This is a genomic window from Paraburkholderia sp. SIMBA_030, from assembly GCF_046535245.1.
Taxonomy (GTDB): domain Bacteria; phylum Pseudomonadota; class Gammaproteobacteria; order Burkholderiales; family Burkholderiaceae; genus Paraburkholderia.
In genome coordinates this window covers 115,343-206,380 of the sequence record NZ_JAWRXB010000017.1, presented here as the reverse complement: position 1 = coordinate 206,380, position 91,038 = coordinate 115,343, and the positions used below count along the sequence as shown (strand labels likewise).

The 91,038-nt window shown below is 61.4% G+C and carries 79 protein-coding genes, 1 tRNA gene and 3 pseudogenes (1 of these 83 running past the window's edge); 54 read left to right on the top strand and 29 right to left on the bottom strand.

What is annotated here, in order from left to right:
* Nucleotides 1–253: hypothetical protein (locus tag SB772_RS27535; RefSeq protein WP_410836327.1), on the bottom strand; the 253-nt coding region annotated here is incomplete at its 3' end.
* A gap of 156 nt (nucleotides 254–409) precedes the next feature.
* Between SB772_RS27535 and imuA the strand changes: the two genes are divergently transcribed.
* The 3 genes from imuA to SB772_RS27520 are packed head-to-tail and all read left to right on the top strand — an operon-like array spanning nucleotide 410 to nucleotide 6,481.
* Nucleotides 410–1,249: a translesion DNA synthesis-associated protein ImuA gene (gene imuA, locus SB772_RS27530; RefSeq protein WP_410836326.1), complete on the top strand. Its 840-nt coding sequence runs from the start codon at nucleotides 410–412 to the stop codon at nucleotides 1,247–1,249.
* The gene (locus SB772_RS27525; protein WP_410836325.1) at nucleotides 1,149–2,918 is read left to right on the top strand and encodes a DNA polymerase Y family protein; all 1,770 of its coding nucleotides are present in this window, start codon (nucleotides 1,149–1,151) and stop codon (nucleotides 2,916–2,918) included. Before imuA ends, SB772_RS27525 begins: the two co-directional genes overlap by 101 nt.
* An 8-nt stretch (nucleotides 2,919–2,926) precedes the next feature.
* A complete protein-coding gene (locus SB772_RS27520; protein WP_410836324.1) occupies nucleotides 2,927–6,481 on the top strand; it encodes an error-prone DNA polymerase in 3,555 nt (1,184 codons plus the stop codon).
* A gap of 35 nt (nucleotides 6,482–6,516) precedes the next feature.
* On the opposite strand, the gene SB772_RS27515 is transcribed toward SB772_RS27520, so the two are convergent.
* Both SB772_RS27515 and SB772_RS27510 read right to left on the bottom strand, forming a co-directional pair.
* Complete coding sequence (locus tag SB772_RS27515; protein WP_410836323.1) at nucleotides 6,517–7,446, bottom strand: dTDP-4-dehydrorhamnose reductase family protein; 930 nt, start codon at nucleotides 7,444–7,446, stop codon at nucleotides 6,517–6,519.
* Nucleotides 7,447–7,460: 14 nt separating this feature from the next.
* Nucleotides 7,461–7,679 carry a heavy-metal-associated domain-containing protein gene (locus SB772_RS27510; RefSeq protein WP_410836322.1) on the bottom strand — a complete coding sequence of 73 codons (219 nt, stop codon included), beginning with the start codon at nucleotides 7,677–7,679 and terminating at the stop codon, nucleotides 7,461–7,463.
* Nucleotides 7,680–7,802: 123 nt separating this feature from the next.
* Between SB772_RS27510 and cueR the strand changes: the two genes are divergently transcribed.
* The 4 genes from cueR (at nucleotide 7,803) to SB772_RS27490 (ending at nucleotide 10,547) form a co-directional block, all read left to right on the top strand.
* Entirely contained in the window at nucleotides 7,803–8,249 is a 447-nt protein-coding gene (gene cueR / locus SB772_RS27505; RefSeq protein ID WP_410836321.1) for a Cu(I)-responsive transcriptional regulator, read from the top strand.
* 270 nt (nucleotides 8,250–8,519) lie between these two features.
* Entirely contained in the window at nucleotides 8,520–8,666 is a 147-nt protein-coding gene (locus SB772_RS27500; RefSeq protein ID WP_074265275.1) for a DUF3563 family protein, read from the top strand.
* Nucleotides 8,667–8,897: 231 nt separating this feature from the next.
* Complete coding sequence (locus SB772_RS27495) at nucleotides 8,898–9,248, top strand: hypothetical protein (RefSeq protein ID WP_410836320.1); 351 nt, start codon at nucleotides 8,898–8,900, stop codon at nucleotides 9,246–9,248.
* 258 nt (nucleotides 9,249–9,506) lie between these two features.
* Nucleotides 9,507–10,547, top strand: a complete 1,041-nt coding sequence (locus SB772_RS27490; RefSeq protein WP_410836319.1) for an ABC transporter substrate-binding protein — start codon at nucleotides 9,507–9,509, stop codon at nucleotides 10,545–10,547.
* A 75-nt stretch (nucleotides 10,548–10,622) separates the two neighbouring features.
* Here the strand turns inward: SB772_RS27490 and SB772_RS27485 are convergent, their stop codons facing one another.
* The gene (locus SB772_RS27485; protein ID WP_410836335.1) at nucleotides 10,623–11,468 is read right to left on the bottom strand and encodes a 23S rRNA (adenine(2030)-N(6))-methyltransferase RlmJ; all 846 of its coding nucleotides are present in this window, start codon (nucleotides 11,466–11,468) and stop codon (nucleotides 10,623–10,625) included.
* Nucleotides 11,469–11,664: 196 nt separating this feature from the next.
* Nucleotides 11,665–12,636 (bottom strand): potassium channel beta subunit family protein, encoded by a 972-nt coding sequence (locus SB772_RS27480; protein WP_410836318.1) that lies wholly within the window; start codon nucleotides 12,634–12,636, stop codon nucleotides 11,665–11,667.
* A 222-nt stretch (nucleotides 12,637–12,858) separates the two neighbouring features.
* On the opposite strand from SB772_RS27480, the gene SB772_RS27475 reads away from it, so the two are divergent.
* Both SB772_RS27475 and SB772_RS27470 read left to right on the top strand, forming a co-directional pair.
* Entirely contained in the window at nucleotides 12,859–13,656 is a 798-nt protein-coding gene (locus tag SB772_RS27475; protein WP_410836317.1) for a 3-hydroxybutyrate dehydrogenase, read from the top strand.
* A gap of 10 nt (nucleotides 13,657–13,666) precedes the next feature.
* Nucleotides 13,667–14,905: a DUF3734 domain-containing protein gene (locus SB772_RS27470; RefSeq protein ID WP_410836316.1), complete on the top strand. Its 1,239-nt coding sequence runs from the start codon at nucleotides 13,667–13,669 to the stop codon at nucleotides 14,903–14,905.
* A gap of 115 nt (nucleotides 14,906–15,020) precedes the next feature.
* Here SB772_RS27470 and SB772_RS27465 read toward each other — a convergent pair whose 3' ends face one another.
* Nucleotides 15,021–16,220 (bottom strand): amino acid aminotransferase, encoded by a 1,200-nt coding sequence (locus tag SB772_RS27465; RefSeq protein ID WP_410836315.1) that lies wholly within the window; start codon nucleotides 16,218–16,220, stop codon nucleotides 15,021–15,023.
* Nucleotides 16,221–16,615: 395 nt separating this feature from the next.
* Here SB772_RS27465 and uvrB point away from each other — a divergent pair, with 395 nt between their 5' ends.
* The 5 genes from uvrB to SB772_RS27440 all read left to right on the top strand — a co-directional run bounded on the left by uvrB (nucleotide 16,616) and on the right by SB772_RS27440 (nucleotide 22,365).
* Nucleotides 16,616–18,709 carry an excinuclease ABC subunit UvrB gene (gene uvrB, locus SB772_RS27460; protein WP_410836314.1) on the top strand — a complete coding sequence of 698 codons (2,094 nt, stop codon included), beginning with the start codon at nucleotides 16,616–16,618 and terminating at the stop codon, nucleotides 18,707–18,709.
* Nucleotides 18,710–19,050: 341 nt separating this feature from the next.
* Nucleotides 19,051–19,599, top strand: a complete 549-nt coding sequence (locus SB772_RS27455; protein ID WP_410836313.1) for an iron transporter — start codon at nucleotides 19,051–19,053, stop codon at nucleotides 19,597–19,599.
* Between the two features lie 123 nt (nucleotides 19,600–19,722).
* Complete coding sequence (locus SB772_RS27450) at nucleotides 19,723–20,055, top strand: cupredoxin domain-containing protein (protein WP_410836312.1); 333 nt, start codon at nucleotides 19,723–19,725, stop codon at nucleotides 20,053–20,055.
* Nucleotides 20,056–20,116: 61 nt separating this feature from the next.
* Complete coding sequence (locus SB772_RS27445; protein ID WP_410836311.1) at nucleotides 20,117–20,962, top strand: FTR1 family protein; 846 nt, start codon at nucleotides 20,117–20,119, stop codon at nucleotides 20,960–20,962.
* Nucleotides 20,959–22,365 carry a 4Fe-4S binding protein gene (locus SB772_RS27440; RefSeq protein WP_410836310.1) on the top strand — a complete coding sequence of 469 codons (1,407 nt, stop codon included), beginning with the start codon at nucleotides 20,959–20,961 and terminating at the stop codon, nucleotides 22,363–22,365. Before SB772_RS27445 ends, SB772_RS27440 begins: the two co-directional genes overlap by 4 nt.
* Before the next feature lie 290 nt (nucleotides 22,366–22,655).
* Here the strand turns inward: SB772_RS27440 and hemP are convergent, their stop codons facing one another.
* From hemP to SB772_RS27420, 4 genes are all read right to left on the bottom strand, one after another.
* Entirely contained in the window at nucleotides 22,656–22,916 is a 261-nt protein-coding gene (hemP, locus tag SB772_RS27435; RefSeq protein ID WP_410836309.1) for a hemin uptake protein HemP, read from the bottom strand.
* A 202-nt stretch (nucleotides 22,917–23,118) separates the two neighbouring features.
* On the bottom strand, nucleotides 23,119–23,601 hold the full coding sequence (locus tag SB772_RS27430) for an SRPBCC family protein (protein ID WP_410836308.1): 483 nt from the start codon (nucleotides 23,599–23,601) through the stop codon (nucleotides 23,119–23,121).
* 87 nt (nucleotides 23,602–23,688) lie between these two features.
* Complete coding sequence (locus SB772_RS27425; protein WP_410836307.1) at nucleotides 23,689–24,087, bottom strand: OsmC family protein; 399 nt, start codon at nucleotides 24,085–24,087, stop codon at nucleotides 23,689–23,691.
* A 194-nt stretch (nucleotides 24,088–24,281) separates the two neighbouring features.
* Nucleotides 24,282–25,160: a pirin family protein gene (locus tag SB772_RS27420; RefSeq protein WP_410836306.1), complete on the bottom strand. Its 879-nt coding sequence runs from the start codon at nucleotides 25,158–25,160 to the stop codon at nucleotides 24,282–24,284.
* 122 nt (nucleotides 25,161–25,282) lie between these two features.
* On the opposite strand from SB772_RS27420, the gene SB772_RS27415 reads away from it, so the two are divergent.
* A complete protein-coding gene (locus tag SB772_RS27415) occupies nucleotides 25,283–26,272 on the top strand; it encodes a LysR family transcriptional regulator (RefSeq protein WP_410836305.1) in 990 nt (329 codons plus the stop codon).
* Between the two features lie 380 nt (nucleotides 26,273–26,652).
* On the opposite strand, the gene SB772_RS27410 is transcribed toward SB772_RS27415, so the two are convergent.
* The 9 genes and pseudogenes from SB772_RS27410 to SB772_RS27370 all read right to left on the bottom strand — a co-directional run.
* Nucleotides 26,653–27,072 (bottom strand): ExbD/TolR family protein, encoded by a 420-nt coding sequence (locus SB772_RS27410; RefSeq protein ID WP_410836304.1) that lies wholly within the window; start codon nucleotides 27,070–27,072, stop codon nucleotides 26,653–26,655.
* 16 nt (nucleotides 27,073–27,088) lie between these two features.
* Complete coding sequence (locus SB772_RS27405; RefSeq protein WP_410836303.1) at nucleotides 27,089–27,820, bottom strand: MotA/TolQ/ExbB proton channel family protein; 732 nt, start codon at nucleotides 27,818–27,820, stop codon at nucleotides 27,089–27,091.
* 26 nt (nucleotides 27,821–27,846) lie between these two features.
* A complete protein-coding gene (locus SB772_RS27400; RefSeq protein WP_410836302.1) occupies nucleotides 27,847–28,584 on the bottom strand; it encodes an energy transducer TonB in 738 nt (245 codons plus the stop codon).
* Nucleotides 28,585–28,891: 307 nt separating this feature from the next.
* Nucleotides 28,892–29,110 (bottom strand): bacterioferritin-associated ferredoxin, encoded by a 219-nt coding sequence (locus SB772_RS27395; RefSeq protein ID WP_410836301.1) that lies wholly within the window; start codon nucleotides 29,108–29,110, stop codon nucleotides 28,892–28,894.
* A 223-nt stretch (nucleotides 29,111–29,333) separates the two neighbouring features.
* Nucleotides 29,334–30,218 carry a glutamate racemase gene (gene murI, locus SB772_RS27390; RefSeq protein ID WP_410836300.1) on the bottom strand — a complete coding sequence of 295 codons (885 nt, stop codon included), beginning with the start codon at nucleotides 30,216–30,218 and terminating at the stop codon, nucleotides 29,334–29,336.
* A gap of 119 nt (nucleotides 30,219–30,337) precedes the next feature.
* Nucleotides 30,338–30,817 (bottom strand): bacterioferritin, encoded by a 480-nt coding sequence (gene bfr / locus SB772_RS27385; protein ID WP_410836299.1) that lies wholly within the window; start codon nucleotides 30,815–30,817, stop codon nucleotides 30,338–30,340.
* A 183-nt stretch (nucleotides 30,818–31,000) separates the two neighbouring features.
* Nucleotides 31,001–32,524: a fumarate hydratase gene (locus tag SB772_RS27380; RefSeq protein WP_410836298.1), complete on the bottom strand. Its 1,524-nt coding sequence runs from the start codon at nucleotides 32,522–32,524 to the stop codon at nucleotides 31,001–31,003.
* Between the two features lie 52 nt (nucleotides 32,525–32,576).
* The gene (locus SB772_RS27375) at nucleotides 32,577–33,152 is read right to left on the bottom strand and encodes a TIGR00645 family protein (protein WP_410836334.1); all 576 of its coding nucleotides are present in this window, start codon (nucleotides 33,150–33,152) and stop codon (nucleotides 32,577–32,579) included.
* Nucleotides 33,153–33,404: 252 nt separating this feature from the next.
* A pseudogene (locus tag SB772_RS27370) lies at nucleotides 33,405–33,615 on the bottom strand (EamA/RhaT family transporter); the annotation flags it as partial.
* A 448-nt stretch (nucleotides 33,616–34,063) separates the two neighbouring features.
* On the opposite strand from SB772_RS27370, the gene acs reads away from it, so the two are divergent.
* The 4 genes from acs to SB772_RS27350 all read left to right on the top strand — a co-directional run bounded on the left by acs (nucleotide 34,064) and on the right by SB772_RS27350 (nucleotide 38,644).
* Nucleotides 34,064–36,046: an acetate--CoA ligase gene (gene acs, locus SB772_RS27365; protein ID WP_410836297.1), complete on the top strand. Its 1,983-nt coding sequence runs from the start codon at nucleotides 34,064–34,066 to the stop codon at nucleotides 36,044–36,046.
* Between the two features lie 64 nt (nucleotides 36,047–36,110).
* Nucleotides 36,111–36,470 carry a DUF4212 domain-containing protein gene (locus tag SB772_RS27360; protein ID WP_410836296.1) on the top strand — a complete coding sequence of 120 codons (360 nt, stop codon included), beginning with the start codon at nucleotides 36,111–36,113 and terminating at the stop codon, nucleotides 36,468–36,470.
* A gap of 4 nt (nucleotides 36,471–36,474) precedes the next feature.
* Entirely contained in the window at nucleotides 36,475–38,493 is a 2,019-nt protein-coding gene (locus tag SB772_RS27355) for a sodium:solute symporter family protein (RefSeq protein ID WP_410836295.1), read from the top strand.
* 60 nt (nucleotides 38,494–38,553) lie between these two features.
* Nucleotides 38,554–38,644: transfer RNA gene (locus SB772_RS27350), tRNA-Ser, on the top strand.
* Nucleotides 38,645–39,031: 387 nt separating this feature from the next.
* Here the strand turns inward: SB772_RS27350 and SB772_RS27345 are convergent.
* From SB772_RS27345 to SB772_RS27330, 4 genes are all read right to left on the bottom strand, one after another.
* Nucleotides 39,032–39,694 carry a hypothetical protein gene (locus SB772_RS27345; protein ID WP_410836294.1) on the bottom strand — a complete coding sequence of 221 codons (663 nt, stop codon included), beginning with the start codon at nucleotides 39,692–39,694 and terminating at the stop codon, nucleotides 39,032–39,034.
* 424 nt (nucleotides 39,695–40,118) lie between these two features.
* The gene (locus tag SB772_RS27340; protein WP_410836293.1) at nucleotides 40,119–40,508 is read right to left on the bottom strand and encodes a hypothetical protein; all 390 of its coding nucleotides are present in this window, start codon (nucleotides 40,506–40,508) and stop codon (nucleotides 40,119–40,121) included.
* 28 nt (nucleotides 40,509–40,536) lie between these two features.
* Nucleotides 40,537–41,868 carry an RDD family protein gene (locus SB772_RS27335; RefSeq protein WP_410836292.1) on the bottom strand — a complete coding sequence of 444 codons (1,332 nt, stop codon included), beginning with the start codon at nucleotides 41,866–41,868 and terminating at the stop codon, nucleotides 40,537–40,539.
* A gap of 236 nt (nucleotides 41,869–42,104) precedes the next feature.
* Nucleotides 42,105–42,638, bottom strand: a complete 534-nt coding sequence (locus SB772_RS27330; RefSeq protein WP_410836291.1) for a hypothetical protein — start codon at nucleotides 42,636–42,638, stop codon at nucleotides 42,105–42,107.
* A gap of 312 nt (nucleotides 42,639–42,950) precedes the next feature.
* Here SB772_RS27330 and SB772_RS27325 point away from each other — a divergent pair, with 312 nt between their 5' ends.
* The 8 genes and pseudogenes from SB772_RS27325 to SB772_RS27290 all read left to right on the top strand — a co-directional run bounded on the left by SB772_RS27325 (nucleotide 42,951) and on the right by SB772_RS27290 (nucleotide 49,516).
* Entirely contained in the window at nucleotides 42,951–43,823 is an 873-nt protein-coding gene (locus SB772_RS27325; RefSeq protein WP_410836290.1) for a S49 family peptidase, read from the top strand.
* A 233-nt stretch (nucleotides 43,824–44,056) separates the two neighbouring features.
* Nucleotides 44,057–45,880 carry a DUF4209 domain-containing protein gene (locus SB772_RS27320; RefSeq protein WP_410836289.1) on the top strand — a complete coding sequence of 608 codons (1,824 nt, stop codon included), beginning with the start codon at nucleotides 44,057–44,059 and terminating at the stop codon, nucleotides 45,878–45,880.
* A gap of 1,027 nt (nucleotides 45,881–46,907) precedes the next feature.
* Nucleotides 46,908–47,099: pseudogene (locus tag SB772_RS27315) on the top strand (glycosyltransferase 87 family protein); the annotation flags it as partial.
* A 40-nt stretch (nucleotides 47,100–47,139) separates the two neighbouring features.
* Entirely contained in the window at nucleotides 47,140–47,553 is a 414-nt protein-coding gene (locus SB772_RS27310) for a hypothetical protein (protein ID WP_410836336.1), read from the top strand.
* 238 nt (nucleotides 47,554–47,791) lie between these two features.
* Nucleotides 47,792–48,175, top strand: a complete 384-nt coding sequence (locus SB772_RS27305) for a PAAR domain-containing protein (RefSeq protein ID WP_410836288.1) — start codon at nucleotides 47,792–47,794, stop codon at nucleotides 48,173–48,175.
* The gene (locus SB772_RS27300; protein WP_410836287.1) at nucleotides 48,168–48,716 is read left to right on the top strand and encodes a PAAR domain-containing protein; all 549 of its coding nucleotides are present in this window, start codon (nucleotides 48,168–48,170) and stop codon (nucleotides 48,714–48,716) included. Before SB772_RS27305 ends, SB772_RS27300 begins: the two co-directional genes overlap by 8 nt.
* 3 nt (nucleotides 48,717–48,719) lie before the next feature.
* Nucleotides 48,720–49,307, top strand: a complete 588-nt coding sequence (locus tag SB772_RS27295; RefSeq protein WP_410836286.1) for a type VI secretion system amidase effector protein Tae4 — start codon at nucleotides 48,720–48,722, stop codon at nucleotides 49,305–49,307.
* Nucleotides 49,304–49,516: a hypothetical protein gene (locus tag SB772_RS27290; protein WP_410836285.1), complete on the top strand. Its 213-nt coding sequence runs from the start codon at nucleotides 49,304–49,306 to the stop codon at nucleotides 49,514–49,516. Before SB772_RS27295 ends, SB772_RS27290 begins: the two co-directional genes overlap by 4 nt.
* A gap of 797 nt (nucleotides 49,517–50,313) precedes the next feature.
* Here SB772_RS27290 and SB772_RS27285 read toward each other — a convergent pair.
* Nucleotides 50,314–50,700 carry a DUF488 domain-containing protein gene (locus SB772_RS27285; RefSeq protein ID WP_410836284.1) on the bottom strand — a complete coding sequence of 129 codons (387 nt, stop codon included), beginning with the start codon at nucleotides 50,698–50,700 and terminating at the stop codon, nucleotides 50,314–50,316.
* A 275-nt stretch (nucleotides 50,701–50,975) separates the two neighbouring features.
* Between SB772_RS27285 and SB772_RS27280 the strand changes: the two genes are divergently transcribed.
* Both SB772_RS27280 and SB772_RS27275 read left to right on the top strand, forming a co-directional pair.
* Nucleotides 50,976–51,599 (top strand): pyridoxamine 5'-phosphate oxidase family protein, encoded by a 624-nt coding sequence (locus SB772_RS27280; RefSeq protein WP_410836283.1) that lies wholly within the window; start codon nucleotides 50,976–50,978, stop codon nucleotides 51,597–51,599.
* 276 nt (nucleotides 51,600–51,875) lie between these two features.
* On the top strand, nucleotides 51,876–52,952 hold the full coding sequence (locus tag SB772_RS27275; protein ID WP_410836282.1) for an asparaginase: 1,077 nt from the start codon (nucleotides 51,876–51,878) through the stop codon (nucleotides 52,950–52,952).
* A 44-nt stretch (nucleotides 52,953–52,996) separates the two neighbouring features.
* Here SB772_RS27275 and SB772_RS27270 read toward each other — a convergent pair whose 3' ends face one another.
* A complete protein-coding gene (locus SB772_RS27270; RefSeq protein WP_410836281.1) occupies nucleotides 52,997–53,794 on the bottom strand; it encodes a hypothetical protein in 798 nt (265 codons plus the stop codon).
* Nucleotides 53,795–53,920: 126 nt separating this feature from the next.
* A pseudogene (locus SB772_RS27265) lies at nucleotides 53,921–54,292 on the bottom strand (glutathione S-transferase); the annotation flags it as partial.
* Nucleotides 54,293–54,549: 257 nt separating this feature from the next.
* On the opposite strand from SB772_RS27265, the gene SB772_RS27260 reads away from it, so the two are divergent.
* The 3 genes from SB772_RS27260 to SB772_RS27250 all read left to right on the top strand — a co-directional run bounded on the left by SB772_RS27260 (nucleotide 54,550) and on the right by SB772_RS27250 (nucleotide 58,185).
* Nucleotides 54,550–55,104, top strand: coding sequence for a DUF4142 domain-containing protein (locus SB772_RS27260; RefSeq protein ID WP_410836280.1), 555 nt, complete (start codon nucleotides 54,550–54,552; stop codon nucleotides 55,102–55,104).
* Between the two features lie 232 nt (nucleotides 55,105–55,336).
* Nucleotides 55,337–57,055, top strand: a complete 1,719-nt coding sequence (locus SB772_RS27255) for a tetratricopeptide repeat protein (protein ID WP_410836279.1) — start codon at nucleotides 55,337–55,339, stop codon at nucleotides 57,053–57,055.
* A 101-nt stretch (nucleotides 57,056–57,156) separates the two neighbouring features.
* On the top strand, nucleotides 57,157–58,185 hold the full coding sequence (locus SB772_RS27250) for an aldo/keto reductase (RefSeq protein ID WP_410836278.1): 1,029 nt from the start codon (nucleotides 57,157–57,159) through the stop codon (nucleotides 58,183–58,185).
* An 80-nt stretch (nucleotides 58,186–58,265) separates the two neighbouring features.
* On the opposite strand, the gene SB772_RS27245 is transcribed toward SB772_RS27250, so the two are convergent.
* Both SB772_RS27245 and SB772_RS27240 read right to left on the bottom strand, forming a co-directional pair.
* A complete protein-coding gene (locus tag SB772_RS27245) occupies nucleotides 58,266–58,490 on the bottom strand; it encodes a VOC family protein (RefSeq protein WP_410836277.1) in 225 nt (74 codons plus the stop codon).
* A gap of 45 nt (nucleotides 58,491–58,535) precedes the next feature.
* Nucleotides 58,536–59,504 (bottom strand): glutathione S-transferase family protein, encoded by a 969-nt coding sequence (locus SB772_RS27240; RefSeq protein WP_410836276.1) that lies wholly within the window; start codon nucleotides 59,502–59,504, stop codon nucleotides 58,536–58,538.
* Between the two features lie 226 nt (nucleotides 59,505–59,730).
* Between SB772_RS27240 and SB772_RS27235 the strand changes: the two genes are divergently transcribed.
* Nucleotides 59,731–60,654 carry a LysR family transcriptional regulator gene (locus tag SB772_RS27235; protein ID WP_410836275.1) on the top strand — a complete coding sequence of 308 codons (924 nt, stop codon included), beginning with the start codon at nucleotides 59,731–59,733 and terminating at the stop codon, nucleotides 60,652–60,654.
* A gap of 111 nt (nucleotides 60,655–60,765) precedes the next feature.
* Nucleotides 60,766–61,074, top strand: coding sequence for a single-stranded DNA-binding protein (locus SB772_RS27230; protein ID WP_410836274.1), 309 nt, complete (start codon nucleotides 60,766–60,768; stop codon nucleotides 61,072–61,074).
* Between the two features lie 26 nt (nucleotides 61,075–61,100).
* Here SB772_RS27230 and SB772_RS27225 read toward each other — a convergent pair whose 3' ends face one another.
* Nucleotides 61,101–61,979 (bottom strand): LysR family transcriptional regulator, encoded by an 879-nt coding sequence (locus SB772_RS27225; protein WP_410836273.1) that lies wholly within the window; start codon nucleotides 61,977–61,979, stop codon nucleotides 61,101–61,103.
* A 109-nt stretch (nucleotides 61,980–62,088) separates the two neighbouring features.
* On the opposite strand from SB772_RS27225, the gene SB772_RS27220 reads away from it, so the two are divergent.
* The 20 genes from SB772_RS27220 to SB772_RS27125 all read left to right on the top strand — a co-directional run.
* Entirely contained in the window at nucleotides 62,089–63,855 is a 1,767-nt protein-coding gene (locus SB772_RS27220; protein WP_410836272.1) for an acyl-CoA dehydrogenase family protein, read from the top strand.
* Nucleotides 63,852–65,063 (top strand): CaiB/BaiF CoA transferase family protein, encoded by a 1,212-nt coding sequence (locus SB772_RS27215; RefSeq protein WP_410836271.1) that lies wholly within the window; start codon nucleotides 63,852–63,854, stop codon nucleotides 65,061–65,063. Before SB772_RS27220 ends, SB772_RS27215 begins: the two co-directional genes overlap by 4 nt.
* Before the next feature lie 72 nt (nucleotides 65,064–65,135).
* The gene (locus tag SB772_RS27210; protein WP_410836270.1) at nucleotides 65,136–66,449 is read left to right on the top strand and encodes an MFS transporter; all 1,314 of its coding nucleotides are present in this window, start codon (nucleotides 65,136–65,138) and stop codon (nucleotides 66,447–66,449) included.
* A gap of 273 nt (nucleotides 66,450–66,722) precedes the next feature.
* Nucleotides 66,723–67,205, top strand: a complete 483-nt coding sequence (gene tssD, locus SB772_RS27205; protein ID WP_410836269.1) for a type VI secretion system tube protein TssD — start codon at nucleotides 66,723–66,725, stop codon at nucleotides 67,203–67,205.
* A gap of 13 nt (nucleotides 67,206–67,218) precedes the next feature.
* Complete coding sequence (locus SB772_RS27200; RefSeq protein ID WP_410836268.1) at nucleotides 67,219–67,539, top strand: tlde1 domain-containing protein; 321 nt, start codon at nucleotides 67,219–67,221, stop codon at nucleotides 67,537–67,539.
* Nucleotides 67,536–67,838: a hypothetical protein gene (locus tag SB772_RS27195; RefSeq protein ID WP_410836267.1), complete on the top strand. Its 303-nt coding sequence runs from the start codon at nucleotides 67,536–67,538 to the stop codon at nucleotides 67,836–67,838. Before SB772_RS27200 ends, SB772_RS27195 begins: the two co-directional genes overlap by 4 nt.
* Nucleotides 67,839–68,113: 275 nt before the next feature.
* A complete protein-coding gene (locus SB772_RS27190; RefSeq protein WP_410836266.1) occupies nucleotides 68,114–69,646 on the top strand; it encodes an amino acid racemase in 1,533 nt (510 codons plus the stop codon).
* 174 nt (nucleotides 69,647–69,820) lie between these two features.
* Nucleotides 69,821–75,721, top strand: a complete 5,901-nt coding sequence (gene uvrA, locus SB772_RS27185) for an excinuclease ABC subunit UvrA (protein WP_410836265.1) — start codon at nucleotides 69,821–69,823, stop codon at nucleotides 75,719–75,721.
* 950 nt (nucleotides 75,722–76,671) lie between these two features.
* On the top strand, nucleotides 76,672–77,382 hold the full coding sequence (locus SB772_RS27180; protein ID WP_410836264.1) for an energy transducer TonB: 711 nt from the start codon (nucleotides 76,672–76,674) through the stop codon (nucleotides 77,380–77,382).
* Nucleotides 77,383–77,458: 76 nt separating this feature from the next.
* Nucleotides 77,459–78,364, top strand: coding sequence for a MotA/TolQ/ExbB proton channel family protein (locus SB772_RS27175; protein WP_410836263.1), 906 nt, complete (start codon nucleotides 77,459–77,461; stop codon nucleotides 78,362–78,364).
* Between the two features lie 12 nt (nucleotides 78,365–78,376).
* Nucleotides 78,377–78,799, top strand: a complete 423-nt coding sequence (locus tag SB772_RS27170; protein ID WP_410836262.1) for an ExbD/TolR family protein — start codon at nucleotides 78,377–78,379, stop codon at nucleotides 78,797–78,799.
* Between the two features lie 50 nt (nucleotides 78,800–78,849).
* Nucleotides 78,850–79,281: an ExbD/TolR family protein gene (locus SB772_RS27165; RefSeq protein ID WP_410836261.1), complete on the top strand. Its 432-nt coding sequence runs from the start codon at nucleotides 78,850–78,852 to the stop codon at nucleotides 79,279–79,281.
* 9 nt (nucleotides 79,282–79,290) lie between these two features.
* A complete protein-coding gene (locus SB772_RS27160; protein WP_410836260.1) occupies nucleotides 79,291–80,496 on the top strand; it encodes a tetratricopeptide repeat protein in 1,206 nt (401 codons plus the stop codon).
* 306 nt (nucleotides 80,497–80,802) lie between these two features.
* Nucleotides 80,803–81,378, top strand: coding sequence for a helix-turn-helix domain-containing protein (locus SB772_RS27155; protein WP_410836333.1), 576 nt, complete (start codon nucleotides 80,803–80,805; stop codon nucleotides 81,376–81,378).
* A gap of 370 nt (nucleotides 81,379–81,748) precedes the next feature.
* Nucleotides 81,749–84,490 (top strand): TonB-dependent receptor plug domain-containing protein, encoded by a 2,742-nt coding sequence (locus SB772_RS27150; RefSeq protein WP_410836259.1) that lies wholly within the window; start codon nucleotides 81,749–81,751, stop codon nucleotides 84,488–84,490.
* A gap of 354 nt (nucleotides 84,491–84,844) precedes the next feature.
* Nucleotides 84,845–86,788: an extracellular solute-binding protein gene (locus SB772_RS27145; protein ID WP_410836258.1), complete on the top strand. Its 1,944-nt coding sequence runs from the start codon at nucleotides 84,845–84,847 to the stop codon at nucleotides 86,786–86,788.
* A gap of 8 nt (nucleotides 86,789–86,796) precedes the next feature.
* Nucleotides 86,797–87,849 carry a microcin C ABC transporter permease YejB gene (locus SB772_RS27140; protein WP_410836257.1) on the top strand — a complete coding sequence of 351 codons (1,053 nt, stop codon included), beginning with the start codon at nucleotides 86,797–86,799 and terminating at the stop codon, nucleotides 87,847–87,849.
* Complete coding sequence (locus tag SB772_RS27135) at nucleotides 87,803–88,918, top strand: ABC transporter permease (protein ID WP_410836256.1); 1,116 nt, start codon at nucleotides 87,803–87,805, stop codon at nucleotides 88,916–88,918. Before SB772_RS27140 ends, SB772_RS27135 begins: the two co-directional genes overlap by 47 nt.
* Complete coding sequence (locus SB772_RS27130) at nucleotides 88,915–90,543, top strand: ABC transporter ATP-binding protein (protein WP_410836255.1); 1,629 nt, start codon at nucleotides 88,915–88,917, stop codon at nucleotides 90,541–90,543. The genes SB772_RS27135 and SB772_RS27130 overlap by 4 nt, the downstream gene beginning before the upstream one ends.
* Before the next feature lie 25 nt (nucleotides 90,544–90,568).
* Nucleotides 90,569–91,038, top strand: partial view of a TldD/PmbA family protein gene (locus SB772_RS27125; RefSeq protein ID WP_410836254.1) — the 5' portion only. It continues 967 nt past the right edge of the window; only the first 470 of its 1,437 coding nucleotides appear in the window; the start codon lies at nucleotides 90,569–90,571; its stop codon lies off the right edge, out of view.

Below are 91,038 nucleotides of genomic sequence, written 5' to 3'. Positions count from 1 at the left end.
AAAGTAGGTAATCGTCAGGCTCCCCAGCAGCACCAGAAACCCCACCCCACAAAGGTGGGGTTTCTGCGTTTACGGCGATAAAACCGCAGTGCAAAAAAAGCCGCCCATCACCGTGTGCATGCACCGTGGTATAGCATCCCCGAGCCCCTCCGCAGCAGCCAAATCTGGCTTTCCCCATGCGTAGCCGCGGCTCCAAAAACAGCAATCGCTGCGCCGCATAAAGCTCGCAAACGACAAGCAGCGTGAGCTTCATCGCCCACCCTAAATCTCCCTCTGCACACACCGCAGAGCGTCGTTCTGTCTTAACATCCTTCTCAAAATACTGTATAAATGTACAGTGAAAACTTGCCGCCTGATGCTTGCCCGATGTCGGGTGGGGCGGAGCATTACCCATTGAAAGAGCGTGTCTATGGCAGCCGCAATTCAGCTTGCGACGACCGCGCTGACGCCGCAATTGCGGCGTCAGGTGTGGCAGGGCAATGAGCTTGCCGGGGCGGACTCGCGAGTAATTTCCAGCGGCTACGCCGCGCTGGATCAACTGCTGCCGGGACAAGGCTGGTCGGCCGGCGGCCTGACGGAGCTACTGATCGAACATGGCGGAGTGGGCGAGGTGCGCCTGCTCGCTCATACGCTTCGGCATCTTACGACGCAAGCCGATCGGCACGTCATGCTCGTAGCGCCGCCTTATCAGCCATGTGCCGCAGCACTGAAGGCTTGGGGTGTCGACGTCGGGCGAGTCTTATGGGTGCGCTCGGGTGAGGACCAGTCTCTATGGGCCGCCGCTCAAGCATTGAAACAGGATGGCATCGGCGCGGTACTGGTGTGGCTACCGAATGCGCGCGCCGATAAGGTTCGGCGTCTGCAAGTGGCAGCTCAGGAGTCGGCATCGCTGGCATTTTTGATCCGCCCCGTTGAAGCCGCTACGCAATCTTCACCGGCGCCATTGCGGATGATCTGCGAGCCACTCTTGCCGGCCAATGCTCAGACGATCAACCGTCGTCAATGGTTGCAGGAGATCGGCATCTCGATCGATATCTTCAAGCGTCGCGGCCCGCCGCTAGTAGAGCCTCTGCGTCTCATTTTGCCGTTACAAGGCGTCGTATTGCCGGAGAACCGGGGCAGTAGCAATCAAGGACGAGAGATCAATCATGTTATGGATCGCAGTCACATTGCCACTCTTGTCGCTGGAAGCAGTGAAGCCTCTCATGCCGCTTCCGGATGGTTTGCCCGCCAGGTCGAATCGGCCTGAGCCGGGCGACGACGCAAGCCAACTTCCCGCCGGCGAAGATGTCGGCGGTGGGCATTGCTATGCGCTGGCCGATCACGCACACATTCTGTTGCCCGATTTCGACGCATTGCGTGCCGGTGTGCATGCCGGTCATTCGCGCTCGTACGCATTGGCGTTGGCACCAGATCTCAAAATGCTTGCCTCAGATACCACCCGTGAAACTCAGGCATTCGAAGCGATGGCGCTTGCATTGCTGATGTACACACCGAAAGTGTCGCTCGCCCACGCACACACGTTGCTGCTGGAAGTGGGCTCTGGTTTGAGATTATTCGGCGGCTTGCGAGTGTTGTTGTCGAGAGTATCCGCCACGGCGGCTGAATTCGGCTATACGACGCGCATCGCTTGTGCGCCGACCGCGTGGGGCGCATGGCTGTTGGCGCAAGCGCGCGCCAATCGGCAGGGACATCGTTGGCATATCGTGAAGGAGACTTCGCTTGCGCGTGTCCTCGACCGTTTATCCGTGTCGTTGCTGCCGGTCGCACAGGCGCATCGCGATGCGTTCTCGCAGATCGGCTGCGCTACGTTGGCCGATTTGCGTCAGTTGCCACGGGCGGGCGTCGTGCGGCGTTTCGGCAGCGGCATTCTGGATCTGCTGGCGCAAGCGTATGGCACGCGCCCGGATCCACGCGAATCGTTTCGTGCGCCGGCGTCGTTTCATGCGCAACTGGAGTTGCCGTCGCGGGTCGATAACGCCGACGCACTGTTGTTTGCCGCGCGTCGGCTGATCGTGCAACTGGCCGGATGGCTGAGCGCGCATCATGCGGCGCTCAGTGGCTACACGCTATTGCTCGAGCATGAACTGGCGTCTCGTCATGCGCCGAAGACGTCGAGTCTGAAGGTCGCGTGGGCCGTACCGTCGCGCGATGCCGAGCATCTGATCTGGCTGTTGCGCGAAAAATTGAATCAGACTGTACTGGTGGCGCCGGTGATCGAGTTGAAGCTGATCGCCGATCAGATTGGCGAGTATGCTGGGCAATCGGACACCTTGTTTCCGATGCCTGAAACAGACGGCGATTCGATCGCGCGTCTGCTCGAACGCTTGAGCGCACGATTGGGGCCGGAGAACGTGCTGCAGATGTCGGTGCAGGATGATCATCGGCCCGAGCAGGCAACGCGTGTCGAGCCGTACCAGGCACAGGCGTTTTCACGCAAGAAGCGTTCGCCCGCCAAAGCCAGGGTGAAGATCAAAGCGGATAAAACCTGGCTGACGGATGAGTTGCAACATGCGGCATCTGAAGAAGTTCACGCAGATGGCGATGCGGCAACACGATCGCCGCACATCGCGCGATGGCCAGATGAAATGACGGGCGATAAAAGCAGCCGCACGTTCGCGACGCAACCGGGCGATGCACAGGCCTCGCTCGATCTGCCCGACAGCGCGTTGCCGTCACAACCTCGCCCTGTCTGGATGCTCGACAAACCACTGCGGTTGATGATGCGCGAGCAGCGGCCGATTTATCGTCGGCCGCTGAAAATGCTCACGCGTACCGAGCGGATTGAAGCAGGGTGGTGGGACGGCAACCGTGTCGAGCGGGATTATTACGTCGCGGCCGACGATCGCGGCCATATGTTCTGGGTGTACCGCGAACGTATTAGCGGCGAGTGGTATTTGCAGGGTTTGTTCGGCTGAGCATCATCATGGCAATGTCCCGGTTTCCATCCTCATCGGAGCAGGCGCTTGCGGCCCACTTGCCCGCTTATGCGGAATTGCATTGCCTGACCAATTTCTCCTTTCTGCGTGGCGCTTCGCACCCGCACGAACTGGTCGAACAGGCGATGTCGTGCGGCTACCGCGCGCTCGCGATCACCGACGAATGCTCGCTGGCGGGCGTCGTACGCGCGCACACGGCGGTGAGAGAAATCAAACAGGAGCGGGATCGTCAGCAAAAAGAGCGCGAAGACAAAGCAAAAGCCGCACAAGCAGGAACGTCTTCAGATGAAGCCGAAGAACCAGTAGAAGCCGAAGAAGACACACCCAATCCGATTCCTCACCTGATCATCGGCAGCGAGCTCAACCTGACCGATGCTCAAGGCGAACCGTTCTGCACACTAGTTGCGCTAGCAACCAACCGCAACGGCTACGGCAACCTTTCCGAACTGATCACGCTAGCCCGCTCGCGTGCGGACAAAGGCAGCTATCGCCTCGGCCCGTCCGACTTCACCGATTCGCTACCGCATCTCGAACATCTCAAGGCGTTACCCGATTGCGTTCTGATCCTCGTGCCGCAGCGCACGGCGACGCTTGCGCACACACTGCGCTGCGCACATTGGCTTGCCTCATTCGCATCGCAACGTTCATGGATCGCGCTCGAACTCTGGCAAACCGGCAGCGACGATCTTCAGATCGACGCATTGCGGATGATTTCAAAGGCCAGCGGCTTGCCTCTGGTTGCTGCAGGCGGCGTCCTGATGCATGTGCGTTCGCGCAAACCGCTGCAGGACACCATGACCGCGATCGGTCTGGTCACGCCACTATCGACCTGCGGCCACGCGCTCGAGGCGAATGCCGAGCGGCATATACGCACGCGAGTGCGGCTCGGCAAACTGTATCCGCGCGATACACTCGAAGAAACACTGCGTATCGCAGTCCTATGCCGCTTCTCGCTCGATGAACTCAAGTACGAGTATCCGGAGGAACTGGTTCCCGCTGGTGAGTCGCCATCGAGCTATCTGCGCAAGCTGGTGATGGCCGGCGCGATGGAGCGCTGGCCAGACGGCATGGATCTCAAACGAATCGATCAGATCGAGAAAGAACTGAGGCTGATCGCCGAGTTGAAATACGAAAAATATTTCCTGACGGTGCACGATATCGTGAGCTTCGCGCGCTCCAGAAGCATACTGTGTCAGGGGCGAGGTTCGGCGGCGAATTCGATCATATGTTATTGCCTGCATGTCACGGAAATCGATCCGGCGCGCATGAACATGCTGATCGAACGGTTCATCTCGCGCGCGCGCAACGAACCGCCCGATATCGACGTCGATTTCGAGCATCAGCGCCGGGAAGAGGTGATTCAGTATATCTACGGGAAGTACGGCCGCCATCGCGCGGCGCTGACTGCATCGCTGATCACATATCACACGCGCAGCGCGCTGAAAGACGTCGGCAAGGCGTTGGGGCTCGAAGCGTCGTTGATCGAGCGGATCAGTAAATCGCAGCAATGGTGGGACGGCACGGATGCGGTCGCCAAATATCTGGCGGAAGCGGGCTTCGATGCCAACTCGCATATCACGCAGAATCTGATTCGCCTGACTAAAGAGTTGCGCAATTTTCCGCGTCATCTGTCGCAACACGTCGGCGGCTTTGTGATCGCGAAAGACAAGCTGTCGCGGCTCGTGCCGATCGAGAACGCGACGATGAAAGACCGCAGCGTAATCGAGTGGGACAAGGACGATATCGATGCGCTCAAGCTGCTGAAAGTCGACGTGCTGGCGCTAGGCATGTTGTCGGCAATCCGGCGCGCGCTGGAGTTCGTCGCTTTGCGGCGCGGCTTTCCGAAATTCAGAGTGCAGGATATTCCGCGCGAGGACCGGGCCGTCTATGAGATGTGCGGCCATGCCGATACGATCGGCGTTTTTCAGATCGAATCGCGTGCGCAGCAAAGCATGTTGCCGCGGCTGAAACCGGCCGAATACTACGATCTCGTGATCGAAGTCGCGATCGTGCGGCCCGGGCCGATTCAGGGCGGCATGGTGCATCCGTATCTGCGTCGCAAGCAAGGTCTCGAGGCGGAGGACTATGCAAAGGATGAATTGCGGCCGGTGCTCCAGCGCACGCTCGGCGTACCGATTTTCCAGGAGCAGGTGATGCACCTCGCGATGGTTGCGGCGGAATACACCGGTGAGCAAGCCGACCAGTTACGGCGCGCGATGGCCGCGTGGCGGCGCACCGGCAACCTGGCGAAGTACCAGCAGGATCTGACCGCGCGCATGCTCAAGCGGGGTTATGAACTCGAGTTCATCACCCGCATCTGCAAACAGATCGAAGGCTTCGGCGAATATGGTTTTCCTGAGAGCCATGCGGCGAGCTTCGCATTGCTCGTCTATCTCAGCGCGTGGCTGAAGCGTTATGAGCCGGCCGCTTTTCTGGCGGGCCTGCTGAACAGTCAGCCGCTGGGTTTTTATTCGCCGTCGCAACTCGTGCAGGATGCGAAGCGTCACGGCGTCAAAGTATTGCCGCCCGACGTGACGTTGAGCGACTGGGAATCGACCTTCGAAAGAAACGGTTATGAAGGGCAGCGGATTTCATCGAACGAAACCTGTTTGCATCGTCAGCAGGCCGTACTATCGGCGCAGCAATTGCGCGATCTGGCGCTGCGGCGCTTCGCGGTGAGCCAGACCGTCCAGCGCGCGGCGAAACGTCTGACCGCACGTGTATTTCAGCCGTCGGGCACGTACGGCAGGGGCGGCCCGGCGGTGCGCATCGGCATGCATCTGATCAAAGGCCTTTCGCAGGTGGCCGCGGAACGCATCACGGCGGCTCGCAGCGAGGCGCAGTTTGCCGACGTCGACGATCTGGCACGCCGCGCGGCATTGACGCGGCGCGATCTCGAAGCGCTCGCCGCGGCGAACGCACTGGTCGGCATTGCGGGCCATCGACGCGAAGCGTGGTGGGCGGTGACCGCGCAGCACGCGGTGCCCAGGCTGCTGCGCGATGCGCCGATCGCCGAAGCGCCGCTGGCGTTGCCGCAGGCAGCCGAAAGCCGCGAGATTGTCGACGACTACGCGAGCCTTGGCCTTACGCTCAATCGCCATCCGGTCGCGCTATTGCGTGCGCATCTTGCCAAACAGCGTTTTCGCACGGCGGCGGAACTCGTTGCGTGTCAGCACGGCACGCTGGCGCGCGCATGCGGCATCGTCACCGTACGGCAGCGGCCGGGCACAGCAAACGGCACCGTGTTCGTTTCCCTCGAAGACGAGACCGGCTCGATCAATGTGATCGTCTGGCCGTCGCTGGTGGAAAAGCAGCGCAAAGTGTTGCTGGGTTCATCGTTGCTGGCGGTGTATGGCGTCTTGCAGCGTGACGACGGCGTCGCTACCGGCGGCGACGGCGCCGGCAACGTGGTGACCGTCAATAAAGCAGGCAAGGCGAAACAGAAACACCAAGGCGAGGTGATTCATCTCGTTGCGCATCGTCTCGAAGATCACAGCGAATTGCTCGGCGAACTGGCCACGGCAAGCCGTGATTTTCATTGATGCCAGCTCGCCGCGGCTGCCATCGCTGCCAGATGTCAGCCCGGCTTATTACCTGCATCGCCTCGCCATGGGAACCGGGTCAGCACTTGCCGGATCGCGGTGTCGAACGGTGTGCGGCGGCCAATGCCAAGCGCCTCGAGCCGGCTCGAGGCGAGGTGGCAGTTATGCGGACGCGGGGTCGCGTCGGTTGGCGTGTGCTGCGGCGTCAGTTGCGCGTCGAGTTGCAGCGCTTCGGCTAGACGCAAGGCGATCTCGTACTTGGTCATTGGCTCGTCGCCCGACCATTGCACGATGCCGCGAAGCGCTTCGCCGCGCTCATGCCGTTCGAGCATTTGCCGGATCACGAACGCGACGTCCGGCGTGAAGGTCGGATAACGAATCGCCCAGGCATCCATGACGGCAACCTTGCCGTTGAGCGAAGCCGACGCGGCAATCGCCGGCACGAGACTCGTTACCGCCGATTCCGCCCAATTGACTATCGGCCCGTACAGCAGCGGCAAACGCAGTACGCAGCCGAGATCGGTCGTCTCCGTCAGCGCGCGCTCGCCGTCGAGCTTGCTGTGCCCATAGGCATTGAGGGGGGCCGGCTCGGCATCATGTCGATAGGGCGGCCGAGTGCCGTCGAACACATAATCGGTGGAGATCGACAGCGTCCATGCGCCGCGCCGTTTTGCCGCCGCTGCCAAGATGCGCACGGCATCGACGTTGAGCGCACGGGCGAGCACCGGATCGTGCTCGCACACATCCGGGCGACGCTCCGCCGCGGCAATCACGAGCGCATCCGGCGCTTCTTGCTCGACAAACTGCTCGACCGCCTGCGCGTCGCGAATATCGAGCGCGACCGTGTTGGACCCAGGCCGGCTGAACGCCGTTGCGATCACTTGCAAGCCAGTTTGTTGCGTCAATTCATCGACGAGCGCGCGGCCAAGCAAGCCGGAAGCACCAATGACTGCAACTTTGAACATAACAGGAACCCGCCTTATCGGGCCGCGCCGCTGATCACGTCCGTGACCGTATAACCGGCCTCGTCGATGGCGGCCTTCAGCGTTTCGGCCGGCTGTGCCGATTCGACCACCACGCGGCCGGATGCCAGGTCGACCTGCACCTGCGCGGCGCCGTCGTGTTCACGGATCGCCTGGGTGACTGCTGCCACACAATGCTGACAGCTCATGCCTTCTACCTGGAATTCGATCGTCATCTGGATTGCCTCGAAAAAATGAATGTTGCAATGGTTGAATTATGCCCGCCGATACGCACTTGAGTGACTGACCTTCCCATCATGGGAAGGTGTACGATCGACGCACATACTGGGGAAACAGTCATGAACATCGGTGAAGCGGCCCGCGCGTCGGGCGTCACGGCGAAAATGATTCGCTACTACGAGAGTGTCGGCTTGCTGGCAGCCAAAGCGCGTACGAGCGCGGGCTATCGCGTCTACGGACCGCAGGAGGTTCACTCGCTGCGCTTCATCCGGCAGGCGCGCCGGCTCGGTTTTCTGGTCGAAGACATTCGCCGGCTGCTGGCGCTGTGGCACGATCGGTCGCGCGCCAGTGCCGAAGTCAAGGCGATTGCACTTGAACACGTTGCGGATCTGGATCGCCGCATCGCCGAACTCACGGACATGCGCGACACGTTGGCGCATCTGGCCGATCATTGCCACGGTGACGAGCGTCCGGACTGCCCGATTATCGAGCGGCTGGCGGATACGGATCTGGAGTCGGAAAGGGTTGTCATCCGATTTGATGGCGGTGGTGCAACCCGAACGTGACATTTGTTGCAACCTGTCACGCACATGCACCAATAATGTGCTATTTTGGTGCGAGAAAAACTCGCCTGTCACGAAAAACTCGCCAGACATCTCATGAAATCAAAAACTTAGATGCCCCAATCGCGTGCACCATTCCAAAACGGAATGCACGTCATGCGGGCATTTCACTAGCTAGGTTGCACCATAGGACTATAATCAGGGTTAACCCTTTTGCGGGAAATCCCTGATGCACAACTCACCGGGGATTCAATCTGATCCTTGGAGAACATCATGTTTGCATACCTTCTTGAAAAGCTGAGCACCTGGTTTGAAACCGCAGAACGTAGCCGTCGTGAAGCCTACCTGGCGTCGTCGTCGGATATCGTTCAGCTTGAGCAGCGCATCCGCTCGCTCGAAACCAACGGCTACTCGCTGTAATCAGCACGAGCATCAAGTGTGATCCGGCAGCGCGCGTCGCGCGGCCATGGCAGTACAGTGTTGAGCCCCGTATAGACGGGGCTTTGTCACATCTGGACTCCTCGAACTGCAGGCAATCTATGCTCGAAAACCGCCTACGGGCCAATATCGACTAGCCTGAAGGTTGCCACCGCGGTAACGTAAAGTGTTTTTTGCGCAATCCGGCATTCCCAAAACCTATCCGGTCCGCCCATGCTTCCTGTCCGCTCGCTCCAATCGATACTGGCGGCCACCGTCGCCGCATCGCTGACAACGGTTTTCGCGGTACCGGCGAGCGTCGCCGCGTCGAGCAATACCGGCAAGCCGTTGATCCTCGACACGCAGAGCGGCATTAGCGATGGCCAGAGCGGCACCGTGCTGCAAACCGCACCGCTCTCGCGGGCGCGGATCGTCGAGGCTCAGCCAATGGCGGCGCCCACCGAACTGGCGCCGAATTCGTCGAACCCGATCATTGTCGCGCCTTACATCCAGTTGCCCGGCAGCGGTGGCCTCCCGCAGCCACAGCCACAACTGCAGCCTCGTCCGGTGCTACGTCCGCAATAGGCGTCTTCCGCGCGATAGTCCTCAGCAGTTCCTCTGCGATTCGTTGACGTTTCGAACGGCGGCCCCTGCGTGGCGCCGCCGTGTGTTGACGCGCGTCTTCGGGCCACGCGCACGGCATTGGGCCATTCGGGTTTCGGCGCATGGCGTGAGTGAAACCCTCCGACGACAATCGTTGCACGGCCTTACGCCAACGATATGGGGCATGCGCATTGCGCTGCGCCACCGCATCGAACGAAAACAGAACAAGGAGACATCGAAATGCCTATTCACTGGATGCGGCGTGCCGCCGGCAGCTGCGCCACGCTGGTTGCGCTGGTTGCGCTACCCGCCGTTGCGCTCGCCAAAGACACACCGGAAAAGCCCACCCTGACAATGGCCGTCGGTGGTTTACCGGGTCTTTACTATTTGCCGGTGCTCGCGGCGCAGCAGTTGGGATACTTCAAGGACGAAGGGCTCGACGTCACGCTCGAAGATTTCGCGGGCGGATCAAAGGCCCTGGAAGCGGTTGTGGGCGGCAGCGCCGACGTGGGCGCCGGCGCATTCGAGCACACGCTGTTCATGCAGGCGAAGGGGCAGCACTATCGAGCATTCGCGCTGATGGGGCGCGCGCCGCAGATCGTCGTTGCGGTGGTCAAGTCGAAGGCCGATCAGATCAAAACACTGGCGGACTTCAAGGGCGCAAAAGTCGGCGTAAGCGCGCCGGGTTCGTCGACCGATCTGGTGCTGACCGTGGCCTTGCGCAAAGCCGGCGTACAGCGCAACGAGATTTCGGCGATCGGTGTGGGCAGTGGCGCAACGGTACTGGCCGCGGTAAGCGGCGGTCAGATCGACGCGCTGTCCAACGTCGATCCGATGATGACCAAGTTGCAGCACAGCGGCGCGATCAAGGTGCTGGTCGACACGCGCACGGTGAAGGGCACGCAAGAGATATTCGGCGGAACGATGCCGGCGGCGACGCTCTATGCATCGGAGAGCTTCATCCAGAAGTATCCGAAGACGACGCAGGCGCTCGCCAACGCGATCGTGCGCGCTGACCATTGGCTGCAGACCGCAAGCGACGCCGACCTGCTGAAGATGGTGCCCCCGGCCTATCTGCTCAACGATTCGGCGCTCTATGTGGAAGCTTTTCACAACGTGCGCGACGCGTATTCCCCGGATGGCCTGATGCCCGCGGACGGCCCGGCCACCTCATTGCGCGCGCTGTCGTCGTTCGACAATCGGCTCGACCCGAATAAGATCGACCTGAACGCAACCTTTACCAACGACTTCGCTCGCAAGGCCGCGGTGCAACTCAAGTAAGCGGCTTAAGCCGCTCACCGCCAGGCTGCGCGCCGTACCGCTTCGACGGTGTATGCGCGCAGCCGGCAAGAAAGATCAATCGCCGCGGTATTCGACCTTGAACTGCGCCGCCTTGTCCTGACCGAGTGCTTCGACCAACCAGGGCAGTTGCTCTTTCAGCGTTTTTGCCAGCGTGTACGGCGGATTCAGGATGAACATGCCGCTGCCGAACAGGCCGAAACCGTCGGTCGGCGGATTGCTGACGGTCAGGCTCACATGCAGCCAGTTGCGCTCCTGCAGCTTCTTCAATTGATCGGGAAAGCGCTGCGATTCGAGGCGCTTCACCTGCGGATACCAGACTGCATATGTGCCGGTCGGAAAGCGCTTCAGACTCTCTTCGACGCAGCGCAATGTGCGCGAGTAGTCGCGCTTGTCCTCGTACGATGGATCGAGCAGCACCAGCGCGCGGCGCGGCGCCGGCGGCAGCAAGGCCAGAATGCCGTCAAAGCCGTCGCCCGCGTAGAGCATGGCTCGCCGGCCTGCGTCGCGAAAGTTGTGACGCAGCACGTCGATCTCGGTGGTGTGCAGTTCGAACAGACGCATGCGGTCCTGCTCGCGCATCTGCCGCCACGCGACATACGGCGAGCCCGGATAGAAGCGCAACTGGCCGTCCGGATTCAACGCGCTCACTTCGTCGACGTAATCGGCGAAGAGCGGCGGCAGATCGTTACGGCCCCATAGTTTGGCGATACCGGTCTGGAACTCGCCGGTTTTGGTCGCGTAGCCTTCCTTCAGCGAATAGACGCCGGCGCCCGCGTGCGTGTCGATATACCAATAGGCTTTGTCCTTCTGGCCGAGGTAGCGCAGTAGCTGCAACACGACGGCGTGTTTCAGAACGTCGGCGTGGTTGCCTGCATGAAAGGCGTGGCGGTAGCTGAGCATGATGAGGAGACGCTGAAAGAGGGCGTGCCGGTCCAGGGCGGATTCGGCGATGCGGATGCAATGCGGTGGCACAACCGGTGTGCGGCGCGGTCGCGTATTGTACGCGACGCCGCGTTGCAGGCTGCAGTGCGTTCCGCGCGACACGGCCCGGATGCTGCACCGGCCGTGTTCACAGCTTGGCGCACGCGCGGCCGCCTTAGTTGTAGGCGTCGCCGATAATCTCCTCGATCTGTTGCTTGATCTCCGGGGTGATGCGCTCCACGACCTCTGCCGAGGCCATGTTCTCAGCGATCTGTTCGACCCGCGACGCCCCAGTGATGACCGTGCTCACATTCGGATTCTTCAGGATCCACGCAATCGCCAGTTGGCCGACCGTGCAGCCCAGCTCGTCGGCCACTTCGCCGAGCTTGCCGACTACGTTGTTCTTGCCGGCATCGGTCACCTGCTTGCGCAGCCATTCGTAGCCTTGTAACTGAGCACGGCTATCGGCGGGCACGCCGTCGCGGTACTTGCCGGTCAGCAGGCCGGAGGCGAGCGGGCTCCACGTCGTCAGCCCAAGGCCGATGTCTTCGTAAAGCCGCTTGTATTCCTGCTCGACGCGCTTGCGGTGGAACAGGTTGTACTGCGGCTGTTCCATGACAGGTTTGTGCAGATGATGCCGCTCGGCAATGTCGTAGGCGGCGCGGATTTCATCGGCGCTCCATTCGGACGTGCCCCAGTACAACGCCTTGCCGCGCGTGATCATGTCGCTCATCGCCCAGACGGTTTCCTCGACCGGCGTGTTCGGATCAGGGCGATGACAGAACACCAGATCGACGTAATCGAGTTGAAGGCGTTGTAACGACGCGTCGATCGCGTTCAGCAGATATTTGCGGTTCAGCGTGTGGTACTGGTTCGGCACCTCTTCCAGACCCCAGAAGAATTTCGTCGACACCACATAACTCACGCGTGGCCACGCCAGTTCCTTGAGCGCCTGACCCATGATTTCCTCGGACTGGCCGCCGGCATACACCTCGGCGTTGTCAAAGAAATTGACGCCCGCATCGCGCGCGGCGGCGAGCGATTCGCGCGCCGCATGATGGTCGACCTGATTGCCGTAGGTAACCCATGAGCCGATGGACAGCTCGCTGACTTGCAGGCCGGAACGGCCCAGACGTCGATAATTCATGCATTCCTCCTTCGTAGTGATGCCGCCGGAATCCCGCTGAAACGTCCAGTTTAAAGAGATATGGCCCGATGTGCGTTTTCCAGATGTGGTTCACGCGGTTCATGCACAATAGCAGCGTTGGCCGCGGTGCAACATCCGGCCGGACGGCCTATGCCGTTTGGCTGACTTCACGCCGCCTGCGGCTCGTGGTGTCATTGCTCATCAACTGCATGGAGGTTCTGAATGTCGTCACTGAATACGAATCTGAATGGCAAGGTCGCGGTCGTTACTGGCGCCGCGAGCGGCATCGGCAAGCAGATTGCACTGACGCTCTCCGCGGCAGGCGCTGCGGTCGCGATTGCCGACCTGAATCAGGACGGCGCGAACGCCGTCGCTGAAGAAATCAAAGCGGGCGGCGGCAAGGCAATCGGCGTCGCGATGGACGTGACGAACGAAGACGCCGTCAATCAGGGGATCGACAAGGTCGCTGCCGAGTTCGGCTCGGTCGATATTCTGATTTCCAACGCCGGCATTCAGATCGTCAATCCGATCGAAAACTACTCGTTTTCCGACTGGAAGAAGATGCAGGCGATCCATGTGGACGGCGCGTTCCTCACCACCAAGGCGGCGCTCAAACACATGTACAAGGACGATCGCGGCGGTATCGTGGTCTACATGGGTTCGGTCCATTCACACGAAGCGTCGCCGCTGAAGTCCGCCTACGTGACGGCCAAGCATGCGTTGCTGGGTCTGTCACGCGTATTGGCGAAGGAAGGCGCGAAGCACAACGTGCGTTCGCATGTAGTGTGTCCGGGGTTCGTGCGCACGCCGCTGGTCGACAAACAGATTCCCGAGCAGGCCAAGGAACTCGGCATCAGCGAAGAAGACGTGGTCAAGCGGGTGATGCTGGGCGGCACGGTCGACGGCATCTTTACCACGGTGGAAGACGTGGCGCAGACCGTGCTGTTCCTGTCCACGTTCCCGACTGCGGCGCTGACCGGCCAGTCCTTTATTGTGAGCCACGGCTGGTACATGCAATAAGGAGGCGCCCATGGCGCAACGCAATCTCAAGCGGGCGCGCGTCGGCGCGCCGGGCGATGGGCATGGCGAGGGCGCCGGCCCGGCGTCCTCCGTCCGTCCCGACCGGTTGCTCCGTGTACCCGACTATGAAACCGTCGCGCTGATGCTGCAAGGCGGCGGCGCGCTGGGCGCCTATCAGGCAGGCGTTTTTCAGGGGCTTTACGAAGCCGGCATCGAGCCGAACTGGCTCGCCGGCATTTCGATCGGTGCGTTGAACACCGCCATCATTGCCGGCAATCCGCCGGAGAAGCGCGTCGAACGGCTGCTGCAATTCTGGGAGACGATCTGCCAACCGGCTTTCGGGCTGCCGCTGCCGGCCTTCATTGAGCATGCACTCTTCAATTCCAGCGACGCTGTGCGCAAAGCCTTCACCGCGACGCAGGCAATGGGCGCAATCATGGAAGGGCAGAAGGGCTTTTTCGTGCCGCGCTTTCCGCCGCCGTTGCCCACCGTGTCGGGGCCGCCACAAACGGCCAGCTACTACGACACCGCGCCGCTGAAAGCGACACTCGAAGCGTTGTGCGATTTCGACCGGATCAATTCCGGCGAAATGCGCGTGTCGGTGGGCGCGGTAAATTGCGGCACCGGTAATTTTGCGTATTTCGATAACACGCACACGAAGCTGAGGCCGGAGCACTTCATGGCGTCGGGCGCGTTGCCGCCGGGCTTTGCGGCGGTTGAAATCGACGGCCAGTATTACTGGGACGGCGGCTTGATGTCGAACACGCCGCTCTACGAAGTGATTCAGACCACGCCGCGCAGCGACACACTTGCCTTCCAGGTCGATCTCTGGAGCGCGATCGGGCCGGTGCCGGACAACATCACCGACGTCCAGGGGCGCGTGAAGGACATTCAGTATTCGAGCCGCACACGTCTCGTGACCGACATGCTGCAGCGATCGCAGCGTTTCCGGCATGTGTTGCGCGAGGTGCTCGATCGCGTGCCGGCCGATCAGCGCGACGATCCGTGGTGCAAGCTGGCCGACGAGCTATCGTGTTCGAAGCGCTACAACGTGATCCACCTCATCTACCGGCAGAAGGAATACGAAGGGCACTTCAAGGATTTTCAGTTCGGCCTGTCGATGATGCGTGAACACTGGGAAAGCGGCTTGCAGGATATCCGCCAATCGCTTGCGCAGCCCGATTGGCTCGACATGCCCGAGAACGACGCGGGCTTTGTCACGCACGATATTCACCGGGATTTCCGCTGAAGCGGTAGTTGGCGGTAGTTAGCGGCAAACGAAAACGGCGCCCGAAAGGGCGCCGTTTCTACAACCAGTTTCAGCAAAGCGCGCGCAAAAAGAAACGCACGCGCTTTGGAAAGCTTTACTTCAGCACGTGAGCGATCGCGCTTGCCACCACGTCGAGGTTGCGCGTGTTCAGCGCAGCCACGCAGATGCGGCCCGTGCCGACAGCATAGATGCCGAATTCTTCACGCAGGCGGTCCACTTGCGGCGCCGTCAGGCCCGAGTACGAGAACATGCCGCGTTGCGCGTTGACGAAGCCGAAATCGCGATCCACGCCGTTTGCCTTCAGGCGCTCGACCAGACCGTTGCGCATTGCGCGGATACGGTCGCGCATTTCGGCCAGTTCCGTTTCCCAGGTGGCGCGCAGTTCGGCTGAGCCGAGCACGGCTGCGACGACCGAGCCGCCGTGCGTCGGCGGGTTCGAGTAGTTCGTGCGGATCACGCGCTTCAGTTGCGACAGCACGCGAGCAGATTCTTCCTTGCTGCCCGTGATGATCGACAGCGCGCCGACGCGCTCGCCGTACAGCGAGAACGACTTCGAGAACGACGACGACACGAACACGTTCAGTTCCGATGCGGCGAACAGGCGCACTGCTGCAGCGTCCGATTCGATGTCGTCGCCGAAACCCTGATAGGCGATGTCGAGGAACGGCACCAGATCGCGTGTCTTGACGACTTCGACCACCTGCTTCCATTGCTCGACGCTCAGATCGACGCCGGTCGGGTTGTGGCAGCACGCGTGCAGCACGACAACCGTGCCCGCAGCGTAGCTGTTCAGCGCGCTCAGCATACCTTCGAAGTTCACACCGTGGGTGTGCGCGTCGTAGTACGGGTACGAGACGACTTCGAAGCCGGCGCCTTCGAACAGCGCACGGTGGTTTTCCCAGCTCGGATCGCTGATCGCGACCTTGGCATTCGGGTTCAGGCGCTTCAGGAAGTCCGCGCCGATTTTCAGCGCGCCCGTGCCACCCAATGCCTGTGCCGTCACCACGCGGCCAGCGGCGATCAACGGCGAGTCGTTGCCGAGCAGCAGCTTCTGCACAGCGGCGTCGTAGGCGGCGATGCCTTCGATCGGCAGATAGCCGCGCGGCAGCGCGGCTTCGACACGAGCCTTTTCCGCGTCGCGCACGGCGCGCAGGAGCGGAATCTTGCCTTCTTCGTTGAAGTACACGCCAACGCCAAGGTTGACCTTGGTGGCACGCGCATCGGCGTTGAAGGCTTCGTTCAGGCCCAGAATCGGGTCGCGGGGAGCAAGTTCGACGGCGGAGAACAGAGACATGATGGGTGGGCAGCAGTTGTAAAAAGAGGGGCGGCTTCGAGCGCGGGCGGCCTGGCCGAGGTATCCGACAAAAGGTGCAGACCGGGACCGGCGGCGGACCGCGGCGAACGAGCGCGACTTGGCATTGTAGCGAATCCGCGGGCATTTTCGGGCTGAGAAGGCCGCCAGAGCGAATTATTTGCTTGAAAAACAGGCACTCCGGCGCGATCCGGTCGCGGCGGATCCGCCAGGGACCAGCCCGAGCCAAGCCGCCCGGCGCTTCCAAAGCGCTGCCCCAGCACGCTCGCACAAAGGGCCCCAAGCAAGCCCCCAGGAAACCCCACGCAGACCCGCTGAGCCCGCGTTTCCCGCAAACCGCTAGAATAGTTGTTTGCCCAAGGCCCGCTGCCGCCCACATGTCCGAACACCATCTGACTGAAGTCGACGACACGCTCGATGAATCCAAATTCGTCACGTTCGAAGGCTCGCCGTTTCAGCTCTACCAGCCGTATCCACCGGCCGGCGATCAGCCGACGGCGATCGACACGCTTGTCGAGGGTGTCGAGGACGGCCTGTCGTTCCAGACGCTGCTCGGCGTGACTGGCTCCGGCAAAACCTTCACGATGGCCAACACGATCGCGCGGCTCGGCCGCCCGGCGATCGTATTCGCGCCGAACAAGACGCTTGCCGCCCAGCTTTATTCGGAGTTTCGCGAGTTCTTCCCGCGCAACGCGGTCGAGTATTTCGTCTCGTACTACGACTACTACCAGCCGGAAGCGTACGTGCCGCAGCGCGACCTGTTCATCGAGAAAGATTCGTCGATCAACGAGCACATCGAGCAGATGCGGCTGTCCGCCACCAAGAGCCTGATGGAGCGGCGCGACGTGGTGATCGTGGGCACGGTGTCGGCGATCTACGGTATCGGCAACCCGTCCGAATATCACAAGATGATTCTGACGCTGCGCACTGGCGACAAGCTCGGCCAGCGCGACATCATCGCGCGGCTGATCGCGATGCAGTACAACCGCAACGAAGCCGATTTCCAGCGTGGTTCGTTTCGCGTGCGCGGCGACACGATCGACATTTTCCCGGCCGAGCACGCGGAAATGGCGGTGCGCCTCGAACTGTTCGACGACGAAGTCGAGACGCTGCAGCTGTTCGACCCGCTTACGGGCCGCGTGCGCCAGAAGATTCCGCGTTTCACCGTGTACCCGTCGTCGCACTACGTGACGCCGCGCGACACCGTGGTGCGCGCGGTCGAAACCATCAAGGACGAACTGCGCGAGCGGCTCGAGTTCTTCTATAGCGAAGGCAAGCTGGTCGAAGCGCAGCGGCTCGAGCAGCGCACCCGCTTCGACCTGGAAATGCTGCAGGAACTGGGTTTCTGCAAGGGTATCGAGAACTACTCGCGGCACTTCTCGGGCGCCGCGCCCGGCGAGCCGCCGCCGACGCTGGTCGACTACCTGCCGTCGGATGCGCTGATGCTGCTCGACGAATCGCACGTGCTGATCGGCCAGCTGAACGGCATGTACAACGGCGACCGCGCGCGCAAAGAGAATCTGGTGGACTACGGTTTTCGCTTGCCGTCGGCACTCGATAACCGGCCGCTCAAGTTCAACGAGTTCGAGCGCAAGATGCGCCAGGTGGTGTTCGTATCGGCCACGCCGGCCGATTACGAAAAGAAGACGGCAGGGCAGGTGGCCGAGCAGCTCGTGCGTCCGACCGGGCTGGTCGATCCGGAAATCGAAGTGCGTCCGGCACGTACGCAGGTCGACGATGTACTCGCCGAGATCAACGAGCGCGTCAAGGTGGGCGACCGCGTGCTGGTTACGGTGCTGACCAAGCGGATGGCGGAACAGCTCACCGAGTTTCTGGCCGATCACGGCGTGAAGGTGCGCTATCTGCACAGCGACATCGACACGGTCGAGCGGGTCGAAATCATCCGCGATCTGCGTCTGGGCACCTTCGACGTGCTGGTCGGGATCAACTTGTTGCGCGAGGGGCTCGATATTCCCGAGGTGTCGCTGGTCGCGATTCTCGACGCGGACAAGGAAGGCTTCCTGCGCGCCGAGCGTTCGCTGATTCAGACCATCGGCCGGGCCGCGCGTAACGTGAACGGCAAGGCGATTCTCTACGCCGACAAAGTCACCGATTCGATGCGCCGCGCAATCGACGAAACCGAGCGGCGGCGCGCCAAGCAGATCGCCTTCAATCTCGAGAACGGCATTACGCCGCGCGGTGTGGTCAAACGTATTCGGGACATCATCGACGGCGTGTATAACGTCGACGATGCGCGCGCCGAACTGAAGGAGCAGCAAACCCGCGCGAAATTCGAGGACATGTCCGAGAAGCAGCTCGCCAAGGAGCTCAAGCGTCTCGAAAAGCAGATGATGGAGCACGCCAGGAACCTCGAATTCGAAAAGGCCGCGCAGGTCCGCGACCAGCTGGCGCTGCTGCGTCAGCGCGTATTCGGCGCCAACGTCGGCGATCATGTGTCCGGCATCGACTAAGTTCGACCTGCCTCGAGTCAATCGTCCCGCACCCGGGCGCGGCAATGTGCCGCGTCCCGTCTCCACAGGCCGTTCACCCGCCAATCACTCCACGCGCCCCTCCTTAAGCCTGCCTTAAGACCCCACAGCCGTAAGGCTTTGCGTGCTGTCGCATTTGTTCTCCCTGTCGAACGATGATAAACTCAACCAATATTGAGAATGGTTCGCATTAACGTTCGTATGTGCGATTTGCTTATGAGCCGTCGCCTCTGCCAGCGGATTGGTGGAGCGCTGCATCAAGGCACACGCAACGTACTGTTCCAATCGGTTCGGTTCCAGTCAGATAAAAATAAGGAGTTTCAATGCGGATTTCTTCATTGGTGCGCGGTGGCGCCGCAGCGGTAGCCGCAGTGGCGGCGCTTTCGGCAACAGCAGCGGAATACCCGATCGGCAAGCATCAGATTCAGGGCGGCATGGAAATCGGCGCGGTATATCTGCAGCCGATCACGATGGAGCCCGAAGGCATGATGCGCAAAGCGTCGGATTCGGACATCCACCTCGAGGCCGACATCCACGCGGTCAAGAACAACCCGACCGGTTTCGCCGAAGGCGACTGGATGCCGTACCTGCAAGTGCGCTACGAATTGACGAAGGCAGGTTCGAATCAGACCCAGAAGGGCGACATGATGGCGATGGTCGCCAACGACGGTCCGCACTACGGCGACAACGTCAAGCTGCAAGGTCCAGGCAAGTATCACCTGAAGATGGTCGTCGAAGCACCGATGCAAACCGGCCACATGGCTTTCGGCCGTCACGTCGACAAGGAAACCGGCGTGGGCCCGTGGTTCAAGCCGATCACGCTCGAATACGACTTCACGTTCGCGGGTATCGGCAAGAAGGGCGGTTACTGATCGCCCAGGATCGTCACGGCTTGCCACGCGTTCCCGCGTGGCCACTGCCTGACTGAGTGAATGAATGCAGCAGGCGGCGCCCGGGCGATGCAACCCGTTGCGCCGCGTTCTCCGGAAGGGCTAATGAGAATCAACCGAAAGATCGCGATCCTCGCCACGCTGGCGTCGCTGGCCGGCGCCGCGCACGCGGCCGATTTGCCGACCTTCAAGCTGGAAATGAACGACGGCAAGCTGAATCCGGCACGTATCGAGGTGCCTGTCGGGCAGCGCATCAAGATCGAAATACGCAACACCGGCAAGGGTGCGGCCGAGTTCGAAAGCGTTCAGTTGCGCAAGGAAAAAGTGTTGGCGCCGGGGGCGGAATCGTTCGTCGTGATCGCGCCGCTGGATCCGGGCGAGTACAAGTTTTTTGACGATTTTCACCAGCAGGCGCAGGGCGTGATCGTCGCGAAATAAGGGCTTGGGCCGCGAGCGCAAGTTGATCGGGCGTTCGACACTGTAGTAGACGGAGGGCTAGATGGGTCAGGTGTTGTTCATCGTATGGCGGGAAAGTGTCGAGGCGTTGCTGGTCGTCGGCATCCTGTACGCGTGGTTGAAGAATGGCGACGAAGACGCGCGCCGTGGTTTGCCGTATTTGTGGGGCGGCGTCGCGGCTGGCGTGATCGCGGCGGTCGCGCTCGGCGTGGCGTTGGTCGGCTTCACCGAGGTGCTTTCCGGTGACGCGCAGGATTATTTCCAGACCGCCATGGTGCTGGTCGCCTGCGTGCTGATCGTGCAGATGGTGCTGTGGATGAAGCAGCACGGCCGCTCGCTCAAGCGCGACATGGAACAGTCGCTGCAAAAGAGCACGCGCGATTCGAACTGGTGGGGCGTCGCATTGCTGGTCGCGCTGGCGATTGCGCGTGAGGGCAGCGAAACGGTCATCTTCCTGTACGGCCTCGGCTTCGGTCAGTCGGGTCACGTGGACGGCAGCCAGATGCTTGCAGTGTTCATCGGCCTCGGTCTCGCGCTTCTGACTTTCTACGCATTGCAACTGGGCGGCAAGTTCTTCTCGTGGCGGCTTTTTTTTCGCGTCACCGAGATCATGCTGCTGTTTCTCGGTGCGGGCCTGTTCCAGACCGGCGTCGACAAACTGATCGACAAGGAAATCCTGCCGACGCTGGTCGGCCAGATGTGGAATTCGTCGGCCATCCTCGACGATTCGAGTACGCTCGGTTCGCTGATCGCCACGCTCACCGGTTATCGCGCGCATCCGGCGCTGATGAATCTGATTGCCTACGCCGTGTACTGGACGGTGGTCTATCTGCTGGTGCGTCGCGCGAACCGTAAGCCGGTGCAGCAGGCTGCTGGGCGCGCAGCATGAGTACAGTCATGACGCGCCCAGGCCGCCTCGCGGCGGCCGGTCAGTGGATGCAGCGTCACGGCGGGCTGATTCGCGGCATTCAGTGGGTGGTCGTGGCGGTGTACGCGTTTCTGATTCTGGTGCCGGCGGCGACGCCGCTGCCGGACGACACCGCGCATCTGTGGAACAACCTGACGCTTGCAGCGCAGTTCGTGTTCTGGGGCATCTGGTGGCCGTTCGTGCTGCTGTCGATGGTGATGCTCGGCCGCGTATGGTGCGGCGTGCTGTGCCCGGAAGGTGCGCTCGCGGAGTTCGCCAGCAAATATGGCCGCGGCTGGGCGATTCCGCGCTGGATGCGCTGGGGCGGCTGGCCGTTCGTCGCGTTCGGCCTCACCACCATCTACGGCCAGATGGTGAGCGTCTACCAGTATCCGAAGGCGGTGCTGCTGGTGCTCGGCGGCTCGACCTTCGCGGCGATGATCATCGGTTTGCTGTACGGGCGCGAGAAGCGCGTCTGGTGCAAATATCTGTGCCCCGTCAACGGGGTTTTTTCGCTGCTGGCGCGCCTCGCGCCGTTTCACTACAAAGTCGACGAAGACGCGTGGCGCCGTTCATACAAGAACGGTGAGCACGGGCACCGGGTGATTCCGATCAATTGCGCGCCGCTGGTGCCGCTGCGCAATATGAAGGGGGCGTCGGACTGCCATATGTGCGGCCGTTGCAGCGGGCATCGCGACGCGATTGCCTTGACGTGGCGCGCGTCTTCATCGGAAGTGGTCGAGCTCGGCGACAAGCAGGCGAGCGCATGGGACACCGCGTTGATCCTCTACGGCCTGCTCGGCATCGCGATCGGCGCATTTCACTGGACCGCTTCGCGCTGGTTCGTCGACCTGAAGATGTTCTTCGCGACGTGGCTGGTCGATCACGACATCACGTGGCCGCTCGACACCAACGCGCCGTGGTTCCTGTTCACGCATTACCCCGAGCAGAACGACGTGTTCTCGTGGCTCGACGGCACGATGGTGATCGGCTATATCCTCGCCACGGCGCTGGTGTACGGCACGGCGCTGCTGGTGCTGCTGACGGGCGCCACGCGCATGCTGGGGCGCTTCAACTTCGTGCGTCTGCATCATCTGACGCAAGGGTTGATTCCGATTGCCGGCGCGGGAGTATTCCTCGGCCTGTCGGCCACTACGCTGTCGCTGCTGCGCGCGGAACATGTGGCGTTGTGGTGGGCATCGGATCTGCGCATCGGCATTCTGGCGATTGCCAACCTGTGGAGCGCGTGGCTGGCCTGGCTCGTCACACGCCGCTATAGCGAGCGCTTCGTTCAGCGTGGCCTCGCGATGCTGTGGTTCGTCGCGGCGCTGGCCGTGGTCGATAGCGCGTGGTGGCTGATGTTCTGGGGCTGGGCGTCGAAGTAAGCGCGCTGTCGCAGTGCTTGTCGTGTTTGGGCCGTGAAAAAGCCGTGGAGATGAAAACATCCCACGGCTTTTTTACATCTATCGCCAGCGACACACGTCGTTTCGTGCATCCGCATTGGCTGAGAACCCAAATGAGAACCAAAAAAGCGGCCTGGCTGGCTGCGACGGCTGGCTTGGTGTCTGCACGAAGGGGTCTAGTTCTCACGTGCAAGCCGTCGTGGCTGGCTAATGCCCAACACCTCTCGAGGAGGTGGTCCCCACAATACCCGGTACGTCCTTCTGTTCGTTCCTTATTTCGTCAGGATCAGCTTGCCCAGGCGCGTTGCGCGCAACTGGTAGGTTTCACCGTTATGGATGATGCTGACGTGGCTTTGTCCTTGCAGTAGTGCGTCGCTGCGCACGACCCGATTCGACGACTCTCCCGAACTGTCGACGCGATCCACGACGGGCTTCGTGGCGGTTGCCGTGGTCGTCGATGGTTTCGGACGGCTGGTCAGCGTGGCCGCCGGGCGGCGCAGGCTGAGTGTGGAAGAGCGCGTGAGATCGGTCATTCGTTTTAGCTGTGAGTCGATTCGATGGATTAATTCTAAATGATAACCATTCCTATTTACAAGAAAGGGAAATTGATCGGATTCTGCGTTCGATAGCCAGATGCGCGGGAGAGCAATACGATCAAAGGCATGGAGGCAAGGCCGCCGTCAAACTGGCGGCCTGGAATGCTCGTGCGCAAGCAGGGGCGCCTGCGCGTAAATTTCAATGCAACGAACCGGGTTCCTGCTTCGTCTGCACGTACTGACGAATCAGCCGCACCGTGTCGATATCCGACTCGCGATACGCCGACTTGACGATCTCGGTCGTCTGCACCGCATCCTGGTCGTCGGAGACGGGCAGGGTAGTCGTGTACTCGAAGCGCAGAAACAGCTGCAACTCGTCGGGCTGCTCGATGGTCATGGTCAGCGAGCCGCCGACATGCGATTCGGTCGGCAGAATGTCGTAGCGTACGCTCTGGCTCTCCAGCAGCGTGACACGGTCGCGCACGGTGGCCTGGCCGTAGTGCAGCTCACGTTCCAGTATGTTCCCGGTGCGCGACAGGATGGTGCAACTGTCGAGACCGAGCACAAACAGCTGCGGCTGCTCGGCGCGCAGCACGAGACCCTCCCACAACTGCTCGCGGGTCATCGAGTCGACAAGCGGATTCAACGGATCGTTGATCTGGATAAGGTGTTCGAAATTCAAGACGACAGCTTCCTATGAAAGCGCTGCAATACGTTCTGCCCTGTTCATCCGGGTCCTGCGGGTTTTGCCGCGCTCTCTCGCGCGACGTTACGCGGCTGCGAGTCCCGAACGAATCGTGATTGAATGCGTCAGGATCTTGTGAACCGGACACGCATTGGCAATCTGCAAAAGCCGTTCCCGCTGCTCGTCGGACAGATCGCCTTCCAGCACGATCCGGCGGTCGATGGTCGAGCCGGCGTCGCCGGTTTCCATCGACAGCGCCACGCGCACACCGGTGAGCGGCCAGCCCTTGCGCTGCGCGTACATCTTCAGCGTGATCGACGTACACGCGCCGAGACTCGACAGCAATAGCGCGATGGGCGCCGGCCCACGATCACCACCACCCAGCGACTCGGGTTCGTCGGCGAGCCACGTGTGCTTGCCGTCGTCGAATATGACCTGAAAATTCGTCGAACCGATGTGGGCGGTGACGGTGGACTCTGCCATGCGGGCTCCTGAACAGGGACGGAAACCGCCGCGCGCCGACGACCGTTATGGCTAAACGGCGCGGCGTGCGGCATGAATCGCTATTGTGAACGAATTTACCGGCGTCCGCGCCACATGGCGCGGCGCGGCGGCGCGATGCCAACCGCGCCGCGATGCTTCCTGGCGGCCAGGCGTACCCGGTGCCCAATGCCCGCTCAGTGTGTGATCGCGCCCATGCGCCCGGCCTGGTAGTCGGTGACGGCCTGACGGATCTCATCTTCGGTGTTCATCACGAACGGGCCGTAGCGCACCACCGGCTCTTTCAGCGGTACGCCGCCGAGCAGCAGCACTTCGAGCGGCTCGGCGCCGGCCGTGAGCGTGACGCTATCGCCGTCGTTCTGAAATACGACCATCGTCTGCGCGTCGATTTCCTGACGCGCCTCGCCTGCGCCGTAAAAGCCCTTGCCCGACAGGCTGTAGGCGAACACACGATAGTCCGCCGGCACCGGTTGCTGAATCGTCGCGCCCGGTTGCAGCGAGAAATGCTGATACAGGATCGGTGTACGTGTTTCGATTGCCGCCTTGACGCCGAGCGCCTCGCCGGCGATGACCTTGACGCGCACCTTGCCGTCCGCGGACGTCGCGACCGGAATGCCCGACGACGGAATCTCCTGGTAGCGCGGCTCGATCATCTTGTCGCGGCGCGGCAGATTCACCCACAGCTGCAATCCATGCACGCGGCCGCCGGTGCGGACAAATTCCGGATCCGGCATTTCGCTGTGTACGACGCCGGCGCCCGCGGTCATCCATTGCACGTCGCCGGCATGCAACGTGCCCGAATGGCCCGCTGAATCCTTATGGCCGAACTGGCCCTCGAGCGCATAGGTGACCGTCTCGAAGCCGCGATGAGGATGGTCCGGCGCGCCGATGGCCTCGCCGGGCGCGTAGTCGACCGGCCCCATTTCGTCGAGCAGCAGGAACGGGTCGAAATCCATCAGCATGCGGGTCGGGAACGGCCGGTGGACGATAAAGCCGCCACCCTCGGTCGTGCGAACGGCGGGATACGTGCGTTCGATCGTGCGTGTCGTGCTCATCAAAGTCACCTTAAAAAATGGGGAATAGCGTTATTTTTGAAACATGGAGCTATTATAGGGACCGTTTTTCGAGGTGCCAGCCGCTGTCACGCAATGGATTGTTCTATTACTGGAACGATGAGATGAAGATCGATTCACACAATCTGAATGACCTGATGTACTTCTCGCAGGTCGTCGAACATGGCGGGTTTTCCGCCGCCGAGCGCGTGCTGGGCATCTCGAAGTCGCGGCTCTCGCGCCGGCTGACCGAGCTGGAAGCATCGCTGGGCGTGCGTTTGCTGCAGCGCTCCACCCGCAAGCTGGCGCTGACCGAAGCCGGGCAACTGTTCTACCAGCACTGCCAGGCGATGCTCAGCGAGGCGCAGGCGGCCGTCAACGTCGTGCAGCAGTTGCGCTCGTCGCCGCGCGGAACCGTGCGCGTGAGCGTGCCGGTGACCATCTCGCAGACCATCCTGTCGCAAATCCTGCCGGAATTCATGCATCGCTACCCGGAAGTGCGCGTCGTGATGCGCGTGACGAACCGCGTGGTCGATCTGTTCGAGGATTCGATCGACGTCGCGTTGCGTGTGCGCTCCGATCCGCCGGAAAACGCCAACATCGTCGTGCGGCCGTTGTGGCGCACGCAGCAGATGCTGGTTGGCGCGCCGAGCCTGTTGCAGCAGAACGCACCGCCGCTGTTGCCCACCGATCTGAACCGCTTCGAAACGCTCGATGTCCCGACCAGCGACGGCCGCCACGTATTTAACCTGATCGCGCCCGACGGCACGCGCCACGTGCATGAACACGAGCCGCGTCTGGTGAGCGCAGATCTCATGACGATTCGCGAAGCGGTACTGGCCGGCGTCGGCATCGCTGCGTTGCCGGAAATGATGTACGGCGCCGCGTTACGCGCGGGGCAGTTGTCGCCGGTGATGCCGGGTTGGACCTTTCCGACGCCGCAGTTATACGCCGTATTCGTCTCGCGGCAGGGGATGGTGCCGGCGGTGCGTGCATTCGTCGATTATCTGGTCGAGATGCTCGACCCGGACAACGGTAAACACATCGCGGGCGAATGTCCGGCGCTGGAAGAAAAGAAGCCAGCCACGCAGCAGGTATTCGCCGTCGCGTCATAGCGCTTCTGACGCGAAACGGCATCGCTTTTAGCATTTAAGCGCCGCTTGTCATGAGTACTTTCAATGGCCCTTTGCTTGAATGCGCGCGCTCGCAGGCCTATATTGAAATCCCTTCGCTAAGGAGTCTCTTATGCGGAAACTCATGGCCGCTATCATAGCCGGCCTGATAGGGCTGACCGCGCTGTCCGTGTCGACCACGGCTGTCGCATGCGATGGCACTAGCTATCATTCCGATGGCAAGTGATCTCGCCGCCCGAAGGCGCCGAGTGCGCAAAAAAAGAGGCCTTCATCCGACGATGAGGGCCTTTTACTTTTATCCCTTGTTTCAAGGGCTTTTCCGTATTTCAGCAGACGCTGCTTAAGAGTGCGGTACCTCGTACTTATCTGGCCTTCGGCTGTGTAACGAAGCCGATCCTGGTCAGGCCGCCGGCCTGTGCCGCCGACATCACCTCAGCGACTTTCTCATATGCGACCTTGCGGTCCGCATCCAGATGCAACTCTGGTTGCGGGTTCGCTTGCGCGGCCTGCGCGATCTTCGCGCGCAGCGTCGCGTCGTCGACCTTGTGCTCGTCCCACAACACGTTGCCGTCCGCATCGATCGAGACCGAGACCTGCGCGGGCTTCGTGTCTTCCTTCTGACTGCTTGCATGCGGCAGATCGATCTTGACCGCGTGACGAATCACCGGAATCGTCACCATGAAGACGATCAGGAGAACCAACATGACGTCGACAAGCGGCGTCATGTTGATTTCGTTCATCAGGCCGTCGTCATCGTCGCCGGCGAAGGGGCTCATTGCCATCGGAGTGCCTCGCTGATCAGTTGGCGCGCGTGGCGAGTCGCAGACCGTCGCCGCGCCTCGTCGACGACAGGCGGGCGCCCGTCACGAAGAACGCGTGCAGGCCATGCGCGAAGCGGCTTAGCCTGGCGACGATCGCCTTGTTGGCGCGTGTCAATGCGTTGTAACCGAGCACCGCCGGAATCGCGACGAACAGGCCGAACGCGGTCATGATCAGTGCTTCGCCGACCGGGCCGGCCACCTGATCGATCGACGACTGGCCGCTTGCGCCGATCGCCAGCAGCGCGTGATAGATGCCCCATACCGTGCCGAACAGGCCGACGAACGGCGCCGTGCTGCCGACCGACGCGAGAATCGCGAGACCGCTCTGCATGCGTGCGACACTTTCGTCCATCGTGTCTTTCAGGCAGCGCGTGACCCAGTCCGACACGTCCATGCGGTCGTGCAGATGCGGCTGCGTCTGATGATGGTGATCGGCGGCTTCCTGGCCCGAGAGCGCCAGCGCGAGGAACGGGTTGTCCTGCGGCGTCGACGATTCGGCGCCGAGCTTCTTCACGCCGTCGGCGAGATCGTCCGAATGCCAGAACGCCTGCTCGGCGTTCTTCGTGAGCCGCTTCAGCCGCATCACATTCCAGCCTTTGATGACGATCACGCTCCACGACATCACTGACATGAGCAACAGCGCGAGCGCGATACCGCGCGTCACGAAATCCCCTTGCGCCCACACGTGCGCCAATCCGTAGTTTTGCATTGCAATTCCTTTTTTTGAAATTTGCCTCAATCGTTCAGATTGAAGTCGTAAGGCTGGGTGTACGCCGCACGAATCGGCTGGCCGTTCTCGAGATACGGTTTGCAGGCGCTTGCATGCACGGCGGCGAGCGCGGCGTCGTCGAGGCGGCTAAAGCCGCTGCTCTTCTTCAGTTCGATGTTCTCGAGCTTGCCGGTCAGGCCCACCACGAACTTCACATACGCGGTGCCGGTTTCGCCACGCCGCCTGGATAACGACGGGTAGTCGGGTTTGGCGATGTTGCAGTCGAGGTGCGAGACGTTCTTCGGCGCGGCGATTTCCATTGTCTGACGACCGATCGCGGGTGCGGCCTGAGCGGCGGGCGCTGCCGGTGCAGCAGGTGCGGGCGGAGTCGGATCAGGCGCTGCGACCGGCGTTGGCGACGGCGCCGCGGCCTGCGGCAATGGAGTAGGTGTCGGTTCGGGCGTGGGTGCCGGCTTCAGCTGGACCTTCGGCTTGGTGTGAACCGGCGGCGCCGGCTCGGGCGGTGGCGGTGCGATCGATTGCAGTGCGGCGGGCGCCGCGACCGGCGCGGGGCTCAGCAACTCTGCGGTCATGGTGCGTGACTCGATCGGCCGTACGACGGGTTCGCTACGCAGCGTGAGCACAACGGCCAGTAGCGCGACGTGAAGCGCGGCCACCGCGGCAGTCACGGTGAAGGCACGGGAATTCATTCGGACGGAAGTGGCCGGCGCGGCGCCGGCTGAAACGGTATGCGAAGCCGACATGTTAGCGTGGCGGCGCGCCGTCGATATAGCACGTCAGACAAGACAGCATCAGGTTCGGAAGATCAGCAGCGAAATGCACAAAGTAGTCACGAAACCGATCAGCAATTCCATCTCAAGCTCCTTTTAACAGGGGAGGCGGGTAGCTGGCTGGTACGGATACTGGCTTGCTGACGGCAGTGGGGGAAACGCTAGAAGCAGCGCTAGAAGCAACGCGTGAAGCAGAGTGAGGCGGTGAGCCGGAGCGATAAACACTTTCTGGCGCGGCGTGGGCCGCGCCGTGAACCTGACTTCAGGCCGCCTTGCGTTCCTAAAACGTCAGCGGCATCGCTTGCTGGTGATGCTCGAAGCCGCAGCGGCTCGCACAAACGCCGCTTTGCAGCATGACGTCGCGCACGGAGTCCGCGCACTTGCCACAACAGGAGGCGACGCCCAGTTCGAACTGGAGTTCGTCGAACGAATCGATGCCTTCCGCGATCGAGGCACGGATCTTTCGGTCAGAGACAGACTTGCAGACACAGACAATCATGGTAGGGCGTCATAGCGAACGTTAATGCGAATTATTATCATTATGTTTGACGCGTTTGGCAAGCGTCCTGAATGAATTTTTGTAACAAAACCAGACTGTTAGAGGGTTTCGTCTGCGGACCGGGTTCGGCGAGAGTGGCCGGAAGGGCGCAGAAACGCCAAAAAAGTGCCTAAAAAGCGCACAAGAAGGCCCCTCGGTGGCATCAAAGCCGTGTTCCGAGGGTTTATGCGGCTTGGGAATCCGGCGCTGCGGTGCGGCGCGAGGGGATCAATACGCGTTCGACCGCCGCGTCGATATGTAGCAGGGTGGCAGCGAGCTGTTGCTGATGGGCACCGTCGCCGGTCGAAAAAAAACGGGGCAGTGCACTGCCGCTTTCCGGGGCAGCGCGCAGGCCGTGCTGGTCGAGCACCCGTTCCAGTTGGCGTGCAATCGCGACGCTGGTATCGATCAGCGTCAGCCGGTCGCCGACGATGTCGCGGATCGCCGCATCGAGAAAAGGATAGTGAGTGCAGCCGAGCACCAGCGTATCGGCGCCGGCATCGAGCATCGGCTCCAGATAACCGCGCAGTAGCGCGCGCAGTTCGGCCGAACTGACGTCGCACCGTTCCACCGCCTGCACGAGCCCGTGGCCCGGCTGGCACAGAAAGCGGCAATCCGCGGCGTAGCGTTCGAGCAGCGCCTGAAAGCGGGCGCTGCGCAAGGTGACTTGCGTGGCGAGCACGCCGGCGACGCGCGTTTTCGATTGCAGCGCGGCCGGTTTGACGCCGGGCTCTACGCCCACCAACTGAATCGGCAGCTTTTCGCGGACCAGCGCGATCGACTGCGCCGTCGCCGTATTGCATGCGACCACCAGCGCTTTCGCGCCTTGCTTGACCAGCCATTCACCGATCGCGAGGGTGCGGTCGGCGATGAAGTCGTCGTCGCGTTCGCCATAGGGCGCATACAGCGAGTCGGCGACATACAGAATCGCTTCGTCCGGCAGTTGCGCCCGGACCGCGCGCAGCACCGACAAGCCACCCAGGCCCGAATCGAAAATGCCGACCGGCGCGCGCGCATTGGCACCTGCGGTCGCAAGCGGGGCACTTGGAGACGGCGATTCTGCGGGCATAGGCGAAGAGGGCGCGAGCGGCACAGCGGTCAAGGGGACGTCACGAAAACAGAGAGGTGCGCAAGTATATCGCCCGCGCGCGCATGAGCCGGCGCGTGGGCTTTGCCAGCCTGGTTCGATCAGGACTCGACCGAACCCATCGCCGTTTGCTGGTAGTTCTGAATGCCGACCTTGTCGATCAGATCCAGTTGCGTTTCGAGCCAGTCGATGTGTTCTTCGGTGTCGTCGAGAATCTTGACGAAGATTTCACGCGAGATGAAATCGCGAACCGATTCGCAATACACAATCGCTTCTTTACAGGTGTTTTGCGAGATCTGTTCGAGCTTCAGATCGCATTCGAGGATTTCCTTGGTTTCCTCGCCGATCAGCAGCTTGTGCAGGTCTTGCAGATTCGGCAGGCCGTCGAGCATGAAAATGCGTTCGATCAGCCAGTCGGCGTGCTTCATTTCGCCGATCGATTCGTCGTATTCATGCTTGCCGAGTTTTTCGAGGCCCCAGTGCTTGTACATCCGTGCGTGCAGGAAGTACTGATTGATGGCGGTGAGCTCATTCTTCAGTTGAGCGTTCAGATACTCGATAACTTTTTTATCGCCTTGCATGGTGATTCCTTATGAGGGCTTTGAATTTTCAACAACAATAAACGCCAGGCCTGAAAAAGCCAAGGAGACGGGCGCATCTTTTGACATTGTTGTTGGGCTCACGCGCCGCGCTTGCCGCGGCCATGAAAAAGCCGGGACCGCAGCCCCGGCTTCCTGACACACATGACAGGCGTTAGCAGCGAATCAAACCGTCGCGACCGGAATCTTGCCGATCCTGGCTTGCCATTCCTTCGGGCCGGTCTGATGCACGGACGTGCCGTTCGAATCGACCGCCACCGTTACCGGCATGTCCTGCACGTCGAACTCGTAGATCGCTTCCATGCCCAGGTCTTCGAACGCGAGAACCTTCGCGCTGCGAATCGCTTTCGACACGAGGTACGCGGCGCCGCCCACGGCCATCAGATACGCGGCCTTGTGCTTCTTGATCGCCTCGATTGCGACCGGGCCGCGTTCGGCTTTGCCGATCATCGAAATGAGGCCGGTTTGCGACAGCATCGTTTCGGTGAATTTGTCCATCCGCGTGGCGGTGGTGGGGCCGGCCGGGCCGACGGCTTCGTCGCGCACCGGATCGACCGGGCCGACGTAGTAAATCACGCGGTTGGTGAAGTCGACCGGCAGCTTTTCGCCCTTCGCGAGCATATCGGCGATGCGCTTGTGCGCGGCGTCGCGGCCCGTCAACATCTTGCCCGACAGCAGGAGTGTCTGGCCCGGCTTCCAGCCGGCGACTTCTTCCGGCGTCAGCGTGTTCAGATCGACGCGCTTGCTGGTTTCCGTATTCGGTTCCCACTGCACCTTCGGCCATGCGTCGAGCGACGGCGCTTCGAGCTTCGCGACGCCCGAGCCGTCCAGCGTGAAGTGCGCGTGACGCGTGGCGGCGCAGTTCGGGATGATCGCGATCGGCTTGCTCGCGGCGTGCGTCGGCGCGGCCATGATCTTCACGTCGAGCACCGTTGCCAGACCGCCGAGGCCTTGCGCGCCGATGCCCAGCGCGTTGACCTTCTCGTGCAGTTCGATACGCAGTTCTTCGATCCAGTCTTTCGGGCCGCGGGCGATCACGTCCTGGATGTCGATCGGATCCATCAGCGATTCCTTGGCCATCACCATCGCTTTCTCGGCGGTGCCGCCGATGCCGATGCCGAGCATGCCCGGCGGACACCAGCCTGCGCCCATGGTCGGCACGGTCTTCAGAATCCAGTCGACGATCGAGTCCGACGGGTTCAGCATCGCGAACTTCGACTTGTTTTCCGAGCCGCCGCCCTTGGCCGCGACCTGCACGTCGACCTTGTCGCCCGGCACGATCTCGTAGTGGATCACGGCCGGCGTGTTGTCTTTAGTATTCTTGCGCGCGCCTTCCGGCGGGCTCACGATCGACGCGCGCAGCACGTTGTCCGGGTTCAGATAACCGCGGCGCACGCCTTCGTTGATCATGTCGGTGACGCTCATCGTCGCACCGTCCCAACGCACGTCCATGCCGACCTTCACGAACACCGTGACGATGCCGGTGTCCTGGCAGATCGGCCGCTTGCCTTCGGCGCACATGCGGCTGTTGGTCAGGATCTGCGCAATCGCATCCTTCGCGGCCGGGCTCTCTTCGAGTTCGTACGCGCGGCCCAAGGCCTGGATGTAATCGAGCGGGTGGTAGTAGCTGATGTACTGAAGCGAATCAGCAATGCTCTGAATCAGATCTTCCTGTTTGATGACGGTCATGGCTAGCTCAGTGGGGACGGTGGCGCCTGTTTTCCGGCCGCGGATTATGCGGTCAGTCGTGCGCCTTCAGGGGAGTGGAGTCGTGTGAACTGTGTGAACTCACGACATGCAATGCCGTGGGTTCCTGAAAATGCTTGGGGTGCGTGTGCGTGGTGAGGCGGTCGACCAGCGCCATCACGAGCGCCGAGACGAGGAACGCGACGTGAATGATCACCTGCCACATGATGGTGTGCGTCGTATTCTGGTCGGGGCTGATGAAGGTCTTCAACAGATGGATCGACGAGATGCTGATCAGCGCCATCGACAGTTTCACTTTCAGCACGCCGGCGTTCACGTGGTCGAGCCATTCCGGTTCGTCCGGATGCCCCTCAACGCCGAGGCGCGATACGAACGTTTCATACCCGCCGATGATCACCATGATCAGCAGGTTCGAGATCATCACCACGTCGATCAGGCCGAGTACGACCAGCATGATGTTGGTTTCGTCGAGCGTCATCGACGCCGAGACGAGATGCCAGACTTCTTTCAGGAACAGGACGACATAGACAGCCTGGGCGACGATCAGGCCCAGGTAGAGCGGCACCTGCAACCAGCGGCTCATGAAGATGACGATGGGCAGCGGGCGCATCGGGCGGCGCTGACGGGCGAAGTCGGGTCGCGTGGCGGACATAGGCTAGAGTCGGATGAGGCGCAGGTGATGGAATGCGGATTAAATACGCAGATTAAATGCACCGGCCTGGCGCCTGGACCGGGCGCGCGGATCAGGCACGCGGCACAGTACACAGACGAGGCGAGGACAGCGCGGTGTACGGCCCGGGCGGGTCGCAAAACTCGCGCCAGGCGCGCTATTGTACAGTGCCTCCTGAATTTGCCGCGACGGCGCGGGCAGAAACGGATTGAGCCATTCGTCGCGTTTGACGCGGCGTCGGCTTGGTCACACGCAGCAGTGGCCACAACATGGCCATCGCGATCACGAAGCGCAGCAGCGCAAACAGCGGGACGGGGACAAACGCGACGATCGATTGACCGATTCCGGCATTGCGCCCAACCGGCAGCATCGAGGTAATGAGAAGCAGGGCGTAACGATTCAGGCTGGAATCCGGACGGCTAGTTCAGTTAGCATTGTAAAAGGGCGCGTTCGCCAGCGTAAAGGCGCGGCGCCGATGCAGTCCGCGAGTCGCGATGCCTGTGCGTGCCACGTCGGAAGCGCGAGCGTGCCATCACGCGTAGCATCGAACTGTCTGGACGTACATGTGCGCTCTGTGCGCTCAAGGGCGTTCACGTAAGTGGCCGGTAAGTTGCAAGGCTTATCTTTGCTGTGGGCGCAGGCATTTCGCTGAACGCGTATCGATGCTGCACTGCCGCATGGGTCGCATCGAGGTTGTATGTTCAAACGGATGGCCTGCTGCGCTTCGACCTATGCGGTCGGGGCACGAGGGTTGGAGACAAGGCGCCGCATTTCGCGGCGTCACCATGACACGGCGCGTCACAGGCGCGCCGGTACAGGTTTTACGTTTCATCTTCACCAAGGGGTTGTCGATGTCTGCGATTGAATCGGTTCTTCAGGAACGCCGCGTTTTCCCGCCCTCCGCTGAAGCAGCGGAAGGTGCGACGATCTCCGGCATGGACGCGTACCGGGCGCTTGCCGCCGAAGCGGAACGCGATTACGACGGTTTCTGGGGGCGCCTCGCCCGCGAAACGCTCAACTGGCACAAGCCCTTCACGAAGGTGCTCGACGAATCGAAGGCGCCGTTCTACACGTGGTTCGAAGACGGCCAGCTGAACGCTTCGTATAACAGCATCGACCGTCACGTCGAAGCGGGCAACGGCGAGCGCGTCGCGATCATTTTCGAAGCCGACGACGGCACCGTCACCAACGTTACCTACAAAGACCTGCTGCAACGCGTGTCGCGCTTTGCGAACGCACTGAAGAAGCGTGGCGTGAAGAAGGGTGACCGCGTCGTGCTCTATATGCCGATGTCGGTCGAGGCCGTCGTCGCGATGCAGGCCTGCGCGCGCATTGGCGCGACTCACTCGGTGGTGTTCGGCGGCTTCTCGTCGAAGTCGCTGAACGAGCGTCTGGTGGATGTGGGCGCGGTCGCGCTCGTCACCTCAGACGAACAGATGCGAGGCGGCAAGGCGCTGCCGCTGAAGAACATCGCCGACGAAGCCATCGCCATGGGCGGCTGCGAAGCGGTCAGGAGCGTGATCGTCTATCGGCGCACCGGCGGCAAGATCGCATGGAACGAAGGCCGCGACCGGTGGATGCATGAACTCACCCAGGCCGAATCGGATCAATGCGCGCCCGAGTGGGTTGGCGCCGAGCATCCGCTCTTTATCCTCTATACGTCCGGTTCGACCGGCAAGCCGAAGGGCGTGCAGCACAGTACCGGCGGCTTTCTGCTGTGGGCCGCGCAGACCATGAAGTGGACCTTCGACTGGAAGCCCACGGATGTGTTCTGGTGCACCGCCGACATCGGCTGGATCACCGGCCATAGCTACATCGGGTACGGCCCGTTGACGCTCGGCGGCACCCAGGTCGTGTTCGAAGGCGTGCCGACCTATCCGAACGCCGGCCGCTTCTGGGACATGATCGCGAAGCACAAGGTCTCGTTGTTCTATACGGCGCCGACGGCGATCCGCTCGCTGATCAAGGCCGCCGACGCGGACCCGAAAGTGCATCCGAAGAGCTACGACCTGTCGTCGCTGCGCATCATCGGTACGGTCGGCGAGCCGATCAATCCCGAAGCGTGGGTGTGGTACCACGAGAATGTCGGCGGCGGGCGCTGCCCGATCGTCGATACGTGGTGGCAGACCGAAACCGGCGGCCACATGATCTCGCCGCTGCCTGGCGCCACGCCGCTGGTGCCGGGTTCGTGCACATTGCCGCTGCCGGGCATCATGGCGGCGGTGGTCGATGAAACCGGCCAGGACGTGCCGAACGGACAGGGCGGGATTCTGGTCATCAAGCGGCCCTGGCCGGCAATGATCCGCACGATCTGGGGCGATCCGGACCGCTACCAGAAGAGCTACTTCCCCGAAGAACTCGGCGGCAAGCTGTATCTCGCCGGCGATGGCGCGGTGCGCGACAAGGAAACCGGCTACTTCACGATCATGGGCCGCATCGATGACGTGCTCAACGTGTCGGGACACCGCCTCGGCACCATGGAGATCGAGTCGGCGCTGGTGTCGAACCCGCTCGTCGCCGAGGCAGCCGTGGTCGGACGTCCTGACGATACGACCGGCGAAGCCGTGTGCGCATTCGTCGTGCTCAAGCGCGCGCGTCCGGAGGGCGAGGAAGCGGTGAAGCTCGCCAACGAATTGCGCGCGTGGGTCGGCAAGGAGATCGGTCCGATCGCCAAGCCGAAGGACATCCGCTTCGGCGAGAACCTGCCGAAGACGCGTTCGGGCAAGATCATGCGCCGCCTGTTGCGCTCGCTCGCGAAGGGCGAGGCCATCACGCAGGACGTGTCGACGCTGGAGAACCCTGCGATTCTCGATCAACTCGGCGAGTCGCTTTGAGTCTCGAAGCCACCGCGCGGACAATCCCGATTGCCTGCCCGGTGGCTTTTTGATACATAGGCGCATGACCGCGCCGCATCACGCTTCTCACGCTAGGCTCAATCCCGCACCCGAACCGCCTACGGTTTCGGCAGCGATGGCGCGCGCGCATCAGACGTACTGGCGGTTCAACCTCGCGCTGATCGCCACGTTGATGACCTTGGGCTTCGTCGTGTCGTTCGGCGTGCCGCTGGTGGCGCCGGCGTTGGCGCAGGTGCGCATCGGCGGTTTCAGATTGCCGTTCTACTTCGGCGCGCAAGGGGCGATTCTCGTGTATGTCGCGCTGATCGTCGCCTATATCTTGCTGATGCAGCGCGCCGACCGCCGGCTGCAACGCGCCTTCGATACCGACGCCAGCGTCGATTCAACCGTGCGCGGAAATTGAGCCGATGAAGCTCACGCATCGACTGATCCGCTCGTACGCGTTCTACACGCTTGGCTTCCTGTTGTTCGTCTATGTGATGTGGCGCATCGAGCGCACCACCGGTCCCGGTGTCTGGATCGGCTACGTGTTCCTGTTCGTGCCGATTGCGGTGTATGCGGTGATCGGCGTGCTGTCACGCACCTCCGATCTGGTCGAATACTACGTAGCGGGGCGGCGCGTGCCGTCCGCCTTCAACGGCATGGCGACCGCCGCCGACTGGCTGTCCGCTGCGTCGTTCATCGGCCTGGCCGGTTCGATCTACGCGACCGGCTACGACGGCCTTGCGTATGTGATGGGCTGGACCGGCGGCTATTGCCTCGTCGCGTTTCTGCTTGCGCCGTACGTGCGCAAGCTCGCGCGCTACACGATTCCCGATTTTCTCGGCACGCGGTTTTCGAGCAACGCCGTGCGTGGACTTGCTGCGTTAGCGGCTATCCTGTGCTCGTTCGTCTATCTGGTCGCGCAGATTCAGGGCGTCGGGTTGATTGCGACGCGTTTTATCGGCGTCGACTTCGCCGTCGGCATTTTCTGCGGACTGGCGGGCATTCTGGTGTGCTCGTTTCTGGGCGGCATGCGTGCTGTGACGTGGACCCAGGTCGCGCAATACATCATCCTGATCGCGGCGATTCTGATTCCGGTCTCGATGATCGCGCATAAGGACGGCCTCGGCTGGGTGCCGCAGTTCAATTACGGCCGCTTGATGGCGCGCGTTGAAGTATTGGAGAAGCAGGTGCGTGACGCGCCTCTCGAACAGACCGTACGCGACGACTATCGGCAGCGCGCCGCGCTGATGCAGACGCGCCTCGACGCCCTGCCGCAATCGTTCGTCGACGAGAAGCAGCGGCTCGCCCAGGAAGTGGCGGACCTGCGGCGCCACAACGGCCCGCTGCGCGAGATCAAGGCGCGCGAGCGGGCGCTCGAACAGTTTCCACGCGATGCCGCCGCTGCGCAGATCGTCTGGACCCAGCGACGTGACGAGATGCTGATGCGAGCCGCTGCACCGGTGCCGATGCACGAGCCGTTTCCTACCGCGAGCGATGAGGATCGGCGCACCCATGAGCGCAATTTCCTGTCGCTGCTGTTGTGTCTATCGCTTGGCACGGCGAGCCTGCCGCACATCCTGACACGCTATAACACGACGACTTCGGTGGCCTCCGCGCGACGCTCGGTCGGCTGGACGCTGTTCTTCGTCGCGCTGTTTTATCTGACGGTGCCGGTGCTCGCCGTGCTGATCAAGTACGAGATGCTGACCCATGTAGTAGGTCATCACTTTGCCGATTTGCCGCAATGGCTGACGCAATGGGGCAAGGTCGAGCCGAGTCTGATCAGTCTTGCCGATACGAACGGCGATGGCATCGTGCGCTGGAGCGAGATCCAGATGCAGCCGGACATGGTGGTGCTGGCCGCGCCCGAGATCGCGGGGCTGCCGTATGTGATGTCCGGGCTGATTGCGGCGGGCGCGCTGGCGGCGGCGCTTTCGACCGCGGATGGTCTGCTGCTGACGATCGCCAACGCGTTATCGCACGACGTCTACTATCACATGGTCGATCCGTCGGCATCGAGCCAGCGGCGTGTGACGATCTCGAAGATTCTGCTGCTGGGGGTGGCACTGTTCGCGTCGTATGTGGCGTCGTTGAATACGGGGAATATTCTGTTTCTGGTGGGCGCGGCGTTTTCGCTGGCGGCGTCGAGCCTGTTTCCGGTGCTGGTGCTGGGCGTGTTCTGGAAACGCACCACGCGTCTGGGCGCCGTCGCGGGGATGGTGGCGGGGCTGGTGGTGTGCATTTACTACATCGTGTCGACGTATCCGTTCTTCACGCAAATGACGGGCTTCGCGGGCGCGCGGTGGTTCGGGATCGAACCGATCAGCTCAGGCGTATTCGGCGTGCCGGCCGGGTTTCTGGTGGCGATCGGCGTGAGTTTGATCGACCGGAAACCGGATGCTTATACGCGGGCGTTGGTGGACTATATCCGGCATCCGTAGGCCGGTTTGCGCACGGGCGTGGCGCGGAGCCCGAAGTTTGCTATAATTCGGCTCCCCGCCGGAGAGATGGATGAGCGGTTTAAGTCGCACGCCTGGAAAGCGTGTATAGGTTAATAACCTATCCGGGGTTCGAATCCCCGTCTCTCCGCCAGGTAGCTAATAACGACGGGCCTTTTGGCCCGTTTTTATTTTCTACCCACCAAACAACCCGCCAAAGCGCCGAATGCGCTACAACACTTTCGCAGAGGGGCACCGCAGACCCTGTCAGAGAGGGGGCAACGGAACCCCATGCGCCGTCCTGCCCTGGACCGTCCTAGCAGTCTTTGAGGCGTCGCACCCGGCGGACCCGTGCCCGGTTGAACGACGACGTCAAGGGCGGCATGGCCGACCTTCCCATAGCGCCGATTTGCCTTCCCTGCCACGGCATGAGGGGCGCGATACGCGACAGGTTGAAACTCCCGCCTCGGCGAGCGTGCCCGTGATCAGTCGTCGGCCACGCTGGTGACGAGCGGCGCGGAGCGTTGAACATTCGCGATTTTCAAGGGTTCTCTACCGCAAGCGAGAAGAGATGCACTTCCACTGACATGAACAAGTCGACGCAATCTGCTGGGCCTATAAAGTCAAACAGGACGGTTTGGCCCTGAAGAGCGGGGGTGATCTCAAATGAACAGCCTGTGGGCGATTTGCACGGCGCGCAAAAATTGTGTGCGGGAAATTTTGCTAGTTTAGCTGGCTGATCGATCCGGAAACGGTTGCCATGGGATACACCATTGCGAAGATGCCTAAGAAGTTCGAGATGTGGGGCGCGGTCGAAATAATTGTTGCGTTCGAGAGCATCGCCGAGTGCGATCAAAGCTCCTGTCAACCAAACGCAATCGAGGTCATCTTTCGTTTGTGAGTGCTGGGATGCTTCTCGTAAGTAATGGTCAAATGCGAATACATGCTTGGTGCCGTCTTTTCGAAAGACCTCACGCGTGTTGCTGTAGTCTATTGGCTGACTTCTATCAACCTCCGCCGCTACGTCGAGAATTGCAGAGTGGACATAGTATCCGCCGCCTAGCCGATGAGCGAGCCTTGCGATGCGGAAGGCCTCCAGATTCAGCAGCGGAAGGATGTTGCCCCCGCACTCACAGCGGACTCTGGTTGGGTTCGCTTCGATCTGATAGACCGAGTCACAGCCAAAGAAAATACCTTCCTTCATAATCGACCAGTCCTGGTGAATAGCAATAGCAAGCTTCTCGTATTATGGCGCTCCGGGAGTCGCTCGCCCGGCGCGCAGCTTCTACGCACCGGGCGCATGAGACTTCAGCCTGCCTTACAGGTCGTCCAGCACTTCAACCGCGCCATCGATGAACCCGCGTCATCGCCGTGCTTGGCTCGGTCCGGTAGGGTCAGAAAGTATCATTGATCTTTTGTCAACGATACCCTGCGCGAATGCCTTTGACCGAGGCTGATCGGTGGAAAGGGGGCTACCTGACGGCGCGGGCCATTTCATCTACTGGTAGATCCCCGCCCGTTCACATTCGTTACTCGCGGCGCCTCCGCGGCTGTCGCGCCAATGTCAAGCAAGTGAAGGCGGGCAGGCGTGGGCGGCGACTGAGGCGGTGGTGCGGTAGTCACGCGATTCAACATGGCCACGGACTAATAAAACCGTTCGAGCATTTGTAAAGTGTGGGGCGTGGCGGGGGAGGTGGAGGATCATAAAGCGCACGACAGGCCGTGTCGATCGATGCTGCGCCGATAAAGCTTGCAGTGGATCGCGCTCGATCCGTTACGCAGGCTTCGCCTAAAGTGTAGCGGGCGAATATTCCGCTCCGACGTTCAACGCGATGCGGCTCCGGGTAACGCCGATTGCAGTCGGCGAAAATCATCGCCGCTGCTATATCGTTCGCCACGCCCGGCATACTGTCGAGGATGCAACTGTAAAAATCACCCTGCCCGAACAGACCGGCGTGCGCAACCGACGCGCAGAGCATCAACGCGCACAGGCTGCCTAAACGTTTGTTGGCCTTCATTGGTATCCCCGGGAGCGACCGGAATCAATCAACGCAGCAAGTTGTCGAACTCGTCCGATAATTGGACAAAGACTTGCTGTGGATACTGGTAAGTCGTGCCGCCTCGATACTCCACCACGATGAACGGCGCGCGGTAAGCCCAGCAGCCATCGCGAGACGTCAGCGCATCGCTGGCGACCTCATAGAAGTATCGGCCACCGGTGCAGCCATGCACCTGATTCGTAAGTTCGATGATTGACCCGTCCTGTGTACGCGTGTATGCGATCTCCGCGTAATGTTGCTGCGCCTGTACCGCAGGGGCCTGCGGCACCGCCACTGGCACCGTTATAGCTGCGGGTGTCGAAGGGATTGGAACGGCCGTGCCTGGATCGAAGGTGCTCTGCGGCGCAGCTGGCAGCGTCGGGGGTGATGGAACTGCCGCGCTCGGATCGAAGGCGCTCTGTGGCATAGCCGCCGGGGTCTGGAACTGGCGTAGATCGACAGCAGGTGCCAGGTTAGGTATCACGGCAGACTGATCGATGATCGTCGGTACAGCAGACGTCGGGGCGGGCTGCGCGGCGGCGGAATCGAAGTACGTTGCGTTTTGTTCGCGCAGGTTCTCCAGCCGAGCCAGTTGTTCGAGGCCCAACGCATTAAGCTTCGCCAGTAAGAAAACCAACGCCACAAACGCGATGAGTCTTCCTGCTGATCGTGGCGCGCGAAGAACCCGGTAGCCGCCTTTTTTGTCATAGCAGGTTGACCCAAGCCTCTTCAGTTCGCCGTAGCGGCATCCCAGCGCGATTAGGCTCACCAGCGGTATGCCAAATGCATACGCCGGCCCCCACAGGGCGAAGTTGCGCTGCAGATATTGGCGAGGCGACAGACGTTCCCCGGTGAGCGTGCGCACCGAGATGCCAAGCAGCGTTTTGCCTGGTGTATTACCAAGGCATTGATACACGACCGTATCAACAAGAAAGCAGAGGGGCAGTGTGGCGAATCCCGTTGTGAGGAAGCACAGTCCGCGATTGTCGTAAATCCAGTCAGTTACCGTGACGCCGAAGAACTTGCCGACGAACCCGAAGACCCAACCGACGGTGTACCAGCCCGCGAACCCGCAAAGCCCCACGTCCAAACCCCGCGCGAAAAAGCGTGACCAGGGCCCCGCTTCTCCGGCTGTGCCGTCAGGCAGACTGACGAAGCCGACTGATGGACGACCAGAAGCGCTGCGACCCAGCGGTTCGCGGGAAGGACTCGTGGAGTGCGCGCCCGCTGTCTGCGGGACTAGTTTGCAGCTGCAGTACTTACATACCCGAGCCTCTTTGCGGATTAGTTCTCTACAGTCTGGGCAGAGGACATGCGTTTCTGGTGTGATTCCATCCATCTCTGTTCTTCCTATAGATGTTTTTGGCGCGGCAAGGCAGAGCCTCCGTCAAATGTTCGCCGCGCGGCCCGATGAGCACTGGACCCGAGATCGGTTTGACGGCCGTATCTTCATGAGCTGACCGAGATCACGAGCTCGTTGCAGCAAGCCACGCCTGCCAAGACTCTCCGTTTGCGACGCGCTCGGCTTCGTTTTCTTGTAGTGCCTGCCGGAGCGGGCGCGGTCACAAGTCAGGCTCAAGGGATCGTGCAGTTGATACGCTGACCCGGCGGAAGCATGGAGCAGGAATGCATGACGCTGCCCGAAGAAATCCAGGCCGTGTTAGTTGCTGCCGAGTCCATCGCGGGTGCTGGCACCACGCTTGGCGTAGCGATCTTCTCCGCGCCCATCATGACGGTAATCAACGCGGGGTAGTCGTAAGCGGCCCCCGTACCGGTGTCAACTGCCGCACCGATGGGTCCACCAAACAGACCGAAGAGAATGTTCCCGAACGCCATACCCTTGGTCGACGATTTAACTGTCGTAATGCCGGGTTCGCTCTCTGCCCTCTCGCACTTGATGTTCAGGTCATCGTATGAACGGTGCATTGCGACCGTGCCGGGCGTCGTCACAAACCATGTGCCCTTGTTGTTCGTCAGTTGGCAGTTGGCACCGCTCACAAGCTCTGTGCCTCTGCGCGTTTCAACCGAAACCACCTGAGTCGAGCCGTCGATAATGGAGGCACACCCGGTGAGGGCGAGCAGCCCCAGCACGGCAAATGTTGATTTCATTCTGGTCCCCGTTTCGTTTCTTGTACCCGTCAAAGCGGGCGTGTGATTACTGGTCACCTATCCAGTTGCGCGCTGCAATCTACGCGTGCAGTCGCGCGCCCGTTTCAGGACACGGCAAATACTTCCCCCATGCCGTGGATCGACAATACGCATTTCTCGAAGATTTTCTGTGCGCTGCTACGCATTGGACGCCCGTCGCGGGTAGCATGACCTTTGACGCGGACGCGCGCTTTCCAGCGCCACAACGCCGTGACGGAGGTTCCATGCAACACGTTCTCGACAACGTTCCTCACAAGTCTGTTTGCAATGCAAATGGCGCGCTTTCCCTATCTGAAGGATTTGCTCACGCACGGTGGCGGCGACCGCTCAACACGCGCACCGCAGGCGACCGCTGCCACCGCGCGCCCTACGCGTGCCGCGAGTGGGGCGGTCGCAATATTGCCCTTCCACGGGATTGCGGTTCAGCGCACGGACGCAATCGGTGAGATCCTCGGCTTGGTGAGCATCGACCGTTTCACGCAGAATTTTCGGGCCGCGATGGCCGACGACTCGATAGGCGGCGTGGTCATTGATATCGATTCATCCGGTGGCAGCGCGTATGGGATTGGCGAACTCGCCGACGAGATTTACCGGGCGCGCGCACGCAAGCCAATCGCAGCCGTGGCAAACAGCCTCGCGGCAAGCGGTGCCTATTGGATCGCCAGTAGTGCAAGTGAGGTTTATTCGACCCCAGGCGGTGAAGTCGGCTCTATCGGTGTCTTTGCCGCGCATCAGGACTTCTCGAAGGCGCTCGACAAGGCTGGACTCAAGCCGACTCTGATCTGGAAGGGCAAGTACAAGGTGGAACGGAGCCCGTTCGCGCCGCTTGGCGACGCTGCACGGCATCATCTGCAAACGATGGTCGATGAGTGCTACGGCGCTTTCACGCGGGCCGTTGCGAGGAATCGCGGCGTCGAGGTCGCGAAAGTGCGGGAGGGCATGGGTGAGGGCCGCACACTCAGCGCGCAGGCCGCGAAAGCCGAAAACATGGTGGATGGCGTGGCGACCCTTGATGAAGTAGTGCGCAAGCTCGCGAAACAGGTCGGCCAGGGCAAACCAGCCGCGCCGCCGTCGCGGGCGGCAGTGTCCAGGACAGGGTCGCGCATCGACGGGTACCAGCGCGTGATCGACATGTTCAACACCTGACCGCGTGTCGCGGGAACGTGCCCGTGCGACAGTTCCAGCCCGGGCCACGAGCGGCCGCCGCCAACCAAGGAAGCGTGCGCTTCTGCGTCCGTTCCTAGTCACGAAGCCCGTCTTGCGAGGGACTAGTTGACGGTCTGACGCTCGGGCCAAGGCTTACCTTGAGCGATGTCAAAGTCAGGTCAGCTTCCTCATCGGAGATTACACTGCCATCTTCCACGTGAGGGGTGAGATAGATGACGTTGACCGTTCCGCAACCCGTGATCGACCGTTTGTCCGCTTACGATGCCGCGCTGGATCCCATCGGGGAAATCGAAGTGTCAGGAGAGTTGCTCGCGGCACTGCCGAACTCGGAATTGCTGACCGCTGCCGAGAGAAAAGGCGTACACGCGGAACTATCGGCTCTCCGGTTTAGTCCCCGGTACGGGGTGGAATCGGGGCGCTGGGGGATTTACTGGCACGAGCTGACGAGCGCAGTTTTGGATGACGGCACCGAAATGCTCTCTCCGGATGTGACCGAGATTGACGAGGAAATATTAGTCTACTGGATGGATCGATCCCAGCGGGCGCGGCACCCAGTTCTTCGCGCGAGGTACGCCGATCTGGCTTGGGAAATCGGTCGCTATTCGCGGGCACAGGCGAAACGGCGAGGCGCTGCGGGGGGCCTCGCCATTCCGGTTACGCTCTGCCATCGGGCCATCGACTCCTACCTAGATGTCGTCAGCGGCAACCTGTTTAAAGAAGAGCCCCGCGCCTGGATCTACCTAGCCCGCGCCATAGAACTCGCGATCAGCCTCCGGGACCAGTCGCGGATAGAGCAGGCGAAGGCTGCCCTGTTCGGGCTCAACCGGCACTTTGATGCCCGCGGGCAGCAGTGGATGTGGTGGAAGTTCGATGAACTGGTCTGGAATCACGGCAAGAGTCTGGAACTGGGGGTTGGGGAACGCAAGCAGGCCATCGATCTACTTGAGAGCGTGTTGGCTAGGTGTTCGGACTATTCGGACACCAAGAACTTTGATCCTCATAACGCCATGTCAGCAGCGGATTGCCTTGAGCGTTGGCGAACTCAGTCGAATGCACTCGCCGAAGCACGCAGAGCTATGGCGACGGCTGCACTCGCCTTCGAGGAAGCTGCCAAGCGGGCCGGTGGCATGACGGCCATTGCCTGGCTTGAGGATCTGATCCCACGATACCGCCAAGCGGGCATGCTGGAGGATGCCGCCCGAGTGGAGCAGACAATCCGACAAAGGGCGGTTGATGCCCAAGCCGAAATGAAATCGGTCGAAACTTCGGTGAATATCCCGGCAGACGAAATGGAACAATGGGTGGCCCAGTTCCTTATGGGTTCCGTGGCCGAGGCAATGGCCCGGGTCGCACGACAATTTGTCATTCGGGAGGAAGCAACCAAGACTGCTTTGCGCGATATGTGCGCAGAAGCACCGCTGCTTTCCATGATGTCGTGCACCATCGTCAATTCAGACGGCTTTACAACCGCGACGGTCGGCTCCATTGAGGACGACTTGGATGGCCGCGCACTCCAGCATGCGGCGACAATGTTCAGTTGGAAAGCGTCTTGGCTCCACCTGATATTCGACCGAATTCGGGAGAAATACGCACTGGATGCCGACGGAATTGTTGGACTGGTTCAGGAGTGCGCCAGCTTTGTGCCGGAGCGTATGTCCCTAGTACACGGCGGTGTGGCTGCATGGATCGCCGGGGATGCCGTCAAAGCGATCCATGTCTTGGTCCCGCAGATCGAAGCGGCTCTCCGAAACCTGTTAGCTGCGTTGGGCGGCGCGATAATGGTACGTGATCCGGATGTCGGCGGATTCAAGGCCATCGGACTAGGACAGGTCCTTACCCACCATATTTTCCTCGATAGAGTACCCCGGGATATTCGTTTCCACCTGCGCGCTCTGTATAACGATCCTAGAGGGCTGAATCTACGAAACGAACTGGCCCACGGCTTGGTTCGTCCAGAATTACTGAATATGGGGCTAGCCAACTGGGTTATGCATACTGTAATTCTCCTAAGTCTGCTTCGCGTTGAGAGAGCCTGAGTTCGAGTTTTCCGTTGAAGAGACGTGTGCGTAACGCGTAAAACACTCCTGGCTGAAAGAGCACGGGCGCTGAACAAGGGGAACACGCGCCTGACGTAGCAATGATCGTCGGTAGCCAATTGCGGCTTCTTTGGATGATCCAGGGCGATTTTTTGCTCAACTCCCCTCTCCATTTGGGTGCGGGCGTGTGAAAAACACCACCACGGCGTTCATGCGGGTTTACCCGCTAGCGATTTAACACCCCCTACACCCTGCGGGAAGGCCCGCCAAGGCCACCAGACGGCCCGCCACAGACGTGCGCGCGACTGGTTGAGTATCGGACGGGTCCGGCGTGCGGCAGGCCGTTACAGGGCTTTTTTTGGTTCAGGCCGCAACGGACGCGCACCGGTTGCCAAACCGCAGTCACGAAGCACCGCTTTCCTGCCGTGTAGCACGGCTTCGACATTGCGCACCCGTCCTTGACACACCGGAACATCGCCATGTCACCGCGATGCGCCTTGATGGTCTGGCCGACCGCGCCCGCAGGCAGGATACGACCGAGCGCCGCGCATTGGTTGCACATGCAACGGATCAGCCACCGGCAGGCTTCGCGCGCCCTCGGCCACTGCCAACCGTACCCGCGTTCGTTTGAATTGCCGCGCCTGCCATCGGCATCCGTAGTGCGGTCACGGACGGCTGGCAGGCATGTCAGGCCGCTTTCGCGATGCCGAATAGTCTGGTGCGTTCACGCCGATAAATTCCGTCCGGGTCGCTTTCGAGCAAACGCTCGGCCGTCCGCTCGGCCGTCTGCAAAATTTCAGTGGCGTGCGTGCGTGCGTGCGTGCCGATGCCGGGGTGAGATCGGGCTGGCGCATTAACGTTTGCAATTGCGCCAACAATTCGCCGAGCCGTTCGCCAACTGCTTCGACCTCGGAAGAATTCCATATTTCGGTTACGTGCAGCCGCCCATTCCAGCCACGATCTTCCCTGTAGTGCGTGCAGCGTGCGGCATGCCTGAGGCAGTCAACCATCAGCTTGATCCGCGCCGATGTATCGTGCAGGGATGCGGGACTGCTGTTTTCAAGCGACCGGATCAGATGCCCTTCGCGTCCGTCGATTGCGGCAATGGAAGGCGCTTGCCTCGACGGCGGTTTGTGGCGCCGCGTTCGTCTCTCTCAGCGCAGCTGTATTCGGCGTCGACGCGTGGACGGCCTTTTTCTCCTTCCTGCCGAATTTCAACAGAATCGCCGTCGAGCACAGCCATAAGCTGTGGACGGGGGATGCCGATCCTCTTCGGCGCCGCCAGGCTCGCCGGCCTGTCTGTCGACGGTGCGTATGCCATGCATGCCGCCGTCGCCATCCCGGCAGCCTGCGCGATGGCTTATCTGTGGCTCAAGGACGCGCGGTTCGAGTTGCGCGCTGCCTTGCTGGCGATCACGACGCTTCTCGTCCAACCATATTTCATTTACTACGACTTTGCATGGCTGGCGCTCCCAATCGCGTTCATCCTTCGCGATGCAGACCGGCTAGCGCTGACCCGACTCGAGATGCGGACGCTCGCCGCTGCCTGGGCGATGCCGGCCCTTGGCTTTTTCGCGGAGCGACTCGATATCCCGATCGAGTTTGGGATGCCCGTTCTGGTGGCACTTCCAGCAATGATCTTGCGCCGCCACTTTGCTAAACAATCGGCATAACAGAGCAACGTCGCCAGCCAAACGCGCTGTTGTTGGACTGAAAAAAACACCGTCTCAGGGCCTGTGTCAGCGACCGCTATCGCTCCGAGATCTTTGGCTGGTGAGGGCCTTCATGCAATCGCCCTGTGCACAAACAATCCTCAACAAACAAATCAGACCCATCTGATTGACTCTGCTTTCCTGTTCACGCTAGCGTCGCGTGGGGCGATTCGCACCCATTTATCAGGAGAGGAATCAAATGAGCAACGATCAGCACAAGGAAGTGCCGACCGATCTTTTTGCCACCATCTGCTCGCTTACGGAGCGCGGGGGACGGGTCACTACGGCCACTAGCGGTCTTGAAGTAATCGGGCTTGGCATTGCCCGCGTCGGCGACGTTTTAACCTACGAGGACGGCAGTGAGGCCGCCATTATCGACGGCGCGGGCTCTGCCGCCATGCGGGATGACGCGCCGTTTGCCCTGGTCGGCTCCCGTCTGAACAACGGCGACACGATCACAGAAACATTGCAGGATGAATGGGGCATCACGGTTCGCGGTGGTGAACAGATTCCCAGCCAGATCGAACCGGCCTGGACGCTGCCCCCGACCGTCGCCATTCAGGACGGGAGTACGCATGCGTAAGGCCGCGGTCCGCGACGGCGACCCGACAACAACGGGCGGGTATGTCATTGGCACTTCGACCCGCATTAACGATAAGGGGAAGAAGGTTGCCCTGACTGACGATCACGCCACCTGTGGTAACTGCAAGGGTACATACAGGATATTCGGGACCGGCAAGGGGCTGTCCGACATGAAGCGGGCAGTGGTTGTCGATGGCGATTCCGTACTTTGTCCGTGCGGAAAGAATCAGGTCATCGTTGGCAGCAATCCCGGAATATGGCTCGAAGCAGGCCCAGGCGCGGGACGCACAAAAGAGCCAAACACCGTTTTCGGCGATACCTCTGCTGCGTCTACCTTAGTCACGTTTGATGAGCAACTGCGCGCCGCCGGTGCCGGTGCGTCCGAGGGCTTTCCGTATTTCATCGAATTGGCGGACGGTCGGACGTTCTCCGGGCGGCTCGATTCGAGCTGCGCACTGCCGCGCATGACGACCGGCGCGAATGCCGACGATTACACGGTTCATTGGGGCGACCAGGCCCTTGTAAAGCTGAACGAGGATTGAGCAATGCCGAACAAACCAACCGTAGTGCGTACTAACTCGACGCCGAATTCGGTCAAAGTAGTGCAGTTGAAAGTAGTGACGTTTCAGGAATTGTGGGCAAACTATCCGTCTGACAACCCATACGACAATCCTGTGTATAAAGACCAGTGCGCGATCCGTATGAGCGTGGCGTTTCATCGCGTCGGAATTGAGATGAAGTCGTTCTCATCGAAGCTCATTAGGCCGTTGTCGGGGCAGGCTTCAATTGGGCGAATCATTTTGGACGGGAAGGCGACCGCCACGCGCGCGAACGAACTTGGGGAGTGGCTGAAACTGCAACCATTCGCCGGTCTGGGAAAGTCGGAAAATATCACTGGGGCGGATTGGCTGTCGCGGGTCAAGGGGCGTACGGGCATCATTATGTTTGATGGCTACTGGACACGCGACGGCGAATCCGACGCAAACGCGAGTGGTGGACATATCGACTTATGGAACGGGGAAAAGTTGACGGGCTTTGGTACGGGTATGCGTGTAAGCTGGAACATCGTCATTCCCGGAATCTGGTCGGACTTCCGAGATTCGAGGACGATTCTATTTTTCCCGATCAAATGAAGCTGCTGCGAATAATCACCGGGGCCGCGCTCGGCGCTATTGGGGCGACAGTGGTCGCTTGGGGCGGACTATATCTGTTCGGAACCATTCGAGGTCCGGGTAGTTTGTTCGATACGAATCCTGACGCTGCGAACCGCTTTTTTGCCTTATGGTTCGCGCTGGTTCTGGTTGCTTCCATTGCTGCCGGCGTCAAGGCGTCACGCCGCTAACGTAGGATTTGGCTCGCGAAACCTGGCGGGCCGCTTCTTCGAAAGATCAAGCGCTGAGAAGATGCCACGCCCGTGATTCCATCGACGGGCAGTTCTACTCAAGCAAGTCGGTTCTGCGGCAAATTGACTGGACTGAGTGCACCATGGAAATGGCCGGCGGCAATTGCCGGTACAGGCATCATTATCGTGATGGTCGTCTACACGGGCTATGTCAATTCGTACCTCGATCACGAGACGCAGACCACGTCCTTCCTGAAGCGATACCCGACGTTGCAGACGAAGTTCTACGACCCGTTTGCGAACGGGGGGATGACGAGCCGATCGACCAATTGCCGCCGATCGATCGTGCGCGCTTTGCTGACTATTGCAAATACCGGTTTGGGATTGTCGATCGTAGCACCGGGGCGCTACAGGAGTGCAAAGCGAAGATTCCGGGCTATTTGCAGTAGGTGTCTACTGGCGGCCTGTGATCGAGCGAGGTCCACCAGTCGCCTGTTTGAATTATTCATGGTGCTACCGCGCCGGTCACGGCGCACGGGGGAAGCTGCGACGTGCCTTCCTTTGGCCGCCGAATGGTGCTGTACGCGCCCGACGGCAGTGTGCAGATTCGAATGAGCGACTGCGACTGCGAGCGCGATGTTGCAAGCAGAAAGTCGCCAATATCAAACTGGCTTCGTGGCGTCGAGGATTAGTCAGGTGGCGCGAAAGTAGAAACCCGCTGCAAAGTTCACCCTGCGATCCGACGGAAAGCACGCGATAGGCGCGACGACAACATGATCGACGCGAGTTATGCAGAATCACGCTACCAACGCACCTCGCTCGGCCAACAGATGACGAAGAATGCTTCGGTGGCACCGGCTTTCGTCGTCGCAATAGCAGCCGACGGAGAAGTTGGTCGTTTGTGATAGCGCGGCCAGCAGGTCCAGCACCTTGCTGGTATTGCTGTCGCTCATTTCGGCCCGGAATTTCCGCGCAAACCGATCCCAATCGGCAGTGCTCCTAGCTTCCTTGCCCTCAGCCATCAGTTCTGCACTGGGCGACAGATTGGGGAGCCAGACATCGTAATAGTCCCGGCTGCCAAACTCGGCCTTCGGTACGCCGCGCGGCGGCCGTCGAACGGTACCGATGCGCACGCCTTCGTCAACTGCGCGAGGTGATCCGAGTTGGACAATGCGGATGCTCATATTTTCCCCTCCAAAACGCCTACCAGTTGCCACCTGACGCGGGCCAAAAGCTCTGGCAGCGCCGGTCTTCGATAAGTATCCTCTTGAATCATAAAGTTTCGGGCGCTTTCTTTTGCCTACTTTCTTTGTCCTCCAAGGGGAGTGTAGTGGTTCAGCGATCTTCTCAATTCCTGAAAGACCACTTCCCAACATCACATGGTTCTCTTCAAGCACGAAAGCCGATAACGTTATCGGCATCCCCACCATAGGTATCCGCGAGAAACAGGAGCCGTTCAATGATCCGCCCACACGAATATTCGAGCGACATAGCCTTCACGCCGACGGTAAAAGCGATCCAGACCCGCAAGGGCTCACGGTCGGCCTACGCTCGCATGGAATCGGAACGCGGCTGGCAAACCCGCCTCACGCTGGAGGCAATAAATTTCATCGAACGTCAAACGAGTGTCTTCTTCGCCACCGCAAACGACGAAGGCCAGCCCTACATTCAGCATCGCGGCGGCCCCGCTGGCTTTTTGCATGTGCTCGACGACCGCACGATCGCGTTCGCCGATTTCGCCGGCAATCGCCAATACATCACGCTGGGTAATCTCGTCGACAATCCGAAGGCGTACCTGTTCCTGATCGACTACGCACACCAGCGGCGCATCAAGATCTGGGGCGAGGCGCGCGTGGTCGAAGACGATCCCGCACTGCTGGCGAAGCTGATGCCGCAAGGCTATAAAGCCCGTGGCGAACGCGCGATCGTGATGGCGGTGGGCGCGTGGGACGTGAACTGTCCGCAGCACATCCCGCAACGTTTCGATGCTGCGGACGTGGCTGCCGCACTGGACGAACGCGATCGGCGCATCGAGGCACTCGAGGCGGAACTCGCGCAATTGCGGGAAGCGCCGCACGCGTGATCTGACGCGGGCTTCGACCCGCTATGATGGTGTCAACGTCACTCGGCCGCCACCGTCATGCAGTGATGCCGGTTGCGCCGTGGTTGGCTTGCGCTCTTTCAAGCTTCCGCTGCACGCACCCGCAATGCCGTCCATCGCACCGTCGCGAGGATCGACGCCTCCGTGCGCCACGATCGGCGAATCCGCACGCAACATCTCGCCCGACAAAAGATGCTCGCGGACGTTCAGCGCAAGTAGAATCGCACGAATTCCCGTGATCACATCAGGAGAGCGCCGATGACAACGCGTGAAGCGAGGCCGATTGCGGCCACCGTCTATCGTGGCGACGCGATCGAAAATACGCATGCCGCCCATGTCGCCGTGGTCGACGAAGAAGGCCGCTTGCTGTACCAGTTCGGCGATCCGTTGCGGATCACGCTGGCGCGTTCAGCGGCCAAGCCCGCGCAGGCACTTGCGGTCGTGGAGACCGGCGCGCTGGAACGTTTCGGTTTCGACGATGCGGATCTCGCGCTGATGTGCGGCTCGCATAGCAGCGAAGAGCGGCATATCGAGCGCACGCGGCAGATGCTCGCAAAGGCGCACGCGAGCGAAGCCGACCTGCGTTGCGGTGGTCATGCGCCGTTATCGGACGCGGTCTACCGCGCGTGGATCAGGCGCGACTTCGTGCCGGGCGCCGTATGCAGCAACTGTTCCGGCAAGCACGCGGGCATGCTTGCCGGCGCGCAGGCCATCGGCGCGGCGCTAAAGGACTATCACCTGCCCGGGCATCCGTTGCAGGTGCGCGTGAAGCATACCGTCGCCGATGTTTGCGATCTTCCGGACGACGGCGTGCAGTGGGCGATCGACGGTTGTAATCTGCCGACGCCCGCCTTTCCGCTCGATCGCCTCGCGCGCCTCTTTGCGAAGCTTGCCGATGCCGCCGGTCATGACGCCGCCTCCGTTTCGGCTTCGTCACGTACCGCAGCGCTCGCGCGCATCTATCGCGCGATGACCACGCATCCCGAACTGGTGGCAGGCGAGGGGCGTTTCTGTACGGTGTTGATGCGAGCCTTTGACGGCGAACTCGTCGGCAAGGTCGGCGCTGACGGCAGTTATGCGATCGGTGTTCGCGCATCCGGGCAGACCGCGCGGCTCGGCGCCAAAGGGGCACTCGGCATTGCGCTGAAGGTCGAGGACGGCAACCTGATGGTGCTGTACGCGCTTGCCGCGGACCTGCTTGCGCAACTCGGCATCGGCAGCGCGCTGCAACGTGCCACGTTCGACGCATTCCGCAGACCGCCGATGCGCAACACGATGGGCATCGAGACCGGACATCTTTCGATCACGCTCGCACTCGAACCGGGTTCGCAGTAAGGGCGGGTACACGAGCGTTTGCCAACGCGTCGTGTATGCGATCGTCAAGCGGGTTTCGCGCCGTCCGGATCGGCCGCTTTAAAGCGACTTTGCACGGCAATGAGCTGATCGTCGCTGGTGGCAACGAGCCATAAGCGCGCTCGGTCAACCATATGCCGGTTATGGTCCTTCAATGGACCCATCGAGACGCCGGCTTTCCATGCCACCGGCGCGACGCGACTCGTTCTTCCGGACGGCGTGCCGACCAGCAGGCAATAAGGTCCAAGCGGAATCGATACGAGTGGCAGAGCGGGGCTGGCGCGCACTCGCCAATCGATAAACGGTGCTTCGCTAAAGAGCAGTGGTGTGGGTAAGCCATGCAGCACAGTGAAGTCGTAAAGCGCCAGTTGCTCGCGCATACCGACATACACCTGCCGAATATCCGCGACCATCGCGGCGCGGATTTCATCGTCGAACATCGCTTCCTGCGCGTAGCGTGCCATCGCCTGCTGGGCATCGAGCTGATAGGCGCTAAAAATACCAAGCTCGACGCAATCGTGCACGGCGCGTTGCACCTCGGCAGCCGACCCCGCGTCTCCCGGTTTGCCGAGCTGGGCGGCGTGCAGGAAACGGGCGAGACCGGCCTCCTGAATGGCGGGACCCTCGACCTTCGGATCGTCGACGGCGTCTTTGCCGAGCGCCACGTAGATGTATTTTTCCGCGGCGAAACGCGACTTCTTGCCGTCGTCGAACCTGATTTCGCCGTCCACGCAGTCGAGATAGCGCGTGCCGATCCGGCCATGCTCCCACACGTAATTCTTCAGGAAGGGACGTAACGGATGCAGCGTGTCGTGGTCAGTCATTGCCAACTCCCGTGCCGCAGTGAGGTTTCCGGATGTTCGCACAACATCGCGGCGTTGCACAGAAACCTCTTTAACCGTCGAGTGGGTCAATCAGGCCGTGAATGAGGAGGATGCGCACGTGTTGGGTCATGGAGTACCGTTTCGTCCGTACTGTCGATAGCCGCCGCGTTCGTCGAGCCGCTCGAAATACGCGGAGACTGCAGGGAGTGCCGGGCGTGCAAACGGCGTGCCGAACCAACGATTCACCGACAGTCCGATCGGAATGTCGGCTAGCGTAAAGTGCTCTCCGGCAACAAACTGTCCGGTCGATTGAAGTTGCCGGTCCAGGATTGTCATGTGTTTCGACCAGCTTGCGCAAGACATGGCAAGCGCTTGCTGATCCTGATGCAACGGCGATTGTCTGACCAGCGCGAGGAACGCATAACTCCATGAGCGGTTCAGATCGGCCGCTTGCCAATCGATCCGTTGATCGATTTCGATCTCCAGATCAGGCAACGCAAATAAACTAATAACAAACGAAAGGCCATCACGCAAAAAACCAGAAAAATACACGCCAGGCAAGATAAAAAAACCCAAAAAAAATCTAAAAAATAAACCGTTACCTACGGTTACAGAATCGACAGCACCGTTTCACCTACTGCCTAAAGCGGCTCCTAGAATTCACGTCGATCGACCGCGGCGTCGTCAGAGCCGCTCGCAAAGTGGCGAACCCGCCCGTATCGGTGTTTTGAAAGCTTCCACTCCAAGGAGAACATATGATCCGCTTGCCTCTCGTCGTCACCAGTGCCTGCATGGCCAGCCTTCTGGTCGTCGCTACCGCAGCCAGCGCTCAAACTTCGCCGTCAGCGGCAACGCCGGAAACCGGCCGGCTGCATGCCGCCGATCAGGCATTCATCACCGACGCAACCAAGGCCGTCTCGACGCAACGCGATGCCGCACGCATCGCCGCGTCGCGCTCCACCGATAGGGAAGTCAAGGCCTTCGCCGAACGCGTGTCGAACGACAACGCCAAATTGTCGGAGGCACTGCGCGCGGCTAGCCCGCGCGGCGTCGACGTGCCGAAGAACGATCCGGACACGGCGGTGCTCGCGAGCATCAACAACCTGCGCGGCGCCGACTTCGACAAGGCCTATATCGAACAGGTCGCGCTTGCCGGCGAGCAAAAAGCGCTGTCGGCATTCCAGGCGGAAATCGCTTCGGGTCGCGACGAGCAATTGAAGGACGCGGCGAAGAAAGCGCTGCCGACCATCCAGGAACACTACGCAATGGCTCAGGAACTCGCCAAGCGTAAGCACCTCGCAGCACAGTAAAGCTCGGGGCGCGTCACGTTGCGGCGTGACGCGCGCCATCACACGGTTTCAGCGATAGCAATCCCCGTTCCGCACACATATTCATATCGCATGGTTGCGGCAGTTCGAATGCGTGCTTTTCGGCGATAATCGGCTTCATTCTTTCGAGCCCGGCTTGCGTGGCGTTTAGCGCGGTACAGGCGGTTCGAAAGCTGTCTTCCGATTCCATCCGCATTCAATAAAAGCTCGCCCCATGAGCAAGCCTGCCAATCTGCCGCAACAGTTGGACAACATGCTTCGGCAAGCCGTGGCGCTTCAGCAGAACGGCGCATTCGCCGAGGCCGAAGAACTCTATCGCGAGATTCTCGAACTCAAACCACGTCATGTCGACGCGCTGCAACTGCTGGGCGCGCTTGCGCTGCAAGCGGGCCGGCTGCCGGAGGGCATCGACCTGCTCAGGAAAGCCATCGCCACCAATGCGAAACAGGCGCCGGTCCATTCGAATCTCGCTTATGCGCTCAATGCGCTGCAGCGTTTCGATGAAGGCCTCGCGAGTGCCAATCGCGCGCTGGCGCTCCAGGCCAATTTCCCCGACGCATTGAACAATCGCGGTAACGCGCAGGCCGGGCTCAATTTACCGGCCGAGGCGCTTGGCAGTTTTGATCGCGCAATCGCCTTGATGCCGGATTTCGCGCAGGCCTGGAATAATCGCGCCTGCGTGCTTCGCGATCTGGGCCGTCCCACCGATGCATTGGCAAGCTGCGACCGCGCACTCGCACTGCAGCCGAACTATCCCGACGCCTGGAGCAATCGCGGCAATGCACTCAGCGATCTGAACCAGCCGCAAGAAGCACAACTCAGCTATCGGCGCGCGCTTGAACTTGCGCCCGCGTTTGCCGACGCCTGGAACAATCTCGGCCTGACCCAGATCGATCTCAACGAGCATGCGCAAGCGTTGATCAGCTACGAGCGCGCGCTGGCGGTGAATCCTGCGTCTGCCGAGACGCATTGGAACGAAGCGCTGTGTCTGCTGCAAATGGGGCGGCTCGAAGCGGGGTGGCAAAAGTACGAATGGCGTTGGGAGCGCAGCCGGATCCGGGAAAGCAAGCGCCGTTTTGCCGAACCTCTCTGGTTGGGCGATTTTCCGCTCGACGGCAAAACGATTCTCTTGCACGCGGAGCAGGGCTTGGGCGACACGCTACAGTTTTGCCGCTATGCCGCGTTGGTGTCGAAGCTCGGCGCGAAGGTCGTGCTCGAAGTACCGCCGGAGTTGATGCGGCTCATGTCCACGCTCGACGGCGTGGATCAATGGGTCGAATCTGGACAGGCGCTGCCGCCGTTCGATTGTCACTGTCCGTTGCTGAGTCTGCCGCTCGCGTTCAAGACCGATATCGCGAGCATTCCGTCGAACACCCCCTATCTGTTCGCCGATGCCCAGGCCGCCAGGCAGTGGCGCGACCGTATCGAAGCGCAAGCAGGCGACCGTTTGAAAGTCGGACTGGTTTGGGCCGGTGGAAATCGGCCGCACATCGCCGAGCTCCGCAAGAACGACGCGCGCCGTTCGATCACATTCGAGCGGCTCGCGCCGATTCTCGACGTGCCGAACGTGCAGTTTTTCAGCCTGCAAAAAGGTCCGGCGACACAGCAACTGTCCGGCGACGAATCGAACCGCCGCATCGTCGACTACACGGAAGAGCTCAATGATTTCGCCGACACCGCTGCGCTGGTGGCGAACCTCGACCTGGTGATTTCGGTGGACACGTCCACCGCGCATCTGGCCGGGGCGATGGACAAGCCCGTATGGATTCTGAATCGCTTCGACACCTGCTGGCGCTGGATGCTCGAGCGCACGGATACGCCGTGGTATCCGCGCGCGACCCTGTTCCGGCAGCCTGCATTGGGCGATTGGGACAGCGCGATTCAAGCCGCGCGCGACGCGTTGACCGCGTTAGGTGCGCCGGCCGGCGCGTGAATCGGCGCGCGGCGCGAGGCCGCGAGGCGTCCGATGCGTTTATGCAGACGCGAGTAGACTGAACGTTCGTTTACCGGCGGCTAAGCAATGGAGATTCTGCAATGGAATACAGACATTTGGGTGCGTCCGGCTTCAAGGTGCCGGCGCTGAGTTTCGGTACGGGCACATTCGGCGGCAAGGGCGAGTTTTTCGAAGCCTGGGGGGCGACGGATGTCGCCGAAGCGCGTCGTTTGATCGACATCTGCTTCGATGCGGGCGTCACCATGTTCGACAGTGCCGACATCTATTCGAACGGCGCGTCGGAGTCGGTGCTCGGCGAAGCGCTCAAGGGCGGCAAGCGCGACAAGGCGATCATCTCGACCAAGGCGACGTTCCGCTTCGACGAGGGTCCGAACAACGTCGGCTCGTCGCGCTTTCATCTGATTCAGGCCGTCGATGCGGCGCTCAAGCGTCTGCAAACCGACTACATCGACCTGTTCCAGTTGCACGGTTTCGACGCGAAAACGCCGATCGCCGAAGTCATGTCCACGCTCGACGATCTCGTGCGCGCCGGCAAGATCCGCTACACCGGCGTGTCGAATTTCTCCGGCTGGCACTTGATGAAATCGCAGGACACCGCGGATCGCTACGGCTATCCGCGCTACGTCGCGAATCAGACCTACTACTCGCTCGTCGGCCGCGATTACGAGTGGGAGTTGATGCCGCTCGGCCTCGATCAAGGCGTGGGCGCGGTGGTGTGGAGTCCGCTCGGCTGGGGCCGGCTTACCGGCAAGCTCAAGCGCGGCCAGCCGCTGCCGGATACGAGCCGTCTGCATAAAACTGCCGACATGGGGCCGCCGGTGCCGGACGAGTATCTGTTCCGCGTGCTCGATGCGATCGACGAGGTCGCCGCCGAAACCGGCAAGACGGTGCCGCAGATTGCGCTGAACTGGCTGCTGCAGCGTCCGACGGTGTCCACCGTGCTGATCGGCGCGCGCAACGAAGAACAGTTGCGGCAGAACCTCGGCGCGGTCGGCTGGAATCTGACGTCTGAACAGGTGGCCCGGCTCGACGCCGCCAGCGCCGTCCGTCCGGCTTATCCGTACTGGCATCAGGAAGGATTCGCCGAACGCAATCCGAAGGCGGTTTAAGCACATCGCGGTCAGCGCCGACGCGCTCCGGCCTGACGTCATGTCATCGATTCGCCAACCAGTTCGCCGTGAACGCACGTTCAGACAGACGCGTTACGTGGTCCGAAGATGTTGATCAGATTGCCTTCCGGGTCGCGCAGCATGGTCGAGCTGCGCGCCGCGTTCAGCGGCTGATCGGCCCACACGAATTCCACGCCGTGCTGCGCGAGCATGGCGATCGCCGCGTTCAGATCGCCGGTGGCCAGCGCCACATTGTTGATGCGCAGACCGCCGACGGCGGGTGTCGGAAGAGGGGTTGTTTCCATGACGTTGACGCCTTGTCTTGATGCTTCCTCGGGAAAACTCGCCGGTCACCGCGTGGGCCACCGGCGGAAGTCTTGCATCGGGCCGAGCGGCACGATGCCGGTCGGATTGATGCTGCGATGGCTCTCGTAGTAATGCCGCTTGATGTGCTCGAAATCGACTGTCTGCTTAATGCCGGCCAGTTGATAGATATCGCGCGTGTAGGCGGACAGATTCGGGTAATCGGCGATACGGCGCAGATTGCACTTGAAGTGACCGACATAGACCGCGTCGAAACGGATCAGCGTGGTGAACAGGCGAATGTCGGCTTCGGTCAGTTGCGCGCCGGTCAGATAGCGCTGCGTGGCCAGTTGCGCGTCGAGCCAGTCGAGCGTGTCGAACAGCGGCGTGACGGCCTCTTCATACGCTTGCTGGGTGGTCGCGAAGCCTGCTTTGTAGACGCCGTTGTTCAGCGTGTCATAAACCCGCTCGTTGATCGCGTCGATTTGCGTGCGTAATGGCGCCGGATAAAAATCGCCGGGTGTCGCGCCGATATCGTCGAACGCCGAGTTCAGCATGCGAATGATTTCCGACGACTCGTTGTTGACGATGGTGGCCTGCTGCTTGTCCCACAGGATCGGCACCGTGACGCGGCCGCTGTAATGCGGATCGGCGGTCGTATAGACCTGGTGCAGCAGCTTCGCGTGATTGACGCTGTCGGGCACGACACCGGGGCCGTCCGCGAAGGTCCAGCCGTTTTCCAGCATCAGCCAGTGCACGACCGAGACGTCGATCATGTCTTCGAGACCTTTCAGCGCACGCACGATCAACGTGCGATGCGCCCACGGGCACGCGAGGCTCACATACAGGTGATAGCGCCCGGCTTGCGCCTTGAAGCCGCCGACGCCGCTCGGGCCCGCCGAACCGTCGGCGGTGACCCAGTTGCGGAACGCCGCGTCCTTGCGCACGAAACGGCCGCCGGTCGACCTGGTGTCGTACCAGCGGTCCTGCCATTGACCGTCCACTAAAAGTCCCATGTCGCTGCTCCTTGCCGGTTCGCTGCTGCGCCACGTCGGCGAACAAAGAATGTGCCATACGCGAGCTCGGCTTACCGAGCGTGGCTTATGCGGTTTTCTCGAATGCCTTTCCCGTAGCCTTCTGCGCTGTCATGTGCCGCTGTTTAGCAGCCACATCGCTATAGTGGACTTGCATGGCCGCTTTGCCGTACCATTTTTCCGTCGAACTCGTTCGAAGGAATAGAACATGTTGTCAGAAGACGAACTGGCCTTGCTGGAAGCGATTCGCGAGACCGGCAGCCTGTCACGCGCGGCGGCGCGGCTGGGCAAGGCGCCGTCGACCGTCTCGCACGCCGCCCGGCAACTGGAGACGCGCTTTGACGCGCTGCTGTTCGACCGCCGCCGCTACCGCCTGCAACTCACGCCGGCCGGCCAGTTGCTCGCTGACGAAGCTGCGCGCCTGATGCTCGACATGTCGCGCATGACACAGCGTGTGCGGCAGATCGCGAGCGGCTGGGAAGACCGCCTGTGGGTGGTGACCGATGAAATTCTCGAATTCGAACTGCTGATGCCGGTGGTGCGCGCGTTCGACGCGCTCGAATCCGGCGTCAAGCTGCGTTTTACGCACGAGGTGTTGAGCGGCACGTGGGAGGCGCTGCGCGACGGCCGCGCGGACCTGATCGTGGGCGCGACCAATGAGCCGCCGGCGATCCCCGGGCTGCGCTGGTTCGAGCTTGGCGTGATGGAGTGGGTGTTCGCGGTATCGCCGCGCCATCCGCTTGCCGGTGTCGAAGGGCCACTCGGACGCGAGCGGATTCTCGAGCATCGCGCGGTGGTGGTGGCGGATTCGTCGCGGACCACGGCGGGGCGCGCTTACGGCGTGATTGGCGGGCAGACGTCGCTGGCCGTGCCGACCATGCGCGCGAAGATTCTTGCGCAGCGCGACGCGCTGGGCGTGGGGTGGCTACCGCGGCAGCGGGTGGCTTCCTTGTTGAAGAACGGTGAACTGGTGGAGAAGGCGACGGCCGATCCGCGCGAGCCGAATGTGCTGTATGTCGCGTGGCGCGGCGATCAAGAGGGGCGCGCGTTGCAGTGGTGGCTCGACCAATTGCGGCAGCCGCGGTTGGCTAAGCGCCTTGTGAAGGGTATCGATATGGTTGTTGGCGCGTGACGCGCAGTTGATTCGTTGTTTCGTGCGGGCGATGTCGTTTCTCGTGGGATCATATGCGTCGTGCTGGCGATTTTGCTTTTTGCACGGCGAGCGGAAAAGAGGAGCAGGGCGATGATCGATGGACTGGTGGGCGGGCGGTTGTACGGCGAGGCGCAGATTCGCACAGGGCAGAATGGCAAGCGGTTTGTGACCTGCAAGGTGCGGGCTGCCACCAATGACGGGGATACGATTTTTGTTAACGTGATTGCGTTCGATGACGATGTGCAAAGTGGACTGCTGGCGCTGGGTGACGCCGATAGTGTCGCGCTGAGCGGGGCGTTGACGCCCAAGGTTTGGACCGATAAAAATGGCCTGGTCAAGCCGGCAATAGATATGGTCGCACACAAGTTGCTAGCGATTCATGGATTGCAGGACGATTAGGGTTGGTTTTTTTGCCTCCGCGGCGCTCATGTAGCGCCCTCAAGATACTCGACAAACCGGTCCGCCACAGGCTCCGATTCGCCAGCCCTGCGCAGGAGCAAAATCTGCGAAAGCAGCGTCTCCCCCCGCAGGGGCAAAAAACAGACCCGTGGGTCCTGCACCTGCCGTAAGGTAAAAGGCACCAACGCCACTCCCATCCCAAACCCGACCATCGTGACAACGGTCTGCCACAACCGCGCCTCATGGCGAATCAACGGACTAAACCCGGCCCCCACGCACTGCGCGATGATCAAATCGTGATAATGCGGCGATACCGTGCGCGGAAACAGAATAAACGGCTCCTGCGCCAACCCGCGCAAATCGATCTTGCGCCTATGCGCCAGCGGATGATCCACCGGTAGGCAACACAAAAAGGGCTCGGAGAAAATCGGCGTCGACATGACGTCAGAAGGAAAATTGCCCCAATGCGCGCATCCCATATCGATCTGCATCCGCTGAATCGCATGCACCTGCTCGCTGGTGTTCATCTCCTTCAACACGATCTCGACATTCGGGTAGTCAGCCTCGAACCGGCTCACCGCCTGCGGCATACCGCGATACAACATCGAATTCACAAAGCCGATCCGCAGACGCCCAGCGAGCCCATGCGCCGAGCGCACCGTGATGCGTTCCGCTTCGCCGGCCTGCAATAACAACCGGTGCGCTTCGCCAAGCAGCACCTGCCCGGCGTTCGTCAACGCGACGCTCTTGTTGGTGCGCGCCAGCAATTGCACGCCAAGTTGCGCCTCGAACTTGCGGATGTCGAAACTCAATGCCGGCTGCGATATGAACAGCCGCTTGGCCGCGCGGCCGAAGTGCAACTCCTCGGCGACCGCCACGAAATAGCGCAATTGCTTCAGGTCCACTACTGTCTCCGGTTGTTAGATCGATAAGTAACGTCTATCGTACCGGACATAAGTTGTATTAGACGATTATCGACGTCGCTTCTATGCTGCTTCCACAAAGGAGACACGCATGAGCGAAATCACCTCGCAGCCGGCAGCCGGCTCGTCCAATATTCCCGACAGCCGGGGCATCAACTTCTTTACCGGCGACCCGGACTTCGCCCGTTTGCTCAAACTGCATCTCGGCGGCGCGCTGTATCGGGAACTCGAAAGCCAACTCGTCGCGCTGGGCCAGCGGGCGTCGGACGAACTCGACGTCTGGGCGCTCTCCGCCGACAAGAATCCGCCGCAATTGCGGCATCGCACGCGGCGCGGCGAAGCGCTGCAAAGCATCGACAAACATCCCTGTTACGTGGCGCTGGAGCGTGTCGCGTACGCGGAATTGGGTTTGGCGTCGATGAGTCACGACACCGGCGAGGGCAAAAAAGCGCCGCCGCCGCTGGTGAAATACGCACTGACGTTCCTGTTCGTGCAAGCGGAATTCGGTCTCTGCTGCCCGGTCAGCATGACGGACTCGCTCACGCGCACGTTGCGCAAATTCGGCGCGCCTGAACTGGTCGCGCGTTTTCTGCCGATGCTGGCGTCGCGCGATTTCGACACGCTGTTTCAAGGCGCGATGTTCATGACGGAGCAGGCGGCAGGCTCGGACGTCGCCCGCATCGCGACGCGTGCTGCCCTCGAAACCGGAGCGAACGGCGGGCAGACGTGGCGTCTGTACGGCGACAAATGGTTCTGCTCGAACGCCGATGCCGATCTCGCGATGGTGCTCGCGCGCCCTGACGACGCGCCGTCAGGCATCAACGGCCTTGCGTTGTTCCTGTTGCCGAAGACCTTGCCGGACGGTTCGCGCAACAGCTATCGAATCGTGCGCCTGAAGGACAAGCTCGGCAGCCGCTCGATGGCGAGCGGCGAGATCGTGCTGGAAGGGGCGGTGGCGTATCTGATCGGCGAAGTCGGGCGCGGTTTTCATCAGATGGCCGACATGATCAACATGTCGCGTCTGTCAAACGGCGTGCGCGCGGCTGGTCTGATGCGCCGTGCGCTGACCGAAGCGCTGCACATCTCGCACAACCGCGAAGCGTTCGGCCGCAAGCTGATCGATATGCCGTTGATGCAGCGTCAATTGATCAAAATGATGCTGCCCGCCGAACAGGCACGGTCGATGTTCATGCAGATCGCCTTGCTGCTCGCGAAGGCCGACGGAGGCGATCGGCAGGCCGCGAAATGCGTGCGCATCCTGACGCCGCTGATCAAATTCCGCGCCTGCCGCGATGCGCGGCGCGTCACCGGCGACGCCATGGAAGTGCGCGGCGGCACCGGCTACATCGAGGAATGGAGCGACGCGCGCCTCGTGCGCGACGCACATCTCGGCTCGATCTGGGAGGGCACCAGCAACATCGTCGCGCTCGACGTCGCGCGCGCCGCGAAACGCGACGGCGCGCTCGAGCCGCTGCGCTCGTATCTGCTTGATCTGCTCGGCGCGGCGGGATTGCCGGCAGCGAGTCTCGTGCTGCTTCGCTCGACCTTGATGCGCGCTTGCGATGCGCTGGCGAGCGTGGCTGAGTCGGGCCGTGACGAATCGGTCCGCCAGGCCGGCACCGCGTTGTATCACGCGAGCACCGCGGTACTGATGGCGTGCGAAGGCGTGCGTCTCGCGCCCGATTACCGGCGTCTCGTGCTCGGTCATCTGGTGTTGCGGCATAAGCTGTTGCCGGTCGATCCGCTCGACCTGCGGACGTCGTCGGACGAAAGCAGCGTGATCGAGGCACTGGTCAACGCGCGCAACGTCACGCTCGATCAGGCGTTGCAACTTCTGCCGGCTGGGAGGGCGCAATGAGCGAGCGTGCCACCCGCGCCAGTCACGTCACCTCAGGCGCATTGCAAGGCATCAAGGTCATCGATCTGAGCCGTGTGCTCGGCGGTCCGTATTGCACCCAGGCGCTGGCCGATCACGGCGCGCAGGTGATCAAGCTGGAGCCGCCGGGCGGCGATGAAACGCGCGGTTGGGGGCCGCCCTTCCACGGCGACACCGCGTGGTATTTCGCCGGCGTGAATCGCAACAAGCAGGGCATTGCTGTCGATCTGTCATGCGACGAAGGCCGCGACATCCTGTGGAAACTGCTCGAAGACGCCGACGTGCTGGTCGAAAACTTCAAGCCCGGCACGCTGGCTCGCTGGGGGATGGATTACGAGCGCGATTTGCGCGAGCGTTTCCCGAGGCTGATTCATTGTGCCGTGTCGGGCTTCGGTGCTGACGGCCCGCTCGGCGGCCTGCCCGGCTACGACGCCGCGATTCAGGCAATGACCGGCTTGATGAGCGTGAACGGCGAACGCGACGGTCCGGCCACGCGGGTCGGCTTGCCGGTCGTCGATATGGTCACCGGCTTGAATGCACTCGCCGGCATTCTGCTGGCGCTGGCCGAGCGAACGAACAGCGGGCGCGGCCAGTCGGTCGATATCGCGCTGTACGACTGTGGCGTGTCGCTATTGCATCCGCATCTGCCGAACTACTTCGGCTCGGGCCGCACACCGCAGCGCAGCGGCAATGCGCATCCGAACATCACGCCTTACGACAGTTATCGCACCGCGACCGCGCCGATCTTTCTCGCCGTCGGCAACGACCGGCAGTTCGCGCGCTTGTGCGTGCATCTCGGCGCGCCCGAACTGGCCGGCGATCCGCGCTATGTCGATAACCGCAGCCGTTGTGCGCATCGCGAGCCGTTGAAGGCTGCGCTCGAACGCCTGCTCGCGGCGCACGATTGCGAGCCGCTCGCGCACGCGCTGATCAACGCGGGTGTGCCGTGCGGGCCGGTGCAAAGCGTCGATGTCGTCGCGCGGCACCCGCATACGCAGCATCGCCGCATGGTGATCGAGATGGGCGAGTATCGCGGCACCGCGTCGCCGATCAAGCTGTCGCGCACGCCTGCCACGTATCGCAGCGCACCGCCGACGCTGGGCGGCGACACGCGCGCGGTGCTCGACACGCTGGGCATCGACGCCGCGACCCAGCAACGTTTGTTCGAAGCGGGTGTGCTCAAGGCGTAGCCCGCATGCAGTTATCCGGTGACGGCACGCAGAAGCCGCGCCACTCAGAAGAATGACCTTGGAGACAGAGACATGAAACGCGAGTCAGACGATCACGCCGCAGGCAGGCAACCCGTTCGCGCCGCCACCGCGGCATTCGTGGGCACCACGATCGAGTGGTACGACTTTTACATCTACGCGACCGCGTCCGCGCTGATTTTCGGCAAGCTGTTCTTTCCGGGCGGCGATCCGTTTTTTGGCACGCTGGCTTCATTCGGGACCTTTGCGGTGGGCTTTTTCGCGCGGCCGTTCGGCGGTCTCGTGTTCGGTCATCTCGGCGACCGCATCGGCCGCAAGAAGGCGCTCGTTGCGACACTGGCGATCATGGGCGTCGGCACGGTCGGGATTGGCTTTCTGCCGACCTATGCGAGCGCCGGCGTATGGGCGCCGGTGCTGCTGGTGTTGCTGCGCATCGCGCAGGGCATCGCGATTGGCGGCGAATGGGGCGGCGCCGTGCTGATGGCAAGCGAACATGCGCCGCAGGACCGGCGCACTTTCTTCGCTTCGTTTGCGCAGCTTGGCAGTCCGGCGGGATTGATTCTGTCATTGCTGGCGTTTCGCGCGGTTGCGTCGATGGATCAGGATGCGTTTCTCACGTGGGGCTGGCGGTTACCGTTTCTTGCCAGTGCGGTGTTGTTGATCGTCGGCCTGCTGATTCGCGCGGGCGTTGACGAATCGCCCGAGTTCAAGGCGCTCAAGGCGCAACAGCGCGTAGCCAGGTTGCCCGTCGCCGAGGTCGTGCGCGACGCGTGGCGCACGTTGTTGTTGTGCCTCGGTGCGAACGTGATCGGCGTGGCGGGGGCGTGGTTCGTCAATACATTCATGCTGAATTACACGACGCAGACGCTTGGGCTCGATCGTTCGTTGATTCTCGACTGTTTGTTCGTGGTCGCGTTTATTCATTTGTTCACGCAACTGGGTGCGGGGTGGTTTGCGCAACGGATTGGGACCGGGCGGTTTTTGAAGGGGGCCGCTGCGTTGGCGATGCTTTCGCCTTATCCGATGTTTGCGTTGGTGTCGACCGGGCGGCCGGTGGCCATTGTGGTGGGGATCGCGCTGGCGGTGATGTGCATGTCCAGTTCTTATGCGGTAATGGCTGGGTTTATGTCTACCGCGTTCGCGGTGAGAGTGAGGTATTCGGCGATTTCTTTGTCTTATCAGGTTTGTGCCGCGCTGGCTGGTGGGTTGACTCCCTTGATTGGGACTTTGCTCGCGCATCGGTATCCGGGGGCGTGGTGGCCGTTGGCCGTGTTTTACAGTTTTCTGGCTGGGGTTTCGCTGTTTTGTATCGGGGTGTTGGAGCGGCGCAAGGGTGGCGCTGCCAGGGGTGTCGTCGAGGTTGTTTGATATTTCTTGCCGCCGCGGCGCGTTCTACGCGCGCAATTTCTTCGCGCACTTCTGATTCAGTCATCGTCGCGGGGTCGTCTTCAGCCAGGGTGATGATGATCGCGAGCGCATCGGCCTTCCGCTCAACGTCCGCGTCAAGGCGGCGCACTTTCAGGTTCGAACGCAGCATCAGACTGACTTGTGCCACAAGATTCATTGCGCGTTGACAACAATTGACAATGTTCGTTGTCCGGCAGGGTAGGCTCCTTTTTTCTCCGTAAAAGGGCGTGAAAAATGGCAACTCCCTTACATCTCTGGTTGAAAGATCATGGCGGCGCGGATATTAGAGGATCGAGCATGGTCGTGGGCCGTGAAGGCAGTATTGAGGTTTTGGGTTTGACGCATTCGATACACGCACCCGCCGACCATATCACCGGAAAACTGATGGGCGGCCGTTCGCATCGACCGCTCACCATCGAAAAAGAGATAGATCGTTCATCTGTAATGCTTAACATGGCAGTTGCCCGGGGGCAATCATTGCAGTCCGCGGAACTGAAATGGTATCGAATCAACGAGGCCGGACGCGAAGAGGAATACTTCAATATGCTTATGCATAACGTCAAGGTCACTTCCGTTTCGCCGCACGTGTCTAACATCAAAGAGGAGGCAAGCGCCACGCGTAATCACTTTGAAATCGTTGAGTTCATGTACGAGGAAATTCAATGGAGTTATCTTGATGGGAACCTGATCTTTAAGGATGGCTGGAATCTAATTTGACGGTGACTATTCAATGCGCGCGGTTAAATGTACGTTCTCTCTGAACAACAGGGAAACATCAACGCTTCATTGTTCTGGCATCGGTCCAATACCGGCATTTTCCGGGCAAGAGAGAGGCCGGGACAATCCTGCGGCTACGGCATGGAAGGGCATCGGACCCATTCCGAAAGGGACTTACTATATCGTTGATCGACAATCCGGCGGAATGGCTTGTATAACCGTTCTGAATCCATCTGATTTCTGGCATCTTGAGCGCTACCTGCGTTCGCAGAAGCCCAACTTGCCGGTCCCCGGAACGACGCTAAAAGCCTATGGAACCGTTGAGGTCCGATGAAGACGATTATTCTTGGATTACTGGTTGTTCTCGCAAACATTGGCGTAACAGTTACGGCCGCGTTGGGTCTTCTACACGCCTTTCTGGCGCTACCAATGAACATGCCGTATGAAGTCGACATGTTCCTGCGAGCAATCTTGCATGTTTCGGGCAATGATGATTTGGCGAATCCAGACGACATGGAAGTGCTTGCCCTGTTCCTCTACCTTTTCGTTTGCCTGGTTGTCGCAGGCTGCGCCGTGTTGGCGTGCAACATCGCTTTGCGCCGATACCTTGCAAAGCGGCGTCGAGGTCAATAGACCGTCGGGCGGCGTGGTATCGACTATGTGAGGAAGCCGTGAGCGGGAACGAAGGTATAGCTAAAAGAAAACTCACCGCCGCAGGTGCACAACCGACAGCGCGACGCCAGACAAACAAATCAAGAAAAGCCCGCCGCCGCAGTCAGACAGACAATGCCGCTGCCAAAGGCAAAAATCAACGTTAACCCCAAGTAATACAATACGCCCATAATGTCATCCTCAACGGCGCAAAAGCAACCTAATATCAAAACCAGCTAAACCGACGGGAGTCATCTATGCAACGCTATCGTTCGCTGGGCATAGTGACCGGTGCGGCGCCGCTAGCGAGCGCCGACGTATTGAGCAAGATGACCGCCATCTGGCGCCGCTCCCACACCGCGGAGCGATTCGACCTCGTGCTCGAGCAGCACGCATGGCACGGCGAGGCTTCGATCACCGCGGTGAACGCCGGATTCAAAATCCACGTATTCGACGCTATCCGGGCATTCGAAAAACGCGGAGTCGATGCAATCGTATTGCCGTGCTTTCTCAGTCATACCTTCATCGACGAACTGACAGCGAACGTGTCCCTCCCGATTGCCGACATCATGACGGCGCTTTCGATCCACGTGCGGAAAACCTTCCCTTCAGTCCGGCGCATCGGTGTACTGACCTCCGATTACATACGCTGCAACGGTCTCTTCGAGCGTTATTTCGACGCCGAGCAGTTCGACGTGCTGTATTCGCGCAACGAGCATGGCGTGGATTGCGTCGCAAGCGCGGTCTCCGGCAATGACGGCATCAAAAGCGGTTGTCTCTACGGCCGGCCAGTGGAGTTGCTGCGTGCCGCCTGCGCGGATCTCGTGGCGCAAGGCGCGCAAATCATTCTGCCCGGGCTCGCTGACATCGCGATGATCGCGCGCGCGCTCGGCACGCTAGCCGTGCCGCTGGTCGACGCCAATCTGGTGTACGCGCGCTACGTTGCGGCGGCACAATTCCCGCCGCCGCAGCGGCGCTTCAAGGTGGGCGTGCTGGGCGGCGTCGGACCGGCGGCGACCGTCGATTTCATGGCGAAGCTGGTGCGCAACACGCCAGCTGAGCGCGATCAGGATCACATCAAGGTCATGGTCGAGCAGAATCCGCAGATTCCGGATCGCACTGAATCCCTGCTCGGCAACGGCGCCGATCCGACGCTCGCCCTTTATGCGGCCTGCAAGACGCTCGAGGAGGGCGGTGCCGACATCATCGCGATTCCGTGCAATACCGCGCATGCGTTTGTCGACCGGATCCAGCCTGCGCTAAATATTCCGATCGTCAATATGCTGACCTGTACCGTCGATTATCTACGCCAGTCGTTCCCGGGCCTGCGCGAAGTCGGCGTGCTGGCGACTTCGGGCACGCTCGCAAGCCGCGTCTACGAGAAAGCGCTCGAAGCGCGCGGTCTCGTGCAAATCGCGCCGGCCGCGGCGGCACAGGCGCGGTTGATGAACGCGATCTACGGGCGCAATGGCGTCAAGGCCGGCCATACGTCGGGCGAGTGCAGCGACGACGTCGCCGCGGCGCTCGACGATCTGGTCGCCCGAGGCGTGCAGGTGATCGTGCTGGGCTGCACCGAACTGCCGCTGCTGCTGCGCGGCTCGACGCTGGCGCGGCCCGGCGGACTCGTGGTGCGGCTGGTCGATCCGACCGAGGTGCTGGCGAGACGCTGCGTGGCTTGGGCGCTGGGCGGGAGCAGGGCGGCAGATGATTCGGCCGATGCTCCGGCCGATTCGGCAGTTGCGGCAGTTTCGGCAATGGACCGGTTCAGCGTGGCGGGCGTTTGCGGCTAGATCGGGCTGGCAGTGCGGTCGCGCCGTGTCATGGAAAACTGTATAAATATACAGTATAGTATCCGGCTGCAACCTGGCCCTTGGCGCGTCGTCCCGCCGGCCGGGGTGCCCCGAACTTGCGCGGTCGCGAGGCGTCCGTGAGAGGTGGCCCACTCATTCAGACGGTCGGATAAATTGGCATCTAACGGCATTATCAAGATTCGCGGCGCGCGTCAGCACAACCTGAAGAACGTCGATCTCGACGTGCGAACCGGCGAAATGACAGTCGTCACCGGCCCCTCCGGTTCCGGTAAATCGAGCCTCGTGTTCGATACGCTGTACGCGGAAGGGCAGCGGCGCTACGTCGAAACCTTCAGCGCTTACGCCCGGCAGTTTCTCGACCGCATGGACCGGCCGCAGGTCGACCGTGTCGACGGCGTACCGCCCGCCATCGCGATCGACCAGACCAATCCGGTGCGCAGCTCGCGCTCCACGGTCGGCACGATGACCGAGCTCAACGACCACCTCAAGTTGCTCTACGCGCGGGCGGCCGAGCTGTTCGATCGCAAGACCGCGCAACAGGTGCGCCACGACACGCCGGAGACGATTTACGCCGACCTGCAGGCGCGCGCCGCGGCGCACGATCCGCGGCTGGTGGTCACGTTCCCGGTCGAGTTGCCGGAGTCCGCGTCCGAACAGGACGTCGAGCAGTGGCTGTCCGCGAGCGGCTACACGCGCGTGCAGGCGCAGCGCGAAGTCGATTCGCCCACCGGCAGGCGCAAGCTGCTCGACGTGGTTGCCGACCGCTTCCGCTTGCGCCAGGTCGACAAGCAGCGGGTGGTCGAAGCGATCGAGGCGTCGCTCAAACGCGGCGGCGGCCGCGTCAACATCTACGTGCTGCCTTCCACGTCGGAAGCACCGGGCGTGCTGCCTGAAACGAATGCGTCCGAGCAGCAAATCTGGCGGTTTTCCACCGGTCTGCACAACCCCGAAAGCGACCTGCGTTACGCCGACCCGCAGCCGGCGCTGTTCTCGTTCAACTCGGCGTATGGCGCGTGCGAAGTCTGCCGCGGGTTCGGCCGGGTGATCGGCGTCGATCTGGGTCTCGTGATCCCTGACGCGCGCAAGACGCTGAGCGAAGGCGCGATCAAGCCGATGCAAACGCCGGCCTGGAAGGAGTGTCAGGACGATCTGATGCGCTATGCCGCCAAAGCCGATATCCGGCGCGGCACGCCGTGGGGCGAACTGACGGACGCCGAGCGCGACTGGGTCATCAACGGTTCGCCCGACTGGAACGGCAAGTGGCAAAGCCATTGGTACGGCGTCAAACGCTTCTTCGAATATCTCGAATCGAAAGCGTACAAGATGCACATTCGCGTGCTGCTATCGAAGTACCGCAGTTATACGCCGTGCGAAACCTGCGGCGGCGCGCGTCTGAAAACGGAATCGCTGTTGTGGCGCCTCGGCAGCAAAGCGAATGCCGACGAGGTGCTCGCGCCCGAGCGGCGCTTCATGCCGCGCGGCGTCGACTGGCAGCGCGCGCAACTCGAGGCGCTGCCCGGCCTGACCGTGCACGATCTGATGCTGCTGCCGATCGAGCGCATCCGGCGGTTCTTCGACGGGATCAGCCTGCCGAGCGCATTGCTCGACGACGCCCTCAAGCTGCTGCTCGCCGAAGTGCGCACACGCCTCAAATATCTGTGCGACGTCGGCCTGGGTTATCTGACGCTCGACCGCCAAAGCCGCACGCTGTCGGGCGGCGAGGTGCAGCGGATCAACCTCACCACGGCGCTCGGCACGTCGCTGACCAAAACGCTGTTCGTGCTCGACGAACCGAGCATCGGCCTGCATCCGCGCGATCTGAACCGGATCGTCGAGGCGATGCACCGGTTGCGTGACGCGGGCAATACGCTGGTGGTGGTCGAACACGATCCGTCGGTGATGCTCGCGGCTGACCGCCTGATCGACATGGGGCCCGGGCCGGGCGAACGCGGCGGCTCGATCATTTACGACGGTGCGCCCGAGGCCATCCGTTCGTCCGGCACGCTGACCGGCGAGTACCTCGGCGGGCGCCGGCAAGTGGCGGACGCGGCACACTGGTCGCAGCGTCCGGTGGACGCAGGCACGCCGCGCATCGTGCTCGAAGGCGCGGCCCAACACAATCTGCGCGATGTCACTGTCGAGATCCCGTTGCAACGCCTTGTCTGCGTGACGGGCGTGTCGGGTTCGGGCAAATCCACCTTGCTGCAAGACGTTTTGTATCCGGCCATGGCGCGGCACTTCGGTCTTGCCACCGAGTCGCCCGGCGCATTCAGGCGCCTGACGGGCGCGGACCAGGTCACGGACGTCGTATTCGTCGACCAGTCGCCGATCGGCAAGACCGCGCGCTCGAATCCGGCCAGTTACGTCGGCGCATTCGACGAAATCCGCAAGCTGTTCGCCAAGGCGCCGCTCGCGAAACAACGCGATTACGGCCCCGGCATGTTCAGCTTCAACTCGGGCGACGGACGCTGCCCGACCTGCGGCGGCTCGGGCTTCGAGCACATCGAAATGCAGTTCCTGAGCGACGTGTATCTGCGCTGTCCGGATTGCGACGGCCGTCGTTATCGCGCCGAATTGCTCGAGGTGAAAATCGCGCGCGGCGAGCCGGCGCGCGCATTGAGTATCGCCGACGTGCTGGAGCTGACGGTGAGCGAAGCCATCGCCTACTTCGCGGAGGATGCCGAAGTATTGCGCGTGCTGCAGCCCATCGTCGACGTGGGGCTCGAATATGTGAAGCTCGGCCAGCCGGTGCCGACGCTATCCGGCGGCGAGGCGCAACGGCTCAAGCTCGCGGGTTTCCTCGCGGAATCGGCGCAGGCGCACACCGCACGCAGCGCAAAACAGGCGATTGCGAAACGTCTTTTCATGTTCGACGAGCCGACCACCGGTCTGCATTTCGACGATATCGCCAAGCTGATGCAGGCGTTCGGCAAGCTGCTCGCGAGCGGTCATTCGCTGATCGTGATCGAGCACAATCTCGACGTGATCCGCGCGGCCGACTGGCTGATCGATCTCGGCCCTGAAGGCGGGGACGGCGGCGGCCGGGTATTGTGCGCGGGTACGCCGGAAGACCTCAAACGTTGCGCCGAATCGCATACCGGCGGGGCACTGCTGCAATACGATCGCGCGATGAGCGCCGCGGCCGAACCCGCGTCGCAAGGCATTCCGCTGCAAAAGGCGCTGAGCGCAGCGCGTGCGCGCCGGGCGATCGAAGGCGAAGACGTGGTGCGCATCGTCAATGCGCGCGAGCACAATCTGAAGGCGCTCGACGTCGATATTCCGCACGGCAAGTTCAACGTGATCACCGGCGTGTCCGGTTCGGGCAAGTCCACGCTGGCCTTCGACATTCTGTTCCACGAAGGGCAGCGCCGTTACCTCGAATCGCTGAACGCCTACGCACGGTCGATCGTGCAGCCGGCCGGGCGCCCCGAAGTGGACGCGGTGTACGGCATTCCGCCCACCGTCGCGATCGAGCAGCGTTTATCGCGCGGTGGCCGCAAGAGTACGGTGGCGACCACGTCGGAAGTGTGGCACTTCCTGCGCCTGCTGTATGTGAAGCTCGGTCTGCAGCATTGCATTCACGACGGCACGCCGGTCACGTCGCAGAGCGTCGAGTCGATTGCCGCACAATTGTTGCGGGATCACAAAGGCGAGCACGTCGGCTTCCTCGCACCGCTGGTCGTGAACCGCAAGGGCGTCTATACCGACCTCGCGAAGTGGGCGAAAGCGCGTGGCAATACGCATCTGCGCGTGGACGGCGAATTCGTGCCGGTCGACCCGTGGCCGAAGCTCGATCGCTTTCGCGAGCACACGATCGAGTTGCCGGTGGCCGACGTCGTCGTTTCGCCGGATAACGAAACCGAACTGCGCCGCGCGCTCGACGAAACGCTCGAAATCGGCAAGGGGGTGATGCATCTGCTCGCGCCGCTCGACGGCTTGCACGACGCGATCAGCGGCGGCCATCCCACAGCCGCGCTCGGTGCCGTGAAGGTGCTGTCCACCAAACGCGCGTGCCCGGTATGCGGCACCAGTTATCCCGAGCTCGACCCACGCATGTTCTCGTACAACAGCAAGCATGGCTGGTGTACCACCTGCGTCGGCACGGGCCTCGCGCTGACGCGCGAGCAACGCGCGGCGTACGACGACACCGTGATCGTCGACGACAATCGCGGCCGCGAGCAAAGCTTGCCGTCGGAGGAGCAGGAGCCGGAAGGTCTCGTCGACGAACCGTGTCCGGACTGCGCCGGCACGCGTCTGAATCCGACCGCGCGCGCGGTCACGTTCGACGCGCATGCGATCGTCGACGTCGCGCAATGGACCGTATCCGATACGCGCGCCTGGATCGACACATTGGAGATGACCGGCCGCGATGCGGAGATCGCACGCGACGTGGTCAGCGAAATCGGCAGCCGCCTGCAATTCCTCGAGGAAGTCGGGCTCGGCTATCTGAGTCTCGATCGTGCGGCGCCGAGCTTGTCGGGTGGCGAAGCGCAGCGCATCCGGCTCGCCGCGCAACTGGGCAGCAACCTGCAAGGCGTGTGTTACGTGCTGGACGAACCCACGATCGGTTTGCATCCGCGCGACAACCAGATTCTGCTGAACGCGTTGCGCAAGCTAGGCGAGAAGGGCAATACGCTGGTGGTGGTCGAACACGACGAAGACACCATCCGGCGTGCCGATCACATCATCGATATCGGGCCGGGTGCGGGCAAGCGCGGCGGGACGCTCGTCGCGCAAGGCAGTGTTGCCGATCTGTCGGCGCAACCCGATTCGCTGACCGGACAGTTTCTCGCGCAGCCGATCGTGCATCCGTTGCAGCCGCGCCGCAAGGTGGTCGCGCCGACCAAACGCGCAGCGGCCGTGCCGGAGAACTGGCTGACGGTGCATGGCGGCAAGCTGCACAACCTGCGCAACGTGACGGTCGGTATTCCGCTAGCGCGGCTGGTCGCGGTGACGGGGGTGAGCGGTTCGGGCAAGTCGACGCTCGCGCGCGATGTGTTGATGGTCAATCTGCTGGATGCGGTCGGGCGCTCGGTGCTGTCGTCGCCGGCTACGCGGCGTGCGCGCGCGGCGGCGGCGCAAGAGCAACCGGCGGCGAACCGGCGCTCCAGCGTATTGGCGCGTACCGCACCGCGTGCGCCGCTCAACGTCACACACGCATGGCAGGGATGCGACGCGGTCACCGGCTGGGAAACCATCGACCGTGTGCTCGAAGTCGACCAGACGCCGATCGGCAAAACACCGCGCTCGTGTCCGGCGACCTACATCGGCGTGTGGGATGCGATTCGCAAGCTGTTCGCCGGCACGCTCGAAGCGCGCGCGCGTGGTTATACGGCGTCGCGTTTCTCGTTCAATACCGGTGAAGGCCGCTGTCCCGCCTGCGAAGGGCAAGGCGTGCGCACCATCGGCATGAGTTTTCTGCCCGACGTGAAAGTGCCGTGCGACGTTTGCCACGGTCAACGTTTCAATCCGGAGACGCTTGCGGTCACGTGGCGCGGCAAGAACATCGGCGACGTGCTGACAATGGAAATCGACGAGGCTGTCGCGTTCTTCGCGCCGATCTCCAACATCGCCCATCCATTGCAATTGATGAAGGATGTCGGACTCGGCTATCTGACGCTCGGTCAGCCGTCGCCTACGTTGTCGGGCGGCGAAGCACAGCGCATCAAGTTGGTCACCGAATTGAGTAAAGTGCGCGACGACATCACGCGGCGTGGTCAGAAGCCGCCTCATACGCTGTACGTGCTGGACGAACCGACCGTCGGTTTGCATATGGCGGACGTCGCGAAGCTGATTCGCGTGCTGCACCGTCTCGCGGACGGCGGCCATAGCGTTGTGGTGATCGAGCACGATCTCGACGTGATTGCTGAAGCGGACTGGATCATCGACCTGGGTCCGGAAGGTGGCGTTGGCGGCGGGACAATCGTGGCTGCTACGGATCCCGAAGGACTTTCTCGCGTAGCCGATAGCCACACCGGCGCAGCGCTACGGCCTGTTCTGGCGCGAACGCATGGCGGCGTTGCCATGGTGGCGGGCGAGGGAACGAACGGATGAATAGCGGAGCGGGGCAGCGGAAGTCGCTCCGCTCCTGTTCGCCTAAGTGCAGGAAACGTGTGGCGCAAGATTCGCTTGCGCCACAGCCGTTCCACGGGCCGCAAAAGCATTGACGCGGCTATTGCCGGCAGTTTGCCGGGCATGATTGTGTTTGTCGGAAATATGTAATGTTGTTTAATGATTTTGTAACTAAATCAAAGAGGTGATTGAAATACCGATTTGAAGTGTCGTAAATACCGCTAAAAAACTTTTCGGACGTGGTTTGCCTTCTGCTATGTTCTCGCCTCCGGCCTCGGGTTCATTCGTCACGGTCGATCATCAACTCCCGATACTTGTCTGCGATCCGCCCGGTTGCCTTGCAACCCTCGCGGGAAGCCTGTCCGGCGGGTCTTCCGTCTGCGATTCCCTCGCGCTCCGTGGATGGTTCCGGGCGCCGGATTATTGACTTTGTCCCACGCTACCGCACGCAAGAAAGACGCCCTCACTTCTGTTCCATACGCGCCTACTCTTCTAAAGCGACGTCAATGAGGTATTAATTAGAGTTATTGCTCTAAACTTAGTATGCCCGCATCAAAAAAAGTTTGACCGCGGATTTTTTGTCCTGCTATTGTTGCCTCCCATGAAACGCAGCTGACCTTGAAGCAGAGCGGCTCGCAAGCCGCGGCGCACCTCGATCAGGCTATCTACTGCACCCATGAAAGCGGAAATGACGGAGTCGAATTCGTTCTATTAGTACTTCTACCTAGATCGATATTCCGCGGCGTGCGAAGAGCCGATGCACGGCGTCAGGGTCTGTATGTGTCATCCAATCCCAGTTGGGCAATGCAGCATAAATTTTGGACTGCAGAAAAATATAATCGATGGCCATGATTGACTGAAGTGAACGTTGTTTGCGGTATGTAAGCGCGCTGCAGTTACAGAAATGGACGGTTCACGCCGGAGGAGTAAAGGTGGGTACGAAAGTTGAAGGGCAATTTCCGGCAGCAGTGGCCCGGATGGAGAGGCCAGAACGCCCGCGCGAGTTTGGGCGTAAGCAGCAAAACCCCGTACGCCGCTTCGGCGGTATCGCAGTCGTTCTGCTCCTGCACGTAGCGTTGATCTACGCGCTCATCAATGGCCTCGCCACCAAGGTCGTGCAGGTCATCCAGCATCCCATCGAAACGAAAATCATCGAGCCGGTAAAGCCGCCTCCGCCGCCGCCATTGCCGACCGTGCAATTGCCGCCGCCGAAGTTCGCGCCGCCGCCTCCGCCGTTCGTGCCGCCGCCGGAAGTGCAGGTGCAGACGCCGCCGCAACCGACCATCACACACCAGGCCGCACCGGTCGTGTCGGCACCTGCCGTGGCGCCGCCCGCACCGCCGGCACCGCCCGCGCCGGCCAAGCCCGTGAGCGCCGAAGTAGGGGTCGTGTGCCCGAACTCGGATCAGATCCGTTCGTCGATCCGTTACCCGAAGGAAGCGCAGGAAAACAACGTGACGGGTGATGTGCTGATTGAATTCGTAGTCGACGCGCAGGGCCATATTACGAATGAACGCGTTGCCAGATCTGCGGACGATTCCTCACTCGATCGCGCAGCGTTCAACGCGGTCAAGCAGTTCACGTGCGTTTCCCAAGGCCAGGCTGTCCGTGTGCAAGTTCCGTTCTCGTTCAACTTGAACTGAATCCACAGGCTGTTCGGTACCGGTAGCGATTTATCAGTCTTAGTTTAGAAGTTGTACTAATGAACTTGGAGCAGGCATGAAGAAGCGTACTCTCGCCGCATTGGCGGCAAGCATGTTGATCGCCGTAACCACGGTGGATACCTTGGTTGCACCGCAAATGGCCCATGCGCAAGCTAGCGACGCTACCGCGTCGGCAGTTGCCCCGGCCACCGCTGCGCCGCAAACGGTCGGCTCGGCCGCGGACGAAGCGGTGCCGCCACCGGCGCCGGCCACGTCCGAAACCGTCAATAACCCGTACGGTCTCGGCGCTCTCTGGAAGAGCGGTGACTTCGTCGCGCGCTTCGTGCTGATTCTGCTGGTGCTCATGTCGATGGGCAGCTGGTACATCATGATCACCAAGTTCTTCGAGCAATTCCGCGCGAACCGCCGTGCGAAGAGCGCCGACGAGCAACTGTGGACCGCGCCGTCGCTGAGCGAAGGCGCGAAGATGCTCGACGAATCGTCGCCGTTCCGCTTCATCGCGGAAACGGCCATCGAAGCAGGCGAACACCATGACGAAGCCTTGCTCGAAGCCGTCGACCGCAATACGTGGATCGATACCTCGGTCGAGCGCGCAATCACCAACGTGTCGAATCGTCTGCAAGACGGTCTGGCTTTCCTCGGCACGGTCGGCTCGACAGCACCGTTCGTCGGTCTGTTCGGTACGGTCTGGGGGATTTATCACGCACTGACGGCAATCGGTATCGCCGGCCAGGCCTCGATCGACAAAGTCGCGGGTCCGGTGGGCGAGGCGCTGATCATGACCGCGATCGGTCTCGCCGTGGCAGTGCCGGCCGTGCTCGGCTATAACTTCCTGGTTCGCCGCAACAAGTCGGTGATGGAGCGTGTTCGGACCTTCGGCGCACAACTGCACACCGTATTGCTCGCAGGCAGCCGCCGCCCGGCACGTGCTGTCGCTCGCGAAGCAGCGTTGGCCCAATAAGCGGAGTCCGTCATGGCTATGAGCGTTGGGCAGGAAGATAGCGACGAGGTCATCTCCAGTATCAACACCACGCCGCTCGTCGATGTGATGCTGGTCCTGCTGATCATCTTTCTGATCACGATTCCGGTGGTGACGCATACGGTGCCGGTACAACTGCCGAAGGAGACGATCCAGCCGCTGCAAACGACGCCCAAAAGTATCGTCATTGCGGTCAACCGCGACGGCGATTTCTTCTGGAACGAGAAGCAGGTCGACGCGCCTACGCTGCTGGCACGCCTGAAAACCGTGTCGGTCATGACGCCGCAACCGGAAGTGCACGTTCGCGGTGACCAGAGCGCGCGTTATGAATTCATCGGCCGGGTCATTACCGAGTGCGAGCGCGCCGGTATCGCCAAGGTTTCATTTATCACTGAGCCGCCCGCGCGCGGCGGCTAGCTTTGCATGGGATCGGACTAAGCGCTAAGTCCGATCGACAGGAGATGATCATGGGAATGAACGTATCGTCGGGCGGTGGCAGCGCTGAACCGGATGTGATGGTCGATATCAACACCACGCCGCTGATCGACGTGATGCTGGTGTTGCTGATCATGTTGATCATCACGATTCCGATCCAGACGCATGCCATCAAGATGAACTTGCCGGTCGGCAATCCGCCGCCGCCGATCACGCAGCCGGAAGTGGTGCAGATCGATATCGACTTCGACGGCACCACGACCTGGAATGGCCAGTCTGTGCCGAACCGGGCGGCGCTCGAATCAAGGCTGGCCCAGGTGGCGGCCGAACCGGTCCAGGCGGAAATCCATCTGCGGCCTAACAAGCTGGTGCCGTACAAAGACGTCGCGGAGGTGATGGCGTCCGCGCAACGACTGGGCGCGACGAAAATCGGCCTGATCGGCAACGAGCAGTACATGCAATAGGGAAGTGGAATGCTAACGATCCATCAACGGTTCAAGCGCGCCATCATTACGGCCGCTGTCGGAGGGCTGTCTGCGCTCGTCGTGCTGCCGCTCGCATCTCATGCCGCGGACACGTTGCGGCCGGATGTGGCGAAGCCGCTGAACGCCGCGCAGGATCTGTATCGCGCGCACAAGTACAAGGATGCGTTGACGAAGATCGATCAGGCGGATGCCGTGGCGGGCAAAACGCCCTATGAAAGCTACATGGTCCAGGAGATGCGCGGCGCCGCTGCTGCGGCAGCCGGCGAATCCGGTGTAGCTGCCCAGGCCTACGAAACCTTGCTGGGCTCCGGACGCTTGAGCGGCGCTGACGAGCAGCGCACCACCGCGGCGCTCGCAGGCATCTACTTCCAGCAGAAAAACTATGCGCAGGCAGCGAAGGTCGCGCAGCGCTATCTGAAATCGGGCGGCAGCGATCCCGACATGCGGACGTTGCTTGTTCAGTCTTACTACCTGTCGAATGATTGCGGCAATGTCGTGAGCCTGCTTAAGCCGAGCGTCGATGCGCAGGTGCGTGCCGGTCATGCGCCCGACGAATCGCAGCTGCAATTGCTCGGCACTTGCGCACAACGCGTGAAAGCTGACGCGACCTACCGCAGCACGCTCGAAAAGCTGGTCGCCTATCATCCGAAACAGTCTTACTGGGACGATCTGTTCACTGCGATCCGCAGCAAGCCCGGCTATTCTTCGGCGCTCGATATCGACACGTACCGGCTGCGCCGCGCGACCGGCTCGCTCACAACCGCCGACGACTACATGGAGATGACCCAGCTCGCGATCGTGGCGGGTACCACGGCTGAAGGCAAACAGGTCATCGATCAGGGCTTCGCGTCAGGCGTTCTGGGTCGCGATGCGCAGTCGGATCGCGAGAAGCGGCTGCAGGCGCTCGCCGCGAAACGGGCGCAAGCGCCTGCCGATCCCGCGAACCCCGTGGCCCCTGTCGACGTCGGCTTCAACCAGGTTTTCGCCGGTCAAACCAAGCAAGGTCTTACGGCAATGGACGCAGCGATCGCGAAGGGTGGAGTCGATCACCCGGACCAGGCGCAACTGCATCTCGGCGTGGCGTACTACATCGCAGGCGACAAAGCGCGTGCAGTGCAAACCTTCCGTGCCGTGAAGGGCACTGACGGCTCGGCTGACCTCGCCCGTTTGTGGGTGCTGGTAGCGTCGAAGTAACGGAGTCCTGTTCCTGACATGTCCATCCGGCGAAGTGCATTCAAGGCATCCGGGCATCGAGCCGGGACGCACATGTTCGCCGTAGGGAGCGGCGGGCGGCCGTCGCCAATGGCCGGGCCTGGTTGCGTGCGCAGCCAACGTCCGGTTTGCGGCAAGTGTGAAATTCGCCCCGATATCGGATTGATCGAGTCACGCATGACGACAACCAACCAGGCATATCGAGCGATTTTTAAGGAGGACGTCGCACTCGATGAAACATAGTTTAGTTTTATCAAACTAATTTTGACTACGGGATTCTGTCTTGCTATGGTTTTGTCACTCGATAACAAGGCACAGGTCGCAGTTTCTATAGGAAGCAAAATTCGCGCGCTGCGCCAACGGCTCAAGCGCACGTTGGACGAAGTGGCAACGACTGCGGGAATTTCCAAGCCCTTTTTGTCGCAGGTCGAACGGGGACAGGCAACGCCTTCGATTACATCGCTAGTCGGCATTGCTCGAGCTTTAGGTGTCACGGTGCAGTACTTCGTCGACACGCCGACCGAAGACAAATCGGTGCGTAGGGGGAATGAACTGAAGTACTTCGGATTCGACGGGACCGCGAATCTTTTTGGACGGCTGACGAATCTGTCGGTCGGCAGCAAGCTGGAGGTCATTCTCGTCAGGATGCCGGTGGGGCAGAACCCGTCGGAAGTCACGACGCATGCGGGGGAAGAGTTTTTGTACGTGATGAGCGGTCAGATATCGCTCACGTTAGAAGGTACAACGTTCGTATTGCAGGCAGGTGACACTGCGCATTACGAGTCCACCGTGCCTCACGCCTGGGCCAATACGGCTCGCGAAGAAGCGGTGGTCGTGTGGGTGGGTACGCCAAGATTGTTTTAGGTGCCTTTGCTCCGTGCTTTCGTTGAAAGCAGTCGATCGGTATTTTAAGTACAACTTAAGGTTCCTGCGTTGGTCGGGCAAGAGGGCGTTGTTCGCGCCCTCACTCGAGATAGTCAAAATAAAAACAATCAGAAAGCGCTGCGCAATTCGTTTGTAATAAATAAGTAGTCCGATATTGGGTTATTTGAAGTGTCCTGTCTATATGGATGCATTTGCAATGCCGGCATTGCGTGGCCGGCTTGTGAGGCAGAAAGGTGCGGGGCGGCTTTAACGGAGCACGGCGCAAGATCGCCGTATATCGAGTGGAGAGGTTCACAAGACCTCTCTTCACACACAGCTGTGGCCTTACTGACGAGCGAGAAGGGGAAAAATGAAACAAAAGGCATTGGCGCTGGCCATCAAAAGAATAATCTGGGCTGAACTGGCGTTGTCGGCCGCAATTGCCGTACCGGCGTTTGCGCAAAGCCAGCCGGCCACCACCGGCACTGCGGCAGGCACGACGACGGAAAGCGCGCCGGCAGCAGGCACTGCTGCCACACCGTCCACGGATAGCAACACCGCGACGCCGACGGGCAAAGGGGTTCAGCAACTGAAGAAATTTGAAGTGACCGGCTCGCTGATTCGCACGTCGGACAAGGTCGGCAACACGGAAGTCCAGACCATCACGCCCAAGGAAATCCAGCAAAGCGGTTATACGACCGTGGCCGACTTCCTGCGCGGCACGTCCGTGAATTCGGGGAGCAGCTGGGGCCAAACGACGATGAACAGCTCCGCGCAAGGCGGTGGCGGCATTGCATTGCGCGGTCTAAGCGAGAAGTACACGCTGGTGCTGGTGGACGGACAACGGGTGGCGAATTACGGCAAGGCGGTGAACTTCACCGACACGTTCTTCGACGTGAATTCGATCCCGCTCAACGTGATCGACCATATCGACATCGTGAAGACCGGTGCGGTCTCGGTGTATGGTTCGGATGCAATTGCAGGCGTGGTCAACATCATCACGAAGAAGGACTTCCAGGGCTTGCAGTTCGATGGCCAGCTCGGCAAGGCGCAGCATCCGGGCGACGCGCAGGGTAACTTCGCTGTGCTCGGCGGCATTGGCGACCTGAATGGCGATCGCTTCAACGTGACCGCTGCAGCGAGCTACTACCGCGACAGCGGCTCCTCGCTCGCCGATCGCTCCATGACGGCAAATCAGGACTTCAGTCAGTTCCCTGGCGGTCTCGCCGGCCCGCTCGGGCCGAATCAACAGTCGTACTGGACCGCACCCGACGGCAGCAAGGTAGCGCTGAGCCCGTGCCCTCCCGGTAGTGTGTCGGCGGACGGCGGCGCTGAGTGTAAGTCGAATCCCGCGAGCCAGACCTCGCTCGTGCCGTCGACGACGCGCCTGAACGCGAAAGTGCGCGGTACCTTCAAAATCAACGACGACATCCAGGCCTACGCCGACTTGTGGGTGAGCCGCAACGAAACGGTGCAGAACGAAGGTCCAGCGGTGTTGAGCAGTCAGACCAACGCATTCAATCCGCTCACCGGCTCCGCATTGCCGCTGAATCGCACCGTGCCGGCGACCAATCCGTACAACCCGTTCGGCGCACCGGCACAGATCAACTACACCTTCCCGAACACGGTTTCGGCCGACACGGTGTCGACGTTCTGGCGCGCGATGACCGGCGTGAAGGGTTCGTTCACCACGGCGAAGCTGGGTGACTGGGATTGGTCCGCGGATTACGGCCACTCGCAGAGCACGGTCGACACGACCTATAAGAACATCCTGAACGTCGCGGGCGTCGAGAACATTCTGCAGAACGGCGTCTATAATTTTTCGAATCCATCGTCCACGCCGAACGGCTTGAACGGTGTGTTCCAGAACGACTACGAGCAGGCAATCTCGAAGCTCGACAGCGTCACGGCGAAGACCTCGACGGGTAACCTGTTCAATCTGCCGGGTGGCCCGGTCGGTGTCGGTTTCGGTACGGAATTCCGTCACGAAAGCAGCCTGATCAACTCGCGCACTTATAGCGCGCTTGGGGTTACCGCGCCGGCCAACGTGCAGACGGTTGACGGCGAGCGCAATGTGGCCGCCGTCTACTATCAGGTCGATATCCCGATCATCCGGAACCTGACGTTCACGCAAGCGGGCCGTTACGACCACTACAGCGACTTCGGCGGCGCGTTCTCGCCGAGCTTCGCATTGCGCTTCCAGCCGGTGCAGGCTCTCACGACTTTCGCATCGTATAGCCGCGGCTTCCGTGCCCCGACGCTGGTCGAAAACTCGCAGGCAACGTATCTGGCCCACCAGAATCTGGTGGACCCGAATGATCCGAGCGGTGTGCCGACCAAGCACTTCACGACTGAACAGGTCAACGGCAATCCGGCTCTGCAGCCGGAGCACACCAAGAACTACAACATCGGCTTCCAGCTTTCGCCGGATTCGTCGACGGATATCGGTGCGGCGTTCTACAAGATCCACATCGACGGCGTGATCGGCACGAACGACCCGAACGCGGTGATCGATGCGAACAACCCGTCGAACGTGATCCGCAATCCGGACGGCACGGTGGCCTACATCAAGGAACAGTTCGTCAACCTCGGTTCGCTCGACACCGATGGCTTCGACATGAACTTCCGCAAGTCGGTGGGCACGAAGTACGGCACGTTCACGCTGGCGGGCGATTGGGTTTACGTGTGGCACTTCAAGCTGAACAGCCCGGGTGCGCCGACGCAGGACTTCGCCGGCAACAACCTCGCGCTGCTGCAGCCGTTCGGCGCAAGTAATCCACGCTGGAAGGGCAACACGAGCCTGAGCTGGGATTACCGCAAGCTCACCACCACGCTGACGTGGCAGTACACGGGCCCGTACACCAACGCGGTGGCAGCGGAATTCGGCGACGGTGGTACGTTGTCGGTGGCGTCGTACAGTCAGTTCAACCTGGTTGCGACGTATCGCGGCTTCAAGAACTGGACGATTTACGGCGGCATCAACAACCTTTTCGATCGCAAGCCGCCGTTCGACGTCGAGTGGCAAGCCACCCCCGATATCACGGGTTACGACCAGTCGCTTTATACCAACATCGGGCGCTTCTTTCAGGTCGGTGCAACGTACCGCTTCTGAAGCCGTTGATGTTTGTGATTCACCCGCAGTCTGTCTAGTCGGTCGGCCGCTCCGGCTTCCGGTCATCGTTACTGGAGCGGCTCAATTTTTTTAGAGACGTACTTTGGAGTTCTGGTGTTCAATGACGCGGTCATCACGGCGGGGAAGTCGTATCGTTGCGAGAAGAACGCCGAGGCTTATGTCGGTGAAGTCACGTTTTCGTTCAAGACTGCAGCGAGCGACGACGACCAGTAAGCCGCACCGCAGCGCCAGCGGGGAAAGCTACGCGAGCGACGGCAGCAGGCCGCCGCTCGCGCCGATTCGATTTACTGCGCGCTGGCTCGAGGCCGGCGCGCATCCTCACGCATTCCGAAGATGAGACTTTTGAAGTTTCACCGGCCGCGCGCCGTGTGGACGGTTTCGCGCCAGCCGGTACTGACGGCCGGCGCCGCGTGGCTGACCGCGCTGAGCCTGTGCCTGAGTTTGAACGCGGCTTCGGCACAGGCGAAGCCTTCAATCGCGCAATACGGCGAGCCTAAATACTCGGCTGAATTCAACCACTTCGACTATGCGAATCCCGACGCGCCGGCTAACGGCACACTGAGCTTCGAAAACTACAACGAACTGCAGACTTACGATTCGCTGAATCCATTTCTGGTGCGCGGCGCGCCCGCGCCGGACATTCAGAATCTGATGTTCGACACGCTGATGCAGCGCAGCTGGGACGAACTGGCGTCCGAATACCCGCTGATCGCGGACGACGTCGAGGTTGCCCCCGACCTGGGTTCGGCGACGTTCCATATCAACCCGACCGCACGTTTTTCTAACGGCGATCCGATCACCGCTGCCGACGTCAAATATTCGTACGACACGCTGACCGGTCCACAGGCTTCACCGCTTTTCAACGCGCAGTTCTCGGTCATCAAAAGCGCGACGGTAATCGACAGGAACGCGATCCGCTTCGATTTCAAGCATCCCGAACGCGATGCGCCGCTGATTGCGGGCGACCTGCCGATCTTCTCGCCGAAGTGGGGGATGCAGCCCAACGGCAAGCGCCCGGCGTTCGATCAGATCGCCACCGTGCCGCCGATCGGCAGCGGCCCGTATCTGATCGATGAACGCAAGAACGACAAGCAGATTTCCTATCGCCGCAACCCTGACTACTGGGCGTCGAATCTGCCGTCGCGACGCGGCATGTTCCGCTTCCAGCACATCACCTTCAAGCTGTACCGTGACCACTACACGCAACTCGAAGCCTTCAAGGCGGGCGATGCGGACGTCGTCGTTGAATACAGCGCGACGCAGTGGGCGCGCAAGTACGTAGGCAAGAATTTCGACAACGGGCTGCTGAAGAAGGGCGAGTTCGCCGACGGTCCCGCGCAGATGCAGGGCATGCTGATGAATCTGCGCAAGTCGATGTTCCAGGACCCGCGCGTGCGCCACGCACTCACGCTGGCATTCGACTACGACTGGATGAACCGGATGATGTTCTATGGCCAATACCGGCGCACCAGCAGTTATTTCGAGGCGAGTCCGTTCGGCGCGACCGGCACGCCCAGCCCCAGGGAACTGGCGCTGCTCGAACCGCTGCGCGCCAGTGTGCCGCCCGAAGTATTCGGCCCGATGCCCAAGCAACCCACTACGATTGCGCCGGATTCCCTGCGCGGCAATCTGCGTGTCGCCCGCGATCTGCTGGCGCAGGCCGGATGGCACTATCGCGACGGCGCATTGCGCGACGCGAACGGCACGCCGATGACGATCGAGATCATGGACGATCAGCCAGGCATGGATCGGTTGATCCTGCCGTATATGCAAGCGCTCGGCATGCTCGGCATCCAGGCCCATATGCGCGAAATCGACAGTGCGTTGTACGAGAAGCGTCTGAACAATTTCGAGTACGACATGACCACCTTTATCTATCCGCCGGTGACGATTCCGGGCGCCGAACTGACGCGCCGTTTCGGCAGTGCCGCCGCGTCGGAAGTCGGCTCCGAGAACTATCCGGGGATTCGATCGAAAGCGGTCGACTCGCTGATTCGCTCCGCGCTCTTGGCCACCAATCTCGACGATCTGGAGGCGGCGACCCGTGCGCTCGACCGCGTCCTGATCTACTCGTTCTATCTGGTGCCGGAGTACTACGCGCCGGGCGCGCGCATCGGCTACAAGACGACATTGGCGTTCCCGAAGATCGTGCCCGCGTCTTACCAGTACGAAGACTGGGTCATCGATTACTGGTACGAAAAAGCGCCACGCACACCGGCGACTCAAACCACCCAGGCGGCGCAGTCCGCTGTTTCAACCACGGCTACGGCTCACTGAGGACCAGCATGCTCGCCTACATTCTCAGACGATTGCTGTTGATGGTGCCGACGTTGCTCGGCGTGGTCACGCTGACCTTTGTCGTCACGCAGTTCGTGCCGGGTGGGCCGGTCGAACAGGTGATGACGCAACTCCGCCACGGCACTGGCCGTGGCGGAGAGGCGGGGGCGGGGGCGGGCGGCTATCACGGCAGCCAGGGCGTCGATCCTTTGCAGATCGCACAGATCAAGAAGCAGTTCGGTTTCGACAAGCCGCCGCTCGAACGTTATCTGCTGATGCTCGAGCACTATGCGACGTTCAATCTCGGTCAGTCGTACTTCCAGCATGAAAGCGTGTGGGAGGTGATCCGCTCGAAGCTGCCGGTGTCGATCACGCTCGGCATCTGGACGGTGCTGCTCACGTATCTGATATCGGTGCCGTTGGGCATTGCGAAAGCGGTGCGCAACGGCTCGCGCTTCGATACGGTCACGAGCGTGCTGGTGCTGGCCGGCTACGCGATTCCCGGCTTCGTGCTCGGCGTGCTGCTGCTGATGCTGTTCGGCGGCGGCACCTTCTGGCAGGTGTTTCCAATGCGCGGCCTCACGTCGGATAACTTCGGCGAACTGAGCACCTTCGGCAAAGTACTCGATTACCTGTGGCACATCGTGCTGCCGGTGACGGCCTCGGTAGTCGGCAACTTCGCGATCGTCACGATTCTCACCAAGAACACGTTCCTCGAAGAGATCGGCCGTCAATATGTGTTGACCGCGCGCGCCAAGGGCGCGCCGGAGCGCGACGTGCTGTGGAAGCACGTGCTGCGCAATGCCGCGATCCCGTTGTTGACGGGTCTGCCGGCCGCGTTTGTCGGCGCATTCCTGAACGGCAACCTGCTGATCGAAACGCTGTTCTCGCTCGACGGCATGGGGCAACTTTCGTACGACTCGGTGATTCGCCGGGATTATCCGGTCGTGCTCGGTTCGCTCTTTCTCTTCACGCTGATCGGCCTCGTAACCAAACTCATCGCTGACGTCTGCTATGTCCTTGTCGACCCCCGCATCCAATTCAACCGCCTGGACCGCTGACGCGGCGGGCGTGGCGCACGCGGCGTCGCCGTCGCCATGGCGGCGCACGTGGCTGCGCTTCAAACAGCAGCGTCTCGGTTACTGGAGCCTCGTGATCTTCGTATCGCTGTTCGCCATCAGCCTGCTCGGCGAGGTGCTGTCCAACGATCGCCCGCTGGTGGTCCGATACGAAGGCCACTATTACTTCCCGATCGTGAAGGACTATTCGGAGACCATGTTCGGCGGCGATTTTCCGGCCCGCGCGAATTACCTGGACCCGTATATCCGCTCGCGGCTCGAATCGAACGGCAACTTCGCGATCTATCCGCCGAATCATTTCCACTACGAGACGATCGATTACTTCGCCGCGCATCCGTATCCGGCACCGCCGACGACGACCAACTGGCTCGGTACCGATCAATACGGCCGCGACGTGCTCGCGCGGCTCCTGTACGGTTTCCGGCTTTCGGTGCTGATGGCGCTCGCGCTGACCGTGTCCGGCGTGCTGGTCGGCGTGTTGACGGGCGCGGTGCAGGGTTTTTATGGCGGCCGCACCGATCTGATCGGGCAACGCCTGATCGAGATCTGGAGTTCGATGCCGGACCTGTATCTGCTGATTATCTTCGCGTCGATTTTCGAGCCGACCTTGTGGCTGCTGTTTATTCTGCTGTCGATGTTCGGCTGGCTCGTGCTGTCCGACTACGTGCGCGCCGAATTCCTGCGTAACCGTTCGCTCGATTACGTCAAGGCTGCACGCACGATGGGCCTCTCCAACTGGCAGATCATGTGGCGCCACGTGCTGCCCAATAGCCTGACGCCGGTGATTACATTCCTGCCGTTTCGCATGAGCGCGGCGATTCTGTCGCTGACGAGTCTCGACTTTCTCGGCCTGGGCGTGCCGCCGCCGACGCCGAGCCTAGGTGAATTGCTTCAGCAGGGCAAGAACAACCTCGACGCCTGGTGGATTTCGATTTCGGCGTTTGCCGCGCTGGTGATCACGCTGCTGCTGCTGACCTTCATGGGCGATGCGCTGCGCAATGCGCTCGATACGCGCTCGCGCGGTTCGGCTTTCGGCGGAGGTCCGCGATGAGCGACGCCAGGCTGAACCGTCCCTTGCTGGAAATCGACCGCTTCTCCGTGCGTTTCGGCGACAAGATCGCGGTGCATGAACTGAGCCTCTCGATCGCGCGCGGTGAACGGGTCGCGCTGGTCGGCGAATCGGGCTCGGGCAAAAGCGTCACTGCGTTGTCGATCTTGCAGCTGGTCGAGCATGCGGCGCTGAGCGGGCGCATCCTGCTCGATGGTGAAGACCTGCTGCAAAAAACCGAACAGCAGATGCGCGGAATTCGCGGCGCGGATGTCGCGATGGTGTTTCAGGAGCCGATGACCGCGCTCAATCCGCTCTTCACGATCGGCAAGCAGATCGCCGAGAGTTTGCGCCTGCACGAAGGCTTGCGGCCCAACGCGGCACGCGAGCGCGGCATCGAATTGCTCAGACGCACCGGCATTCCCGAGCCGGAACGGCGCATCGACAGTTTTCCGCACCAACTGTCCGGCGGGCAGCGGCAGCGCGCGATGATCGCGATGGCGCTCGCGTGCCGCCCGCGTTTGCTGCTCGCCGACGAACCCACTACCGCGCTCGACGTCACCGTGCGTCAGCAAATCGTCGATCTGCTGATCGCGTTGCAGGAACAGGAAGCGGCCGAACGCGGCATGGCCGTGCTGCTGATTACGCACGACCTGAATCTGGTCAAGCGCTTCGCGCAGCGCGTCGCGGTGATGGAGAAGGGCGTGCTGGTCGAAACCAATACGACCGAAGCTTTGTTCGCCGATCCGCAGCATCCGTATACGAAGCGCCTGCTCGACAGCGAGCCGCAACGCGCGGTCGAGCCGATCGAAGCCGGCGCGCGGCGGCTGCTCGAAGTGCAAGGCCTCACGGTCGATTACCGCATGTCCGCGAAGGGCTGGCGTTCGATGTTCAGACGCTCCACGTTTCGCGCGGTACAGGAGGTCGATTTGAGCTTGCGGCGCGGCGAGACGCTCGGGATCGTCGGCGAATCGGGTTCGGGCAAGTCGACGCTGGCGGCCACCGTGCTCGGTTTGCAGCAGCCCGCCGCGGGTCATATTCATATCGACGGCTTGCCGTTGTCGACGCTGAAGACCGCCACCTCGCGCCGTGCGCTGTATGCGCGCATGCAGGTCGTGTTTCAGGACCCGTTCGGTTCGCTGTCGCCGCGCATGACGGTGGAGCAGATCATCGGCGAAGGCCTTGCCATGCATCGGCCGGAAGTGGATGCGAAGGCGCGGCGCGCGCGCGTGGGCGGCCTTCTCGAAGAGGTCGGCATGCCCGCCGATGCGATGCTGCGCTATCCGCACGAATTTTCCGGCGGACAGCGCCAACGCATTGCGATTGCGCGCGCGCTGGCGGTCGAGCCGGAGTTGCTGGTGCTCGACGAGCCGACCAGCGCACTCGACGTGTCGATTCAGAAGCAGGTGCTGAATCTGCTGACAAATCTGCAGAAAAAGTACAAGCTTAGCTTTTTGTTCATCACGCACGATCTGGCGGTGATGCGAGCCATGGCGCATCGCGTGATCGTGATGAAGTCGGGACGCATCGTGGAAGCCGGCGACACGCTCGACGTGCTGCATGCGCCGTCGCATCCTTATACCCAGTCGCTGCTGGCGTCGTCGCTGGTCCTGCCGCCGCCGGGCTGAACAGAGATTCACACGGGAACCTCGAATGATTGACGAACGTTGGGCGCAAGCCGCACGTACGCTGACGAGCCGCGCGGCATTCTGGTCGCTGCGCATTGTCGACGAACAGATCGACGACCACGAAATCCGCAACGACATCGCGCAGCCGCTGCGTACGGTGCGCGATCGTGGCGCGATGCTGATCGCATGGGTGGGCGCGGGAGCGGGCTATGCGGCCACGGCGAATCTGTCCGCGGCGGGCTTGCAAGCCGCGCTCGATATCGCGACGGCTCGTGCCGAAGCGAGCGCCGCGCTGTCCTTGATCGACCATCGCGAGGTGGTGCGTCCGGCTGTCAGCGGCCGCTATGTATCGCCGAATGCGCAGCACGCGTTGCCGGGCCGGGCCGAATGGCTCGACCGTTTGGGCGCGGAATGCGCGAGCGCGAATCTCGATGCACGTATTGTCGAACGTGTGGCGGGCGTGCAGATCACGCATACCGATCAGCTCTACATCAC

Excerpts from the sequence above, each read along its gene's own strand:
- SB772_RS27310 (WP_410836336.1), top strand. The coding sequence starts at position 47,140 with ATGCCGATCCTCTTCGGCGCCGCCAGGCTCGCCGGCCTGTCTGTCGAC.
- SB772_RS27500 (WP_074265275.1), top strand. The coding sequence starts at position 8,520 with ATGTTTGCATACCTTCTTGAAAAGCTGAGCACCTGGTTTGAAACCGCA.
- SB772_RS27470 (WP_410836316.1), top strand. The coding sequence starts at position 13,667 with ATGGCGCAACGCAATCTCAAGCGGGCGCGCGTCGGCGCGCCGGGCGAT.
- SB772_RS27210 (WP_410836270.1), top strand. The coding sequence starts at position 65,136 with ATGAAACGCGAGTCAGACGATCACGCCGCAGGCAGGCAACCCGTTCGC.
- SB772_RS27380 (WP_410836298.1), bottom strand. The coding sequence starts at position 32,524 with ATGACCGTCATCAAACAGGAAGATCTGATTCAGAGCATTGCTGATTCG.
- SB772_RS27155 (WP_410836333.1), top strand. The coding sequence starts at position 80,803 with ATGGTTTTGTCACTCGATAACAAGGCACAGGTCGCAGTTTCTATAGGA.
- SB772_RS27200 (WP_410836268.1), top strand. The coding sequence starts at position 67,219 with ATGCGCGCGGTTAAATGTACGTTCTCTCTGAACAACAGGGAAACATCA.
- SB772_RS27490 (WP_410836319.1), top strand. The coding sequence starts at position 9,507 with ATGCCTATTCACTGGATGCGGCGTGCCGCCGGCAGCTGCGCCACGCTG.
- hemP (WP_410836309.1), bottom strand. The coding sequence starts at position 22,916 with ATGACCGATCTCACGCGCTCTTCCACACTCAGCCTGCGCCGCCCGGCG.
- SB772_RS27285 (WP_410836284.1), bottom strand. The coding sequence starts at position 50,700 with ATGAGCATCCGCATTGTCCAACTCGGATCACCTCGCGCAGTTGACGAA.
- imuA (WP_410836326.1), top strand. The coding sequence starts at position 410 with ATGGCAGCCGCAATTCAGCTTGCGACGACCGCGCTGACGCCGCAATTG.
- SB772_RS27355 (WP_410836295.1), top strand. The coding sequence starts at position 36,475 with ATGAAGCTCACGCATCGACTGATCCGCTCGTACGCGTTCTACACGCTT.
- SB772_RS27290 (WP_410836285.1), top strand. The coding sequence starts at position 49,304 with ATGAAGCTGCTGCGAATAATCACCGGGGCCGCGCTCGGCGCTATTGGG.
- SB772_RS27170 (WP_410836262.1), top strand. The coding sequence starts at position 78,377 with ATGGCTATGAGCGTTGGGCAGGAAGATAGCGACGAGGTCATCTCCAGT.
- SB772_RS27320 (WP_410836289.1), top strand. The coding sequence starts at position 44,057 with ATGACGTTGACCGTTCCGCAACCCGTGATCGACCGTTTGTCCGCTTAC.
- SB772_RS27510 (WP_410836322.1), bottom strand. The coding sequence starts at position 7,679 with ATGACGATCGAATTCCAGGTAGAAGGCATGAGCTGTCAGCATTGTGTG.
- SB772_RS27190 (WP_410836266.1), top strand. The coding sequence starts at position 68,114 with ATGCAACGCTATCGTTCGCTGGGCATAGTGACCGGTGCGGCGCCGCTA.
- SB772_RS27445 (WP_410836311.1), top strand. The coding sequence starts at position 20,117 with ATGGGTCAGGTGTTGTTCATCGTATGGCGGGAAAGTGTCGAGGCGTTG.
- SB772_RS27410 (WP_410836304.1), bottom strand. The coding sequence starts at position 27,072 with ATGGCAATGAGCCCCTTCGCCGGCGACGATGACGACGGCCTGATGAAC.
- SB772_RS27520 (WP_410836324.1), top strand. The coding sequence starts at position 2,927 with ATGGCAATGTCCCGGTTTCCATCCTCATCGGAGCAGGCGCTTGCGGCC.
- SB772_RS27300 (WP_410836287.1), top strand. The coding sequence starts at position 48,168 with ATGCGTAAGGCCGCGGTCCGCGACGGCGACCCGACAACAACGGGCGGG.
- SB772_RS27455 (WP_410836313.1), top strand. The coding sequence starts at position 19,051 with ATGCGGATTTCTTCATTGGTGCGCGGTGGCGCCGCAGCGGTAGCCGCA.
- SB772_RS27135 (WP_410836256.1), top strand. The coding sequence starts at position 87,803 with ATGTCCTTGTCGACCCCCGCATCCAATTCAACCGCCTGGACCGCTGAC.
- SB772_RS27475 (WP_410836317.1), top strand. The coding sequence starts at position 12,859 with ATGTCGTCACTGAATACGAATCTGAATGGCAAGGTCGCGGTCGTTACT.
- SB772_RS27325 (WP_410836290.1), top strand. The coding sequence starts at position 42,951 with ATGGCGCGCTTTCCCTATCTGAAGGATTTGCTCACGCACGGTGGCGGC.
- SB772_RS27395 (WP_410836301.1), bottom strand. The coding sequence starts at position 29,110 with ATGATTGTCTGTGTCTGCAAGTCTGTCTCTGACCGAAAGATCCGTGCC.
- SB772_RS27480 (WP_410836318.1), bottom strand. The coding sequence starts at position 12,636 with ATGAATTATCGACGTCTGGGCCGTTCCGGCCTGCAAGTCAGCGAGCTG.
- cueR (WP_410836321.1), top strand. The coding sequence starts at position 7,803 with ATGAACATCGGTGAAGCGGCCCGCGCGTCGGGCGTCACGGCGAAAATG.
- SB772_RS27495 (WP_410836320.1), top strand. The coding sequence starts at position 8,898 with ATGCTTCCTGTCCGCTCGCTCCAATCGATACTGGCGGCCACCGTCGCC.
- SB772_RS27240 (WP_410836276.1), bottom strand. The coding sequence starts at position 59,504 with ATGGGACTTTTAGTGGACGGTCAATGGCAGGACCGCTGGTACGACACC.
- SB772_RS27305 (WP_410836288.1), top strand. The coding sequence starts at position 47,792 with ATGAGCAACGATCAGCACAAGGAAGTGCCGACCGATCTTTTTGCCACC.
- SB772_RS27250 (WP_410836278.1), top strand. The coding sequence starts at position 57,157 with ATGGAATACAGACATTTGGGTGCGTCCGGCTTCAAGGTGCCGGCGCTG.
- SB772_RS27160 (WP_410836260.1), top strand. The coding sequence starts at position 79,291 with ATGCTAACGATCCATCAACGGTTCAAGCGCGCCATCATTACGGCCGCT.
- SB772_RS27150 (WP_410836259.1), top strand. The coding sequence starts at position 81,749 with ATGAAACAAAAGGCATTGGCGCTGGCCATCAAAAGAATAATCTGGGCT.
- SB772_RS27360 (WP_410836296.1), top strand. The coding sequence starts at position 36,111 with ATGACCGCGCCGCATCACGCTTCTCACGCTAGGCTCAATCCCGCACCC.
- SB772_RS27280 (WP_410836283.1), top strand. The coding sequence starts at position 50,976 with ATGATCCGCCCACACGAATATTCGAGCGACATAGCCTTCACGCCGACG.
- SB772_RS27335 (WP_410836292.1), bottom strand. The coding sequence starts at position 41,868 with ATGGATGGAATCACACCAGAAACGCATGTCCTCTGCCCAGACTGTAGA.
- bfr (WP_410836299.1), bottom strand. The coding sequence starts at position 30,817 with ATGCAAGGCGATAAAAAAGTTATCGAGTATCTGAACGCTCAACTGAAG.
- SB772_RS27145 (WP_410836258.1), top strand. The coding sequence starts at position 84,845 with ATGAGACTTTTGAAGTTTCACCGGCCGCGCGCCGTGTGGACGGTTTCG.
- SB772_RS27330 (WP_410836291.1), bottom strand. The coding sequence starts at position 42,638 with ATGAAATCAACATTTGCCGTGCTGGGGCTGCTCGCCCTCACCGGGTGT.
- SB772_RS27465 (WP_410836315.1), bottom strand. The coding sequence starts at position 16,220 with ATGTCTCTGTTCTCCGCCGTCGAACTTGCTCCCCGCGACCCGATTCTG.
- SB772_RS27255 (WP_410836279.1), top strand. The coding sequence starts at position 55,337 with ATGAGCAAGCCTGCCAATCTGCCGCAACAGTTGGACAACATGCTTCGG.
- SB772_RS27525 (WP_410836325.1), top strand. The coding sequence starts at position 1,149 with ATGTTATGGATCGCAGTCACATTGCCACTCTTGTCGCTGGAAGCAGTG.
- SB772_RS27450 (WP_410836312.1), top strand. The coding sequence starts at position 19,723 with ATGAGAATCAACCGAAAGATCGCGATCCTCGCCACGCTGGCGTCGCTG.
- murI (WP_410836300.1), bottom strand. The coding sequence starts at position 30,218 with ATGCCCGCAGAATCGCCGTCTCCAAGTGCCCCGCTTGCGACCGCAGGT.
- SB772_RS27195 (WP_410836267.1), top strand. The coding sequence starts at position 67,536 with ATGAAGACGATTATTCTTGGATTACTGGTTGTTCTCGCAAACATTGGC.
- SB772_RS27140 (WP_410836257.1), top strand. The coding sequence starts at position 86,797 with ATGCTCGCCTACATTCTCAGACGATTGCTGTTGATGGTGCCGACGTTG.
- SB772_RS27130 (WP_410836255.1), top strand. The coding sequence starts at position 88,915 with ATGAGCGACGCCAGGCTGAACCGTCCCTTGCTGGAAATCGACCGCTTC.
- SB772_RS27275 (WP_410836282.1), top strand. The coding sequence starts at position 51,876 with ATGACAACGCGTGAAGCGAGGCCGATTGCGGCCACCGTCTATCGTGGC.
- SB772_RS27295 (WP_410836286.1), top strand. The coding sequence starts at position 48,720 with ATGCCGAACAAACCAACCGTAGTGCGTACTAACTCGACGCCGAATTCG.
- SB772_RS27345 (WP_410836294.1), bottom strand. The coding sequence starts at position 39,694 with ATGAAGGAAGGTATTTTCTTTGGCTGTGACTCGGTCTATCAGATCGAA.
- SB772_RS27235 (WP_410836275.1), top strand. The coding sequence starts at position 59,731 with ATGTTGTCAGAAGACGAACTGGCCTTGCTGGAAGCGATTCGCGAGACC.
- SB772_RS27405 (WP_410836303.1), bottom strand. The coding sequence starts at position 27,820 with ATGCAAAACTACGGATTGGCGCACGTGTGGGCGCAAGGGGATTTCGTG.
- SB772_RS27425 (WP_410836307.1), bottom strand. The coding sequence starts at position 24,087 with ATGGCAGAGTCCACCGTCACCGCCCACATCGGTTCGACGAATTTTCAG.
- SB772_RS27420 (WP_410836306.1), bottom strand. The coding sequence starts at position 25,160 with ATGAGCACGACACGCACGATCGAACGCACGTATCCCGCCGTTCGCACG.
- SB772_RS27440 (WP_410836310.1), top strand. The coding sequence starts at position 20,959 with ATGAGTACAGTCATGACGCGCCCAGGCCGCCTCGCGGCGGCCGGTCAG.
- SB772_RS27375 (WP_410836334.1), bottom strand. The coding sequence starts at position 33,152 with ATGCGCCCGCTGCCCATCGTCATCTTCATGAGCCGCTGGTTGCAGGTG.
- tssD (WP_410836269.1), top strand. The coding sequence starts at position 66,723 with ATGGCAACTCCCTTACATCTCTGGTTGAAAGATCATGGCGGCGCGGAT.
- SB772_RS27270 (WP_410836281.1), bottom strand. The coding sequence starts at position 53,794 with ATGACTGACCACGACACGCTGCATCCGTTACGTCCCTTCCTGAAGAAT.
- SB772_RS27245 (WP_410836277.1), bottom strand. The coding sequence starts at position 58,490 with ATGGAAACAACCCCTCTTCCGACACCCGCCGTCGGCGGTCTGCGCATC.
- acs (WP_410836297.1), top strand. The coding sequence starts at position 34,064 with ATGTCTGCGATTGAATCGGTTCTTCAGGAACGCCGCGTTTTCCCGCCC.
- SB772_RS27260 (WP_410836280.1), top strand. The coding sequence starts at position 54,550 with ATGATCCGCTTGCCTCTCGTCGTCACCAGTGCCTGCATGGCCAGCCTT.
- SB772_RS27175 (WP_410836263.1), top strand. The coding sequence starts at position 77,459 with ATGAAGAAGCGTACTCTCGCCGCATTGGCGGCAAGCATGTTGATCGCC.
- SB772_RS27340 (WP_410836293.1), bottom strand. The coding sequence starts at position 40,508 with ATGAAGGCCAACAAACGTTTAGGCAGCCTGTGCGCGTTGATGCTCTGC.
- SB772_RS27220 (WP_410836272.1), top strand. The coding sequence starts at position 62,089 with ATGAGCGAAATCACCTCGCAGCCGGCAGCCGGCTCGTCCAATATTCCC.
- SB772_RS27165 (WP_410836261.1), top strand. The coding sequence starts at position 78,850 with ATGGGAATGAACGTATCGTCGGGCGGTGGCAGCGCTGAACCGGATGTG.
- uvrB (WP_410836314.1), top strand. The coding sequence starts at position 16,616 with ATGTCCGAACACCATCTGACTGAAGTCGACGACACGCTCGATGAATCC.
- SB772_RS27215 (WP_410836271.1), top strand. The coding sequence starts at position 63,852 with ATGAGCGAGCGTGCCACCCGCGCCAGTCACGTCACCTCAGGCGCATTG.
- SB772_RS27230 (WP_410836274.1), top strand. The coding sequence starts at position 60,766 with ATGATCGATGGACTGGTGGGCGGGCGGTTGTACGGCGAGGCGCAGATT.
- SB772_RS27400 (WP_410836302.1), bottom strand. The coding sequence starts at position 28,584 with ATGTCGGCTTCGCATACCGTTTCAGCCGGCGCCGCGCCGGCCACTTCC.
- SB772_RS27415 (WP_410836305.1), top strand. The coding sequence starts at position 25,283 with ATGAAGATCGATTCACACAATCTGAATGACCTGATGTACTTCTCGCAG.
- SB772_RS27485 (WP_410836335.1), bottom strand. The coding sequence starts at position 11,468 with ATGCTCAGCTACCGCCACGCCTTTCATGCAGGCAACCACGCCGACGTT.
- SB772_RS27515 (WP_410836323.1), bottom strand. The coding sequence starts at position 7,446 with ATGTTCAAAGTTGCAGTCATTGGTGCTTCCGGCTTGCTTGGCCGCGCG.